Source organism: Synechococcus sp. 1G10, assembly GCF_002252625.1.
GTDB lineage: Bacteria > Cyanobacteriota > Cyanobacteriia > PCC-6307 > Cyanobiaceae > Regnicoccus_A.
This window is the reverse complement of record NZ_NQKW01000009.1, coordinates 53,444-140,801: the sequence shown is the minus strand read 5'-3', so window position 1 is coordinate 140,801 and position 87,358 is coordinate 53,444. Positions and strand designations below refer to the sequence as shown.

The window sequence follows — 87,358 nt, the reverse complement described above, 5'->3', positions numbered from 1 at the left end:
CTGCTGCCGGATTCCTGAACTGTTCAGCTCACGCCGCCGCGTCCTTGGCCCCTCAGCGGTATGCGGTCAGGCGTGGATTACAGAGCTCGTGCGTACCGCCCTCTGAACGGGTACGGATTCCCTTTGGAGTGGGAGTGGCTCTTCTCCTGGCTGATTCCTTCAGAAAGGCCGGCTGGTTTCTTGTATGGGCATCATCGGCAGCGGTTGGAGTGGGAGTGCTGCACAGCCTGGTTTTCAGCTTCAGAGTAACCAGTCTGTGGAGCCTGATCACCATGGTGGTGATGGTTGCCGGTGGCGGCGGATTGATGTTCAAGTCTCTCAGGGACTACCAGGGAGAGGAGCAGGAGCGCAGGCGCATTGAGCTCGACGATTCCAGGCAGAGCCTTGACGAACTCAGGCAAGAGCTGGAGAGGCTGAAGTCCAGAATCAACAAGGACTAGAAGAAACCGTTCTCGCTGCTCAGCAGTCACCGGCTGTGGTTTTGACTTTTAAGGCATGGTTGAGCACCGGCCGGCATCAATCATCGCAGGTTCTGTAGAGTGCCTGAAGGAAGCATCGAATCATGACAACACATCAGCGACGACTGCTCGGCGTCACCGTCGCTGCGGCAGTTGCGTTCGCTTCATCGGCAGGCAGGGCGCAGACTCCCGGCCGTGTGCCCGCTGCTTCCCCGACTTATTCCCCTGAGGTGCCAGCCCGGATCACCACCCCTGACACGGTCGAGACGCGCTTCGGCACGCTGCGCTTCAGGGATGGCGCGCCCGATCCGGCAACCGTTCAACTCGTCTACGACCAGATCGATTTCAATCGCGGCGTCGATGCCTTCCTCAAAGGCATGTCGGCCACCTCGGTATATGCCGGCTGTCGCGGCCTGGAGCAGGCGGGTGTGCGGCCCAACGGCGGCATCGGCATCACGGAGCAGCTGATGGACGCCCGCTCGCTGTTTCTCACCCCCAACACCACCACCATCTATGTCCTGTTGTGCGTCAACCTGACCGACGGACCGATGGTTGTGCGCGTGCCACCGCGTGCCCTCGGCCCCGTGGATGACGCCGACTTCCGCTGGGTGACCGATGTGGGGCTGACGGGACCCGACAAGGGCGCAGGCGGGGACTATCTCTTTGTGCCTCCCGGCTACAAGGGAGCCATCCCCGCGACAGGCTTCAACGTCTCGAGGCCGCGCACCAACCGGCTGCTTGTTTTCTATCGGGTGTTCGTGGAGAAGGGTGATCTGGCGGCAGCGACGGCCAGCGTCAAGGCAAAGGCGGCGGTGTTCCCCTTGTCCCAGGCAGCGAAGCCTCCGGAAACGACCTTCGTCAACCTCTCGGGCGTGAAGTTCAACACCATCAGCGCCAACGACTTCAGCTTCTACGAGGAGCTGAATGCGGTGGTGCAGAACGAGCCCGCCGACTGGGTGGACCCTGACAGCGTGGGCCTGTACGCGGCCATCGGCATCCGCAAGGGCCAGCCCTTCGCGCCGGACGCGCGGCGGAAGAAAACGCTGACGGAAGCGGTGGCGGTGGGCAATGCCTTTGCCCGCTCCAACGCCTGGGCCTCGCGCGATCCGAGAACCCGGATCTTCAGCGATCGTCAATGGCTCACCCCGTTCGTGGGCGGCAGCTACCAGTTCCTCTCAGGTGCCGAACGGCTGCTCGACGCCAAGGCGATGTTCTTCTATCTCGCCACCGGCATCACACCCGCCATGAGCGACGCCAAGCCCGGCACCGGATCCGCCTATGCGCTGTCCTTCCGCGATGCCCAGGGTAACTACCTCGACGGTGGCCGCAACTACTCGGTGACCTTGCCCGGGCCGGTTCCGGCGAAAGACTTCTGGGCCTTCACGGTCTACGACAACCAGACCCGCTCCCTGCTCCCCACCGATCAGAAGTCGGCGGGTCTCGACAGCAACAGTCCCGGATTGAAGAAGAATGCTGATGGCGGGGCGACCATCTGGTTCGGACCGAAGGCGCCGGCAGGTATGGAGGCCAACTGGGTGCAGACGATGCCGGGAAGGGGCTTCAACCTCATCCTGCGGCTCTATGGCCCGCTGGAGCCCTGGTTCAATCAGACCTGGCAACCGGGCGATCTGGAAGTAAAGAGGTGATACCGGCCAGCTTCGCCAGGTCGTGATGCCAGCTGGTCAGATCGTTTCTGTTGAAGCCGTGGAGATCCGCATGGCCGCAGGCACGGGCCATCACCTGCATCAGTTGCACGCTGGCCTCGAGAAAACGGGCCAGACGCTCGGCGGCATGATCGATGTTCAGTCTTCGCCGCAGGGCCGCATCCTGGGTGGCGATGCCCGCCGGACAGTTGTTCGTGTGACAGATGCGGGCCCCGACGCAACCGATCGCCTGGATCGCGGCATTCGCCAGGGCGATCCCGTCGGCGCCCAGGGCCATGGCCTTGATGAAGTCCGTGTGGGTCCGTAGTCCGCCCGTGATGATCAGGGTCACGCGGCCGCTGGCCTCACGGCGATCCAGATGGCGGCGTGCCCGTGCCAGGGCCGGGATCGTGGGTACCGAGATGTGATCACGGAACAGCAGGGGGGCCGCCCCCGTGCCACCGCCTCGTCCGTCCAGAATGATGTAATCGGCTCCGGCGTCGAGGGCGAAGTCCAGATCAGCTTCGATGTGCTGGGCACTCATCTTGAAGCCCACGGGAATCCCCCCGCTGATCTCCCGCACCCCGTCGGCGAATCGCCGAAAGTCATCCACCGTGGTCAGATCCGTGAACACTGGCGGAGAGATCACAGGCTCGCCCACGGGGACGCCACGCAACTCAGCGATGCGGGCGGTGGTCTTGATGCCGGGTAGGTGGCCTCCGGCTCCGGTCTTTGCCGCCTGGCCGCACTTGAAGTGAAACGCCTGGACCTGTTCGAGCAGCTCCGGCCGGTAGCCGAATCGACCAGGGGCGAGCTCGTAGAGATAGCGGCTGTTGGCCGCCTTCTCCTCGGGAAGCATGCCTCCCTCCCCGGAACAGATGCCTGTTCCAGCCTGTTCGGCCCCGCGCGACAGGGAAACCTTCGCCTCTTCGGAGATGGCTCCGAAACTCATATCGGAAACGAAGAGCGGAATCCGCATCCGAAGGGGCCTGGCCGCCTGCGGACCCAGCACCAGCTCCGTGGCGACCGGCACGTCGTCCTGCAGCGGCTGCCTGGCCAGCTGGGCCACCAGAATCTGGAGCTGATCCCAGTTGGGCAGCTCGCTGCGGGGAACCCCCATCGCCGCGATCGGCCCCTGGGGCCCCACATGCTCGAGCCCATGCTCGGCGAGTTCATGGATGAGGCTGACAGTGGGTTCCTCCCGGGTGGGATGGGGTTCGGGCATCCGGTCCCGGCCGGGTCGATCCGTCAGCGAAAAGCTTTGCCCCACCTGGTCGTCGGGAACCTGGGCATGGCTGCCGTCACAGAAGGGTGCCTGCCCCGTCTGCTTGCAGCGGCAGAGCCAGGCTTCTCCATCAACGTCGGCCGTGAACGGCAGGGGTGAAAATCCGCTGCCCTTGTGGGAGCCGTCGCAGAACGGTTGATCCTTCGATCGTCCACAGGTGCAGAACAGATAGGTGTCCCCCTTCTTCAGATCGACGGCAATGGGTGTGTTGGCGGCCACGATCGGTTTGCTCATGCGTGGCCTCGTCAGGGGCTGATGGGGGCCATTCTGATCGGACCTCCCATACCCGTCCCTGCTGTGACCGGTCCCCGGCCGAGGTTCCAGATCCGGCAGCACCGGCTGACCTTTCTGCTCCTCGGTGGCCACAGGGGGCTGATCTCAGCAGCTGATCCGGCCGCTGATCAGTTGCAGTCGCTCTTTTTGGTGTAGGTGATGGACTGATAGCGGCCGTCGGTGGTGCGAATCGCCACGCAGTTCTTCGTGGTGGGTTGCTGCCAGTAAGTGAAGGAACTGTCAGCCAGCTTGGTGCCGCCGCGGTAGGTGTACCCCTTCGATGTCAGGGTTCCTTCCGCCTGGCCCCCCTTGGCGCCCACCAGGGATTGCAGATCGGAGACCGGAGCGCCCTCCCGGGCCGGCTCGGTGGTGGTGATCGGCTTGCCGGAGATCAGACCGCCGATCAGGGCACCCACCGCGGCACCCAGGAGCGAGCCGGTATCAGCCTTCTGGGCGGAATCCTCGAAACGGGCGTCGGGGTTCTCGACACGGTCGAGCCGAACGGAGAGCTTGCGGGGTTCGCCGTCGTTCCAGCTGAACACCTCATGGTCAGGCTGGATGCTGTGACTGACGTTGCGAATGCCGTCGTAGGTCTGAACGCTCAGCGCCTGCACGTTGGGACCCGAGAAACTGAGTTCGGTGCCGTCATCGAGCTTCACGACATAGGCATCGACGCTTCCGGCCTTCTTGTGTTTGAAGCTGCAGTGTCCGTTGAAGGCTGCATAGCCACCGCTCATGAGCTTGCACCGGCCCTGGGCCCGCACCAGGACCGAGGGCTGCGGAGATCGTCTGACGACTGAAACGAACAATAGGTAATGGGGAAAGCGAAACTCTGATCGGACCGAATCGCTGGGCGACCAGAAATCACTCCCACCACACGCCTCAGGACTGAGCCATGCTGACTGGCGCCTCTGCTCAGCGTCTGGCCCCGATGGTGCCCCTGATCAGACTGAACAGCGTGAGCGCGGCCAGCAGCGGCCAGATCAGCAGCAGATCCACCCGGATGTTGGCCTCAGGCGTGCGCATCTGCACCAGCGCCTCCCAGCCGGCGTACGACCCCCAGGCCAGGGAGGCCCAGAGCAGAGGGCTGGCCGATCGACCGCTGATGGCGCCTGAGCAGCGCAGCAGGGACCAGCCCGCCAGCAGGACCAGGCCCACGATCAGAATATGGGCCGGTTGTCCGACCAGGAGTTCAGCCAGGCGTTGCACGGATCAGAGGCTGCGTGGCGGCGCGGTGATGGTGGTCCTGTCGCACGGCAGGGGATGGCTGGGGCTGGAGTCATCGTCGGTGTCGAGCAGGGCCAGGCCCGGAAGGGCCCGGCGCAGCGGTTCGGCCGGGGGTGTTGAAGGGTTGCTCGGGTAGGCGCGGCCGTTGAAGGGGAGACGGGCGTAATAGCCGTGGCCGGCATCGATGCGGACCCGGGTGATCAGGTCACGCCAGCCGTTGTGGCGCTGGTCGCTCACCACCAGGGGCGGCTTGAACAGCGACATCCGGGACACCAGGCGCAGACCCCTGTCCTGGGGGCCGCTCTGGAAGACATAGGCGTTGCAGCCGCCGGTGCCGCAGGTGTGCCGGCCGATGACGGTGGCCACCAGCTCATCCTGCCGGTCTCCGTTCAGGTCGATGCGGTTGTACGCGTAGCGCAAGGGGCCAGCCGCCCGGCAGGCATTGCGGCGCTGATGGATCTCGGCCTGTCGCCATTCCGCCGTGCCCGAGTCGGGACCATGGCCCTGCTCGTCCACCACCGCTGCGGGGAACAGGTCCTGTCGCAGTGCTTCCTCCAGGACGCGGTTCGGCGTGGTGATCGGAGCCACGGTCTGCCGGATCCGGGGGGCCGGACCGCTCGGCTGAGCGGATGCGGTCCCCAGGGGGACCGCCAGCGTCAGCAGCCCGGCGGCGCTGCCCAGGGCCGCCGCCGTGCAGATGCGAAAGCGGAGTTTGCCTGGGGCCATGGGGTTGCGGGGCGAAGGCTGGGGTGCGGATCAGCTGGCCAGCCGTGCTGCAGCAAGGGGATCGGCGCAGCGCTGCTGATCGAGGTGGCTGATGTGGCGACGTTCGTTGTAGTACAGCTCCTGGAAGCGCAGGGCATCGCCGTTCAGTTCGGCAAACATCAGGTCGATTCGGCTTTCCATGCTCAGGGCGGCGGCGGCGCTGGCTTCCGCCTCGCTTTCCTCCAGCAGCCGGGCGATGCAACGCTCCAGCGTTTCCAGCCGCTGGGAGCCCCAGGCATCGAGCAGGTGGCGGCAGCGCTTGAGGCTGCGCTGCCGCTCCAGCACGGCCGTGGTGCCGCGCAGCTGCAGCAGCGGTTCAGCCAGGGCCATGCGCTGCAGTTCGCTTGGCTCCAGCAGCGGGGTGAGCCGGTTCAGCAGGTCGCTTTCCTCCACCAGCAGGCGGTCGCTCAACAGCCGCGGCAGATCCAGATCGGCCAGGTCGTCGCCCGGATCATTGCCCCGGTTGATCGCTTCCAGCCGGCCTACGCCGAGGTTGTCCTCCTCCAGGTCGCTGATGCTCGCCCAGAGCAGGCGGTGGTGGGCGATGGCGAAATCCTCCAGCTCCCGCTGGCGCAGTTCCCTCCGGATCGCGCCCCGGTGGCGGCCTGCATGCAGGTAAAGCCGCAGCAGCTCCGCCTCGGCGCGCTCACGCAGGCCGATCTCGCCGGGTTGCTCCCAGCGGCTGGCCCTGCCATGCCAGCGCTCGCCCTTCACCTGTTGGCGCAGGTCTTCCTCCAGCTTCTGCGCCAGCCGCGCCTGACCGCCACTCAGCCGCTCGGCCACCTGCTGCAGGTAGTGGCTGCGCACGGCGCTCTGGGGCAGCTTGCCCAGCAGTTCCACGAGCGACGCCACCGCTTGCTGGAACTGGTCGGAGCGGGCCAGATCCTTGCCTTCCAGCGCCTGCTCGATCTGCCAGTCGAGCCAGACGGGCGCCTGATCCAGCAGGGCGCGGTACTCGCCGGCGCCGTGCTGCCGCAGGAACTCATCCGGGTCCTTGCCGGCGGGCAGGTGCAGCACCCGCAGCTCCAGCTGGCCCTGCAGCGCCAGCTGCTCCACCTCGCCGATCGCCCGCTGGGCGGCGCGCACGCCGGCACCGTCGGTGTCGAAATTGAGCACCAGGCGGCGGCTGTCGCAGCAGCGGCACAGCTGGGTGATCTGCTGGCTGCTCAGGGCCGTTCCCAGCGACGCCACCGCATTGGTGATGCCGGCGGCATGGAGGGCGATCACATCGAAGTAGCCCTCCACCACCACCGCCCGGTCGTCCTTGCGGATGGCGTTGCTGGCCCGATCCAGGCCGAACAGGTGCTTGCCCTTCTCGAACACCTCCGTTTCCGGCGAGTTGAGGTATTTCGGTTCGCCGCCATCGAGGCCGCGGCCGCCGAAGCCGATCACCCGGCCCTGGCGGTCGCGGATCGGCACCATCACCCGGTGACGAAAGCGGTCGTAGAAGCCATCTCCGCCTTTGCGCGGCACTACCAGCCCGGCCGCCTCCAGCAGCTCCGGCGCCAGGTTCTCCACCTGGCCGAGGTGGTTGAGCAGTCCATCCCAGCGCTCGGGCGCATAGCCCAGGTCGAAGGCGTCGATCGTGCCTTCGCTCAAGCCCCGCTCAGCGGTGAGGTAGGCCAGGGCGCCGGCGCCTTCGGGGCTGCGCAGCTGGCTGCGGAACCAACCCGCCGCCAGGCCCAGGGCGCGCAGCAGCGCCTCTCGGCGGGAGAGCTGCTTGCGCAGCCGCTCCTGCTGGGGCCCATCCACCGTTTCCACCGGCAGCTGGTACTTCCGCGCCAGATCCAGCACCACCTCGCTGAAGCTGGTGCGCTGAAGCTCCATCAGGAACTTGATGGCGTTGCCGCCGGCTCCGCATGAGAAGCAGTAGTAGAACTGCTTGGCGGGTGACACCGTCATCGACGGCGATTTGTCGTCGTGGAAGGGGCAGATCCCCACGAACTCCCGCCCCTTCTTCTTGAGCACCACGTGCTCGCCCACCACATCAACGATGTCAGCGCGCTCCTTCACCGCTTCGATCGTGCGGGGATGGAGGCGCGCGTGGGGCTGGGACTGGCTCAAGGGCTGGCGCTACCGCTGGGGTCGCTTTGGCCGCCATTCTGCCGCACCACACCAGAAGTGGTGCAAGTCCGATCAGGCGCAGCCCCCGGCCTGGCGGGCGGGCCTGTGGATGGTCGCCAGCGCCCTGGCATTCAGCCTGATGGGTGTGTGCGTCAAGGCCCTGGGCGGCCGCCTGCCGGTGGCGGAGGTCGTGCTGGCCCGCTCGGTGGTGAGCCTGCTGATCAGCTGGTGGATGCTGCGGCGTGCCGGTCTCAATCCCTGGGGTCAACGGCGGGGATTGCTGGTGGGGCGCGGCATCCTCGGTACCGCCGGTCTCTACTGCGTCTATCTGGCCCTGATCGGTCTGCCGCTGGCGGTGGCCACGGTGCTGCAGTACCTCCACCCCACCTTCACGGCCCTGCTGGCCTGGCCGCTGCTGGCCGAGAGGCCGGGCTGGCGGGTCTGGGGCGCTGTGCTGATCGGCTTTCTCGGGGTGGCAGTGCTGGCCGCTCCAGGAGGCCTCGGCGCGGCGGCTGGCGCGGCGGCCAGCGCTGGAGCAGGCGCTGGCCTGCCGGCCCTGCCGCTGCTGTTCGCCCTCGCCGGTGCCCTGCTCTCGGCCCTGGCCTACGTGAGTGTGCGCGCCCTGCGCAGCAGCGAACATCCCCTGGTGGTGGTGTTCTATTTCCCGCTGATGGCCCTGCCGCTCAGCCTGCCGCTGGTGCTGCTGCAGCCGGTGGCCCCCACGGCCGCTGAGTTCGGCTGGTTGCTGGGGGTGGGGGTCTTCACCCAGCTGGGGCAGATCGCCCTCACCTACGGCTTGATGGGAATGGCGGCCGCCCGGGCCACGGCGATCAGCTACGTGCAGGTGCCGCTGGCGGCGCTGTGGGGTGTGTGGTGGTTCGGGGAGGCCGTACCGGCACGGGCCGGATTGTCGGCGTTGCTGGTGCTGCTGGCCACGCTCTTGAGCCTGCGGGCCGGCGTTGCCCCGGCTGTTGCAGGCCCCAGACCCAGCCGATAACAATCAGCTGCCCTTCAGCGGCAGTGGATCCACCAGCCACTCCTGGCTGATGCTGTCGTCGGCGGTATCGATCGGGCGGGCCAGCCGCCAGCTCTCGCCCCTCTCTCCCCGCAGCAGGTACAGCTCGAAGGGGCTGTCCACCCGGTAGGGGTCCTCCGCCAGCCGCCAGTCGAACTGACCGGTGAGGTGCAGGCCCTTGCCCAGGCCGATCGGAATCGCCTCCTGCCGATCGACGCGCACCCGGCTCACCTGGGGCCGTCCAGCGCTGCTCTCCAGATCGAGGGCCTCGGCGATCGCCTGCTGGGTGAGCTCGATCTGCAGGCCCAGAGCCTGCAACAGCAAGGCCCGGGGCGGTTGGCCCGCCGCCTGGCAGCCGCCCAGGCCCAGCAGGCCCAGCCCGATCGAAACCACCAGCAGCATGGAGAGCAGGGGGCGCTGCCAGGGAGGTTGCGGCCGGCTGATGGCCGCAGACCGGCTGGCGGGGGTTGGCGGACCGGGCAGCATGGGTTGGATCAGTAGTGAGCTCCATGATCGGCTGGCTGCAAGGCCATGTGGCAGAGCCATGGCAGCAGGGCAACCGTTGCGGGCTGCTGCTGGCCTGCGCCGGTGTGGGCTACGAAGTGCAACTCACCCGTCGCCACTGGGAGCTGCTGCCCCCGGCGGGCAGCCCGCTGTGCATCTACACGCACCAGTCGATCCGTGAGGACGGCTGGACCCTGTTCGGCTTCGGGGCCCGCCATGAGCGGGATCTGTTCCGCCTGCTGGTGGCTGTGAGCGGTGTGGGCCCGCAGATGGCCCTGGCACTGCTCGGGACCATGCCCTGCGAGGAGCTGGTGCGGGCGATCGTGCAGGCCGACCTGCGCCTCCTCTGCCGGGCGCCTGGGGTGGGCAAGCGCACGGCAGAGCGGCTGGCCGTGGAGCTGCGCGGCAAGTTGGCGGAAAGTTTCGGTGCGGCCGCCAGCGGCTTCGACGACGACAGCCTCGATGGCTCGGCTGACGGCTCCAGCGGCGATCCAGGCCCGGCCGCCTCCACCCGTGAGGAGCTGCAGCTCACCCTCACCGCCCTGGGCTACGAGCCCCTGGAGATCAGCCGGGCCTTGCGTGCCATTGGCAGCGAGGGCCTTGAGCCGAGCCTCGATGCCGAGGCCTGGCTGAGTGCCTGCCTGCGCTGGCTCTCCCGTGAGGTGGTCTGAGCTTGGAGGCCAGCACCCCGAGGCGTTAGGTTATCTGTTTGCACCGTCAGGGCCCGACGCCGGCATGCCGCTCGATACCACCAAGAAGCAGGAACTGATCAATTCCCACCAGACCCACGGCACCGACACTGGTTCGGTCGAGGTTCAGGTGGCGATGCTGAGCGAGCGGGTGACCCAGCTCACCGGCCACCTGCAGAAGAACAAGCACGACTTCTCCTCCCGCCAGGGGCTGCTGAAGATGATCGGTCGCCGCAAGCGGTTGCTCGGTTACCTGCGCGCCGAGAGCGAGGAGCGCTACGGCCAGCTGATCGCCAAGCTCGGCATCCGGGGCTGATCACAGCCATGGCGGCCAAGCGCAAGCCCCTGGCATTCGAGCCTGAGCATTCGCCCAAGGCTGGCGCCAAAGCCAAAGCAAAAGACAAGCCGAAGGCCAGCGCCAAGCCAAAGCCCGGCTCCAAGCCCAGCGGATCTCAGGTCATTCCAAGGGAGGTGGCCAACCGCATGGCCCGCCGTATCGGTGTGGCCACCGGGGTTCCTTCCGTCATGGGTATGGGCGTGTTCATCGGCAGCTATCTGCTGGTGAGCCGCGGCATCTTCGATGTTCCACCCGTGGTCACCCTGGCCAGTTCCGGGGGCCTGTTTCTGTTGGGCGTGCTCGGTCTTACCTACGGCGTGCTCTCCGCCAGCTGGGAGACGGCGCCAGGCAGCCTGCTCGGCACCGAGCAGATCGGCGTCAACATCGCCCGCATGAAGGCCTCGATCAAGGCGATCCGTCAGGGCGGCAGCGGCGCCTGACGCTTCAAGCGTTCTGCAGCGCCGAGTGCAGCCTGGCGGTGAAGTCTGCCTCGGTGAGAGTGGTCAGGGCGGCGGCCCCATCGCGCACGCAGAACTGGTGGCCGAGGCGCACGTAGCGGGCCTCATCGTGGAGCCGCACCTTGGCCACCACCGGCACCCGCACCCCGGCTTCCTCCTGCTCCGGCCGATGCCGCACCAGGCATTCGCGCAGGCGGTGCTGCACCGTGATGTCGCTGGCCTGATCCGCCATCAGCTCCACCAGCAGCACATCGAGATCGTCGATGGCGCGGCAATCATCCAGGATCAGCTGCACCCGGTCGTCGCGCCGGTCCACCGATCCCCAGATCATCAGCCTGGCATCCACCATCAGGTGGTCACTGAGGCGGGCGAAGGCCTTGGGGAACACCACGCACTCAGCGCTGCCGCTGAGGTCTTCGAGCTGAAGCACGGCCATCCGATCGCCCTTGCGCGTGGTCACCTGGCGCACCTCCGGCAGCATGGCCACCACACTCACCCTGGCCTTGTCGGCCTGCTCCTCCAGCCGCCCCAGGCTGATCGGCGAGAGCATCTGGATTGGGCGGGCCAGTTGCCGCAGGGGGTGATCCGAGAGGTAGAAGCCCACCAGTTCCTTCTCCAGGCGCAGCTTTTCCTTGGGCGGATAGTCGGCCACCGGAGCCGCCTTCGGGGCGGTGCTCTGAACGGCAGTGGTAGATCCGGCGGTTTCGGCGGGGGCGGCGAAGAGATCGAAGAGGTTGCCCTGGCCGTTGAGCCGGTCTCTGGCACGGGAGCTGGCCCAGTCGAGCACCAGATCGAGGTCGGCCATCAGCTGGGCGCGGTTGGCATTGGGCTCCAGCCCATCAAGGGCACCGCAGTGGATCAGCGACTCCAGGGCCCGCCGGTTCATCAGCGTGGTGGGGATCCGGTCACAGAGATCGGCCAGGGAGGCGAAGGCACCGTCCTGGACGCGGGCCTCCAGCAGCTGGCGGATGGCGCCGTCACCGAGGTTGCGCACTGCTGATAGTCCGAAGAGAATCTTCTCTCCTTTCGGGGTGAAATCAATGCCGGAGGCATTGAGATCAGGGGGCATCACCTCGATGCCCATCGCCTGGCAATTGGCGATATAGCGCTGCACCTTCTCCGTACTGCTGGCATTCACCGTCAGCAGCGCGGCCATGTACGCCACCGGGTAATGAGCCTTGAGGTAGGCCGTTTGATACGTCACCGCGCCGTAGGCGGTGGAGTGGCTCTTGTTGAAGCAGTATTCGGCGAACAGCACCATCTGCTCAAACAGTGCTTCAGCCACCGTGGCATTCACACCCCGCGCCGTGGCACCTTCCACGAACTGGTGGCGATGCTTCTGCATCTCCGACACCTTCTTCTTGCCCATTGCCCGCCGCAGCAGATCCGCTTCTCCAAGCGAATAGCCGGCCAGATCCTGCGCGATGCGCATGATCTGTTCCTGATACACCATGATCCCGTAGGTTTCCTTCAGGATCGGCTCGAGGGCCGGGCAGGCGAAGTCGATCGCTTCGCGGCCATGCTTGCGGTTGATGAATTTCGGGATCAGCCCGGCATCGAGCGGACCTGGCCGGTAGAGCGCCAGAATCGAGGAGATGTCCTCCAGCGACGAGGGTTTGAGGTCGCGCACGATCTGGCGCATGCCGCTTGATTCCAGCTGAAAGATGCCCTCGAGATCACCGCGGGCCAGCAACTCATAGGTGCCTGGATCGTTGGCCGGCAATGTATCGGGGTCGATGCGTTCACCGCTTCCCTGCTCCACCAGATCCACGGTCTTGTCGATCATCGTGAGGTTCTTGAGGCCGAGGAAGTCCATCTTCAGCAGCCCCATCGCCTCCACGTCCTCCATGAAGTACTGGGTGATCACCTGGCCGTCGTTGTTGCGCTGCAACGGCACCAGTGAATCCAGCGGTTCAGCCGCAATCACCACACCGGCGGCATGCACACCGAAGGTCTTGTTGGTGCCCTCGATGCGGCGGGCCATGTCGACCCAGCGGCGCACCTGCTCATCATTCTCGTATTTCTCTCGGAATTCAGCTGCCGGCGAATCGGGGCCGATCATCTCCGCCAGCTTGGCGGGCTTGCCCCGCACGACGGGAATCAGCTTGGCCAGGCGGTCGGCATCGCCGTAGGGGATGTCCAGCACGCGGGCCACATCCTTGAGCACCGCCTTGGAGGTCATCCGGTTGAAGGTGATGATCTGCGCCACCTTGTCCTCGCCGTAGCGCTGGGTGACGTACTCGATCACCTCGCCGCGGCGTTCGATGCAGAAGTCGGTGTCGATGTCAGGCATCGACTTGCGTTCCGGATTGAGGAAGCGCTCGAACAGCAGCCCGTGCTCCACCGGATCGAGGGCGGTGATGCCGAGCGCGTAGGCCACCAGGGAGCCGGCAGCCGAGCCCCGGCCAGGCCCCACCGGAATGCCCTGCTCACGGGCGAAGCGGATGTAGTCCCACACCACCAGGAAGTAGGTGGGGAAGCCCATCTGCTCCATCACCTGCAGCTCGAAGGCCAGCCGCTCGCCATAGAGCGGATCGATCGGATCACTGCTGCCAAGGTGCAGCCGCTGGCGCAGCCCAGCCTCCGACACCTCCGCCAGATAGCTCACGGCCGTGTGCCCGTCCGGGATGGGGAAGCGGGGCATCTGCTGGCGGCCGAGGATGTCGTAGGCCTCCACCTTCTCGGCCACCGACGCGGTGTTGGCGATCGCTGCGGCCACCACCTCCGGCTCGAGGTGATCGGCGAACAGGCGGCCCATCTCCGCCTCGCTCTTGATGTACTCGGTGCCGGTGTAGCGCAGCCGTTTCTCGTCGGTCACGAGCTTGCCGGTGAGCACGCAGAGCAGGGCGTCATGGGCCTCCACATCGGCGCTGCTGAGGTAGTGGGCATCGTTGGTGGCGATCAGCTCGATGCCCAGCTCTTGGGCGATCCGCACCAGCTCCACATTCACGATCCGGTCTTCCGGTGAGCCGTGGTCCTGGATCTCCAGGTAGAAGTCGGCGCCGAAACGCTCCTGATACCAGCGGGCCACGTCGCGGGCCACATCGGGGCGGCCCCGCAGGATCGCCTGGGGAATCTCACCGCCCAGGCAGGCAGTGGCAAGGATCAGTCCCTCGCGGTGCTGCTCCAGCAGCTGCTTGTCGATGCAGGCCCGCGAGAAGATGCCGCGCCCGCGCATGCCGCGCAGGTGGCTGAGGCTGGTGAGCTTCACCAGATTGCGGTAGCCGGTGTCGTTCTTGGCGAGCACCACCAGGTGATATCGGCGTTCGCCCTTGACCCACGGATCGTCGATCGTGCCGTTGATCACGTACATCTCGTTGCCGATGATCGGCTTGATGCCGGCAGCGGTGCAGAGCTTCAGCAGCTCGATCGCGCCATACATCACGCCGTGATCGGTGAGGGCCAGGGCCGGCATGCCCAGCGCCACGGCCCGCTTCACCATCTGCGGCAGCTGGCTGGCGCCGTCGAGAAGGCTGTAATCGCTGTGGTTGTGGAGGGGGACGAAGGCCAAAGGCTCAGGCGTCAGACGCCACCACGGGGTGATGCCACGTTACCGGCCACCAGATGTGGTGTCAGCTGGCCGCTGGCTCAGGGCACCAGGGCCGCAACCGGCCGCTTCTCCATCACCCTGGCTGCCTGCTCGTAGTTGTGGGCCACCTGCAGCAGGAGGGGCTCCTCGAGCACGCCGGTGATCAGCTGCAGGCCGATCGGCAGGCCGCTGTCGTCGAAGCCGCAGGGCACATTGATGGCCGGCAGGCCGGCCATGTTCGCCGGGATCGTCAGCAGATCGGCCAGGTACATCGCCAGGGGATCCTCGGCGTGGGCACCGAAGCGGAAGGCGGTGGTGGGGGAGGTGGGCGTGAGCAGCACGTCCACCTTGGTGAAGGCGGCGTCGAAGTCGCGCCGGATCAGGGTGCGCACCTGCTGGGCTTTCTTGTAGTAGGCATCCACATAGCCGGCAGAGAGGGCATAGGTGCCGATCAGGATGCGGCGCTGCACCTCATCACCGAAGCCCTCGGCGCGGCTGCGGGCCGTCATCTCCGCCAGGCTGCCGGCCTGCTCGGAGCGGTAGCCGTATTTCACGCCGTCGTAGCGGGCCAGGTTGGCCGATGCCTCCGATGGGGCGATCACGTAGTACGTGGCGATCCCGTCGTTGAAGCGGGGGCAGCTCACCTCCACCAGCTCGCAGCCGAGGGCCTCCAGCTGGGCGGCGGCCGCCAGCACCGAGGCCTTCACCTGGGGATCGAGACCATCGGCCTCGAAGCATTCCTTCACCAGCCCCACCCGCAGGCCCTTCACAGGCTTCTGCAGGGCAGCGCGGTAGTCGGGAACCGGGGCCTTGAGGCAGGTGCCATCACGGCGGTCCTCACCGGCGATCACCTGAAGCAGCTCGGCGGCATCGGCCACGCTGGTGCTGAATGGCCCCACCTGATCCAGGGAGCTGGCGAAGGCCACCAGGCCCCAGCGGCTCACCCGGCCGTAGGTGGGTTTGAGGCCCACCACACCGCAGAAGGCGGCCGGCTGACGGATCGAGCCGCCGGTGTCGGAGCCCAGGGAGGCGACGCATTCGCCGGCGGCCACGGCGGCGGCGCTGCCACCGGAACTGCCGCCCGGCACCCGCTCAGGGTTCCAGGGGTTGCGGCTGGGCCCGAAGGCGGAGGTTTCCGTCGAGCTGCCCATGGCGAACTCGTCGAGGTTGGTCTTGCCGATCAGGATTCCGCCGGCCTGCCAGAGCCGCTCGGTCACGGTGGACTCATAGGGGGGCACGAAGTGCTCCAGCATCCGGCTGGAGCAGGTGGTGCGGATGCCCTTGGTGCAGAGGTTGTCCTTGATCGCCAGGGGGACGCCGGCCAGGGGCGGCAGGGTGTCGCCAGCCGCCCGGGCTGCATCGATGCGGTCAGCATCGGCGCGGGCCCGCTCCGCGGTCACTTCCAGGAAGGAATGCAGCTCTGCGTCGACGGCCTCGATCCGGGCCAGATGCTGGTCGGTGAGCTCCCGGGCCGACATCTCGCCGCGCTCCAGTTGCCCACGCCACTCGGCGATCCCCATCAGCCCTTGCCTTGCATCGAGCGACGCTATCAGCCAGGGTCCAGGTCTTCGGTGAGGGGTTCGCCGCGGCGGACCTGCAGCAGTTCGTGCTCCATCGAGCCCGGTTGCTCATTGCTCACATCGCCGAGAAAAACAGGAAGCTTTGCCTCCAGATCCTCCCGGCGCACGAACGGCCCGAACCAGTAGACGACATGCGGCGCCTGGGTTTCCACCCGTGCCCACCAGGCCACCCCAAGACCGTTGGCCATGCCTCTGAGCAGCCGAATCAAGGGGTTCATCGAACCGTGGCGAACCGCACCATTGTGCCGATCGAAGGGCCCCGCCCCCGTATCGAATCCGGCGCAGTCAGGGGCCGATGCATCACAGGCGGATGTCCCCCTGGAACGGCGAGCCGGTGGCGGGTGTGAAACCCAGCTCGATCTCTTCCGGGAGGGACACCCGCAGGTCCAGCTCAGGAGCGGGTTCCTCTGCAGCAACCTCCGGACTCTCGTCTTGGATCACGTCCTCGGTTACGTCCTGGATCACGTCATCGATCCCCTCCCGGACCACGTCCTCATTTGCCTCCTGGATCACTCGTTGTGTGTTCGCATGAATCTCCTGATCGATCACGTCCTCGACGACAGCCTCGATTTCGCCCACGCTGCTCGCATCCGGAGCTGGATTGAACGAGTCGTGGGCCTCTGGTGTTGGCTCAAAAGAAGCGTTGGCTTCTGGGGTTGGCTCAAACGGAGTGTCGGCTTGGGGGGTTGGATCGATCTGAGCTTTTGCTTCCGGATCTGGGCTTGTGGTCTCTGGTGCTGGTTCGATCGAGGCATCGGTTGTGGTTGTCGTGCCTGATTCGCTGTCGCTCAGGGCGGCATCCGGCTCCTGTGCGGTTTCCAGGGCTGGGCTGCTGTTGCTGGCGGCTGCGGTGGTGGGCACCTGGGGCCGCACCAGCCGCGGAGCCGGGGCGTTGCCGCTGATGTTCTTCATCCAGCCCCGTCGGGCGATTTCGTAGAGCAGCAGCGCGGTGGCCACCGAGGCGTTCAGGCTGGGGGTGGCACCACGCAGGGGGATGCGGATCAGCTGGTCGCAATGTTTGCGGGTGAGCATCGAGAGGCCATCGGCCTCCGAGCCGGTGACCACCACCAGGGGGCCATCGAGATCAGCTTCGATCAGGCTCACATTGCCTTCCTCGGCCAGGCCCACCACGCGGTAACCCGCGTCCTTGAGCTGCTCGATCGAGCGGTTGAGATTCACCACCCGGGCCACGGGCAGGTGCTCGAGGGCGCCGGCCGCCACCTTGGCCACCGAGCCGGTGAGACCCGCGTTGCGTCGCTGGGGCAGCACCAGGCCATGGGCGCCAAGGGCCTCGGCGCTGCGCACGATCGCTCCCAGGTTGTGGGGATCGGTGAGGCCGTCCACCGCCATCAGCAGCGGCGCTTCACCGATGCCGCTGCAGCCTTCGATCAGGCTGGCCAGATCCAGGGTTTCCGCCGCCGCGGCCTGCAGCACGATTCCCTGGTGGACGGCGCCGCCGCTGATCTGTCCCAGGCGTGCCCAGGTGACTTCCTCCACCAGCACGCCACTGGCCTTGGCATCGCGCAGCAGTTGCAGGAAGCGCGGAGCGAAGCGCAGCTCCGGGGTACACCAGATGCGGTGGATCGGACGGTCACCCTCCAGGGCGGCCTGGGTCGAGTGGCGGCCCCAGATCAGGTCGTCGGCCGGCTCGGCTCCGAACCGCTCGGAGCTGCCGCTGCTCTCGGGTCCTGGCGCCTCCGGTTCGCTGAAACGGGGCGTGCGGGCGGGGGGGCGCCCCGGCTGAAAGCGGGGCCTGTCCCCATCGGGTCGGCTGAAGCGCGGAGCTCCGAAGCTGGGGCGACGGCCTTCAGGACGGGTCGCTGGACGACCCTCAGGGCGGCCCTCAGGGCGCCCTTCGGAGCGGCCCGAGGGCGATGGGCGGCGCTCGGGTTTGCCTTCGTAGCGTCCCTCAGGCCGCCGTCCCGCTCCCGGGCGCTGGTCGTCGAAGCGCCGTGACGCGGGGCGGGTGCCGATCACGCGGGTGGGACGGCCCGCCGGGCGGGCCTCCCCCTGGGGGCGCTGGAAACTCTCACGCCGGGGGGCGTCCGGCCGGTAGCCGCCACGGCTGTCCTGGGGCCGACCGGCACGCCCGTCACGGCTGTCGCGCTCGGAGCTGCCGCCGGAGCCTCCACCGGTGCCGCTGCCGCCGCTGCCGCGCCATTCGGGGCGGGGACTGCCGAAGCGGGAGGGTTTACCTCCCCTGGCTCCGCCGGAAGGGCGATCACCGGAGCTGGCACCCTTTGGCCTGCGGCCCTCAAAACGTTGGCTCATGGGTCGCTCGGCAAAGGGTCAGAAAGGTCGGTCTCGTCCAGATGATCCAGAAGCTGGGCAAGCCGCTCGGGATTCCGCAAAAAGAGCCAGCCCACCATTGTCTCAAATCCCGTGGCCCGGCCGTAGCTGGCCGGATCACCGCCGCGAGGGCCGCGGCCGGCACGGTTGCGGCCGCGGCGCACCAGTTCCCGCTCCCGTTCATCCAGCAGCGGCTCCAGCCGCTCCAGTGCGCGGGCCTGGGCCTGGGCCCGCACCTGGGCAACCACTGCCTGGTGCAGCTCATCGGGGCGCCCTGCCTGGTGGCAGTGGCGCAGGCGCTGGTGGAGCTCCCACACCGCGTCCCCCAGCCAGGCGAGCTGGAGGGCACCGAGGCGCTCGGGCTGATGCCGATGCCGGGGGTCAGGTTGGATCTGGCGCAGCCAGGCCCGGCCGTCGGGGTCAGGGTTTGGCAAGGGCGGCCAGGGCCGTCTCCAGGTCGGGTTGGAGGTGCAGGAACTGCTCCAACCGCACCAGTTTCACCGTCTGGATCACCCGGGCATTGCCCACCATCACAAAGGCGACCTTGGCATCGGCGCATTGCTTGGCCAGTTGGACCAGCACCCCCAGCCCGGAGGAATCGATGAAATCGATGTGGGTGAGATCCAGCAGCACCGCCCGCTGATCGCTGCCGCGGTGTTCGGTGATGAACTCGCGGAACTGCTTGTCGGAGTAGGCGTCGAGCTGGCCGGTGAAGCTGAACAGCAGACAAGTCTCCCGTCGCTCGAAGCCGCCCCGCAGGGATACGGTCAACCGTTGCAGTTCAGAAATCGTTCCAGCCCTCGCGGGAATCAAGAGGCACGAAGTGTAAGCAGTGATGGGAGCTGCAACACCTGGACCCTGAGTTCAGTTGCGCCGCTCGGCCATCAGGCGCACGAACCGGCCGAAGTGGTGATCCGCGTCGTGGGGGCCGGGGCTGGCCTCGGGATGGTACTGCACCCCGAATACCGGCTGATGGCGATGGCGCAGGGCCGCCACGGTGCGGTCGTTGAGGTTGTGGTGGGTGATCTCCACCAGGTCCTGGGGCAGGGAGCTGGGCTCGAGCGCGAAGCCGTGGTTCTGGCTGGTGATCTCCACCAGGCCCTCACCGCCACAGGGATGGTTCAGGCCGCGGTGGCCATAGGCGAGCTTGAAGGTGCTGCCGCCCAGCGCCAGGCCCAGAATCTGGTGGCCCAGGCAGATGCCGAACACCGGCAGATCGGCGTGCCCGAGCAGCCCCTTGGCCAGGGCGATGCCTTCCGCCACTGCCGCCGGATCGCCCGGGCCATTGGAGAGGAACACCCCCTCCGGCTCCAGCGCCAGCACGTCGGAGAGGCTGGCGCTGGCTGGAAGCACCGTGACCGCGCAGCCATGGGCCGTGAGCCGCTCGAGGATGGCGCGCTTGATGCCGAAATCGATCGCCACCACCTGATACGGCTTCTCCGGCGAGGGTTGCAGGCGCTGATCGAAACCGGTGGCGCACAGCTGCTGCCAGGGGTAGGCGCTGGGGGTGCTCACCTGCGCAGCCAGGTTGAGTCCCTCCATCGAGGGGCTGCGCCGCACCAGCTCCAGCAGCTCGCGGGGGGTGGTGCCATCGCTGCAGATCACGCCGTTCATGGCGCCCCGCTCGCGCAGGTGGCGCACCAGGGCGCGGGTGTCCACCCCGGCGATGCCCACCACCCCGTGGGAGGCCAGCCAGCTGGGTAGGTCGCCCCGGCTGCGCCAGCTGCTGGGGGTGGGCGCCAGCTGGCGGGCGATCACGCCGCGCACGTGAGGGGCGTCGGCCTCCTGATCCTCCGGGTTGACGCCGGTGTTGCCCAGTTCCGGGTAGGTGAAAGTCACCAGCTGACCGGAGTAGCTGGGATCGGTCATCACCTCCTGATAGCCCGTCATGCCGGTGTTGAACACCACTTCACCGATGGCGGTGCCCCGCGCCCCGAAGGCCGTGCCCCGCAGCAGGGTGCCATCGGCAAGCACCAGCACGGCCTCGTTGGCAGTCGGGCTGGCGCTGGCAGGGTCGGTGGTGCTGGCCGATGCCGGGGCTGCAGCGCTCAAGGGGGAATGCTCAGGTGAATCGATCATCTCCCAGGCGGCGCTCAGCTGTCTGAAGGTGGCTCCTGCAGGGCCGCTTTGAGCTGCTCGAGCCGTTGCCAGGGGGCCTCGCCGCTGAGGGCCACGAGGGCCTGCTCCAGCCCCTCTGGCACCGAGTCGGCCAGCCCGGCGGCCCAGAGCACCAGGGCCGTGTTCAGGGCCACCACCTCGCGTTGGGGGGCGCTGCCCTCTCCGCGCAGCACGGCTTCGAGGATGCGGCGGTTGGTCTCGAGATCTCCGCCGGCCAGTGCCGAGAGGGGGGCCAGCTCCAGGCCCAGCTCCTGGGGGTCGACCTCCAGGGCACGCACCGTGCCCCCCTCCACCAGCCGCAGCTGATTGACCCCCGCCAGGGAGGCCTCATCCAGGCCGCCATGGCCGTGCACCACCACCGCTCGCTCCAGCCCCAGCCGCGCGAGGGCATCGGCCATCGGCTCCAGCAACTCCGCTTTGGCCACCCCCAGCACCTGCGCTTCCGGCCGCATGGGATTCACCAGCGGGCCGAGCAGGTTGAAGACGGTGCGCACCCCCAGGCGCCGACGCACGGGGGCAAGTTCCACCAGCGCCGGATGCCAGCCCGGGGCAAACAGGAAGGTGACCCCGCTGCTGGGCAGGGCGGCCACAACCGTATTGAGATCAGCTTTGAGGTTGAGGCCGATCGCTTCGAGCACATCGGCCGAGCCCACCTTGCCGCTGGCGCTGCGGTTGCCGTGCTTGGCCACCGTCGCGCCACAGGCAGCCGCCACGAACGCCACGGCCGTGGAGATGTTGAAGGTGTCGGCCCCGTCGCCGCCGGTGCCGCAGGTGTCGACCAGCTTCAGGGGCGGGCGCTCACCGGGCAGGCAGGATGCCTCCCGCAGCACCCGTGCCATCGCCGCCAGTTCCTCGCCGCTCAGCCCCTTGCAGCGCAGGGCCGCCAGCAGGGCACCGGTGAGTTCGGGCTCCAGGCCCCCCGACAACCAGCCCTGCATCAAGGCCGTTGCCTGCGGCTCCGAGAGCGCCTGGCCCTGCAGCAGCTGCTCCAGCAGGGTGGGCCAGGGGGAGGGAGCAGCCATCGGTGTGAGAGGGAGGTAGTTGAGGCGCGGTAAGGGAGGCGCGGTCAGAAAAAAGCCCGGGTGCGAGGCACGCCGGGCCGGGTGATGGGGAATCTCCACTATCTCCCCCTGCGACGCTCCGCTTCGGCCAGCCAAGGCACCGACCGTGCCCTTGCTCACCGTTCGTTACTCCTCGGTTCGTTACCCCTCGGTCGAGGCGGTGTCGAAGCCACTGCCCACCGCCTCGGCACCCACAACAGCTCCGGGGCGGTAGCCCTGTGCCCAGATGGCGCGGGTGCGCTGATGCAGCTCCTCCAGGCTCAGGCCCCAGAGGCGCAGGGTCTTGCCGAGATCCTCCTGCAGGTCATCGGCGCCGGGGAAGCCGTCGTATCGGTTGAGCAGCCTGGCCAGTTCCGTCAGCTGGCCGTCGCTGGGTTGCTGGGCCGCCAGCAGGCCGTCCACCAGCTCCCTGTCGGTGGCATAGAGGGGATGGGCCTGGGAGTGGGCGGCGGAGCCGTCGGACGGGGCCATGGGGCGAATCCTTAGGTTGGGTCCATCTGCTCCGCATCATGGCCGCCATACGTCTGGGCCTGATCTGGCGCTACCTCCGCCCCCATCGGCGCGAGGTCTACTTAGGTGTCGCCGCCCTGTTGGTGGTGAACCTGCTGAGCGTCAGTATTCCGCTGCTGGTGAGAGGCGTCATCGACGACCTCCATGACGGTTTCGCCGCCTCGACGGTCCTGCGTCAGGCGGGGCTGATCGTGCTGCTCGCCACCGTGATGGCGGCCGCCCGCCAGACCTCGCGCATGCTCGTCTTCGGCGTCGGACGGCAGGTGGAGGCCGACCTGCGCCAGCGCCTGTTCGATCACATGCTGCGCCAGGAGCCTGGCTGGGTGCAGGCCACCGGCAGCGGAGAAGTGATCAGCCGCGCCACCAGCGATGTGGAGAACGTGCGCCGGCTGCTGGGTTTCGCCGTGCTCAGCCTCTCCAACACCGCTCTGGCCTATGCCCTCACCCTGCCGGCGATGCTGGCGATCGACCCTTTGCTCACCCTCGCGGCAGTTGGGCTCTATCCGGTGATGCTGATGGTGGTGCGCCTGTTCGGCGGGCGGATGATGCGTCAGCAGAGGCGCCAGCAGGAGGCACTCGGCAGCCTCAGCGACCTGATCCAGGAAGATCTCTCCGGCATCAGCGCCATCAAGATCTACGGACAGGAGAACCATGAGCAGGGGGCCTTCTCCCGCCGCAACGACCTCTACCGCGATGCGGCGCTGTCCCTGGCCCGGACCCGCAGCACGCTCTTCCCGCTGCTGGAGGGCATTTCCTCGATCAGCCTGCTGCTGTTGCTGGCCCTGGGCAGCGGCCAGCTCGAGAGCGGCCGGCTCAGCATCGGCAATCTGGTGGCCCTGATCCTGTTCGTGGAGCGGCTGGTGTTCCCCACCGCCCTGCTGGGCTTCACTCTCAACACCTTCCAGACCGGCCAGGTGAGCCTGGAGCGGGTGGAGGAGCTGCTGGCGCGGCAGCCGCGGGTGGTTTCGCCGCCCGTGCCCCAGGCGCCGGCCCGGGTCGCGCGCGGAGCGGTGGAGGCCCGGGGGTTGAGCGTGCGCTACGACGGCGCCCAGCGCGATGCCCTCAAGGAGGTGAGTTTCCAGTTGCGGCCAGGAGAACTGGTGGCGCTGGTGGGCCCGGTGGGGTGCGGCAAGACCACCCTGGCCCGGGCCCTGGGGCGGATGGTGGAGGTGCCCGAGGGGCAGCTGTTCCTCGATGGGGTCGATGTCACGGCTCTCAGCCTCGATGACCTCCGCCGCCAGGTGGCCCTGGTGCCCCAGGAGGGCTATCTGTTCACCGCCACCCTGGCCGATAACCTGCGCTACGGCGACCCGGACGCCGACGACGCGCGGGTGGAGGCGGCGGCCAAGCAGGCCCGCCTCGCCGGTGACATCCGCGGCTTCCCCGATGGCTACCAGACCCTGGTGGGGGAGCGGGGCATCACCCTCAGCGGCGGTCAACGCCAGCGGGCGGCTCTTGGCCGGGCCCTGCTGGTCTCAGCTCCCCTGCTGGTGCTTGACGACGCCCTGGCCAGCGTCGATAACAACACGGCCGCAGCGATTCTTGATTCGATCCGTGCCGAAAAGGGGCGCACAATTCTGATGATCAGCCATCAGCTCTCCGCCGCCGCCGCCTGTGACCGTGTGCTGGTGATGGAGGACGGCCGTCTGGTGCAGCAGGGCCATCACCAGGAGCTGGTGGCGATCCCCGGCACCTACCGGCGCCTGTGGGAGCGGCAGCAGGCAGAGGAACGGCTGCAGCAGGTGGCCTGATTCGCACGAGTTGTTGAACAGCACAGACAAGCCCGCGGGGAGGGGCTTAGCTGAGGCAGATCCTGCGAGGACGATGGAGAACCCCAAGGGCTACAACCTGCGCTGCACGCTCACCTTCGGCGACATCTACGGCCAGGTGCTGGTCTGGATGCTGGTGATTTTCGTGAGTCTGGCGGCGGGGCTGGCTCTGATGGGCTCCAGCAAGCCGATCTTCGCCCTCGTGGGGGTGGGGGTGATCCTGGTGCTCTCGCTGCCATTCCTGCTCTTCGCCTTCACCACCACCCTGCTCAACCACATCGCCCTCGATCCTTCTCCGGCCCCGGACCGTGTTGCTTAGGGTCTGAGCCTTGAACCAGCAGTCATGTTCGGACTCTTCAACCAGGCCCTCGGCGCGGCCAAAGGCCGGATCGTTTCGGCTGATGAGGCCCTGCCGGGGCGCGACACCCCGATCCCCACGGCAGGCACGCATGTGGTCCTGGGCAGCCCCCTGCAGGCGCCGCTCCAGCCCGGCCAGGAGGAGGCCTTGTTCGGCTGCGGTTGCTTCTGGGGAGCGGAGAAGGGTTTCTGGCGACTGCCCGGGGTGATCACCACCGCCGTGGGTTACTGCGGCGGTCACACCCCCAATCCCACCTACGAGGAGGTCTGCTCCGGCCGCACCGGCCACACTGAAGCGGTGCGGGTGGTGTGGGACACCGATCAGGTGGGCTTCGCCGATCTGCTCAAGCTGTTCTGGGAATGCCACGACCCCACCCAGGGCATGGCCCAGGGGAACGACAGCGGCAGCCAGTACCGCTCCGCGATCGTGACCAGCACCGAGGCCCAGGCCGAGCTGGCCCACGCCAGCCGCGATCACTACCAGCAGCAGCTCAGCGCCGCCGGCTTCCCGGCGATCACCACCGAACTGCTGGCCGGCAAGCCCTTCTACTTCGCCGAAACCCACCACCAGCAGTACCTGGCCCGCCCCGGCTGCCGCCCTTACTGCTCCGCACGCCCCAGCGGCATTCGCCTCACTGCCTTCCCCGGCGCCGACTTCAAGCTCCCGGCCTCGGTCTGGGAGCACTACGACTGGAGCCAGCCCCATTGCGTCCTGCGCAGCCCCGGCGGTCCCATCACGCTCTGAAGCCAATCGGCGACGCAGGGCCCCAGCGTTGCTGCGGGGCGATGGCAGCAGGGGACTGTGGCCAGGCGCGCTACATGGAGCGGGAGCCGATTCCGGCCAGCCGCGGAACCCTACCGGGAACTCCTGGGCTCATGGGAAAGACGGCCCTCCGTGATGGAGTGCCGCCAAAGCCGCGTCGGCGGCGACAGACACAAGGACGGAGAAGGACTGCAGCATCCGTGGCGGCACGACCGAAGACCTTCATGGCGGGCAGTGAGATCGGCGGTATCCATCCGGGACTGCAGGCAGTCAACTCGCATCGTGATTGCGGCCGCTCGCCGTGCCTGGGATCCACCATCGGGCTCACACCCGGTCATCCAGACAGGGGGCCTGCCTCCTGTGAGTTGATGCTGACAAGGATGGCCTGAACTGGCATACCGGAAAGAGCCCAGCTGGGAGGTGGTACCTCAGAATCTGCCTTCAACAATCAAGCGTCATGCGTTCTCCGGCCATCCTGCTTGCCTCTGCCGTTCTCCTGAGCACCTCCGGCCTTGCTGTGCCGTTGCAGGCCAAGGAGAGCCGCCCCAACATCGATGTCTCCAACATGATGAGGTTCTGTCAGGGCGAAGCGGCCTCCAAGTACAGCGTGAGCCCTCGCGACATCAGCACCCTTCCGGTGGAGCGCACGAACAACAACTACCGCGTCTACGGGCAGACCCCTTCGGATGGCGATCGGGCTCTGTTTTTCTACTGCGAGTTCAACCAGCATCGTGAATTCGACGGCGTCACGATGACCAGCGACAAGCGCTCCAGCGGGAACAGTGGCGGTACCGCCAGGGAGAGTGTGAATGTGGAGGACATGGCACGGTATTGCACCGGTATGGCGGCTGAGAAGTTCAAGCAGAGTCCTCGCTACATCACAACCAACGCGCCCGTCCGCCAGTCCAATGGCACCTACACGGTGTACGGGCAGTACGATGCTTCCACCAACTACACTCAGTCCTTCGTTTGCACCTACAATTCCAGTGGTGTGTTCAAGAAAGTAGAATGAGAAGCCATCAGGTCCATAGCCTGACCTGACATCCATAGCCCCGCTGCTGCTTCAGTTGATCCACCCTGGCAGCAGCGGGCGATCGCCTTCTTGAGGGCTGTGTGTGCGTCACTGATCACCAGCTGCACGCCAGTGAGCCCGCGCTAACACAGCGCCGCAAGAAGGCCGGTCCAGAAGCCCGCCGACACGCTGTCGCCGATGGCAATGCCAAGCACCTCTCGGTAGCCGAGGGCATTTATGCCGATCGCCACCACCACGGCCCACGACACCACCTGCATATTCCTGCCAGCCGGAGGTGGAGCTATGTCGCATCGGGGTAGACATAGGGGAAGCGGGCATGGTCTGTGTTCGGTTTGGTGGTAGTACTCCGAACAGGGTCATAGACCGGCCCACCTATCGCTACAGCCCAGGCCTGAGGGAGGCGAGCTGTCAGCCTCGGCTACGATAGAGTTGGTCCTCCGGAGTTACATAACTCCTTAGGGAAGCTCTGATCAAGACAGCTTAATCCAAGCAACCTAGTCGCACTCTCGTCGCTGAGACGATACTGAGCATATTAGCGCGCTTTTGCTCACAGCAACCCTCGCTGAGACCTTCGGACAGTCTCCACTGTGCGGTTTGCCTGGATTTCTGGATGAATGTCGACTAAGACACACTAAACCCTTGTACTACGGTGGATCAGGTATTCGTTTCCTCACCATCCAAAGGTTTGCCAGGGCAAAGAGCAACTTCAGTTTGAGGTCGTTCTGGTGGCTCCGCCACGCTCGCCCTGCGGGCTCGGTAAGCGGATGCCTCTGTAGAAGACCTACCGGAAGCCAAACTGGCATTTGATGATCCGAAAGGGATGCTCCACTTTGGCGCGGAAGTGGGCTTTCGCCGTCTCAATCAGATCCAGAAGCCTGCCCTCTGGTGTCCCTGGAAGCACTCTGCGCTGGCCGGGCTTCATGGCAATCCTGAACTCAGCCTCGCAGTTCTGGAAGTCGTTTCGTTTCTCGTTGCCAACGGCTTCCGCGCAGCGGTTGCCGATGTGGCCGGCATCCCCATTGATGAGGCGTTCATCCCCATGGAGCCGCTCAGCTGCTGTGTTCAGCTCATGAACGTTGGCGGCGGTGCTCTCAACAGAGTGGACCAGGCCAGATGCGGCATCAACGCCGATGTGGCAGCGCAGCCCATAGGCGAAGCCTTCTGCGAAGCAGTGGAACCACTGCTTGCCCTTGGCCACCGAGTGCATTTCAGGATCCCTCTCCTTCCGCTTGTTCTAGTGGCTCCGCCACGCTCGGCCTGCGGCCTCGGTAAGGGTGGAGCTGGGGGCATTGATGATCGTGGCATCAAGGATCGTTCCTTCCCTCAGCATCACTCCCCTCTCGCTCAGCATCTGGTTCACACCCTCAAGGATCTGCTCCGCGATCCGGTGCTCTTCCAGCAGATGCTGGTAGGCGAAGCCTTCTCCGCAGGAGTGGTTGAGGATCGTGGTCTCATCAGGGATCCTCCCATCCATCGTCTCGATTCCGGCGAAGCGGCGGAATCAGGGCGTATCGATCAGCATCTCCTCCATCAAGGGATCTGAAAGCGTGAACCACTGCTGCAGCAGGTAGATCCGCAGCATCGTGGCCAGCGGCTAAGGCGGACGACCGCCTTTCTTGCTGGTCCTGGGGTAGTAGGGGTAGATCGGTTAGATCAGTGCCTGCCGGGCACCACTTGGTCCATATCGGCGAGGAACATCTCGCGTTTGGTGCGTTTCTTGGCAGTGGTCTACTGGTAATCACCGAAACCGAGCTGCTTGCCGCCCATTAACCCAGTCCTAGCGAAAGATCACGTGGTCATTGTCCCGCGATTGGGCTCTATTTTCCAGAGGCTCCTTAGATAAGTTGGCCCACAGTTAGCCAAAGACGGCATAACCCTCTCTGAATACTCGACCACCGCTCGCCAGGAGCAGGAGTGCACCAGCAAGACACGACAGCAAAACAAGCAGTAGATCCAAGCGCAAAAATCGAAGGCCGATAGGATTCTTGCGAAAATCGGCGGGCCTGGCAGAATAATAGCGAGAGAAGCTGATCGCGCGAAAATACAAATACCAGCCAAAGCAAATGAAAAACAGTCCCATCAAAAGATTGGGTATCCAGTTGCGGGGGCTCAAGGCGATGCTGACAATTGCCAGGGCCCCAGTGCCAGCCCACAAGGCTGAGCCAACAATGGCCAAATATTGGTACCATCCTATTAGCTTCATTCTACCCTGACTAAGTTAGGCCATAATGCGAAGATGACTTCTGCATCCTAACAGTCAGCCCAGTCAGTCCAGTCAGTCCGTTCAGCAATAAAGACGGTTTAGCGGGCCATGATCAGGGAGGATACACCGTTCTCGGTCCCCGAAGCGCTGAGTCATGAATGGCAGTCCTGCAGGCAGCAGGAGTCTCAATTGCTGGATTTACTTGTAGGGGGTTGTATCCCAGTAGACGAAGATTGACTGCTTGGCCAGTCTGTAGATATGGATATTGCCATTATTTTCAAGTTCGCGCGTTGCCGGCTTGCCATTTGAATCGTGATAAGCATTGGGTTTATTGCCGACGGGGGTCAGCTCTACGCGTTGGCCATTCTTGAGCTGGATGCTCACAAAACCTTGCCTCTGTGAAAAGGTGCACAACCCAGAGGAGGTGGCCCGATCCTCACCCTTCGGAAACACATCGCAGCGGGCCTTGACCGTATCAGCCTGCACTGGAAGCACGGCAGACATCCCACCAAAACTCAGCAAGGCAGCGCTTAGCAGAGGAGCGAAGCGATGAGTGGACTTTGCAACATTCTGCACAAGATTCTGCACCAGACTTCTCCTGAAGATACGGCGTGAACATATCAATGCGACTGTAGGACTGGGTTGGGCCGGCAGCAAGGATCTCGAGTGGTTCAAGAGGAGTCCCAGGGGTTGTGTTCACCGCCCCCCGCTTCGCAGCATCGCCACCAGGGCCCAAAGTCCCAGGGCGATGAGCAGAGGACCGATCAGCAGCAGATCCACCCGGATGTTGGCCTCGGGCGTGATCGCCTGAACAAGCGACTCCCAGCAGGCGAAAGCCAGCCAGGCCAAGGTGTTGGCGAACAGCGACTGACGGCTGCGGGAAAAGGCCAGGGCCGCCAGGACCCACAGCAGAGCCACGGCCAGGATGAGCAGTGGACGGCCGATCAACAGAGACAGGGTTGCCACCATCTCGCCGGCCTCGCCAATGACGATGTTCTACACAGCTTGCTTGCCTGAGCTGGTCGGGTGGCACTCATCGTGAAGACCCTGGAGACCACTTCGAGGCCTGACAGCAGCAAGGGCGACGATTTCGATTGCCACACCATCGCTCCTGGAGACCACCGCCTTCACCGTGCAGGTTTGCTGCTCGAATAACGATTTCTTCCAGAAAGAAGGCAAGCAAACGAACGTAACATACCTTGCCATTGCTATTCCATCATCCAGCTACAGGGGTCAACCCATGAACGTTCTCTGGTTTCTCCTCGTCGGCGTCATCGCCGGCTGGCTGGCGGGTGTGATCGTCAAGGGCGGTGGCTTCGGGTTGATCGGCGATCTGGTGGTAGGCATCATCGGCGCCCTGATCGGTGGCCTGCTCTTCAGTGGCCTCGCCGGTGCGGCCGGTGGCGGTGTGCTGGGCAGCATCCTGGTGGCCACCCTCGGCGCTGTGATCCTCCTGGTGGTGCTGCGAGTGCTCAAGCGGGCCTGATCGGATCCGGCTGGCTACGGTCTTGGAAGAGGCGCTCGGGCCAGCCCGGTGCCCCTTCACCGTTCTCTTGCCGAACCACCATGAGCCTGGACGACAAGATCAGGGCCACCGCCAAAGACACCGAGGGCAAGCTCCAGGCCGCTGCCGGGGAACTCACCGGCGACGATCGCCTCAAAACGGAAGGTGAAGCCAAGCAGCTCCAGGCCAAGGTGATGGGGGCCGCCGGCGACCTCAAGGACCAGGTCCAGGGGGCTGCCGGCGCCATCGGTGATGCCATCAAGGGACTCGGCGGGAAGGGGGACTGACCCCTCAGGTTCCGGTCGGTGAGAGAGGTGTCTCCGCTCAAGTTCCTGCCGGCCGCGCTGGCGGTTGCGGTCTTGGCCCGGTGCGCAGGCTCTGCGGCCGTGCCTCCACCGCCGGAGCAGAGCGCTGCGAACTGTTCCACACCCACCTACGCCAGTGATCAGCTGGTGTGTGCCGATCCCGCTCTGCTGGCTCTCGATCACAGGATGGTCCGGCTGCTGGCAGCCGCCAGCTCGTCAGTACCGGCTTCACTGCTGCACTGGTTTGAACCGCAAGCGGTGTGGTTCCGCAGGAGGAGCCGCTGTGCCTTCTCGGACCGCCATGCCGCCTGCCTGAGGGCGGCCTACCGCGAGCGGATCGAGATCCTTTCCGCCCTTGCAGGGCGGGCGGCCAGTCAGTGGCGCCCTGCGGCACTCCCGGTGGTCTGCAACACCGCTCCCTGGGGCAACGGGCCGGTGCGTCTTCACTCGAGCCACGAGGGGCCGCTCAACATTGAGGACAACCGCGGCACGGTTCTCGTGGTGGCCAGCTCCCTCCAGCCTCGGGATGACTGGACGCCCTTTCTTCGCATCGTCATGGAGAACGAAGGGATCCGGCTCGAACCTCTCGAGGGCAGCGCGGTTCGCTGCCGGTTCCTTCACGATCAGCCCCCTGGAGAGGTTGCGCCGCCTGGGCATCCTCCACAGTGAATGGCCATGGCTCCCTCCCCATGGCTTACGCCGCAGACTTCAATGCATCCCTTCAAGAGCAGGGCCTGCCCCCCGCCTACCGCTTCGAGGCCGAGGTGCACCAGGCGCAGCAGGCCCTGCCGGGCAGCCTCGATGCCCTGCAGGCCTTTCGCCGCAGCCTGCCGGCCCTGTTCGAGCCCTGCCGGATCGATCCGAACCGCGACGGCTTCGCCGTCATGGTGACCTCCCAACCCGAAAGCTTCGGGCTCACCGCCAGCGCCAGCGGTGATCAGATTCGCGCGGTGATCCTGCAGGGCCTGGAGGGCGATCCCGATCTGGCCTTCCACCTGCTGCCCGCGGGCGAGGAACCTCAGGCGGCCGATGGCACGCGGTTGTTCCCGCCGGAACAGGGCGAAACGGTGGTGGACCACTGGATCTGGTACGTGCGCTGCCCCGGCTTCTTTCCCGGGCCTGCCTGGCTGCTGCAGCGCCGCGACGGACAGGAACCTCCCTATGCCTACGGGTATCTGTGATGGTCGGCTCCCAGTGGTGGGGGTATGAAGAGATTCACTCTTCCTTCACCTGGATGGACCGCCTTCACCGCCGCTTCCCTCTTTCGCTGCGTGTCATCCTGCCCCTCCTGCCTCTTGCGGCCAGCAACGCCCTGGCACCACCACTGCAGGCCCAGACTCCCACCCGCGCCAGCCCCACGGTGGTGCGCTCGGTGCCGCCCGAGTCCCGGCCCAACCCTGCCCTTGAGGCAGCCCTGCGGGAGGTTCTCTTCCCGGTACGCATCGACGACGGCCAGGGTCACGGCCCCGATCCCGGCAGCGCCGAGGGCGAGATGGTGAAGCGCAACAAGATCAAGGCCGAATGCGAGCGTATGCGTGCCCCTCGCTACGCCTGGAGCCGGGTGGATCTCAACGGCGATGGCAGACCCGAGGTGGTGGCCCAGGTGTTGGGAACGCTGTTCTGCGGCACAGGCGGCTGCCCGCTGCTGATCTTTCGCGAGCCCAGCCCCGGCCGCCTGCAGCTCATCACCCGGATGAGCTTGTTCAAGGATCCCTTGATCGTGACCGAGCGGCGCCACAACCGCTGGAAGGAACTGATCACCCGGGTGCGGGTGGATGCCGGCACCGGCTACTACGCCGAGCTGCGCTACGACGGACGCAGTTATCCCACGAACCCGAGCGTGGCGCCGGCCATTCCCCTGCGCCGCCCGGAACCCGGCACCGCCTACCTGGCGTGGAATGACAAGGATCCCCGCGCCCATGCCCTTCCCTGCGAAGGTGCCCCCCAGAACCGGGGGCTTTGAGCACGGACGCCGGGAGTCAGATCCATGGGCCTGGCTTCACCGATCGCCGTGTCCCGTGCGGCTGTCCGTGATGCTGCGTACCGGCTCGGCCTTGCTGACCAGCTGGATATCAGGAGATGGCCGTTCCGATCGCCATCCTGGAGAGGGGAGAGCCCCAAGGGCCTGACGATGTTGGGTATGCGATCGAGCAAGCTTCTCGCGCGCTTAAGCCACCTAACCGGGGGGTCCCTCAGCTCAGCTCGACGCATGAGCCGGGCGTTCCCCTCCGCCCGCTTTCCTGGCGCCTCCTGCCGCTGTCGTCAGGCGAAGTAGCCGCTGCGGGCCACCCCCAACAGCCGGCACAGCCAGGAGACGGAGTGCTGACCGGCGAGCTGATCGATCAGGCGAAACCTCTCGGCGGCAGCTGCTCCTTCGCAATTTGTGCTGCCGCCAGCCTGAAAAAATCCCTCTCCCTCCTGAACTCTTCGTTCTCCTTGCGGAGCCGGTTGAGCACAGCCCGTTCCTCGCTAGTGAGCAGGTTTTGATCCCTGGGTCCAGCCTGACCGTGGTCGACGCGGGCCTGGCGCACCCAGCGCGCCAGGCGGCTGGAGGTAAGACCAAGCCGCTGGGCCACGTCATTGCAGGAAAGGTGCTCCTGCAGGCAGATCTCCACGATCTCGGTCTTTTGCTGCACCGTGAGCCGGCGCCGTGGTCTGGTGGGGTCTGAGCGGAGCAACGGCTCACCGGCGCTGGAGCAGCGGCTGGACTTGGTGAGATCCATCGCAGACTTGGTGGCTATGAAGTCCTGCTTGGCCGGTTGGGCAGCATTTCATCCCCTTGGGTGAGGACGACACCAGCGTGGTGGCCAACGCTGAGGCAGAGGCCAGGCACGTGCCCGCCGCGGGCGGGCCTGCTGCAGGAATGGACCGGCGGGGATGGTGGCCGGTGTCGTTGACCTGGGCTTCTTTGAAGTGGGGGATGGTGAAGGTCACCCGCCGATTGCTGCACCTGCAGCTGTGAGGTCGAACGCGGCGTGCTGCTGGGCTGCGGCAGCAGCGGTGAACCCATCAGGCCAAGAGACCCCCGCGCCGGTGCAATGCAGACCACCTGGCCCGTGGCCACTGCAGAGCTTGGCCCCTGGATCCAGGCACAGGGACTGAGCGGGAGCGAACCCCTGCTGGCTCAGGGTTCCGAGCCCGGCCATTGGAGTTGCGCCGGGGTGCCGATGGTGTTCACGGTTCGACTGCCGGCCGGCAAGTGAATCCTGGGCGACTGGAGCTCGCTTTACGTGGGGCGTCTGTGCAATTTTCAACTTACGGTTAACCGTTACACCAGGGACGACTTCTTTATCGGCAAGATCAGCATTTTTCAGGCTTTCCCAGAGTCGGTTCAAGGCAGCTCAGGACCGCTTTGCGGAGCTGGAGACCGGGGCGCTGGAGGGCCGGCTGGTGGTGCTGGAGGCCGGCGAGAAGCTGAGGTTCGAGAAGGCCCACCAAGTACGCGACGGCCTGGAAGGGATCCCCCGCCAGCCTGGCCGCCGAGGCCGATCGGCCCCTCAGGACGCCGGAGGTGCTCCGTCAGTCGGGCAAGATGCAAAGAATTGGCCATGCCTTCCCGTTTCAGTCACTACCAGCAGTACCTAGCCCGTCCTGGCTGCCGGCCCTACTGCTCCGCCCGTCCCAGCGGTGTTCGCCTCACCCCCTTCCCCGGTGCCAGCTTCCTCTTGCCCGAAATGGTCTGGGCGCAGCTCCAACGAACCGATCCAGGACTGAGCTCTGTTCAACGGCGATGCAAGGTCTTCATTGGCCCCCGGCCCTGGCGTCGCGCAGCATCATCGCCATCCGCTGCAGCAGCTTCCAGCCGATCACGCCGTTGGCTTCCACGAGCGGCCTGAAGTCCCAGTAAGTGAGCCCCCAGCAATCGAGGCGGCTGGCGGCGGTGATGGTCGCCATGCGCGGGCCCTCGTCGATTAGGGCGATCTCACCGAAGTAATCCCCTTGCCGCAGGACCGAATGGGGTTTGCCCTGAATCGTGACGCTGGCTTCGCCCGTCTCGATCACGTAGAAGGCTGCGCCGCCCGAGCCCTCCTGGATGATCGTTTCTCCGGCCTCGAAATCCCGTTCCTTGAACAGCAGGGCGATCTGGCCTATCTCGCCTTGGTCGAGGTCGTGGAACAGGGGGACGCGCTCGAGCACATCGATCGGGGCACCGCGCATCAGGTTCTGGCCGTGGTGATCGCCCGGCACTGAAGCAGATGGAGCGTGCCGCGCTCGAAGGCCCACTCCAGATCGCGTCCCGGCCCGAACACCTCCTCGCAGAGGCCAGCCAGGCGGTTCAGGGCCTCCAGCTGGCTGTCCTCAAGGCAGAAGCGCTCCACCAGTTCGAGAGGAAGCTCCACCTCCACGGTGCCGCCGCCGGCGACGGGACGGATCGACACCGTCTTGTATCCCACCCGGCGCTCGCGCACCTGGCCCTGACGGCTCAGGCAGACGTGGTCGGGGATCACAAGGCCGGCCACCACCGCTTCCCCCAGACCCCAGCTCGCCTCGATCACCCGTTCATCGGCTCCGCTTATGGGATTGCGTGTGAACAGGACCCCGGCCGTGTCGGGGGCCAGCAGCTTTTGCACCACCACCCCCACGTTCGGGCGTGAGAACAGCCCCACCTTCTTGCGGTAGGTGATGGCGGCGTCGGAATTCGCCGACCACCAGATTTCGCGCACAGCCTCCGCCAGGTCGTCTACTGAGAGCACATTGAGCAGGGTCTGGTGCTGGCCGGCAAAACTGGCGGCGGCTCCGTCCTCGTCGATGGCGGAGGAGCGCACCGCCAGTGGCCCCGCTAACGGCGCCACCTGCTGCACCAGTGTGACGATGGCGGCGTCATCGGCCGCGGCCACCGCATCCACGAACGCTCCGGAGAGGGCGAAGCCCGGGGGCACCGGCAGGCCATCCCGCAGGGCCTGGCCCAGGCTCACGGCCTTGGCGCCGAAGGCGGCCAGCTCGCTGGCCTGCTCGAGCGCGACGACCCCGTTCACGGCAGCACCGTGACCTCGCCGGCCGTGCCGTCGACCCGCACCCGCTGGCTGTCGTCGAGGCGCCGGGTGGCTTCGCGGGTCCCCACCACCCCAGGGATTCCGTACTCCCGCGCCACGATCGCCGAGTGGGACAGCAGGCCGCCCCTCTCGGTCACGATCCCGCCGAGCAGGGGCAGCAGGATGTTGAAGGCCTCCGTGGTGGATTGGGTCACGAGCACATCGCCCTTCTGGATGCGATCGAATTCCGACGGGTGCGACACCCGCCGGACCGGGCCCTCGTAGACGCCTGGACTGGCGGCCAGGCCCCGCAACAGGTGCTGCTCATGGCTCGCCTCGGAACTGACGAACAGGGCCTGCAGCGCCAGTCCGCTGGCCTGCATCATCCGGGCGGCGGCCGGCGGCAGGGTGGAGGGATCCGGCGGGGGTGGAGGCGTGGGACCCAGGCTTGGGGGAACCTCGTGCGCATCGTGGGCCCCGCGGTAGGCGCTGCGCTCCGCCAGGTCATCGGCCGACGGAGCGCCTTCACCCGAGGGTGTCGGCGCTCCCAGCAGGGCAAGCATCTCGGTGAAGCCGGCATCCACGATGTGGCCTGGATCGTGCAGCAGCCCCCGCTCCGCCAGGCGGCGTCCGGCCGCTTGAGCGGCCCGGCGCATCAGTCCCGACGCCCAGATGTCGCTGAATACGCCCCGTTCATCCCGGATCGGATAGGTGAGGCGAGCCTCGGCCAGCAGCGCATCGAACGCGTCGCGGTGGGCTTCAGGCACTCGGGCGCGCACCTCAGCGCTGCGATCGCTGTGCGTGGACGGCGAGGCGGGAGCCGTCAGGGCGGCGCGGATGGCCCGCAGCAGCACGTCGGGCAACTCCAGAGCACGGGGGTTGGTGATATCGAAGCCATCGAGCAGGCGATTGCCCACCAGATCCAGATAAGCCGCCACAGCAAGTCCCGTGCCTCCATCGCGCGTCCGCAGGGCCGCCATGGTGGCGGTGGGATCGTCCGTGGATTCGAGGGCTTCGCGGGCAGGGGGATCCTGTTGCAGCGCGGCGATCAGCTCGGCGAGCTCATCGGACGCCCCGGCCGACACTGGCGAGGTGCCACGCATCAGTCCGAGCAGCTCGCCGGCGGGCAGTCCGGTCCAGGCTCCGGCGTTGGCCAGGAAGTCGCCGGTGGGAACGATGGCGGCCGCCGTGTAGCGCATGTGCTGGGCCAGCATCGCGGCGTGGTGGTCACGGCAGCGATGCAGGTACCCGGCGAGGTCTTCGTCGCTCAGGGCGTCCGGGTCCACTGCCTGGATCTGCCGGTGGGCCGCGATCGCCGCAGGCTTCACGGTGTCGTTCCATTCCTGCAGCTGCTGGCGCCAGAACTTCTGGCCGAACACCTCCTCGGCGCGCCGGAAGCGTTCGGGCAGCTCGGCTTCGGCTAGGGGTGTCACCCGCCGGTAGGCGAATCCATGCACGTAGGCCATCTCCAGGGCCTTGAACAGCAGGCCGTAGGCGCTGGCGAAGTCAGCGGTGCCGCTGCGGAATGCGGCCGGATGGATCTCCCTCCAGTAGCGGCTCACGGGGCGGGGGAAATGAACGGGGTCGAGTTCCCAGAACCCTTCCCCCGGCGGCGAGAAGACAAGCTCTCTGGCGTGTGCTGGAGACATCGGTGAACCGGTTGGATCAGGCGAACGCTTCAGTTTCACCCAGTCATGAACCCTTCATGCCGGTGACGCCACCATGAGCCACGGTCGGTTGGTAGCCCCACGTTGATCTTGAGCAACGGGCGTACCAGCGGAATCAAGGTCCCGGCTGGACCCCAGCTCCCATGGATCCTTAACGGTCCTGACAGGGACTGATTCCACAGAATCATCAAGAACGACAGATCCAAGGACACCTCTGCAATGAGGAGATCTCCAAGATCGTGCCCAATGGTCTGAACGACGACCTGACTCGAGCAGTCAGGGTTGTTTCACAGCCATTCTGCCTCGTGGATCGTTACGCTCTCCGAGAGCCAGTTGCTGTTGAGGAAAGAACTGAAGATCAGCCGCCCCCCACCCACTGATCCTTGGGAGCTCGGATTTCGATAGTCAGCGGCGGTCTTCTTCGGCAACAGCAGGAGAGTGCCTTGGCGGCGCTCAGCTGCTGGAGTCTTCCTTCCGGGCTGGATGTGTCGCGCAGATCTTCGATCGACTGCTCCAGCAGATCAAGGCCGCACCCATGCCAGCATCTCCAGTGAGTTGTGCAAGGCGGCGAACGAAAGCGCTCAAGCCTCACCGGCTGGAGGTCGTCAGGCATCTGGTGCGAGGGGTGCTGGCGGCGAGTGATGCTCACGCAACATGCTTTCAGAAAGAAGCCAGATCCGGAGCCCGAATGAGCTGGCTGGAGCCCAGCAATCTGCTGCTGCTGGCTTGCGCCCTGATCTACGCCCTGATCGGGGAATGGGTCGACGCCGGCATCCTGCTGGTGTTCGTGCTGGGCATCAGTCTGCTCGATGCCGTCCAGCAGCAACGCAGCAGCCGCGCCCTGGCGGAACTGGCACGGCTTTCGGCGCCCCGCGCCCGGGTGCTGCGGGCCGGAAAGATTCTCGAGTTGCCTGTCGAGCAGGTGCGCCTGGGTGATCGGCTCCGCCTTGAGGAAGGCGATCGGGTGGCGGCCGATGCCGAGCTCACCGAGGGGGTGGGGTTGTGGCTGGATGAATCCCTGCTCACGGGTGAATCCCTGCCGGTCGCCCGCTCCAGTGCCGGGGAGCGAATTCTGGCGGGTTCGCTGGTGGCGGGCGGCCGCGGCTGGGCGGCGGTGACGGCCGTGGCCGATGCCACCGAACTGGGCCGGCTCGGCAGCAGCCTGGCCACGGTGCAACCGCCGCCCACCCGTCTGCAGCGCCAGACCCGTCGCCTCACCGGGCGCCTCACGGTTCTGGCCCTGGCCCTCTGCGCGGCCCTGGCCCTGATCCAGGGGGGCCAGGGCGGCAATTGGCCCCAGGCCCTGCTCGCCGCCCTGGCCCTGGCCCTGGCGGTGCTGCCCAACGAAATTCCCGTGGTGCTGGCTCTGTTCCTGGCCCTGGGCGCCCTGCGTCTGGCCCGGATCGGGGTGCTGGCCCGCTGGCCTGCGGCGGTGGAGAGCCTCGGCAGTGCCACGGTGCTCGCCGTCGACAAGACCGGCACCCTCACCGAGAACCGTATGGGGGTGCAGCAACTTCTTACTTGGCCATCGCTGGAGGGCTGGAGTGCCGGGGAGACCCTGGAAGAACCCTTTCACGCTCTGGTGGAACTGGCGGTGCTCTCCAGCCGCGGCGATCCGGTGGATGCGATGGAACTGGCGATCCAGCGCCTGGCTGCCGACCATCTAGGTGGCACCGAACACCTCCACCCCGACTGGCCCCTGGAGCGCGAATACCCGCTGCAGAGTGATCTGCTGGTGTTCTCCCGCCTCTGGCGGGACGGCGAGGGCGGCCTGCAGCTGGCGGCCAAGGGGGCACCCGAGGCGATCGCCGATCTCTGCCACCTCGATGGTGGGCAGAGCTCCGCACTGCTGGCCGCTGCCGATGCACTCGCCGCCAGGGGGCTGCGGGTGCTGGCGGTGGCACGCGGGCTCGATGGCGCGCCCGTTCACGACGGGCAGCCGTTCGCAAGCAGCGGTGCTCTGCCTGACGATGCGCATGGTTACCTGTTCGAGCCGGTGGGTTTCCTGGCTCTGGCGGACCCGCTGCGCTCGGATGTGCCGGCGGCGATCGCCACGGCGCGGAGTGCCGGCGTTCGCGTGGTGATGATCACGGGAGATAGCCCCGTGACGGCCCGCTCGATCGCCGATCAGGCTGGCCTGCCGCCAGGTCCGGTGCTGAGTGGTCAGGAACTGGAAGCCCTCTCACCGCAGGCGCTGGCTGCCTCCATCCGCGAGGTGTCGGTGTTCGCCCGGGTGATGCCCCAGCAGAAGCTGCAGCTGGTGCGCGCCCTGCAGGCCGCCGGTGAGGTGGTGGCGATGACCGGTGATGGCGTCAATGACGCCCCGGCCCTCAAGGCCGCCGACATCGGCGTGGCGATGGGCAAACGCGGCACCGCCGTGGCGCGCGAATCCGCCGATCTGGTGCTGCTGGGCGACGCCTTCAGCGATCTTGTTGGGGCCCTGGAACTGGGCCGCCGCGTCGACGCCAACCTGCACCGGGCCCTCGGCTACACCCTCGCCATTCACCTGCCGATCGCAGCCCTGGGCCTGGTGCCGCTGCTCAGTGGCCAGCCGCTGATCCTGCTTCCGATGCACATCGCCCTGCTGCACCTGGTGATCGATCCGGCCTGCACGGTGGTGTTCGAGGCGCTGCCGCCCGCTCCGGGCCTGATGCGGCAACCGCCCCGCCCGCCGGAGGCGCCCCTGTTCGGTCCAAAGATCTGGCGCCAGGCCCTCAGCCAGGGAACGGTGTTGGTGGTAGCCGCCCTGGTGCTGGCCTTCTGGCCAGACACCGACGCCGAATCACGCCGGAGCCTGGTGTTCTCCCTGCTGCTGCTCGCCGGTGGGGGTCTGGTGTGGCTCAACGGTGATCCCAGGGAAGCGATCACCGCCGTCGGCCCCGGCATCGGCCTGGGGCTGTGGCTGTTGTTGCTGGCTCTCCCGAGCCTTCAGCAGCTGCTGAATCTGGCGCCCCTGCTGCCGGCCCAGATCCTCATCCTGTTGGCCGCCACGGCGATCGCCCTGCTGCTGGCCTGGCAGCTGGCTCCCCATCCAGCCGCTGAGCGTTCGCCCTGAATCCGCCATGGCCCGTCCCTACCAACCCTCCCTGCTGCGGCTGCTGCATGGAACCACCGCCGCCGGCGTTGTGCTGGCCTGGCTGAGCGGTCTGTTCGTCTACAGCCAGTACGACGGGCGCTGGGGACGGCTGCCGATCCGCCTGCCCGGTGAGTGGATCGATATCCACGGCACGGTGGGGGTGGCGTTGCTGCCGCTGGCCGTTCTGTTCGCTGCCTATGCCTTCACCCTGGGGCGGCGGCAGCTCGCCAGGGCCAGCAATGCGCTGGCGCTGGCCGCCCTGGCCCTGGCGATCGGCACTGGCAAGCTGATGCAGGAGGACTGGTTGCGGCAGGGAAACCTGAGCCAGATCGTCTACAGCCTCCATCTGATCGCCTGGGGCGTGATGGCGATGGCGGTTCTGGCCCATGTGGTGGGGGTGCTGGCCAGAGGTGGTTGGCCGCTGGCCGGCTCGATGGCCAGCCTGAGGTTCAAGGCCGGCGATCGACCCGCTGACTGGCCCCGCCAGCTGGCGAAGGCAGTTCGGCGCTCTGCCCCACCAGCTCGGCGCTGATCGCCCAGAGCGCCTCGGCCAGGCTGTCATCGAGAGCTTCAGCGCTTGGTTCGCTCAGCTCGAAGCGCAGGCGGCCCAGACCCACCACCCGGTTGCTGCGGTAGCTGAAGCCAGAGCTGCTGTGGACATCAGCGCTGGCGAGCTCCGCCAGCAGCCCTCCGGCGAGCTCAACCGTTGCGGTGATGCGCAGCAGGTCGCGGGCCACCAGGGCAAACAGGCGTTGGCCCCATTCGTTGTGGCGGCGGCTGTAGCGGAAAAAGCCGCCGCTCCCTGGCGGGATCACCAGGCCCGGGCTCCAGGCGACCACCGGCATCGGTGTGCCGCGCACCTGCAGGCGCCGCTCCAGCTCGCGCGCGAACAGGAGGTTGCAGAGCTTGCTGTCCTTGTAGGCCTTGTCGGCATCAAACGGCAGGCCGCCAGCCACCATCTCGAAGCCCGACCCAGCCCTGAGGCCGGCCAGATCGCCCAGGCCAGCTGGCTGGCCGACCCGGCCACCGGCTGCGGCGGGGTCATGCACCTCCGAGGCGGTGACCACCAGCCGAGGGGCCTGGCTGCCATCGAGCAGGGGAAGCAGCCGCTGGGCAAGGGCCTGGTGGGCGAGGTGGTTCACCGCGATGGTGAGTTCATGGCCCTGGGCTGATCGCCTCGGCTCTGTGCCGCCGCTGTACTGGAGCCCGGCGTTGAGCACGAGGCTGTCGATCGGTTCACCGAGCCCGAGCAGTTCGGCGGCGCAGCGCTCGACGCTGGCCAGATCGGCCAGGTCACAGACCGGTGCGCGCGGGGATGGCCCCGCAGGCTCGTCTTGTTCGAGACGCGCCAGCGTGGCCTCAGCCGTGGCCGGATCCCTGCACGGCAAGGTGAGCTGGTGGCCGGCGCGGCGCAGCTGCAGGGCCGCCTGATAGCCGATGCCGGAGCTGGCGCCGGTGAGCAGGATGCGCCTGGAGGTGTGGGCCGGAGTGGAGCTGGGCGTCATGCCTTTCACCCTATGCAGATCCTGCCGCGGGCTCCGCTGCGCGCAGCGATCGGTGCCTGCTGGAGTGATCAGCTCTCAGTGATTAGTGCCATCCCGATAGCGTTGGTTGATGGGTTGCTTTCGCCCTGCTCGGTGCCATCTCCCGTTGGCTGATCCATGGCTGAACCTGCCCTCACCCTCCTTTTCGACGGGGCCTGCCCCCTCTGCCGGCGCGAGGTGGAGAGCCTGCGGGCCCGTGATCAGGGGCGCGGCCTGATCCGCTTCGTCGATATCGATGCGGCCGATTACGACCCGGTGGCCCATGCAGGGATCAGCTACCGGGAGGCCATGGGCCGCATCCGCGCCATCGGCGCTGATGGCCGGGTGATCAAGGATGTGGCCGTCTTCCGTGAGGCCTACCGGGTGGTGGGCTGGGGCTGGCTCTATGCCCCCACCGCCTGGCCGTTGATCGGGCCGCTGGTGGATGCGCTCTATGGGCTCTGGGCCCGTTGGCGGCTGCGGCTGACCGGCCGGGGCGACCTGAACACGCTCTGCGATCTGCGGGGGTGCTGAAGCGCATCAACCCCGTGCTCGAACCGGTGCAGATCGTCTGGTTCAAACGGGATCTGCGGGTGGCCGATCACCAGCCGCTGCTCCAGGCCAGTCGCCTTGGTCCGGTGCTGCCGCTGCTGGTGGTGGAACCCGAGCTGTGGCAGCAGAGTGATGCCTCGGCGCGCCAGTGGGCCTTCTGCGCCGAGAGCCTGGCGGAGCTCAGGCAGGCCCTGGCGGAGCTGGGTCAGCCGCTGGTGGTGCGGATCGGCCCGGCGCTGGACGTGCTGGAGCGGGCCCGCCGCCAGTTCGCCATTGCCGGGCTCTGGAGCCATCAGGAAACCGGCAACGGCTGGACCTACGACCGCGACCGGCAGGTGGCCCAGTGGGCTCTCAGCCATGGCATCCCCTGGACTCAAGTGCCCTCCTTCGGTGTGATCCGCCGCTTGCGCAGCCGCAACGGCTGGGCGCGCCGCTGGGAGGAGCGCATGGCCGAGCCGCTGGCGCCGCCGCCGCCGGTTCTGCCCTGCCTGGGGGGCCTTGATCCCGGTCCCATTCCAGCCGCCGCCGAGCTGGGTCTGGCGCCTGACCCCTGCCCGGGTCGTCAGCTCGGGGGGCGGCAGCAGGGACTGGCCGTTCTGGAAAGTTTTCTGAGCGAGCGCGGCTCTCGCTACCACCGTGAGCTCTCAAGCCCGCTCACGGCCTTCGAGAGCTGCTCGCGCCTATCGCCCCACCTCAGCTGGGGCACGCTGTCGATGCGGGAAGTGGTGCAGCGCAGCCGCCGCCTCCGCAAGGCGCCGCTGGGCTTCGAGGCGCGGCTGCACTGGCACTGCCATTTCATCCAGAAGCTCGAATGCCAGCCAGATCTGGAGTTTCGCGAGCTCCATCCGCTCACTGCCGGCCTGCGCAGCAGCGACCCCGAGCGCCTGGCGGCCTGGGCCGAGGGCCGTACCGGGCTGCCGTTCGTGGATGCCTGCATGCGGGCCCTGATCGCCAGCGGCTGGATCAATTTCCGCATGCGAGCGATGCTGATGTCGGTGGCCAGCTACCAGCTGTGGTTGCCGTGGCGCCAGAGCGGGCTGCACCTGGCCCGCCTGTTCGTCGATTACGAACCGGGCATCCACTGGAGCCAGTGCCAGATGCAGTCGGGCACCACGGGCATCAACACGATCCGGATCTACAACCCGATCAAGCAGGGCCTCGAGCACGATCCCAACGGCGATTTCATCCGCCGCTGGCTGCCGGAACTGCGCAACGTGCCGGCTGTTCACATCCATGAGCCGTGGACGATGGCGATGGTCACCCAGCAACGGGTCGGCTGCGTGCTCGGGGTGCACTACCCACTGCCGATCGTGGAGCCCGCCGCCGCCGCCCGCCAGGCCAGGGAGAAGATCTGGGCGCGGCGTCAGGAGCAGGACTTCAGGGAGCTGGCCGATGCGATCCAGCGCAGGCATGGCTCCCGCCGCTCCGGCCTGGCGGCCAGTGGCGGCAGGCGGCGGCGGCGGCAGCGGCCAGTGGCGGCGAATGCCGCCGGTGATCAACAGCTGCAGCTCAGCCTGCAGCTCGACCCTGATTCGGCCTGACCCTGCGCAGCTGAAGCGGCCGTCGCTTCGCCGGGATCAGCCCAGAAAGGGATCCAGGAAGCTGAGCGGCCTGGCCATGGTTTCCGAGAAGCCGAGAATGCCGCGGTCGCGGTGTCTGTACAGAAGCGTGTCGTCGGCCTCCAGCAGGAAGGTGCCGCCCCGCTGGGTGAGGAAGTCGTCGCGGGGCACGTAGGTACGCCAGTGGCCCAGCACTTCGCTCATGTTGCGCAGCCGCACCGTGGCGAGCTCAAAGGGGCGCTGGAAGCCACGGCCGCCCGCCCTGGCGAAGAACGAGCCCTGGATCGGCGGCAGGGGCCCGGCCTGGATGGTCTCGTCGTCGGCGATGCGCTGGGGCGCGCTGCGATCTCCCGTGTAGCCCCGCAGCACCTCGGCCAGGGTGCCGGGGGAGCCGATCCCGGCGCACATCAGCAGCAGGTTCGGCCAGGGGCCGCCGATCTGCCGCAGGCCTTCATAGAGCCCAAGGGCCCGATGCAGCTGCGGTTCGGCGTCCACCTGCAGCCGCTCGAGCGGAAAGCCGGTGAAGGCGCAGAAGCGCTGGCGGCTCGCCTCATCACCGATGCCGATCGCCAGCACGGCGATGCCGGCGGCCTCCAGCTGCGGCCAGGCCGCCACCAGGGCCTGGGCGTATTCAAGGCTGTCGAAATCGCCCAGCTGGGGGAACAGGAGCACCAGCCGGCGGCGGCCCGACTCCATCCCGTCCACCCCTGCCAGGCGTTCGAGCAGAGCGGCGGGCGCGGCCGGCCTTGGCTCACTCTCCGTTGGGTTGCTCACAGGAAAGGGCTCGCTCACAGGCAGTGGATCAGTCACAGGGAGGATTCACTCAGGGCTGGCACCATCGTCGCCCGCTCCAGAAACGCCTCCGCGGCGGAGTTCAACATCTGCCGCCGCTGAGGATCCATCCGCTCCAGCAAGCGCACCATCATCGAGAGCCGGGGGTTCCCGCGGAAGAACTCCTGGTTCCGCTCGATGAAGCGCCAGTACAGACCGTCCCAGATCTCGCACCAGGGCCCCTTCTTGAAATCACTCATCTTGAGGATGTAGTTGGAGCCGCTGATGTAGGGCTTGGTGGCGAACAGGCCGCCATCGCTCATCAGGCCCATGCCATAAACGTTGGGGCCCATCACCCACTCGTAGGAATCCAGGTAGCGCTCCATGAACCAGCGGTGCACCTCGCCGGGATGGATCTCAGAGAGCAGCATCAGGTTGCTGATCACCATCAGTCGCTCGATGTGGTGGTTGTAGCCCAGGCGGTTCAGCCGCTCGATCGCGGCATCCAGCGGCGGCAGGCCGGTGTTGCCCTCGCTCCAGCAGGGGGCCAGGCGGCGGCGATGGTTCCAGAAGTTGCTGCTCGCCTGGCGCTGGCCATGCACCAGGTCAATGCCGCGCACGAACTCGCGCCAGCCGATCACCTGGCGCAGGAAGCCCTCCAGCGAGGCGATCGGGACCGGTTGGTCGCTGTTCTGCCGGCTCTGCACGTGGGCGAGGGTCGCTTCGATCACGCCGGCGGGCGTGAGCAGACCGATGTTGAGCAGGGGAGAGAGCAGGGAATGGTTCAGGGTGTCGTGGTGGGCACTCAGCGCGTCTTCGTAGGGGCCGAAATCCTCAAGTCGCTCGATCAGGAACTGCTGCAGCCAGGCCTGGGCCCCGGCGTGATCGAAGGGAACCCAGAGCGGCCCCAGCTCTCCGGGGTGATCGGCGAAGTGGCTGGCGATCAGCGCCCGCACCGCCGGTTCATGGGGGCTGGCCGCCACCGCCGGCAGCGGCGGCTCGATGTATCCCTTCGGCAGCTTCCGCCGGTTGTCCGCGTCGAAGCTCCACTGGCCACCGGTCGGCGAGCCGTCGGCTTCAAGCAACAGCCCCAGGCGCCGGCGCTGACGTTCGTAGAAGGTCTTCATGAAGGGACGGCGGCGGCCTTCAAACCAGGCCCTGCTTTCGGCCCCTGATTCCAGGAAAGCGGGCGACGGCAACACTGTGAGGGTCACCTCCTTTTCCTGGCAGATGCGCTCCAACCGCGCCGCGAAGCTCCGGTCGGCGATCTCCGCCACCCGCAGTTCTTTAGCTCCGGCCAGCTCAAGCGCCAGCCGCTCCCAGAACGACACCCCCGCCGAGGCCGGCAGCTCGAAATAATGAACCGCGATGCCCCGCTCGATCAGAGCATCGCGGAAGCTGCGCATCGCCACGAAGGTGTGTAGCAGGCGCAGCTGGTGGTAGCGGTAAGCGGACGCCACCGCCAGGTCTTCGATCATCAGGACCTGACTGCCGGCCGCCAGCTCCAGCTGCGAGGCGGTGAACCACTGGCGGTGCAGTTGGTCGCCAAGGATCAGGGTGAAAGTCACAGGGTCAGGGCTATGGCGTCGGTACCAGCGTCAGCTTCAGCGTCTGGTGGCAATACTCGGACAGATGTCATCGGAACTGGAAGCCAGTCAGGAGCTGAAGCTCACCGTTATTCCGAGCCTTTTGCCAAAATATTGCTGCTGGTGCGCCCGCTCCTATCGGGGCTGCTATCAGTCGGCTTGGCTCGGATAGAACCACGGCCACTGAGGCAGGAACTGTCATGCCACAGCGATGAATTCCAGACGCAAAGACATGCAAAAGCCCGGACGGCTTAAGTCGTCCGGGCTTGAGAAGCTCAACTTGTGAGCCTGAATTCAGCCCAGACCGATCTGGGAAAGAATGCTTTGGCCGGTGAGGAGTTCTGTTGCAAGGCCGATGACGAAGCCGAGCATGGCCATACGGCCATTCCAGGTTTCAGCAAAGGCAACGAAACCAAAACGGGAGGTGGAGTCAGCCATGGGTGAAATGGAACTTCTCGAAACTTAACACGAATTTGAATGGGTGGTCGAGCTGGGTGCCGGGTTCAGTGGTGGCGGTTGCGTCCCAGGGGCTCGATCCACTGCTCGCGGACCGTGTCGTGGCGGAGCTTGGATGCGGGGAGCCTGCAGCCGAGGTGAATGTCCCCCTGATCGAGCAGGCGTCCAAGCCGCAGCGCGGTGGCTTCCTCCACCCGGGAGAAGTGGTCTTGCTGATGGGTGAGCCAGGAGAGCTCGTTAGGCGTGATGACTCCGCTGGAGAGGGATTCGAGAAAGAGCTGGCCGACCGTCATGAGTCTCGTAACGGAATGTAAACACTCTGTCACGTCCATGAGCCGCCTGAGGGCTGGGGCTTCCACGAGCGCGCCCTGAGGCTGAATGGCCAGCGGCGACCTGCTCAGCCTTGGCACTCACAGCCGCAGCCGGCATGGCAGGGTTCACCGTTGGGGTGGCCGTTGGCGCAGACATCGCTGCAAAACAGCAAGCTGCCACGGCGAATCGCTGTTTCCGCTTGCACCGTGCAGTGACAGCCCGGGCATGCGCATTTGAGAGTGGTGGGCTTCTCAAGAGTCGTGGTCATGGGCACTCCTGAAGCAGGACGATCTCACCATTGTGATGCCGCCAGCGCTGGAGAGGACCGTGAGAACCATATCCAGCAGCGGGCACAATTTTTGTTGATCACTTGTCGCAGAAGAATCATCCTGCTGCTATCGCTGGTTCACACCTCACCATGAGTCAGCCATTCACAGCTGCTCATGCCGCTTTCTGTTGCCTGAAGCAATGGATCCGGCTGCGCTATCCAGCCGTTTCCTGCATCGAAGCCGGGCAGCTCGAGCAGATCCTGGCCGGACATGAGGCTGCCGACTGGTTGATCCTTGATGCGAGATCACCGGCCGAATTCGCTTTCAGTCACCTGGGCGGTTCAGCTTTGGTCGATGCAGACGGCTTGATCGCGGACGTGGGATCGATCAAGGCATTGCCCAGGGACAGGTCGATCGTCGTCTGCTGCTCGGTGGGAGTGCGCAGCGCCGCACGGGTGGCTGAACTACGGCGAGCGGGGTTTTCTCGGGCTTTCAATCTGGACGGTGGACTGTTCAAGTGGGTTCGTGATGGGCGCTCTCTGGTACGTGATGGAGAGCCCACCCTGCTGGTTCACCCATACAATCACCTCTGGGGAAGGCTGCTGCCAGCGAAGAACCGTGGCAGGACAGATTGATGAAGTCCATGACCCATCAGCTCCGTTCCCATGATCTGGATTGGCTGCGGTTGCTGGCCATCGTGCTGCTGATCCCCTTTCACTCAGCCGCTGTCTTCTACGAGGGGGAACTGGGCAGTTTCTACGTCGTCAATGCCCAGAGAAGTGCCGGCCTCGGCATGTTCATTCAGTTCGTGCATCAGTGGCACATGCCACTGTTTTTCTTTCTGGCCGGTGCCGCCAGTTGGTATTCCCTGCAGGCACGCTCTCAAGGGGAGTACCTGCGGCAGCGGCTGCGGAGGCTTCTGCTGCCCCTGCTGATAGGAATCCTGGTGCTTGTTCCGCCACAAGTGTATATCCACGAGCTCCAGGATGGCAGAGAGATCGGTAACTTCCTGCAGTTCTACCCCCTCTTCTTTGATGGCATCCGGCCACTAGGTCATTTCGAGTGGGCTCATCTCTGGTTTCTGGCCTATCTGCTTGTGATCTCGATCGCTTGCTTTCCAGTGATGCTGAGGCTGCGAGGTGATTCCACCGCTAGCGATTCCATTTCATTCTTTTCGATGCCCCCTGGCCTGGGATCGCTGATCATGCTGGCCGTGCCGTTGATGGCGGTTGAGGCCCTGTTGCGTCCACATTGGATCGGCTTTCAGAACCTCTACGACGACTGGGCCAATCTGCTCCTCTATCTGCTGTACTTTTTCTATGGCTTTCTCTTCTGCCGTGACACCTGGTTGTGGTCGGCTCTGGATCAGCACAGGTGGCTCATCTGCGCCACAGCAGGGCTTGGAATGGTGCTCCTGCTGACTCTCGGCATCACGCATATGGTGCCGGAGCGAGCCTATTCAGCGCCCTACATGGCCTATCAGGCCTTTCGAGGTTTCAACAGTTGGTGCTGGGTTCTGGCTCTGCTGGCTCTGGCACGGCCCTACCGGAGCTACAGCCACCCCATCCTCAGTTACGGCAACCAGGCGGCCTTCTCCGTCTATCTGCTCCACCAGCCTGTGATCGTGATCGTCGCGTTCTTCGTGGTGCCGCTTTCTCTGGCCATTCCGGCAAAGTTCGTGTTGATCAGCCTTGCTTCCCTGCTGGGCAGTCTTGGCCTCCATCAGGGCCTGATGCGGCGTTAAGGCTCCCCCAGGATGGCATCGATGGCACAGCTTTCAATCATCATTCCCACCCTGAATGAAGCCACCACCCTGGCGCGCACGTTGCGGCAGGTGAAGGCCTTGTACCCGCCTGCCTGGCAGGTGCTGGTGGTGGATGGCGGCAGCAGCGACAACACTGCGCAGATCGCCGCCGATGCCGGCGTGGTGGTGCTCAGGAGCGAGGGGGCAGGTCGGGCCATCCAGATGAACCATGGGGCCAGAGCGGCCACGGGTGATCTGCTTTGTTTTCTGCATGCGGACACCCTGATCCCCGACGACCTGGTCCAGGTGGCCGAGCGCACCTTGGCGGATACCTCAATTGCCTGCGCTGGCTTCATTTCGCTGATGGGCCATGGCGACAACATTCGCTGGGACATCTCGGCCCTGAACCTGTTGAAAACCTATCTGGCGCCGCTGCTGTTTCGGCCCCATCTTTACCTGAGGGGATTGCGTCTGCTCTTTGGTGATCAGGTGATGATCTGTCGCCGACGAGATTTCAGGTTGTGTGGTGGATTTGATGCAAAGCTCCCGATCATGGAAGACGGAGATCTGTGCCTGCGCATGCTGAGCCAGGGGCGCATCGTGCTGATCAATCGTGTGGTTGAGAGTTCGGATCGCCGTGTTCAGCAATGGGGACGATGGAAAGCGATCACCACCTATCTTTCGATCGGCATCTTCTGGGGGCTTGGCGTACCGCCGAGCCGCCTGAAGCGTTTCTACGAGGACATCCGCTGATTGAGGCTCCAGTCGTAGGGAAGATAAGCCAGCCGCAGCTCAGTTTTTAAATCGGTCGCGCCCTGAAGCTGGGGCAGGATGTAGGCAGGAATGGAGGGTGATGCAGCCAGAAAGTCGGCTTTGTACCACTGGAAGATCTTGCTGCAGTGGAGGATGCCGGCTTCGGCATCAAGGCGCACTTTCTGGGGGTTGTTGACGAAGCGCATCAGGTCATCCTCGAGTTGTTGTTCAACGCGCTCCGGCGTATAGGCCTCGCAGCGCAACAGCGGACACCCCAGTGAGGCGCAGACGATCGCGAAATGAATGCGTGGGTCTTTGCTTTGTTCACGCAGCATCCGATTCTCGATCTGCGCCAGGCTGATCAACTGCGAGCCGAGGCGATGCACCGGCTGTTGGAAGAAGCGCAGAAAGCCGATCCAGTTGGGCAGGCCGAGCAGCTTGGGTCGGATCGAGTCGATGGGATAGCGGCTGAGCACCGCCTGGATCGTGAAGGCGTTGTAGAGGTTGATCCAGTGGGCCAGGTGATCCTGGTGCCCCTTCGTTTCGCAGGATTGCTGGGCCAGCCAGTCGGCGAGGATGGTTGGCTCCCTGGTCAGCCAGGATCGGTAATCCACCCGCCCGTCAGCATCGACGTAGGTGCGGAGCAGTCCATCCCAGGTGGTGAGATCAACCATTGGTTGGAAGCGTAGTGGACTGCTGTTGCAGCGAGACAAGGCGTGGCCCGCAGCTGTTGCCGCTCTCTCGCCAGGGCGCTTCGCATTTCTTTACGGAGGTTGCCAGACTTTTTGCGTCAGCTCTCCCGCCATGACCACCCTCCTGCTTCTTGAGCTCTTCGCCGGCTTTCTAGCTGCCGGCATGGCCCTCTGGTTCATCGTGCTCAGCCGGCCCTCGCCCCGGATCGAACGAGGTCTTTCCTCAGCAGCGGTTGTTCGCTCTGACGCGGGCGGCAGTCTCATGCTCCGTCAAGCTCTGGGCGGCTATTTCCTGAGAAAGGGCTTGACGGTGAACATCGCGCTGCTGGTGCTGCGCCTGGCCATCGGTGGTCTGATGATTCACCACGGCCAGGAGAAACTCGCCGATCCCCAGCAGTTCGCCAACACCTACGTGGCCTCGCTGCATCTCCCGTTCCCGCTGTTCTTCGCTTACGCGGCTGGATTCTCAGAGCTGATCGGCAGTTGGCTGTTGATCCTCGGCCTGCTCACTCCCATTGGAGCTCTCGCCATCACCGGCACCATGACCGTGGCTGCCTACCAGCACATCCTCACGGCCGGCCTCAACATCTATGTGCTTGAACTGGTGCTGCTCTACCTGGGCGGAAGCCTTGCCCTGCTGCTGATCGGTCCAGGCCGCTTCTCCTTCGATGGCGCCATGGTGAACGACCTGATTACCGAGCCAACGCAACCCGCCTCGGAGGATTTCGAATCCGGTTCCATGGTGACTCCTTCCTGAGCATATTCACGCTCTGATCTCGATAACTTTCTAAAGTTCCAGTAAGGTAACACTCCTGGAACTCTTTTTATTTTCTGCTACTAACAAGAGCTTCGCGGCCATCGCCTAATGGTTCTTCACTTCGAGGAAAATCGACCTTTGAGCGTCGGATCAGCTGACCTCTTCAACTCAGTAAGCAAAGTGCGTTCAAGCGCCCAGCTCTGGGATGGACATTGTCAAGCCATCGGGATTTGTCTACGGTGATTTCGAGAAGTACTCCTCATCATGTCTTCGCGATCCCATTGGCTCCCTTTTTGGGTGGCCTGCGTCTTGCTCCCCATGGCAGCGCTACGGGGAGTTGTGCCCGCAGCTTCTGCAGCCAGTGATGATGTAGCGGCGCAGTGCAGAGCAGGGATCAAAGCTTCTGATTGGCAGATTGCTGTGAAGCTGTGCACCCAGGCGATCGAGCTGAACCCGAAGCTCACTGCAGCCTGGATCGACCGTTGTCAGGCCCAGCTTGCACTCGCCAAGGTGAGCGAAGCGATGGTGGATTGTCGTCGGGCCGTGGAGCTGGAACCTGAGAATTCAAACGCCTATCTTCGCCTTGCGGATGTCAAGGCAGCTTCCGTGCCTGTTGATTATTCTGGTGCCCTTGAAGATTACGCCAAATCTATCGCACTCAACCCCAGGAATGGGTTGGCCTATAACAACCGTGGAGTGACCCGGAACTCATCTAAAGATTACAAGGGAGCACTTGCCGACTACAACATGGCCATTGAGTTAGAGCCCAGTGACTCACGGGCTTACTTTAATCGTGGCGAAACACTTTTTCTGCTTGGACAACGCGAGCTCGCCTGTGCCAGCTTCCGACAGGGTCGTGCCCTGAAGCCCGACTTCAAGCCGATGCCTCAGGACTTCGATGCCACCTATCTCAAAAGTTGCAGCTGAGCAAGCATCAGCTCCTTGATGGCTTTGCTGGAACGGCGACGTCAGCACTGGACCTCCGCCAAGACGGCATGTGTCTGATCCAGAGGTAAGGTTCGCCCGCTCCTGTTTTCTGCCACCAGCACCTCCAAAGCCATGAACGTTCTGTTGTTCCTGCTTGTGGGCGTGATCGCCGGATGGCTGGCGGGTGGTCTGGTGATGCATCTGGTGGCAGGGATCATCGGTGCCCTGATCGGTGGCCTGGTGCTGGCTGGCTGGGGCCCTTCCCTCGGTGATGCGCTCCTGGGCAGCGTGCTCAAGGCGGCGATTGGCGCTGCACTGGCAGTGCTGATCCTGAGGCTGATCAAGCGGTCTTGAGCGCGTTGGGGAGTGGCGTGTCAGCTTGGAGGAGGGAGTGCACCATGCGCTGCCCGGTCCCTGGCTGCACCAGCAGGAGGTTTCCCCATGCATGTTCAATCCCTGGATTTGCCCGAAGCCCTGACATTGCTCGGGTTGGAGCAGTTGCCTGAGGATTTCGGCGAGCTCTCACGCCAGGTGGCCTGGCATCAACCCGCCGTTCAGGCCTGGAGTGAATCTCAGACCCTCGCTTATCGTGTGGTCTGGGAGGCCGTGGAGCAGCGGATCGAGCACCCCGGCGACCCCCTCAACGGTTGAGGCTTTCCATCCGCCAGGTCACGAAGCTGCCCACCGGGCTCCAGAGCAGGAAGGGGATCAGCAGCAGCGCCGCTGGCCGCGACAGCTGCAGCACCACCACCGCCAGCGCCACCCCCCAGGCCCAGCCGGCCAGGCCGATCACGGTGCCATTGCGCAGGCTGCGGCTTCGGCAGATCAACAGGGTGTAGCTCTGAACCAGCACCACCATCCCCAGGTAGCCGGCCATCAGCGCCAGGTTGCTGGTGGCCTGCCACACCAGCAGGGCCGAGGCGTAGAAGCAGAGGTAGATCGCCAGCCAGATCGCCGGAATCCAGCGCTCGAAGCTGAGCCAGCGGGGGCGGCGAAGCCGCAGAAACCAGCGGAAGTCGTCCTGAGACGGGTTGAGCAGGGCTCCAACCGCCACGATCACCGCCAGGATCACCAGGGCCGCCACCATCGAGCATCAGTGCAGGGCTCTCCAGGCTGACCGCCCGAGGGGCGCCCATGTTGCGCTTTTTCTCGTGCCGTCATCAATCCGTACCTCGGGAGGGTTCTGCCCATGGCCAGTGCCAACAGCCTCCAGCGCCTGCTGTGTGAGCGCCACTCCGGCCTCGAGGAGGCCCTGGCCGTCTTCGACGATCTGGCGCCGGTGGAGCCCGCCATGCTCTGGGGCCGCTGGCAGGGGAGCGAAATCCGCACTGGCCATCCGATGGAGGGCTGGCTGGAGGTCTGCGGCTGGTATGGCAAGCAGTTTCTCGATTTCGAGACCGTGCATCCGCTGCTGATGCGTATCGGAGCGGGCGAACCCTTCCCGATACGGCCGCTGCCGGGAGCGCTGGAGCTGGCCAGCCGCGTGTCCCCCCAGGCGTTTCAGCTGCCGGGGCCGCTGCTGCGCCGGTCGCTGCTGCTGTTGCGCACCCGGCGCCCCCAGGCTCGCCTTCGGCGGATGGAGGTGCGTGGCGTGGTGAGCGCCACGATGCTCTACGACCACCTGCCGGTGCATGACGCCTTTCGCCTCGTTGACGAGGACACCGTGCTCGGGTTGATGCAGGCCAAGGGGGACCCCCGGCCCTATCTGTTCCTGCTGGAGCGCCGGCCCTGAGGACTGGATTACGTTGACGCCTTGCCGCTGAAGTCGGTAGATGCTGGAGGTGGCCCTGGCGATGCTCGAGCGTGATGGCCGCTGGCTGGTGCAGCTGCGTGATGACATCCCCGGCATCGTCGCTCCAGGTTGCTGGGGCCTCTTCGGCGGCCACCTCGATCCTGGGGAGAGCCCTGATCAGGCCCTGAGGCGGGAGCTGCAGGAGGAAATCAACTGGTGTGCAGGCGACCTTCCCTTCTGGTTCCGTCACAGCACGCCGCAGCGGACCGCCCATTTCTTTCGCTCCAGCCTGCCGTTGCCCCTTGACGACCTTCAGTTGCTGGAAGGCCAGGACATGGTTCTTGCCGGCATCGAGGAGCTGGTCACAGGCCAGGTCTGGAGCCCCAGGCTGCAGCAGGCCCGTCCCCTGGCCCAGTCTCTGCAACTGGCGCTGGAGAACCTGCGCCGGATCCCATGACCGCGGCCGAGGCCTACCTCGACCTGCGCGCCGTGGAGGCCTACCTGGGGACCCGGCGGGTGTTCGACAACCTCAGCCTGCGGCTGCACCGGGGCGAGAACAGCGTGATCCTGGGGCCGAACGGGGCCGGCAAGAGCACCCTGATCAAGTTGCTCAGCCGTGAGATCTACCCAGTGGTCAAGCCGGGTTCACACCTGCGCCTGTTCGGCCGTGAAACGGTCAACCTCTGGGATCTGCGTGCCCGCATCGGCCTGGTCTCCTGCGATCTCCTGACTGGATACGTTGGCGCGGTACCAGCCCGTGACGTGGTGCTCTCGGGTTTCTTCGGTTCGGTGGGGATCGGTCCCAGCCAGCACCCCAGCCTCGGGCAACGCCAGCGGGTGCAGGAGCTGATGGTCAGGTTGGGACTGGAGGATCTGGCCACTCGCCCCTACCGCCAGCTCTCGGATGGCCAGCGCATGCGCCTGCTGCTGGCCCGTGCCCTGGTGCACGATCCCCAGGTGCTGGTGCTGGATGAACCCACCACCGGCCTCGACCTGCGCGCCAAGCACCAGCTGCTGCAGATCCTGCGCGAGCTGGCCCAGGCCGGAACCACCCTGCTGCTGGTCACCCACCAGATCGAGGCGATCATCCCCGAGATCAGCCGCTGTCTGATGCTCCGCCAGGGTGAACTGGTGGCTGATGGCCCAGTGGACGAGCTGCTGGCCGATGGACCCCTCAGCGAGCTGTTCGAAACGCCCCTGCAGGTCTGCAGCGCTGGTGGCTATCGCCAGGTGCTGCCGGCCGCCTCCCCGTGAGCAGGACCTCACCCAGCCTCACCCTGGCTCACCAGTCCTGGCGTTCCCCGCGAGGCTGGTGCAAACTCAGTCCAGGCAGGTCATGGGCATGGCGTTGACCAACCAGCACCGCAGGCCGCTCTTGCTTGGGCTTCTGGCCCTGGCCCCACTGATGGGCCTTCCCCTCTCTGGCGCCGCTGTGGCGATGTCTTCCCCTTGGTGGGAAAACTATGAGGTGCGAGAAACCTTCCTCTGCAACGACACCAATCAGGTGGTGGTGGAGCGCAACGACGCCCAGGCCTCTCTGCTGGCCGGCCGCTCACGCACAACCCTCTTCCGCGAAGACTCTCCGCTGCCCGGCCTGCGCTACGGCACCGATCGTCTGCGTCTGATCCTGCGCGGTGATGAACTCACCCTGGAGAGGCTGCCGCAGCGGATGCTCTGCCTGCGCACTGATCAGGTCTGATGGCATGACACCCCTCTCCGACCGCACCGTGCTGCTGCTGATGGCCATCACCCTCGGAGCGGTGGCGGCCCTGGTGTTCTGGACTGTGCGGCTTCAGCCGGCCCGGGAGACCCCTTTGCTCTGGAAGGAGGCCCCCGGCCGCAGCAGTCCTGCCGCCCCGGCGGGCCAGCCGAAGGGCACCCTGCTCTGAATCCATTGGCAACCCCCAGCGACGGCGCGGAGAGAAAACGACAGCTTCACCCCTTGCCGAAGGGGCTTGTGGAGCTCTACGGGCTGCTGGCGGTGCTGTTCGTGCTTGTGCCTGAGTGGATGGCCGGCGGTGCGATGCGCTCGATCCCCGGGGTGAACCAGGGCAACCCCTTGCCGGTCACTGCCAGTGCCTGGCGACGGTTGCCGGAGTTGCGCCTGGCGGCTCTGAGCCTGGCCCAGTTGCGTCAGCTGGCGCGGCGCCTGCGGCTCTGGGGTTACGCCAGCTTGAGCCGCGAACGGCTCACGATCCAGATTCTGAGGCGGCTCAAACGGGTGCGCACCTGGGAGTCGTGGCTGCCGCGGGGGCTGTGATAGCTTCCATTCCGACGGGGCGTAGCGCAGCTTGGTAGCGCACCACTTTGGGGTAGTGGGGGTCGTGGGTTCAAATCCCGCCGCTCCGATTCATCAACCGTTCATCATCTCTTCACCGGCTCCCCCAGCCGGTTTTTTTGTGTCCTGATCTGCCAGCACCTCCGGCTGCAGGCGGCCCAACCGCCTGGTCTGCTTCTGGATCAGCACCTTCCCAGAACATTCTCGTCTTCGCTGTTGTTGTCTTCACAGCTGGCATCAACAAGCTGCCTGCTCCCAGCACTCAATGCAGGTGTGGCTGATCGCTAGACCCCATAGGCTTCGTCTCAAGACGTTCGGACGTTCAAGGCGGATGGATCCTGGCTGGAGTGACGAGCCCGCCTTTGATGACCGGCTGGGCGATCAACCGCTGGAGCAGCGGGCCGAACTGGTGCGTCAGCGGCGCCGCTGGTTCTGGGGGGAGGGATATGCGCTGGTGCGGATGTTGCAGCGCTTTCTGCTTGAGGCGCCAGGTCTGGCCCAGAGCCTGGGCTATGCCGACACCGAGAGCCTGTTGCGGGAGGGCTATGGCCTCGATCTGGTGCTGGGTGAACGCATCGGCCTGCGCTTCACTCAGGAGCCCGGTGTGCCGAGTGCCCGGCTTTGCAGCTTCTGCGGAGAGGCCTTCAGCGCCCGTCGCCGCGATGCCCGCTATTGCTCCAACATCTGCCGATCCCGGGCGAGCCGCCAGCGACGGCGTCTTGAGCCGCGGCCCTGACTCAGCCAACCCAGTTTTTGAGAGACCAGAGCATCTCGCCGGCATCCCAACCCTGTCCATCAAACAGCGCCACGGCTCTTTCGTCCTCGCTCTCCAGCAGCAGGTGAGCGAAACTCTTCGCCAGTTCCGCCGCCGTGAAACTGAATCCCGCTTCGCCCGCCAGGGCCGAAATGTCTTCGGCTTTGAGGGCCAGTTTCACCTTGTACTGCAGATCCTCGTCGGCTTTGAGGCACTCGATGAACTGTTCAACGGATGGAACCATTGGCGGGAAGGATCTGAGCTGATTCGCCAGCATCATGCAGCGCCATTGATCTGTCAATCAAACCCAATTCACTGTCGCGCAGAGGTGACTGGTTAAGAACAAGTTAATCAGTGGATGATGAAGACCCGCTCAGCTTGCCTGGGTTCACGCCAGTCCACCCGAGCCCAGCCGAGTCCAGCCGAGCCGTCACAGCGCTGATCAGCGCCCGAACATTGTCCAGTCCTGGAACCAGCCGCGGCGCCACAGCCAGAAACTCTGCAGCAGTGCCACCAGCCCCATCAAGATCAGAATAATAAAGTAGCCATATTTCAAGCTGAGCTCGGGCATGTTGATGAAATTCATGCCATAGATTCCTGCAATGAAGGTCAGTGGAGCAAAGATCGTCGACACGATCGTGAGCGTTTTCATCACCTGGTTCATGCGATTGCTGATGCTGGCCATGTAGGCATCGGTCACCGAGTCGCACTGGTGCCGCAGCAGCTCACAGGCCTCGAAGATCAGCACCACCCGCTGCTCCATGTCGTGGAAACCGTGCAGGGCATCAGGCCCAAGCAACCGCTGGTTCTGGCGCAGGAGCACCATGATCTGATGGCGCAGGGGCCACACCTGTCCACGGATGTCCCGCAGGCTGCTTCGGGTCTGGTAGGTGCGGCTGAGCAGCCGTGGCTTGGGCCGCAGCAGGGCGGCCTCCTCCAGTTGCTCCAGCAGTTCCGCCAGATGTTCCAGCAGTGGAAAGAAACCGTCGAGCAGTTCATCAATCAGGAAGTGGAGAATGTCATCGAGGTCGTCCCGCGTCGGTGCTGGATCCAGGTAGGAGAGCCACTGGGTGAGCTGGGGGAACGACCCAGCGCTGGGCACTTCCTCCAGGCTGATCAGCAGGTCGGGCAGCAGCAGGAAGCCCACCTGCTCGCCGATCAGGCGGTCGGGTGTCTCGGAGAAACTGAAGCGGTGCAGCACCGCCAGCACCACATCACCGATCGAATCCACCCGCGGCCGCTGGGGATGCTCCAGCAGGGGAGCCTGCACCTGGGGCGGCACCCCGAGGGTGTCGAGCACCGTGCGGATCATGGTCGTGTCGGCCAGGCCCTGGAGGCGAACCCAGAGCGGCACCCCGCGGCTCAGCAGGGGCTCGAGCTCCTGGGCTCCCCCCAGCTCGCGCTCCTCGATCCCGGTTGGCTCAAAACAGACCACCGAGAGCCGCGTGGGTGCCCGGCCGCCGTGGATGAAGAGCTGGCTTGGCAGATCACCGGGCCGCTCCGCCAGTCGTCTGGAGCGGAGGGTGCCCGGGTCAAAGCGCGTCATCCACGCGTTGTAGCCACACTCGCTCCACCAGGGGAGGGGGCGGTGCGCTGGAGCAGGTGCTCGAGCACCAGGCCCGTAGCCAGCAGGCTTCCCTGCAGCAGCAGGCAGCCGCCGATCTGTGCGCGGCGTTCCCAGAGCAGGCCTGTCATGAGATCAGCGGAAAGGTTCTGCAGTTGAGACGACCTGCCCCCGCCGCGTTGCTACCTGGGCGACATCGCGGGGCATGGGGGAGCACCGGAGGCTCTCGGCAGCTCCGCCTCGGCGCCGCCATCCATGCTCAGGCCAACCTGGTGAGCGCTCCGTACCCCGCCAGCCAGCGGTTCACCCGGGGCCGGATCGAGGGGGGCACTTCCTGCAGCAACTGGTCGAGCTCAAGGGCCCCCAGGCGGCGCAGATCCCGCACGTTCACCCTCCAGAGGGCTTCTGCCTCACGGATCAGTCGTGCCCAGGTGCGCGCCTTCTGCCAGCGGCGCAACTGCTGCTGATGGCGGCGCCTCTCCAGCCGGACTGCCCCTGCCCGCTGCTCCATTGCCATGGTTGCCCTCGGGAATTGCGCCGCTGCCAACAGCTTGCGTCTGGCGGCTGCGCTTGACAGCGTTTGGAGGCAATGGAGTCGTGATCGGATGCAATCGCGGCGTGCGCCGGCATCGAGGCAGGCCACCTCGGCGGTGGGTTCAGGCGGCGTGGCGCCCGGCCGTATCCGGCTCCACCGGCCTGACGGGGAAATCGAGCTCCTTGACCTCCCGCTCGCTCAGGCGGCGGCTCCAGGCCTTCGCCACCGGCTCGTTCCAGCGGAATCCCGCTTCCCGTGCCCGATGGCGCTGCTCGTAAGGCAGCTCGGCCCGGTAGAGGCGCCGTGGCTCCAGCCCCGCCAGCAGCAGAGATTCCAGAGCCTCGCAGCGCTCGAACACCTGGGCCAGGTAGATGCAATCGGTGAGTGCCCGGTGAGCGGCCCAGACTGGGATGCCGAACGCCAGGGCCAGATCACGCACCGAAGGGGTGGCCTTCAGGCGGCACTCGCTCGGCCAGCGCAGGTCTTCCATGCTGCAGATCCAGGGTTTCTCGATCCCAGGCAGGTGGCCACGGCCGAACCAGGCCCGATCGAAGGCGGCGTTATGGGCCACCACCGCATCGGCGCTGGCCACCAGCTCCTGGAAATAGGTGAGCCCGGCCTGCCAGGGCTGCTCCAGCCGACTCACGGCGGCATCGATGCCGTTGATGGCCTTCGCCGGGTTGCTGTGGCAGGGCAGCAGCAGCGAAAGCTGGCTGAGCACGGCGCGGCTGGGGACATGAAACAGCACCGCTCCCACTTCGATGCAGTGGTCGCGCTCGGGATCCAGGCCTGTGGTCTCCGTGTCGAGGATCAGCAGACGCTGGGGACAGGCCACGGCGGAGCTGGTGGTTTCGGCTGGTTCAGCAGGCTCCGCTTCCGCCTCAGCTTCCGCTCCCGCTTCGGCGGCGGTGGCGGCGGGCACGACGCTGAGCAGGCTGGTCTGCTGCCAGCGGTGGGTCGGTTGGGCCATGGGCCAGCTCACCCCAGCTTGGTTTGCTCCCATGATCCCAGCTCCGGCGAGCGAATGGCAGGGATGGCGCGATCGCCGGGCCCCCACGCTGCCTAGGCTGACTTTCATTGCAATTGACGCATCCGTGGGTAAGGCCATCCAGGTCGGTGACAGGGCACCCCTGATCGACCTGAAGGATCAGAACGGGACCGAGCGCCGCAGCGATCAGCTCGCAGGCAGGCCGCTGGTGCTCTTCTTCTATCCCAAGGACGACACCCCCGGCTGCACGATGGAGGCCTGCGCATTCCGCGACAACTACAGCGAGTTGCAGGCCCTCGGCGCTGAGGTGTGGGGCGTGAGCGGCGACGACGGCGCCAGCCATGGGCGCTTCTCCCAACGGCACCAGCTCCCTTACCCCCTGCTGGTGGACCAGGGCAACAGCCTGCGTCAGGCCTTCGGGGTACCCGGCGCCCTGCTCAACCTGCTGCCGGGCCGCGTCACCTACGTGATCGATGGGGGTGGGGTGGTGCGCCACGTTTTCAACAACCTGCTGGATGGACCGGCCCATGCCCGCGAGGCCATGGCCGCCCTGCAGCGGCTGGTTCCCCAGGCCTGAAGGCGGTGAGTCGCTGGCGTCAGCAGGGGAGTCTCTGGTGTCTGGAGCCGCCCAGTTCAACCGGTGTGATCGAGTTTATCGGTGGCAGTGTCCTGGCTGCCACCCCGCAGATCAGCTATCGGCGCCTGCTGGAGGCTCTCTGTCGCCGCGGGCTCAGCCTGCGGGCCTGGAGTTACGTGCCCGGTTTCGACCATCAGGCCCAGGCCACCGAGGCCTGGCGGGCCTTCCGCACGGCGCGGCAGGACACCGTGGCGGGGGCGTCCGCGCAGCCGGTGCTGCGCCTTGGCCACAGCCTCGGCTGCAAGCTGCACCTGCTGGCCCCGGATGGGGGCCGGGGCAGCAGTGCCCTGGTGGCCATGAGCTTCAACAACTTCTCCGCCGACCGCTCGATCCCCCTGCTGGCTGACCTGGCTCCCCGGCTGGGGGTTCGCACTGAATTCAGCCCATCGCCGCAGGAAACCCTGCGCCTGGTGAGCCAGCTCTACGGCGTGCCGCGCAACCTGCTGATTCGTTTCGGCAGCGACGCCCTCGACCAGAGTCCCCCGCTGCTGGAGGTGCTCCAGCAACGTCCTGGTGACAGCAGCTCCCTGCTGCAGCTGGGAGGTGATCACCTCACCCCCGCCAGCGCCGGCCTGCGCCAGAACCTGCTTGGCACCTGGGCCGATGACCCCGCCCGCCAGCGCCAGATTGAGCGGCTGGCAAGCAGCATCGACAACTGGTTCCACCAAGCGGTGACCCCAGTCTGAAGCTGACCCCAGCTTCAACGTTTGCCAACAGTTCCGTTGACTGAGGGCACCGATCCCGCAGGGTGTGGAGCGTGTTCCCATCCTTCCGCAGGCCCATGCAACCGATGATCGACGCCTTCATCAGCGGCTGGAAACGATCTTTCGACTACACCGGACGCACCAAGCGCGCCGAGTTCTGGTGGTTTGCGCTCGCCTCGGCAATCGTCAGCGTTGTGTTGCTGATTCCCTCTTCTGGCACTTCGGCGATCTCGAACGTCTTCGGCACGATCTATAGCCTGTATGCGATTGCCTCGATCGTGCCGGGTCTGCCTCTGGCGGTGCGGCGCCTCCGCGACATCGGCAAACCCTGGCCCTGGATTCTGATCGGCCTGATTCCGCTCATCGGTGCGATCTGGCTGATCGTGCTCTACGCCCAGCCCTCGATCGCCTGAACCAGGCGCAACGCCTCACACCCGCAGTGCGTCGAGCACCGAGCGGTCCTCCAGGGTGCTGGTGTCGCCGCTCACTTCTTCACCGGCCGCCAGGGCCCGCAGGATGCGGCGCATGATTTTGCCGCTGCGGGTCTTGGGGAGGGCGTCGCTGAAGCGGATCTCATCGGGTCTGGCGATCGGACCGATCTCGGCGCTCACGTGCTTGCGCAGTTCGGCGCCAAGGGCTGCGTCACCGCTGAGCCCCGTCTGAAGAGTCACGAAGGCCACGATGCCCTCCCCCTTGAGGTCGTCAGGCCGGCCCACAACGGCGGCTTCGGCCACGGACGGATGGCTCACCAGGGCTGATTCGATCTCCATCGAACCCAGCCGGTGACCTGAGACGCTGATGACGTCATCGACGCGGCCCATCACCCAGTAATAGCCGTCGGCGTCGCGGCGGGCGCCATCACCGGCGAAATACAGCGGGCGGCCATCGGCGCCGAGGATGTGCTCCCAGTAGCTCTTGCGGAAGCGCTCGGGGTCGCCGTGAACGGTGCGCATCATCCCCGGCCAGGGGCGGCGCACCGCCAGGTAACCCCCTTCATCCACGCCCACGCTCTGGCCTTCGTTGTCGACGATGTCGGCGGCGATGCCGGGCAGGGGCAGGGTGGCGGATCCCGGCTTGGTGGGGGTGGCGCCGGGCAGGGGGCTGATCATCACGCCGCCGGTTTCGGTCTGCCACCAGGTGTCGATCACCGGGCAGCGGCCATGCCCGATCACCTCCCGATACCACATCCAGGCCTCGGGATTGATCGGCTCACCCACTGTTCCGAGGATGCGCAGTGTGCTCATGTCGTACTGATCAGGCACCTCGCGCCCGCTCTTCATGAAGGCGCGAATCGCCGTGGGTGCGGTGTAGAAGATGCTCACCTTGTGTTTCTGGATCACCTCCCAGAACGCACCGGGTTTGGATGGCCTTGGGGCACCCTCGTACATCACGGTGGTGGCGCCATTGGAGAGCGGGCCATACACGATGTAGCTGTGGCCGGTGATCCAGCCCACATCGGCGGTGCACCAGTGGATGTCGTCGTCGCGGATGTCGAAGATCCACTGGAAGGTGAGGTGGGCCCAGAGGTTGTAGCCGGCGGTGGTGTGCACCACGCCCTTTGGTTTGCCGGTGGAGCCTGAGGTGTAGAGAACGAACAGGCGGTCTTCGCTGGCCATCGGCTCAGCCGGGCAATCGCTGCTCTGGCTGTCCACCAGTTCATGCCACCAGCGGTCGCGGCCTTCCTCCATGGCGGTGGGCTCCCCGGTGCGGCGCACCACCAGCACATGCTCCACGGTGGGGCAGGCGCCATCGGCGAGGGCCTGATCCACGGCAGGCTTGAGCGCCACGGCCTTGTCCTTGCGGAAGCCCCCGTCGGCGGTGATCACAGCCTTGACGCCGCCATCGATCAGCCGATCCCGCAGGGCCTCGGCGGAGAAGCCGCCGAACACCACCGAGTGGGGAGCGCCGATGCGGGCGCAGGCCAGCATGGCAATGGCCGCTTCCGGCACCATCGGCATGTAGAGGGCCACCAGGTCGCCCTTGCCGATCCCGAGGGCCTTGAGGGCATTGGCGGCCTTGCAGACCTCAGCGTGCAGTTCCCGGTAGGTGAAGCGGCGGCTGTCCCCGGGCTCCCCTTCCCAGATCAGGGCGGTCTTCTCGGCTCTGGGGCCATCGAGATGGCGATCGAGGCAGTTATACGCAAGGTTGGTGGTGCCCCCCTCGAACCAGCGGGCGAAGGGCGGGTTGCTCCAATCGAGCACGGTGTGGAAGGGCTCGAACCAGTGCAGCTGCTCCCTTGCCTGCTCGCCCCAGAAGGCGTCGGGGTCGGCCTCCGCCCGCGCGACCAGTTCGCGATAGGCCTCCATCGAACCGATCCGCGCCCGGGCTGCCAGTTCGGCGGGGGGCTGGAAGATCCTCCCCTCCTGGAGCACCGATTCGATCGTGGCGTCGGGCATCGCGCTGAAGAGGCGGGCAGTTCCATTGTGAAGGGGAAGGTCACCGGCATCCGCGGCTTGTGAACGAGATGCCAGAGCGTTGGGGTCAGCCTGATCCGCTAGGACGGAGTTTCACCAACAGCTGATCCGTGACCAGGACCTGGCTGGCCGCGGTCGTGCTGCTCACAGCTGTCGCCATGCCCAGCGATGGCCGCTCCGACGTCCCGCGATCGATGCTCCCCACCGGCGCTCCCCTCGAACACGCCCGCGGGGCAGGGTTCTCCACCCATGGGGACAGATCCGTTCCGCACTGCACCTGGCGGTTCTGGTACCTACAGCACAGCAAGAAGGTGTGGTTCCGGATCAACGAACCTGCGGTCGCCGGTCTTCAGCCGGTCTTCACCTACGACGGCAGACCGATCCTGCACAGGAGCGAGATCGATGCTGTGCGGGTCCGCAGCCATTACTCCGGCCGCTCCCCCGTGGTCTGGGGAGACTTTCCCGGCGTGGGCCGAGGCCAGGGACCCGACGGCAGCCAGATGTATCTGGAACTGTGGACCCGCTGGACCTGGTTGCATCCGGAAGCCTGTGGCCATCCCGAGCGCTTCGGCGTCGACTTCTTCCGGCCCGGCAGTTCAAGGGCGGGCCCGGGCTGATCAAGGCGTATGGATGGCTCAGGACAGTGCCCGCTGGAGCACCAGTTCGTTGCCCCCTCCAGGGAGATGTTCGTAGCTGATTGCCCAGCCGAAGTCCCGCCGGAGCCTGCCCAGCATGATCAACCCCCAATGGGCTTCCCGATCGGGCAGTGCCGGCAGGCCATCCCCATCCGGCGCCGCTGGGGTAGGCGGATCGCCGCCGGGCTGCCCCTCTCCCAGAGGCTCTTCCGCCTCGGCCCAGGCGACACTGATGTCGAAGGGTGCGCCGTGATCGCGGATCCGGAGTTGCAGGTGCTCCGGCGTGACCTCCAGCGCAACCTCCACCGGCGGCGGGTTCGTCAGGTGAGCATTTGCATGGCGCACGGCGTTGGTGAACCCCTCCACCAGAACCGTCTGGGCCTGGATCCACAGCATCGGGTCCAGGCCGGGAGGGCTGGTCAGCTCGAACCAGTCGAGCAGGGCCTGGGTCTCCTCCAGCCGGCTGGGGAAACTGGCCTGGCCGCCACCATCGGGAAGCTGCTGCGACATCGTCAGGAGGCCCCCGAGCGCGTGCTGAAGATCACGGCGAGGGTCTTGAGAATCAGCTTCAGGTCATAGGCGAAACTCCAGTTCTCCTGGTAGCGCAGGTCAAGCCGGATCACATCCTCGAAGTCGAGCACCTTGGAGCGTCCGTTCACCTGCCATTCACCGGTGAGTCCCGGCCGCACATCCAACCGCTGCCAATTGGGAACTGCGTAGCGATCCACCTCATCCGGCGTGGGCGGCCTGGTCCCCACCAGGCTCATGTCGCCGATCAGCACGTTCCAGAACTGGGGCAGCTCGTCGAGGCTGGTGCGGCGCAGGAACCTCCCCACCCGGGTGATGCGGGGGTCGTTGGCGTTCTTGAAGAATGCGCCAGTGGCCTCATTCCGCACCGACGTGCGCAGCGCTTCGGCGTTCACCACCATCGAGCGCAGTTTCCACAGCCGGAACCGTCGCCCCATCCAGCCCAGCCGCACCTGGCCGAACAGGATCGGCCCAGGGCTGTCCAGCCGTATCGCCAGGGCGAGGAACGGAAACAGCAGCAGCGTGATCGCCAGGCCGACCAGTGCCCCCACGATGTCGAGCAGGCGCTTGGGCAGCGATCGCACCGAGGGATGGGTGATGGCGGGCCGCTCCTTGGTGTTCACCGCCTGGGCCGGATTCAGCCCCTCGCTTCCGACCACCACCGGCAGCGCCTGGTCCAGTCCCATCAGCGAGAGTGCCAGCTTCACCTGGGCCCCAGCGCTCCAGGCCTCCAGCGGAATTTGCCGGGCGCGGGCCAGCTTCAGGTTGGGGATCAAGGAGCCCAGGCCGCTGCTGTCGATCAGCTCGGTGCGGCTGAAATCCAGCACGATGCGCCTCGTGTCGGGGTAGCGGGGCAACAGCTCCTCCAGGCCTTGGCGGAAGCGCACCGCCTCGGCGACTGTGAAGCGACGCGGGAAGCCGAGCAGCAGCAGCCCCCGGTGCGAGGTCACCGTGACACCAGAGCTCGTCATCGGGTCAGGGGTGGGGGTAACAGCGGTTGTGGCGATGGGGATCCGGCCGGAAAGAGCTGCTCCAGCCGATGGCAAACCGCCCGGGCGGCTGCCACAGAGAGATCACCGATCGACACTTTGGAGGGCTCCGCCAGGAAGCGCACCAGATCGGCTGGTCCCCAGGCGATCGGCACTCCGATCGAAGCCAGCGCCTGAGCCAGTTCCAGCTGATGGTCGTCGACGTGCTCCTGGTAGCGCTGGCTGCGGGGCACCAGCAGGAACGGAGTATCCATGCTGTCGAGCAGCAACACGGTGCCCTCGCCGCAGTGGGCGATCACCAGCCGGGCCCGGCGCACCAGGTCCTGGAAGTCCTGCTCTTTCAGCAGGCGATAGACCCTCGCGCCGCCCGGCAGGACGGTGCAGGTGCCGTACTGAACAACCACCTCCTCCTCGCCGATCAGGTCGTGCTGAAGAAGCAGATCCACCCAGCGCATCAGGCGGTTGAAGGGAAACTTTTCTGTGCCCACCGTGATCAGGATCATCGGGACTCCTCCCAGGCACCGGCCGGCTGCCCCTCCGACGCCGCGCTGATCAGCTCCGCTCGTGGGTAGCGGATCTGCAGCTGGGGCCAGTGCACATAGAGCACGTCGAGGAAGGGCAGAGCCAGCCGGGCCGAGAGGCTGAGCGTCTCGATGCGAGTGATCGATTCGACGAACACCGTGCGGCAGCCCAGGAGCTTGCCGAGGATCAGGAAGGGAACTGCCACCCCTGCACCGGTGGAGAGGACCACGTCGGGCCTGGGTCGTCGCAGCACCTGCCAGGAGAGCATGGCGTTGCGGATGAGGTTGGGCAGGTTGCGGTTGGTGGGGCTGTGGGCCCAGATCACGGGCTCCCCCTCCAGGGCTGCCCGGGTGGTGGCCGTGTCGAAGGTCACCCAGCTGCGCTGGTGCTTGCTCCAGAACGGTTGCAGCTGGAGGAGACCCTTGAAGTGTCCGCCGGAGGAGCACACGAGCAGCAGACGCATCAGCTCACTTCCCTCCTGATTCCGCCAGCGAGCCGGAGTGGGGTGCCAGTGCACGGGCCTGGCGCCCCATCTTCAGGCGCTGCATCAGACCCGTGATCTTCATCATCAACCCCTCGAGCAGCTTATAGAGGCCCTGAGGCAGCAGCACCCCGAGATGTGCCGCCGCCAGGGTGATCAGGGTGCGGATCGGTTCCTCGCGCCACAGGCGCGGGTAGTGGTTCAGTGCCTGATGGGCAAGCTTCACGCCGAGGCGTGGCTGGCCTTCGCGGATGGAGCGGCGGGCCAGATAGCGCAGTTGGTAGCCCAAGGCCCTCTCGCCATGGCGGCGGATCAGCTCCGGGGCGTAGTGCTCCGTCTTGTCGAGCACACGTTGCCAGCTGGCGAACTGCTTCTCGATGTTGGCCGAGAGTCCGCCACTGCTCACCCGATAGAGGGTGAGCGCCTCGGGGATGCCCTCGATGCGCCACTGGGTCAGCAGGGCGATACGCAGCCAGCATTCGATGTCCTCCGACTGGCGAAAGCTGTCGTCAAACCAGTAGCTCTCTGGACTGCCGTAGAGGTTGGCCTCGAAGCGGATCCCGTCGAGCACCTCCCGACGCATCACCACGCACGACCCGTTGCTGATCGGATTGCGGCAGAGAATCAGCTCCGGGGTGATCCCGTGCAGCGGTGGGGTCTGGTAGATGCCCAGCGGTCGTCCGGCGGCGTCGATGAAAGCCGAGCGCGAATAGCTCACCCCCACCACTGGATTGGCCCGCAGGTGCTGCACGTGCCGCTCGACCTTTTCAGGCAGCCAGAGATCGTCACTGTCGAGAAAGGCCAGGATCGACCCGGTGGCGTTTCGGATGCCGGTGTTCCGAGCTCCCGCTAGGCCGCGATTCTTCTGCTGGACGATACGAATGCGGGCATCGCCGTACTGGCGGCAGAGTCTCACCCCATCGTCCGTCGATCCGTCGTCCACCACCAGGATCTCGATGTTGAGATAGGTCTGCGCCAGGACCGAGTCCAGGCTGGCGGCCACGGTGCTGGCCGAGTTGTAGAGCGGCATGACCACCGACACCAGGGGTTCGGTGGAGAAAACGGCACTGTGCACGGCGAGCGGTTCGGCAGCAAGGGCAGGCGGGGCGGCATGGCTGTCGGTCTGGCGCCGTCGCAGTGGTTCCAGGATGGAACGGCCGAAGACCGCCAGCGCCGTGAGGCCGGTGCGCCGTGGTTCGCGCAGCAGCAGCCAGGGATCCGAGCGCAGGGCCCGGGCCATGAACGCGCTGCCCATCTCCGGCGGAATCCTCAACCGCAGGGAACGGCGGGCCAGATAACGCAGATGCGTTGCCTGGGCCCTGGCGAAATGCTGGTCCACCAGAGACGGGGCATAGCGGCGAGCCTCCACCACCAGCCGCAGCCAGCCACTTTCCATTCGCTCCAGGCTGGCAGAGAGCCCCCCATCGCTGGTGCGGTAGTAGGTGAGCACCCGATTGATGAGCTCGATCCGCCACCTCCCCTGGCAGGCCACCCGCAGCAACCACTCCAGATCCTCCGAATAGCTCATCTCCGGGATGAAGCCGCCCAGCGCCTCGAACACCTCCCGTCGCAGCACCCAGTTGGAGGTGGTGGTGGTGGGGTTCTCGTAGAGAAAGGTGGCGGGCCGCAGCAGCGATCGCGGCTGGGAAGCCACCTGGCCCGTGGGAATCCCGGCGGGCGTGAGGAACTCCACCCGGGCGAAGCTCACCCCCAGCCCCGGGTCCCGTTCATGGCGGGCCACGTGCTGCTGCAACTTGTCGGGATGCCAGAGGTCGTCGGCATCGAGGAAGGCGATCAACGGCGCTTGGCTGGCCGCCACGCCCCGGTTGCGGGCAATCGAGACCCCGGCATTGGGCTGCTGCAGCAGCCGGATGCGGGGGTCCTCCCGGGCGATCTCAGCCACGATGGCTGCACTGTCGTCGCGGGAGCCGTCGTCGATGGCGATCAGTTCCCAGTCGCCGAATCTCTGCTCCTGCAGGGTGCGCAGGGTCTGGCGCAGAAAGGTGGCGGCATTGTGAATCGGCATCACCACCGAGACGCGCGGCATCGATGGCTTTGGGGTCTCGATAGAGGAGCCGGCAGCGTGCATGGGGATTTCAGACGGTGACGGACTTCCCTTGGCCGAACACCAGCCGGCGGGCTAGAAGCAGGTAAAGAGGTTGCAGACCCAGGTGAATCACGGCAACGGCGGCCGCCACCCCCAGACTCCCCCAGCCGGTTCCCACCAGAACGCCAAGGGTGAGCACCACGGTGAAGGCCAAGTTCCAGATCAGATCCACCTGAGGCAGACCCACGGAGCGCAACAGCATCGAGGCGGCGTTGGCGAAGGGGCGAGAGAGGGCTGAGAGGCAGATCAGCACGAGGATCGGCACCGCCCCTTCCGTGACCCACTTCTGGCCGAACACGAGCGGCACGTACAGCGGCGACAGGCTCGCCTGAAGCAAAACAATGGGGACAATCACCTTGGAAATTGTGATCAGGTTCCGGCCGAAGCGTTGGCGTAACAGATCCGGCTGGGAACTGACGAGGCAGAGATCGGAATAGAGCGATACCCCGAGGGCGTTGATCACGCTCAGGCTCAGGCCCAGGCCCGCATTGAAGGCGAAGAAATACACCCCAAGTGCCTTCATGCCGATGAAGCGGCCGATTAACAGATAGTCAACGTTCTCGCGGAAGGTGTTGAGCATTTCCACCCCGAGGATGCGGCTGCCGAAGCCGAGAATCCGTCGCCAGCGCTCCAGGGTGAACACGGCGCGGGGCCGCCAGCGCTGGTGATACAGCATCATTCCCACCCACACAGGCGCCACCAGCAGCTTGGGCAGAACGATCGCCCACATGCCGAAGCCCAGGACCGCCAGCAGGCCGGTGAGCAGGTTGTCGGCCACCACCTGGGCCAGGTTGGTGAGACTGAAGATCTTGAGACGGTTCTCGCGGCGCACGAGGGCCGTCTGCACCATGGCCAGCGGATAGATCAGATAAGTGCAGCCCACCAGCATGATCGGAAGGATGAGCCGTTGGTTGTCGTAGAAGCGGGCCACCGCAAAAGATCCGCCCAGCTGCACCACGAACAGCCCGATGCCGATCAACCAGTTCAGGCACCAGGCCGTCTGGCAGAGCTCGCTGACCTCGTCCGCGTCGGCCTGCACGAGCTTGTCTCCGATGCCGTTCCGGGTGAAGACCCGCACGAACTCGGTGGTCATCAGCACGATCGCGGCAACGCCATAGTCCTCAGCGGTGAGCAGACGTGCCAGCAGCACGGTGGCCAGAAGCCTGGAGACGCGGATCCCCACCTCTCCGATCCCCATCCAGCCGATGTTGCGTAAGAAGCTGTCCTTGGGCATCCGGCGGCGCAGCCGCTCAAGCAGAGTCATCGGGGTTCAGCCAGCAGGTCTGCCCAGCCTTCGAGATAGTCCTGCCAGGAACCCCCGGCGGAGAGGCGGCCAGCCTCTGACCAATGGCTGCGCTGCGCCTGGCTGCTCCGCAGCAGGGTCTCGAGCTCCGCGGCCAGCGCCTGCTCAGTGCCGGCCGTGGCCTGAAGGCCGCAGCCCTGAACCTGCTCCGGCAGTCCATCGACGGGGCAGATGATCACGGGACGGCCAGCGGCGCGGGCTTCCAGGCAGATATTGCCCCAGGGCTCCCAGCGCGAGGGAACCACCACGGCGTCGGCCGCCGCCAGCAGCTGAGGGATGTCGTCCCGCGCGCCCACCAGGCTGATACGCCGGTCGCCGGCCGCCAGCTGCTCCAGCTCCTGCCGCTGGGGCCCATCGCCCACAAGCTGCAATCGCAGCGGAGCCTCGGGAAGGCGGGCCATCGCCCGGATCAGCAGATCGAAACCCTTCTGAGGGGTGAGGCGTCCGTAGGCCAGCAGCCGCAGGGGACTTCCCGGTGGGGATGGCTTGGGAAGGGGCAGAGCCAGGAATTCATCCAGCCGCCGGGAGGACAGCAGCAACCGCAGACGCCTGGGTGCCAGCAGCCGTGCCTGATTCATCCAGGCCTGCTGCCCCCGAGACACCGCCACCACCCGCTCCATGCAGCCATAGCTAAGGCGCAGCATGGTTCGAAATCGCCGGGTAGAGGGCACGTTGTGGTGCTCGAACCCTGCGCAGTAGTGGTGCTCGAACAGGATCTGTCGCCGACCACGCCAGGCCAGCAGGCGGGGCAGGCTCCTCCAGGAGCAGGCGACATGCCAGACCAGCAGATCCGCCGGCCAGTCGGCCAGGGTGCCCCGGAGCTCATCCTGGCCAGTGACCTCGAAGCTGTGACGACCGCCGAGCTCCGAGTCGGCGAGGCTGCGGAGGGTGGGGCGGATGCCGCCGCTCCAGCCCATGCCGCCGCTCGGCAGCACATGCAGGACGCGCATCTCAGGGCCTCTCTAAGGGAGTCAGCCTCCCCATGCACCACTCGAAATCACGCCGTACCTGATCGCGAAGGGCATGGTGATCAAAGCCGTCGCAAGGTGCCGACAGCACAGCGTGGAGGGTGGCTGCCGGATCGAAGTCGCCCAGAGCCGAGCCCGGAAGCTGCAGACGCTCACACAGATCCTGACCCTTGTTGGAGTAATGCAGGTGAAAGGGCACCTTGCCGGTAGCCAAGGCGAGCACAGCCGTGTGATACCGCACCGCAATCACCCTCTGAGCCAGCTCGAACACCGCCATGGCCAGTTGCCAGCAGGGAACAGCTGGATCCTTGAGGAATGGGTCGAGGATGACGGTTCCTGGGGCCTGGGCGGCGATCAGGCGTGCCACCTCAAGATCGTTGTCAGCGCCATAGGCCCGCGACTGGATCAGAACCACGGGGGTGAGATCGGCCTGCTCGAGCCCGCGGCACAGGGCTGCCATGCGGTCCACGAAGAGTTCGTTGTCGTGGGTATACATGCTGTCGAAAGCCCGCACCGACACAACGGCTGAGCGAGACGGATCAAGATTGCTGGCCTGGAACAGGGCGAGAGCGGCATGGCGCGCGGGCTCCGAGCCCTCCAGCACGAAGGCGGTGTCGAAGGACAGCCGAGCTTCGACCCCCGCTTTACGCAGGCGCTGGTGGCTCTGGGCATCACGCACGCACACGGCTGCCAGGCGACGCAGGCAGCGGCTCAGGGCGAAAAAACTCAGACCGTGGCAGGAGCGGGGGATCGACTGCCCGAACAGCACCGTGCGGCCAGGGTGACGGGTGAGCTCACCAAGGTTCTTGAGAAACGCCTTGGTGATCAGCCACTCGCGTGAATTATTGAAGATGTCGCCACCCACGCTCACGTAGGCGGAACAATCGACGGGGCGACCCTCCAAAAATGTGATCCCCAGGCTGGGATCGGGCTCAGAGTCCTGCACGCGGGCTTCCAGGTCCGCATCCGGCAGCAAGGACCGAAGGGCGCTGTATATGGCGGCATCACCCAGGTTCAGGGTGCTGTACGCATTGATCAGGCCGATACGCACCGATGGATCCGGGATGTGGTGAGCTGTCGCGTGACCCAAAGAGCATGTCTCCCTTTTGTGCGCCCTACCTCGTCATTCCCCAGGTAGCTGCCGTAAGGACTACGGCAGCTACCTGCAAATGAGCGGCTGAGATTCTCTCCAGCGTTTAAGCTAGGGTAGCGCCTATAGGCCATGACAGAGTTTTCACATCCCGCTGCGCCTCTGCGCACCCATCTGACGGAATGGTGTACCCCCTGGGTGCCAGCGTGCGGATTCAATCAACCCGCTCCTCAGGCATCCCAGTGCTCAGTCATGCCCGGTGATCAAACTCCATGGTGAAGCGTCTTGCTTCGGTGGCCGTATTCCTGATCGCACTGGCATTGCCGGCTTCCCCTGCTCTTGCTCTTCCCCTCTCTGCTGGAGATCGGGTCAAGGTCACCATCCCCGAAGGTGAGGAATTCAGTGGAATCTTCGAAGTCAGTCTTAGCGGTGAATTGGAACTTCCCTATGTGAGGGGAATCCAGGCCTCTGGAATCGAGCCCAGGGAAGTGGAGCAACGCATTCACCAGGCACTCGTCGCACAGGGATACTTCCAACCCTCCTTTCTCAGGGTCAGCGTAAATGTCGTGCAGTGGGCACCGGTCGAGGTGTTCGTCAGTGGCTCCACGTTTCAACCTGGGCGGGTCCTGATCAACGAGTGGAGCGATGCAGAACAGACCCAGACACCTGTTCAACTCTCCGGTCAGGCGCCACTCAAGCGCTTCCTTTCCGCCGCGATCCGCCAGGCTGGTGGTGTCACTCCCACTGCGGATGTCAGCTCGGTGGAGTTGGTCCGAGGCGGGCGCCGACAAGTCCTCGATCTTTCCGGGATCTTCACCGGTGAGCCGTTCATTGATGTGCCATTGATCGCCGGCGACAGGGTGGTGGTCCCCGACACCGGGGTGATCAACCCGACGATCGTGAGGCCTTCCCAGATCACTCCAATCGGCGTCAAGATTTTCATCTCCAATCTCACCGTGCCGTCAGCTAGCAATGCCAGTTCGGCGATCGGGAGAGACGCCACCTCATTTCCCTATGGATCCCGGTTTTCCCAGGCGGTCGTCTCAGGCAACTGTGCCGGGGGCACCATGTTGACCAATGCTCGACGTCGCGCCGTTCTGGTGAACACCGACGCGCAATCCGGCAAGACCACCGTTCTGGAGCGGGGGGTGGAGGAACTCCTGCGCCGCTCCAGCGACGGCGGCAACAATCCCTACCTGATGGCCAATGATGCCGTTGCCTGCTACGACTCGGGCGTGACCAACCTTCGAGATGTCATGGGACTGATCAGGGACATCCTTGTCCCAGGGGCCCTGATCTACGACCTGATTACCCCGTGAGGAGATGGTGAAGTTGGGTCTGCCAGGACAGCCGGCACCACCGGAGCAGGAATCGACCGGTCCCGATCCACTGTACAAGGCGCGTCGGCTGTTCACCGAGCAGCTGCGAAACGTGCCGATCCCAAGGCCGCAGCATCCCCGCGCCTGGTGGGGAGGACTGAGCCGGACGGACAAGCTGCGCTGGAGTCGCTACATCGTGGTGAGTGGGGCGGCGAACGCCGTCATCTGGGGCTCAAGTCTGCTGATCCTGGCCACGGCCAAGCCGACGTACACAAGCAGCTTTGCCCTGATTCTGCCTGGCAGCATCAATTCAGTGAATGTCAACCTCCCCGAAATCGGTCAGACATCCGCTTCAAGTGGTTCTGCAGGTGTAGCCACCTCGACGTTTGATCCGCGAGCCAATTACGAATACATCTTCAGCAGTGAGCAGGTGATTCAACAGGCAGCTAAAAATTCTGGACTACCGATCGACACTTTCGGCGAACCCCGCATCAAGAACATTGATAACACCACCGTGATGCAGATCGATATGACCGGACCATCCCCTGAAGTCTCGCGCAAGAAAGCCTTCGCTCTTTACGACGCCATGAAGGAACGCTTGAATCAGTTGCGAATCAGTGAGATGAATCAGAGGGAGGGACCAACACAGAACATTCTTCTGCAGACGCGCTCGAAACTTGAGGAGGCCCAAAAGGCCGTCTCCGCATACAAGCTGAAATCTGGTCTGAACTCCACGGAGCAGGTCGAAACGATCTCCACCAATATCGAACAGTTGCGGCGCCAACGTGCCGAGTTCGCGGCTCAGCAAGCTCTGTCGGAAGCGCGTCTCCAGAAGCTTCGCGGAAACCTCAACCTCAGCCCTGCTGAAGCGGCAGATGCCTTCAAGCTGCAGGCCGACCAGATTTTCCAGCAGAATCTCAAGGACTACAGCGAAGCCACCTCCATCCTCAAGGTCCAGACCTCGAAGTTCGGCCCCAATCATCCGCGCATGATCAAGGAGGTGAAGCGTCAGAAGGCGGCCGAGCAGGCCATGGATCTACGTGCACGCACTGTGCTGGGCCGAAAACCCACGGGCGGTACCCTCACACGGCTGGCTCTGACGAACACTGGTTCAGGCAGAGATACGCTTTTCCAGAGCCTGGTCACTTATCAGTCTGATGCGATCGGTGCGGCAGCTCAGGTGAGCAAGCTGGATCAGCAGATCGGCGTCCTCGAAGGTCGTCTTCAGAGGATGTCGCAGCGCCAGCCCACCCTGGAGAGTCTCAAGCGGACCGAGCAGATCGCCGAAGCGGTCTTTGCTTCCACCCTGGCCAAGCTGGACCTAGGCCAGGCAGATGTCTTTGCGGCCTTCCCCCTGATCCAGATGGCCGTGGATCCAACCCTTCCCACCACACCCACCACACCCAAGAAGGGTCTGCTGCTTGCAGGGGCCGCCTTCGGCTCCATCCTCACCAGCCTGGGACTATGGATTCTCTGGATTCGCAAGCCCTGGATCAAGCGTCTCTCGACCTGGATCTCCACCTGAGCGAGGCATGGGACTCAGGAGCTGGATACGCCCAAAGGCTGATGATTGCCAATCTTCAGCCCCTGATCTGCAGCCTCAGAACTGGCCGGAGCGCCTCATCTGGTACTCCATTATCTTCACCTATCCAATCTGGCTGGTCGGCGGTCTCTATGTGGTGGGCTCCGTTCTGGGATGGCTGTTGTTGTTCTGCCTGATCATCAAGATCCTAGCGGGGATGGATCACCCTGAGCAGAACGAGGAAGTGAATATCTCGCCGGTGATCTGGCTCTGGGTGGTGGGGATGCTGGTGATGCAGGTTGCGCTGGTGATGGGTCATGTGGACTTCAACCTTGGCATAGCGATGATTATCAAGTCATCGATTGGCTGGGGCAAAGGATGGGCAGCGCTGGCTCTTTACCCCCTCGCTGGATGCCTGAACATCCGCAGCAAGATCATCAGCAGGGCCATCTGCATCGTGGGCCTGCATACGCTCATCATTACCCCAATCCTGCTGCTCACACCGCATCTGGGCCTCCCCCAGGTTTTGTATGTGTCCCCCTTGAGGGCAATCGGCGGACCTGGCAACGAATTCTTTGATGTGCCGCTCTATGAGATTGACGGCAGCACCGGCGACATGCGCTGGCGCCTGTTCACTCCCTGGGGTCCTGCACTGGGATTCGTGGGCAATGTGAACTTCATGCTCAGCCTCCTGGAGAAGGAACGGCGCTGGAAAATATTCGGCATGGCCGGCTCGATTGTGATGTGCTTCGTCTGCAAATCCCGTCTTGCCCAGGTTTGCATTATCCTCATACCCACTATCATATTCATAGTCTCGCGAATCCGAAGACCCGTTACATTAATAGGTCTGGGTATTGCCTCGTATGTCGGTGGCATTTTGTCTCCGGTTCTGCTGCAGCTGATCAGTGACTTCTGGGACGGATTCAAAGGCGCAAGGGCAGGATCCACACGTGTTCGGATGGCACTCAAGCGCATTGCTGTGTATCGATGGGAGAAGGAAGCTCCACTCTGGGGTCATGGCATCGTCGAGCCTGGCCCTCACCTGGTAGAGGCGATGCCGATCGGCTCACATCACACCTGGGCCGGCTTGCTGTTCGTGAAGGGAATCGTGGGCTTCTTTGCGCTGGCAGTCCCAATGGTAGCTACGATAATTGATCTGCTACGTCGTGCATCGAATCCACGCTATCAGCTGGGCTCCGTCGGCCTCAGCATGATCGTGATCCTATTTCTCTATACCTTTGGCGAGAACCTGGAAATCCTTGTCTATCTCTACTGGCCAGGAATGATCATGATGGGAATGGCTTTGCAAGAAGTGAAGTCGCCAGCGATGGCTAATGCCGTAGGCCCTCAACTCATTCTCACTGCAACTGAGTTGACCGATGGCGATGAGCAGGTGAGCCGCTCAGCTGAGAGGCCTGAATTTGATGCTCAGGCAGAACGCGCTTGAGCCCCTGTTTGCACCATCACCCATCAGCTTTGCTAGATTTTGGAATGAACTGAGTGATGATGATGTACGGGCTTGTCAACCGGGCCATTCAGCAGATGGTGACCACACAGCATGGTGAGGATGTGTGGAAGCGGATCAAGGCGAAAGCCGATCTTGAGGACCTGGATTTCTTCTCCACCTTTCAGGCCTATCCCGATGACGTGACGCACCGATTAGTTGCCGCTGCCTCGGACGAACTTGGCTTGTCCGGCGACCAAATCATGCAGGCTTTCGGTGAGTACTGGATCACATACACGGCTTCGGAAGGCTATGAACAGCTGCTCGAAAGTACCGGTGAAACATTGCCGGAATTCCTGGATCATCTGGATAATCTCCATGCCAGGGCAGGCCTTTCCTTCCCGAAGTTGCAACCCCCATCATTCCGCTGCGAGCATGCTGCCGACCAGTCGGTGGATCTGGAGTATCGCTCGAAGCGCCAGGGGCTTGCTCCGATGGTGATCGGGCTTCTGCATGGCCTGGGCAAGAGATTCGGCAATTCCGTCATGGTGGAGCAGACAGCGTCTCGGGATCGAGGAGATGCCAGAGATCTCTTCCATGTACGCTATTCTGATCAGTCAGTAGCTTCTGAAACTAATTCTGAGACTGATTCCGATGGGGTATCTCATGACCACGCTCAGAGGTGATGTCGTCTTCACCTGAGCTATCGGTTGAGCATTTTGACCGGTTACTCCCCTTTCATCTCGTACTCGATTCCGAGCTCCGCATTCTTGCAGCAGGATCCGTTTTGGAACGGATTCTTCAGAGAGGGTCATTGCTTGGAGATCTGCTGCATGATCATTTTCGGCTGAAACGTCCTGAAGGCGCCATCAGCTTCGGTGGCCTGCGGCAATGCATCGATCAGCTGGTGATCCTGGAATCACGCACGATTGCCCTTCAACTCAAGTGTCAGATCTGCTGTCTGGTTGAACACGAACGGCTGCTTGTCGTGGGGACACCCTGGGTGCTGAAGCTGGATGATCTCAGCTCCTTAGGTCTGAAGATTAACGACTTTCCTTTTCAGGACTCTCTGGTTGACTATCTTTTTCTGTTGCAGGCTCGGAACGTTGCTCTTGAGGAAAGTCAGAAGCTGAATGAAATTCTGATTTCACAGCGCCGCGAGTTGCGGGAAAGCACCCAGCGCCTGTCCTCTCTCAATGAGGAGCTGGAGGCTGCCAAGCGGACGGCAGAGGATGCCAATTCCGCCAAGGATACCTTCCTGGCCACGATGAGTCATGAGATCAGAACACCGATGAACGCCATCATGGGGATGGCCGGACTCCTTCAGGAATCACAGCTTGGGCCTGTTGAGAGGGACTATGTTGAAATCATCAACAGCAGCACGGACTCACTTCTTACCATTATCAATGACATCCTTGACTTCTCGAAGATCGAGTCGGGAGCGATGCATCTCGACGAGCAGCACTTTGATCTTCGCATCTGCATTGAAGAGGCACTTGATCTGATCGGGTCAAGGATCGTTGAAAAGGATCTGGATCTGATCCTGGATCTCGAGCCCGGATTTCCCAGCGCGGTCATCGGTGATCTCACCCGTCTGCGTCAGATTCTCTGGAACCTGCTCAGCAACGCCGTCAAGTTCACCTCTGCTGGTGAGATCGTCGTTGTGGGCTCCGCCGAGGTTCTCGACTCTGAACCTGGTCTACCCACACCGTGCCGATTCACGATTCAGATCCGTGACACCGGTATCGGGATCCCATCTGAGCTGATCTCCCAGCTTTTCGAACCCTTTCGCCAGGCCGACCCGTCGATGGCTCGACGCTTTGGAGGCACTGGGCTCGGTCTGGCGATCACCCGACGGTTATGCGAACTGATGGGGGGCACGATCGAGGTGGCCAGCGCCGAAGGGGATGGCAGCGCGTTCACTTTCACCCTGTTGCTGCGACTGGACCCAGCTGCCCCTGCAGTGCCTGTCTCGTTCCCCATCTCGGCTGCGTCGATCTTGCTCCTGATCCCCAATGCCAGCCTGCGTCAGGTCTTGGCCCGGCAGCTGGCTCAACTGGGCTTTGACGTGACTGCCCCTGATGCTTTTCAGGACGGCTGGTGGGCCCAACTTCCAAGCCTTGATCCGTTGAGCCGTGTGGTGGTTGTCATCGATGCTCGGTTACTCGCTGCTGCCCGTGCTTTGAGTCACCCGCAGCTCTGGCAGCTGCCGCCTCTGAGCCGGTATCCCTGGATCGTCCTTGCCTACAGGCATGAAGAGCTGGAGCCGGGGCTTTTCCCCGACAGAATCCCTGTGGTGATCGGCAAGCCAGTGAGGTTCGATCAGCTCCGCTCGGCCCTCGTACGTCAGCTTCAAGGCCCGTCAGATCCGGTGGAGGCGAACCTCCCTTCCTCTGCGCTGAAGCCTCTTCTTCCCCCCCGGTCCGCGGCCGCAGACGGTGTTAGCCGCCTGGCCGATCGCCTTCCGCTGCGAATCCTTGTGGTTGATGACATCCCAGTGAACCGAAAGCTGGCGCTCAAGTTGCTGGATCGCCTCGGCTACCGGGCCGACGCCGTTCCTTCCGGTGCTGAGGCGGTGCGGGCCGTTCAGGAGCGGCCCTTCGACGTGCTCTTCATGGACGTTCAGATGCCCGAACTCGACGGGTATGAGGCAACGAGGGCCATCCGCCGGTTGCCCCTGCCGGTGCTGCAACCCTGGATCATCGCCATGACCGCCCATGTCAGCCCTGAGGACCGGAAGAGCTGTAAGAGTGCCGGCATGGATGCTTTTCTCGGCAAACCGATCGTTCCATCTGACTTGGTCCATGCCTTGGAGCATTATCAACCCCGACAGAATCAGACGAACGTTGATGCTGAGCCGATGGGTGAGAGTCCTCAGTCAAGCCAGGCCACTTTCGGGGGCGGTGCCGATCCCATCCATGATGCAGCCTGGCAGGAGCTCCAGCAGGTTCTTGGAGCGGATGGGGATGAAGTGCTCAGAGAGTTGATCGATCTGTACATGCAGGATGCCATGCGACTGGTCTCGTCGATCGTGATGGCCCATCAGCTCCAGGATTCGCAGGGGATGATCACGGCAGCCCATGCCCTTCGGTCTCCCAGTGACAGCCTCGGTGCGCAGTTGCTGGCCTCACTCTGCGGACAGGTCGAGGAATCTCTGCGATCCAATCCTCTCCATTGGCCCCAGGACACGGTTGATCGCTTGCTCGTTGAGGCGGGCAGGGTGAGCGAAGCCCTGCGTCGTCGACGCCCCTTGGAGACCTGATCCTCGGTTTTTTGCGCATCACTCTGCTATCTGCCATGGACGCTTCTCCCGCCTCGATCACGATCCTGCTCGTGGATGACGATCGCATCCATTCCCGTATCCTTGAGGCCCGCCTCAAGGGGCAGGGCTACCAGGTCCTGATCGCCAATTCAGGTGAAAGTGCTCTGGAGCAAGCGCGCCAAAGCCCTCCTACGCTGATTCTCTGCGATTGGCTGATGGATGGCATGGATGGTCTGGAAGTCTGCCGGGCCATCAAGCAGGATTCCGCTCTCCAAGCAACCCATTTCATTCTGCTGACGTCACGCTCCCGGGTTGAGGATCGCGTGATCGGGCTGGACTGCGGAGCAGATGATTTTCTCAGCAAGCCGGTCGATCCCGACGAGCTACTGGCACGCGTCCGCTCCGGTATTCGCCTGCACCAGGCCAATGAATGTCTTCAACTTCTAGCCGATGAGCTTCGCAGTCAGAAGGAGCGAATGGATCAGGAGTTGGCAGAGGCAGCTGATTATGTCCGGTCCCTACTGCCGGTGCAAGTCAGAGGATCGGTGGTGGTCGATTCGCGTTTCGTTCCTTCCCATGAACTGGGTGGAGATTCATTCGACTACTTCTGGTTGGACGATGATCACTTCGTGATGTATCTTGCCGATGCTTCCGGCCATGGCCTTGCGGCGGCATTTCCCTCGATCTCACTCCACAATCAGCTGCGTTCCCGCTCGCTGAGCGTTGATCTTCATGATCCTGCCGAGGTGCTGAAGGCCCTGAACTCTGGATTTCAGATGGAGCGTCACCAGGGGCGTTATCTGACCCTGTGGTATGGAGTATATCAATCTTCTTCACGGACACTTCGGTTCGCCAGTGCGGGCCATCCTCCTGCTCTGATCTGGTCGGAAGATGGAGGCACACCTACCAGCTGGCTGAGGGGACAGGGCATGGCCGTTGGTCTGTTCGAAGACGCGACCTACATCACTGAAAGCCATGCTGTCGATCATGGAGCCTGTCTGTTGGTCTACAGCGATGGGCTCTATGAGGTGGCAAGGTCGGATGCACCGATGGGGGCACTGCCTGAGTTCGTGGATCTTGTTGAGGACTGTCGTGACCTGCTCCGTGCCGACGATGGTCTGGATCGTCTACTGGAACGCATTCAAACTGCCAATGGTGACGTTCGTTTCACGGATGACTACTCGGTAATCCGAGCAATTTTTCCATGAACCATCTGATGATGCCTGTGTATTCAGGCTTTTGACGATCGCTCAGAGATAAACGTAAAACATTCATGGCTACTGGGAAAGATATTGAAAACCCGGTCGGTACCGGTGAGTTCAAGAACCAGCCGTAATTGGCTGTTCAGGCTGCACAGGTATAGCTGCCTTCCATGTTCTCTTACTCGCTTAAGCGTCGACACTAGGGCGCCGAACCCGCTGCTGTCCATGAATTCGACATCCTGGCAATCAATCAGGAAGTCCTTTGGCTTCTCGGCAAGAACGGAACAAATCTGGGCTCTCAAGTCTCCACCGTTCTGGGAGTCAATGAAGCCTTTGGGCCTGAGGATGTAGAGATCTTCCATCAACACTATCTGAAATTCAACTGATATTACCACTTGGTAGGGCCCTCCGATAGCTGCATCCGTGAGTTTTGAGAGCATTGCTGGTCTTTCGGGCCGAACCGGTGTAACGGACATGGCAACGCTCAGCTCCCAGCCCTTCGCTAGGTTTGTGGTCTGTGGTTTGCGTGTATGGTCACGATTGAAGAGCTCCGACAGAGATCGTTGCCCTTCGTTGCGGTAGACCCGGAGGGGCTGCTCGTAGAGATTAACGAGTTGTTTGAGTCTGTTTATGGGTGGATGTTGGCCGGCCTGACAGGCCAGTCGCTTTCCATGATTCTTCCGGATTTCTTCAAAGACGCCCACCATCCTGGATTTTCTCGTTTTCTCATGCTTGGAGAGTCCCAGATTCTCATTGCTGATGACAGCCGCGTGAATCAACGGGTGCTGGAGTTGATGCTGGCTAGGCTGGGTCTAAGGGCGGAGTTGGTGGGAGATGGCCAGGCGGCTCTTGATCGGATCGAGTCCGGCGGAATCGATCTGGTCTTTATGGACGTCGAAATGCCTAGGCTTGACGGACTTGCGGCGCCACGTCTGCTGCGTTCCGGTGGTTTCCCTGATGTTTACATAGTCGCTTAGACAGCTTATTCCTACAGTTTACATTGTCAGGACTGTGAGGCCGCTGGGATGAATGACTTTATCGCTAAGCTGCTTCGTCATGACGACCTCTGCTTCGCACTCAGCCGTTTTTGGGATTGTCGCCTCCGATATTCCGAGATTCTCACATGATGACTTTGTACCTTCGCATTCTGCAAAAGACCATAAATGAGCTAAGCGCTTCTCGATGGGAAATGCGAGTTCGCAGTGCGAAAACACTTATTATAATGGACGTGATTAGTTGCCCAAGGGCAGCCCGATGAGCAAGGTCGTCCGACTTCCCTTTGGTAAGGCCACGCGTGATGCGGGTGTCATCGGATTGGCCGTCTTTGCGATCTCCAGCACGGCCTTGATCTTCACCTATCGGGCGGCCCATGATCTGTTGCTGAGCACAATCAGGGATCGGCTCAGGGATGTGGCAGTGATCACGGCGTCAGAGATGAACCCTGATCTGCACTCCACGATCACCGTCTCCAGCCAGGTGGGCACCATGGCCTACCGCCAAGCTTCGGAACCACTGCTTCGATTGCGCAAGTCAGTACCAGAGATCATTTATGCTTATACGCTCAGGATTCGTCAAAGAGAACTTTACTTTGTTCTGGATAGCTCATACTACATCAAGAATCGTGGAGATGATACCGTTGTTGCCTTCACTGGTGATCGCTACGTTGATGCCCCGCCTGCTGCGTTTCTGGCTGCTCGAGCTGGTCGTGTCGCTGTCAGTGAAACTCCCTATACCGACAAATGGGGATCATTTCTCAGCAGTTTTGCGCCCATCCGCGGCGTCGATGGCAAGACCATTGGCCTGGTTGGAGTGGATCTTTCCCTTGCCTCGCTCAATCGCCAACTTTTCCCGCTGCGACTGAGCCTTGGGCTATCTCTGGCTGGGACTGGCCTTCTCTCCACTCTCGTCGCCAGCCTCGTGTGGCGCTCCCAGCGAGCACAGGCCAGAGCGATTGAGCAGATTCTTCGAGCCCGTGATCTGGCCCAACGTGCGGTTGCAGATTCCGAAGCAGCCAGCCGCGCCAAGAGCACTTTTCTCACGACGATGGGCCATGAGATCCGAACACCGCTCAATGGTGTGATTGGGCTTACCAACATTCTATTGACTACCAATCTCACTTCCGAGCAGATTCAGTGCCTTCGAACTGTGAAGAATGCTGGTGAGTCCCTGCTGCTTTCGCTCAACCAGCTTCTTGACTTCGCTGCACTAGAGAGCGGTTCAATTGTCGTGGACCACACCCCTGTTCGTATCCGGCAATTGATCCAGGAGGTGGTGGATCTGTTCGCGATGCTGGCTGAGTCGAAATCGTTGCGGTTTTCATTTGGGTTGTCTGCCGGCGTACCTGAGATTGTGCTTACCGACCCATCCCACCTCCGGCAGATTCTCATCAATCTGGTTGGTAACGCCATCAAGTTCACCTCCAGTGGAGATGTGAGCGTGGCAGTTTCGTCCCAGACTCCCGACCCGGATGGGAAGCTTCACCTGATTTTCACGGTCCGGGATTCGGGCCCCGGTCTCAGCGAGAGCCAGATCCAGGACCTCTTCCAGCCATTCACAATGGGCGACTCCTCCAGTACCAGTGTCCATGGTGGCCTGGGCCTGGGTCTGGCCATCTCCCGCGGACTGGTCACGTCTCTGGGAGGCACTATTCATGTGGAGAGCGAGCTCGGCGAAGGCTCGACGTTCCAGGTCATGATCCCGGTGGAGCCTTCGACTGAGCTTTCGTCCGAGCCTGAAACCAGCTCTCTTGCGCCTGCCTCCACACCCTCAGAAAGGACCGACGATTTTGCGGCCTTTCACCCCCTACGTATTCTGCTGGCCGAAGATAATCCCGTGAACGTACGCGTCTGCGAGCTGATGCTTCGCCGCCTTGGCTATGGCGTGAGTGTGGCCTGTGACGGAGAGGATGCCCTTAACAAGCAGCGGAGCCTCGATCCTGATCTCATCTTGATGGATCTGCGCATGCCGAAACTCGACGGGCTGGAGGCCACACGCAGAATCCGTGCCGTTCGCGGCAATGAACGTCGTCCGTGGATCGTGGCGATCACCGCCAATGTCCGGGAAAGCGATCGTGAGGCAGCTTTGACCAGTGGTATGAACGACTTTGTCAGCAAGCCAATCCAGGTCGAACGGCTCCGTTCAGTCCTGTTGCGGGCCCACGCAGCGATCCAGATCGGATAGATCGTTCGCGACCGTCCGATTACGTCCCGACATCCAGGCTTGTTTCAGTGCCGCATCGGCACGCTGGTACAGATCGGTGAATCCAGCGTCCTGCGGATTCCGGCTTGACACCCCGGCACTGATGCTCAGAACGTGACGTGAACCATCCACGATCACCCCCTGGTCTGCGATCCGGCAGCGGATCCGCTCCGCAATCGCCAAAGCGGTCTGGACGTCCTGTCCGCACAGCATCACTGCAAACTCCGCACTTGCCACCCGAGCAGCAAGATCACTGTTCCCGAGTTCCGACCGGATAGCGACTGCAACGTCCTGAACCAGCCGATCCCCTTGGCCATCACCGAAACGCTCGTTCAGGTTTGTGAAGTCATCGACCCCGATCAGCAGAAGCGTGAGGGGCTCCTGGTGAAGGAGTGACTGTTGAAACTCCCGCTGGCCAGATTCGAAGAAGGGCCGTCGGTTGTGGAGCCCGGTAAGAGGGCATAGATAACGGTCGCGCCGTGATTCAAGGGTGTGGATCACCATGCCGGCGAGTTCCTCAAGCAACTGGCGCTCATGGTCCTGGAGATGCCTGGGCTCTGGACCGATCACACAGAGCGTTCCGAGAGCATGTCCTTCCCGGGTGCGCAGCGGAGCCCCTGCGTAAAAGCGGATGTGGGGATCCCCTTTGACCAGAGGATTGTCCCGGAAGCGATCATCATCCTGGGCATCGCTCACAACCATCACCTGATCGGAACAGATCGTGTGCGCACAGAAAGCCACCTCCCGTGCCGTTTCACTCGCCTGCAGACCCACACGGGAGAGAAACCACTGACGACTGTGATCGACGAGAGAGACCAGCGCGATCGGCATTCCCAGCATCTGGCTCGCGATCCGGGTGATGCGATCAAAGTCCTCGTCTGGCTCTGAGTCGAGAATGTGGAACGAATCAAGCTCATCTTGACGATCAGCCTCGTTCGCTGGAACGGGATAAGAACTCATCGCCGGTTCAGGGAATTGAACTGCGCCCATGGGCCGCTGCTGATCACCATGGATGACCCTTCAGGCACGACATTCAGACCCTGCCCAATACCTCTTATTCCAACCCTAGGCGTGAGGCGTTGCCTCCGGCTGAGAGGATGCGGCAATGTCCCGTCCCGCGGCCTGCCTGTTCGACCTCGATGGTCTGTTGCTGGACACCGAGCCTCTGCATGGCCGGGCCTGGCGGCAGGCGGCCCGGGAGTTCGGCCTCGAGCTCAGTGATCAGCAGCTGCTGGCGCTGCGCGGGCGCCGGCGGCTCGACAACGCCAGCCGCGTGATTGCCTGGATTGTGGCGGCTGGCCACGAGTCCCCCACCAGCGAGCAGTTGCTGGCAGTGCAGCAGCCGATCGCCCGAAAGCTCCTGCCCAGCGCGCGGGCGATGCCCGGGGCGCCAGAGCTGGTGCGGCGCTGCCAGGAGCTGTCGATCCCCATGGCCCTGGCCACCAGCAGCAGCCACGACTCGGTGGGGATCAAGTGCGCTCCCCACCCATGGCTGGAGCTGATCGAGCTGATCGTCTGCGGTGATGATCCCGAGCTGGCGGCCGGCAAGCCAGCCCCTGACATCTTTCTGCTGGCGGCCCGCCGGCTGGGGGTGGCCGCGAGCGCCTGCTGGGCCTTCGAGGATTCCATCGCCGGCGCCCAGGCCGCTCTGGCGGCGGGTTCCCTGGTGCACGTGCTGCTCCCCGACGGCCTTGGGCGGGAGCATTACCCCGAGGAGGTGCGCTGTCTGCGCTCCCTGGCTGAGCTGGAGCTCAGCGGTCCTGGCCTGAGCCGGTGAAGCGCTGGTAGAGCCGGAAGCCCAGCCCTCCCCACAGCAGCGTCCAGACCGTGAAGGTGGCCAGGGTGCCCAGCTGGTTGGTCTCGATCGAGTACACCCCGGCCTGGATGAAGCCAGCATCGATCAGCGAACCACCGATCCCCCAACCCAGCACCCAGCTGATCATGAAGCCAATGGCCTGGAGGTTGCCGGTCATCGCAGCGCCGTGGAACATCAGCGGCATTCTCATGCGCCCGCCGTCTGGCAAGGACGATCTGGTTAGGGTCGCGCCGCTTCTGGCGCCCTCGGCCAGTTCTCTCCTGTTGTCCGTCCGCGTCCTTGATCCGTTCCATCTCCCTCCAGCCCCTCCCCCTCGCCCCGAATCCCGACCGTCCTCTGGAGACGGTTTCCCCGCAACAGCCCGTTTATCCGTCCAAAGCCGAGCTGCTGGCCTGCCTGCCGCCTGAGCTGCTCAGGATCGACACCACCAAGGCCTGGGGCAGCCTCGCCTTCTCCCTCGGCCTCTCTCTGCTGGCCTACGCGGTTGGCACCCAGCTTCCTCTGCAGCTGAACGCGGCCCCGCTCTGGTTGCTCTACGCCCTGGTCACCGGAACTGTGGCCGGTGGCTGTTGGGTGATCGCCCACGAGTGCGGCCACCAGGCCTTTCACCCCAACCGGCGGCTGGAGGCAACGGTGGGATTCGTGTTGCACAGCCTGCTGCTGGTGCCTTACTTCAGCTGGCAGCGCAGCCATGCAGTTCACCATGCCAACTGCAACCACCTTGAGGGTGGTGAAACCCATGTGCCCCCTCGCGTTGGCTCAGCCGATGGCCAGGTGGTGCAGTTATTGGCCACTGGTTTGGGCCCCATGGTTTACGGGGTGTTCTCCATGGTCAGCCACCTGCTCCTGGGCTGGCCGCTTTATCTGCTCTTCGGCGTATCCGGTGGGGAGGAGCATGGCGCCCCTACCTCCCACTTCTGGCACGGTGCCCCTTTCCGCAACGGTCGCCGGCTCCTGTTCCCCGACTCCAGCCGCCGCGGGATGCTGCACTCCAATCTCGGCCTGGTGCTGATGCTGCTGGCCCTTGCCCTGGCCGCGCATCACACCTCCCTGGCCCGGGTACTTGCCGTCTACGGGTTGCCCTATCTGGTGATCAACGCCTGGCTGGTGGGTTACACCTGGCTGCAGCACACCGACACCACGATTCCCCACTTTTCAACGGCTGAGTGGACCTGGGCCAAAGGTGCTCTGCAGACGGTCGACCGGCCCTACGGACCCCTGCTCAACCTGCTTCACCATGGCATCGGCTCCACCCACGTCTGCCATCACGTCAACCCCAGGATTCCCCACTACAACGCCTGGCGTGGCACGGCGTTGCTCAGCCGCCACTACCCCGAGCTGGTCCGTTTCGATCCCACACCCATCCACCGGGCGCTGTGGCGCATCGCCAGCGGCTGTGCCGTCGTGAGCCAGGAGGGCTCAGGGGCAGGGTTCTATTACCAGGCCCCGGTTGCTGCCACCGAACCTTCACCCTGAACTGAACTCGGCTGCTGGGCCCTCTGGCCTGCAGCCACCGTCACAGAAGCCACTGTCACTGACGCCTCAATGGCCTGCTGGCGATAGCGACGCAGGCAGTATTTGCAGCCGCCAGTGGTCTGCAGATGACGCTCTGGCGTGATCATGATCACGCGAACGGGATGTTCCAGGCAGCGGATCTTCACCGGGGTGCGATAACTGCGGTAATCAATCTCCTCGTAGCTGTAGTGATTGCCAAACCGTTCCATCGCCCGCTTCAGGAAGGTTTCGCGATCGATCCTCACCGCCATGCACTTCCTCTGACAACAAAAAACACGTCACCCCATCAACCAGATACTAAAACTATGTGAAGAGCAGGGGGGTCCCCCAGGATTTCCATCTTTCTGAAGATTGATGGGATGGCCAGGGGAACCCTCTTCTGGGAGCCTTCAGCTCACGACCACGTTCGTGACCCGTCCGCCGAGGCGGTTGACCCGTTGCAGTGCCTCATTCATGCGGCTGAAGGGCACGCGCATCACATAGGCGCCGCTGCGG

97 protein-coding genes, 1 tRNA gene and 4 pseudogenes (1 of these 102 only partly in view) are annotated in these 87,358 nt (G+C 64.5%); 51 read left to right on the top strand and 51 right to left on the bottom strand.

Going from position 1 to position 87,358, the window contains the following annotated elements:
* Both CJZ82_RS18990 and CJZ82_RS10315 read left to right on the top strand, forming a co-directional pair.
* Nucleotides 1-440 (top strand): annotated as a pseudogene (locus tag CJZ82_RS18990) (hypothetical protein); the annotation flags it as partial.
* 215 nt (nucleotides 441-655) lie between these two features.
* Nucleotides 656-2,104, top strand: a complete 1,449-nt coding sequence (locus CJZ82_RS10315; RefSeq protein WP_233130186.1) for a DUF1254 domain-containing protein — start codon at nucleotides 656-658, stop codon at nucleotides 2,102-2,104.
* Here the strand turns inward: CJZ82_RS10315 and CJZ82_RS10310 are convergent.
* The 5 genes from CJZ82_RS10310 to dnaG all read right to left on the bottom strand — a co-directional run bounded on the left by CJZ82_RS10310 (nucleotide 2,061) and on the right by dnaG (nucleotide 7,715).
* Nucleotides 2,061-3,620, bottom strand: coding sequence for a glutamate synthase-related protein (locus CJZ82_RS10310; RefSeq protein WP_094555702.1), 1,560 nt, complete (start codon nucleotides 3,618-3,620; stop codon nucleotides 2,061-2,063). The two genes, CJZ82_RS10315 and CJZ82_RS10310, sit on opposite strands and share 44 nt — an antisense overlap.
* 167 nt (nucleotides 3,621-3,787) lie before the next feature.
* The gene (locus CJZ82_RS10305; RefSeq protein WP_198949728.1) at nucleotides 3,788-4,396 is read right to left on the bottom strand and encodes a hypothetical protein; all 609 of its coding nucleotides are present in this window, start codon (nucleotides 4,394-4,396) and stop codon (nucleotides 3,788-3,790) included.
* A 178-nt stretch (nucleotides 4,397-4,574) separates the two neighbouring features.
* Nucleotides 4,575-4,868, bottom strand: a complete 294-nt coding sequence (locus tag CJZ82_RS10300) for a hypothetical protein (RefSeq protein WP_094555678.1) — start codon at nucleotides 4,866-4,868, stop codon at nucleotides 4,575-4,577.
* Nucleotides 4,869-4,871: 3 nt separating this feature from the next.
* The gene (locus CJZ82_RS10295; protein ID WP_094555677.1) at nucleotides 4,872-5,612 is read right to left on the bottom strand and encodes a hypothetical protein; all 741 of its coding nucleotides are present in this window, start codon (nucleotides 5,610-5,612) and stop codon (nucleotides 4,872-4,874) included.
* Between the two features lie 30 nt (nucleotides 5,613-5,642).
* Entirely contained in the window at nucleotides 5,643-7,715 is a 2,073-nt protein-coding gene (gene dnaG / locus CJZ82_RS10290; RefSeq protein WP_094555676.1) for a DNA primase, read from the bottom strand.
* On the opposite strand from dnaG, the gene CJZ82_RS10285 reads away from it, so the two are divergent.
* Nucleotides 7,645-8,712 carry a DMT family transporter gene (locus CJZ82_RS10285; protein WP_369820045.1) on the top strand — a complete coding sequence of 356 codons (1,068 nt, stop codon included), beginning with the start codon at nucleotides 7,645-7,647 and terminating at the stop codon, nucleotides 8,710-8,712. The genes dnaG and CJZ82_RS10285 overlap by 71 nt on opposite strands.
* Nucleotides 8,713-8,715: 3 nt before the next feature.
* Here the strand turns inward: CJZ82_RS10285 and CJZ82_RS10280 are convergent, their stop codons facing one another.
* The gene (locus tag CJZ82_RS10280) at nucleotides 8,716-9,216 is read right to left on the bottom strand and encodes a hypothetical protein (RefSeq protein WP_094555674.1); all 501 of its coding nucleotides are present in this window, start codon (nucleotides 9,214-9,216) and stop codon (nucleotides 8,716-8,718) included.
* Nucleotides 9,217-9,239: 23 nt separating this feature from the next.
* Here CJZ82_RS10280 and ruvA point away from each other — a divergent pair, with 23 nt between their 5' ends.
* The 3 genes from ruvA to CJZ82_RS10265 all read left to right on the top strand — a co-directional run bounded on the left by ruvA (nucleotide 9,240) and on the right by CJZ82_RS10265 (nucleotide 10,700).
* The gene (gene ruvA, locus CJZ82_RS10275; protein WP_094555673.1) at nucleotides 9,240-9,905 is read left to right on the top strand and encodes a Holliday junction branch migration protein RuvA; all 666 of its coding nucleotides are present in this window, start codon (nucleotides 9,240-9,242) and stop codon (nucleotides 9,903-9,905) included.
* 64 nt (nucleotides 9,906-9,969) lie between these two features.
* Nucleotides 9,970-10,239 (top strand): 30S ribosomal protein S15, encoded by a 270-nt coding sequence (gene rpsO / locus CJZ82_RS10270; protein WP_094555672.1) that lies wholly within the window; start codon nucleotides 9,970-9,972, stop codon nucleotides 10,237-10,239.
* An 8-nt stretch (nucleotides 10,240-10,247) separates the two neighbouring features.
* Nucleotides 10,248-10,700: a PAM68 family protein gene (locus CJZ82_RS10265; RefSeq protein WP_094555671.1), complete on the top strand. Its 453-nt coding sequence runs from the start codon at nucleotides 10,248-10,250 to the stop codon at nucleotides 10,698-10,700.
* Nucleotides 10,701-10,704: 4 nt separating this feature from the next.
* Here CJZ82_RS10265 and CJZ82_RS10260 read toward each other — a convergent pair whose 3' ends face one another.
* The 9 genes from CJZ82_RS10260 to CJZ82_RS10220 all read right to left on the bottom strand — a co-directional run bounded on the left by CJZ82_RS10260 (nucleotide 10,705) and on the right by CJZ82_RS10220 (nucleotide 21,766).
* Nucleotides 10,705-14,229 (bottom strand): DNA polymerase III subunit alpha, encoded by a 3,525-nt coding sequence (locus tag CJZ82_RS10260; protein WP_094555670.1) that lies wholly within the window; start codon nucleotides 14,227-14,229, stop codon nucleotides 10,705-10,707.
* 77 nt (nucleotides 14,230-14,306) lie between these two features.
* On the bottom strand, nucleotides 14,307-15,767 hold the full coding sequence (gene gatA / locus CJZ82_RS10255; protein ID WP_094555669.1) for an Asp-tRNA(Asn)/Glu-tRNA(Gln) amidotransferase subunit GatA: 1,461 nt from the start codon (nucleotides 15,765-15,767) through the stop codon (nucleotides 14,307-14,309).
* A gap of 29 nt (nucleotides 15,768-15,796) precedes the next feature.
* Nucleotides 15,797-16,045 carry a DUF1816 domain-containing protein gene (locus CJZ82_RS10250; RefSeq protein WP_094555668.1) on the bottom strand — a complete coding sequence of 83 codons (249 nt, stop codon included), beginning with the start codon at nucleotides 16,043-16,045 and terminating at the stop codon, nucleotides 15,797-15,799.
* Between the two features lie 82 nt (nucleotides 16,046-16,127).
* Nucleotides 16,128-18,098, bottom strand: a complete 1,971-nt coding sequence (gene rlmB / locus CJZ82_RS10245; RefSeq protein WP_233130185.1) for a 23S rRNA (guanosine(2251)-2'-O)-methyltransferase RlmB — start codon at nucleotides 18,096-18,098, stop codon at nucleotides 16,128-16,130.
* Nucleotides 18,095-18,517: a ribonuclease III domain-containing protein gene (locus CJZ82_RS10240; protein ID WP_094555701.1), complete on the bottom strand. Its 423-nt coding sequence runs from the start codon at nucleotides 18,515-18,517 to the stop codon at nucleotides 18,095-18,097. Before CJZ82_RS10240 ends, rlmB begins: the two co-directional genes overlap by 4 nt.
* Before the next feature lie 19 nt (nucleotides 18,518-18,536).
* Nucleotides 18,537-18,887 carry an STAS domain-containing protein gene (locus CJZ82_RS10235; RefSeq protein WP_094555667.1) on the bottom strand — a complete coding sequence of 117 codons (351 nt, stop codon included), beginning with the start codon at nucleotides 18,885-18,887 and terminating at the stop codon, nucleotides 18,537-18,539.
* A 93-nt stretch (nucleotides 18,888-18,980) separates the two neighbouring features.
* Nucleotides 18,981-20,195: a glutamine-hydrolyzing carbamoyl-phosphate synthase small subunit gene (gene carA, locus CJZ82_RS10230; RefSeq protein WP_233130184.1), complete on the bottom strand. Its 1,215-nt coding sequence runs from the start codon at nucleotides 20,193-20,195 to the stop codon at nucleotides 18,981-18,983.
* A 14-nt stretch (nucleotides 20,196-20,209) separates the two neighbouring features.
* A complete protein-coding gene (trpD, locus tag CJZ82_RS10225) occupies nucleotides 20,210-21,256 on the bottom strand; it encodes an anthranilate phosphoribosyltransferase (protein ID WP_094555666.1) in 1,047 nt (348 codons plus the stop codon).
* Nucleotides 21,257-21,436: 180 nt separating this feature from the next.
* Complete coding sequence (locus tag CJZ82_RS10220; RefSeq protein WP_094555665.1) at nucleotides 21,437-21,766, bottom strand: DUF3288 family protein; 330 nt, start codon at nucleotides 21,764-21,766, stop codon at nucleotides 21,437-21,439.
* Nucleotides 21,767-21,804: 38 nt separating this feature from the next.
* Between CJZ82_RS10220 and CJZ82_RS10215 the strand changes: the two genes are divergently transcribed.
* From CJZ82_RS10215 to CJZ82_RS10200, 4 genes are all read left to right on the top strand, one after another.
* Nucleotides 21,805-23,556, top strand: a complete 1,752-nt coding sequence (locus CJZ82_RS10215; RefSeq protein WP_094555664.1) for an ABC transporter ATP-binding protein — start codon at nucleotides 21,805-21,807, stop codon at nucleotides 23,554-23,556.
* A 73-nt stretch (nucleotides 23,557-23,629) separates the two neighbouring features.
* Nucleotides 23,630-23,893, top strand: a complete 264-nt coding sequence (locus CJZ82_RS10210; protein WP_094555663.1) for a hypothetical protein — start codon at nucleotides 23,630-23,632, stop codon at nucleotides 23,891-23,893.
* 24 nt (nucleotides 23,894-23,917) lie between these two features.
* The gene (gene msrA / locus CJZ82_RS10205; RefSeq protein ID WP_094555662.1) at nucleotides 23,918-24,676 is read left to right on the top strand and encodes a peptide-methionine (S)-S-oxide reductase MsrA; all 759 of its coding nucleotides are present in this window, start codon (nucleotides 23,918-23,920) and stop codon (nucleotides 24,674-24,676) included.
* 475 nt (nucleotides 24,677-25,151) lie between these two features.
* Complete coding sequence (locus CJZ82_RS10200) at nucleotides 25,152-25,706, top strand: hypothetical protein (RefSeq protein WP_094555661.1); 555 nt, start codon at nucleotides 25,152-25,154, stop codon at nucleotides 25,704-25,706.
* Nucleotides 25,707-25,849: 143 nt separating this feature from the next.
* On the opposite strand, the gene CJZ82_RS17890 is transcribed toward CJZ82_RS10200, so the two are convergent.
* The 4 genes and pseudogenes from CJZ82_RS17890 to CJZ82_RS10180 all read right to left on the bottom strand — a co-directional run bounded on the left by CJZ82_RS17890 (nucleotide 25,850) and on the right by CJZ82_RS10180 (nucleotide 28,899).
* Entirely contained in the window at nucleotides 25,850-25,978 is a 129-nt protein-coding gene (locus CJZ82_RS17890) for a transposase (protein WP_158218547.1), read from the bottom strand.
* 393 nt (nucleotides 25,979-26,371) lie between these two features.
* A pseudogene (locus tag CJZ82_RS10195) lies at nucleotides 26,372-27,425 on the bottom strand (IS5 family transposase).
* A gap of 703 nt (nucleotides 27,426-28,128) precedes the next feature.
* Complete coding sequence (locus CJZ82_RS10185) at nucleotides 28,129-28,518, bottom strand: hypothetical protein (protein ID WP_198949727.1); 390 nt, start codon at nucleotides 28,516-28,518, stop codon at nucleotides 28,129-28,131.
* Between the two features lie 108 nt (nucleotides 28,519-28,626).
* Nucleotides 28,627-28,899, bottom strand: a complete 273-nt coding sequence (locus tag CJZ82_RS10180) for a hypothetical protein (protein ID WP_094555658.1) — start codon at nucleotides 28,897-28,899, stop codon at nucleotides 28,627-28,629.
* Between the two features lie 271 nt (nucleotides 28,900-29,170).
* Here CJZ82_RS10180 and CJZ82_RS10175 point away from each other — a divergent pair, with 271 nt between their 5' ends.
* The 5 genes from CJZ82_RS10175 to CJZ82_RS10155 all read left to right on the top strand — a co-directional run bounded on the left by CJZ82_RS10175 (nucleotide 29,171) and on the right by CJZ82_RS10155 (nucleotide 31,702).
* The gene (locus tag CJZ82_RS10175) at nucleotides 29,171-29,416 is read left to right on the top strand and encodes a GlsB/YeaQ/YmgE family stress response membrane protein (RefSeq protein ID WP_094555657.1); all 246 of its coding nucleotides are present in this window, start codon (nucleotides 29,171-29,173) and stop codon (nucleotides 29,414-29,416) included.
* 80 nt (nucleotides 29,417-29,496) lie between these two features.
* Nucleotides 29,497-29,721, top strand: coding sequence for a CsbD family protein (locus tag CJZ82_RS10170; protein ID WP_094555656.1), 225 nt, complete (start codon nucleotides 29,497-29,499; stop codon nucleotides 29,719-29,721).
* A 99-nt stretch (nucleotides 29,722-29,820) separates the two neighbouring features.
* The gene (locus tag CJZ82_RS10165) at nucleotides 29,821-30,408 is read left to right on the top strand and encodes a hypothetical protein (RefSeq protein ID WP_143593627.1); all 588 of its coding nucleotides are present in this window, start codon (nucleotides 29,821-29,823) and stop codon (nucleotides 30,406-30,408) included.
* Between the two features lie 20 nt (nucleotides 30,409-30,428).
* A complete protein-coding gene (locus CJZ82_RS10160; RefSeq protein ID WP_094555654.1) occupies nucleotides 30,429-30,920 on the top strand; it encodes a hypothetical protein in 492 nt (163 codons plus the stop codon).
* Nucleotides 30,921-30,973: 53 nt separating this feature from the next.
* Nucleotides 30,974-31,702, top strand: coding sequence for a hypothetical protein (locus tag CJZ82_RS10155; RefSeq protein WP_143593626.1), 729 nt, complete (start codon nucleotides 30,974-30,976; stop codon nucleotides 31,700-31,702).
* A 379-nt stretch (nucleotides 31,703-32,081) separates the two neighbouring features.
* On the opposite strand, the gene CJZ82_RS10150 is transcribed toward CJZ82_RS10155, so the two are convergent.
* Complete coding sequence (locus tag CJZ82_RS10150) at nucleotides 32,082-32,462, bottom strand: transposase (protein ID WP_094555652.1); 381 nt, start codon at nucleotides 32,460-32,462, stop codon at nucleotides 32,082-32,084.
* Between the two features lie 56 nt (nucleotides 32,463-32,518).
* Here CJZ82_RS10150 and CJZ82_RS10145 point away from each other — a divergent pair, with 56 nt between their 5' ends.
* Nucleotides 32,519-32,701 (top strand): hypothetical protein, encoded by a 183-nt coding sequence (locus CJZ82_RS10145; protein ID WP_094555651.1) that lies wholly within the window; start codon nucleotides 32,519-32,521, stop codon nucleotides 32,699-32,701.
* Nucleotides 32,702-32,777: 76 nt separating this feature from the next.
* Complete coding sequence (locus tag CJZ82_RS18395; protein ID WP_158218546.1) at nucleotides 32,778-32,942, top strand: hypothetical protein; 165 nt, start codon at nucleotides 32,778-32,780, stop codon at nucleotides 32,940-32,942.
* Between the two features lie 538 nt (nucleotides 32,943-33,480).
* Here the strand turns inward: CJZ82_RS18395 and CJZ82_RS10140 are convergent.
* The 3 genes from CJZ82_RS10140 to CJZ82_RS10130 are packed head-to-tail and all read right to left on the bottom strand — an operon-like array spanning nucleotide 33,481 to nucleotide 36,361.
* The gene (locus tag CJZ82_RS10140; RefSeq protein ID WP_143593625.1) at nucleotides 33,481-33,897 is read right to left on the bottom strand and encodes a cyclic nucleotide-binding domain-containing protein; all 417 of its coding nucleotides are present in this window, start codon (nucleotides 33,895-33,897) and stop codon (nucleotides 33,481-33,483) included.
* Nucleotides 33,897-34,715, bottom strand: a complete 819-nt coding sequence (locus tag CJZ82_RS10135) for a PEP/pyruvate-binding domain-containing protein (protein ID WP_094555649.1) — start codon at nucleotides 34,713-34,715, stop codon at nucleotides 33,897-33,899. Before CJZ82_RS10135 ends, CJZ82_RS10140 begins: the two co-directional genes overlap by 1 nt.
* Complete coding sequence (locus CJZ82_RS10130; protein WP_094555648.1) at nucleotides 34,712-36,361, bottom strand: PEP-utilizing enzyme; 1,650 nt, start codon at nucleotides 36,359-36,361, stop codon at nucleotides 34,712-34,714. The genes CJZ82_RS10135 and CJZ82_RS10130 overlap by 4 nt, the downstream gene beginning before the upstream one ends.
* A 706-nt stretch (nucleotides 36,362-37,067) precedes the next feature.
* Here CJZ82_RS10130 and CJZ82_RS10125 point away from each other — a divergent pair.
* Together CJZ82_RS10125 and CJZ82_RS10120 are read left to right on the top strand one after the other, a co-directional pair.
* Nucleotides 37,068-39,434, top strand: coding sequence for an HAD-IC family P-type ATPase (locus tag CJZ82_RS10125; RefSeq protein ID WP_094555647.1), 2,367 nt, complete (start codon nucleotides 37,068-37,070; stop codon nucleotides 39,432-39,434).
* Between the two features lie 7 nt (nucleotides 39,435-39,441).
* The gene (locus CJZ82_RS10120; protein ID WP_094555646.1) at nucleotides 39,442-39,987 is read left to right on the top strand and encodes a cytochrome b/b6 domain-containing protein; all 546 of its coding nucleotides are present in this window, start codon (nucleotides 39,442-39,444) and stop codon (nucleotides 39,985-39,987) included.
* Here CJZ82_RS10120 and CJZ82_RS10115 read toward each other — a convergent pair.
* Nucleotides 39,905-40,960: an SDR family NAD(P)-dependent oxidoreductase gene (locus tag CJZ82_RS10115; protein WP_094555645.1), complete on the bottom strand. Its 1,056-nt coding sequence runs from the start codon at nucleotides 40,958-40,960 to the stop codon at nucleotides 39,905-39,907. The two genes, CJZ82_RS10120 and CJZ82_RS10115, sit on opposite strands and share 83 nt — an antisense overlap.
* Nucleotides 40,961-41,116: 156 nt before the next feature.
* Here CJZ82_RS10115 and CJZ82_RS10110 point away from each other — a divergent pair, with 156 nt between their 5' ends.
* Together CJZ82_RS10110 and CJZ82_RS10105 are read left to right on the top strand one after the other, a co-directional pair.
* The gene (locus CJZ82_RS10110) at nucleotides 41,117-41,512 is read left to right on the top strand and encodes a thiol-disulfide oxidoreductase DCC family protein (RefSeq protein WP_094555644.1); all 396 of its coding nucleotides are present in this window, start codon (nucleotides 41,117-41,119) and stop codon (nucleotides 41,510-41,512) included.
* Nucleotides 41,506-43,071 (top strand): cryptochrome/deoxyribodipyrimidine photo-lyase family protein, encoded by a 1,566-nt coding sequence (locus tag CJZ82_RS10105; protein WP_233130183.1) that lies wholly within the window; start codon nucleotides 41,506-41,508, stop codon nucleotides 43,069-43,071. The genes CJZ82_RS10110 and CJZ82_RS10105 overlap by 7 nt, the downstream gene beginning before the upstream one ends.
* A gap of 36 nt (nucleotides 43,072-43,107) precedes the next feature.
* On the opposite strand, the gene CJZ82_RS10100 is transcribed toward CJZ82_RS10105, so the two are convergent.
* The 5 genes from CJZ82_RS10100 to CJZ82_RS10080 all read right to left on the bottom strand — a co-directional run bounded on the left by CJZ82_RS10100 (nucleotide 43,108) and on the right by CJZ82_RS10080 (nucleotide 46,482).
* Entirely contained in the window at nucleotides 43,108-43,785 is a 678-nt protein-coding gene (locus CJZ82_RS10100) for a peroxiredoxin-like family protein (RefSeq protein ID WP_094555698.1), read from the bottom strand.
* A 110-nt stretch (nucleotides 43,786-43,895) separates the two neighbouring features.
* Nucleotides 43,896-45,428 carry a cryptochrome/photolyase family protein gene (locus tag CJZ82_RS10095; protein ID WP_094555643.1) on the bottom strand — a complete coding sequence of 511 codons (1,533 nt, stop codon included), beginning with the start codon at nucleotides 45,426-45,428 and terminating at the stop codon, nucleotides 43,896-43,898.
* Between the two features lie 312 nt (nucleotides 45,429-45,740).
* Complete coding sequence (locus CJZ82_RS10090) at nucleotides 45,741-45,884, bottom strand: chlorophyll a/b-binding protein (RefSeq protein WP_094555642.1); 144 nt, start codon at nucleotides 45,882-45,884, stop codon at nucleotides 45,741-45,743.
* A 65-nt stretch (nucleotides 45,885-45,949) separates the two neighbouring features.
* Nucleotides 45,950-46,195: a hypothetical protein gene (locus CJZ82_RS10085; protein ID WP_094555641.1), complete on the bottom strand. Its 246-nt coding sequence runs from the start codon at nucleotides 46,193-46,195 to the stop codon at nucleotides 45,950-45,952.
* A 104-nt stretch (nucleotides 46,196-46,299) separates the two neighbouring features.
* The gene (locus tag CJZ82_RS10080; protein ID WP_094555640.1) at nucleotides 46,300-46,482 is read right to left on the bottom strand and encodes a metallothionein; all 183 of its coding nucleotides are present in this window, start codon (nucleotides 46,480-46,482) and stop codon (nucleotides 46,300-46,302) included.
* A 150-nt stretch (nucleotides 46,483-46,632) separates the two neighbouring features.
* Here CJZ82_RS10080 and CJZ82_RS19625 point away from each other — a divergent pair, with 150 nt between their 5' ends.
* From CJZ82_RS19625 to CJZ82_RS10065, 3 genes are read left to right on the top strand one after another with little or no spacing between them, the layout of a single operon-like run.
* A complete protein-coding gene (locus CJZ82_RS19625) occupies nucleotides 46,633-47,118 on the top strand; it encodes a rhodanese-like domain-containing protein (protein WP_094555639.1) in 486 nt (161 codons plus the stop codon).
* A gap of 8 nt (nucleotides 47,119-47,126) precedes the next feature.
* Nucleotides 47,127-48,227 (top strand): acyltransferase family protein, encoded by a 1,101-nt coding sequence (locus CJZ82_RS10070; RefSeq protein ID WP_158218545.1) that lies wholly within the window; start codon nucleotides 47,127-47,129, stop codon nucleotides 48,225-48,227.
* Nucleotides 48,228-48,248: 21 nt separating this feature from the next.
* Nucleotides 48,249-48,980, top strand: a complete 732-nt coding sequence (locus CJZ82_RS10065; protein ID WP_094555697.1) for a TIGR04283 family arsenosugar biosynthesis glycosyltransferase — start codon at nucleotides 48,249-48,251, stop codon at nucleotides 48,978-48,980.
* Here the strand turns inward: CJZ82_RS10065 and CJZ82_RS10060 are convergent.
* Nucleotides 48,962-49,654 (bottom strand): DUF547 domain-containing protein, encoded by a 693-nt coding sequence (locus CJZ82_RS10060; protein WP_094555637.1) that lies wholly within the window; start codon nucleotides 49,652-49,654, stop codon nucleotides 48,962-48,964. The two genes, CJZ82_RS10065 and CJZ82_RS10060, sit on opposite strands and share 19 nt — an antisense overlap.
* A gap of 130 nt (nucleotides 49,655-49,784) precedes the next feature.
* Here CJZ82_RS10060 and CJZ82_RS10055 point away from each other — a divergent pair, with 130 nt between their 5' ends.
* From CJZ82_RS10055 to CJZ82_RS10040, 4 genes are all read left to right on the top strand, one after another.
* Nucleotides 49,785-50,429 (top strand): DoxX family protein, encoded by a 645-nt coding sequence (locus CJZ82_RS10055; RefSeq protein WP_094555636.1) that lies wholly within the window; start codon nucleotides 49,785-49,787, stop codon nucleotides 50,427-50,429.
* Nucleotides 50,430-50,768: 339 nt separating this feature from the next.
* Nucleotides 50,769-51,356 carry a tetratricopeptide repeat protein gene (locus CJZ82_RS10050; protein ID WP_233130182.1) on the top strand — a complete coding sequence of 196 codons (588 nt, stop codon included), beginning with the start codon at nucleotides 50,769-50,771 and terminating at the stop codon, nucleotides 51,354-51,356.
* 132 nt (nucleotides 51,357-51,488) lie between these two features.
* The gene (locus CJZ82_RS10045; RefSeq protein WP_094555634.1) at nucleotides 51,489-51,710 is read left to right on the top strand and encodes a GlsB/YeaQ/YmgE family stress response membrane protein; all 222 of its coding nucleotides are present in this window, start codon (nucleotides 51,489-51,491) and stop codon (nucleotides 51,708-51,710) included.
* An 87-nt stretch (nucleotides 51,711-51,797) separates the two neighbouring features.
* Nucleotides 51,798-52,007: a hypothetical protein gene (locus CJZ82_RS10040; protein WP_094555633.1), complete on the top strand. Its 210-nt coding sequence runs from the start codon at nucleotides 51,798-51,800 to the stop codon at nucleotides 52,005-52,007.
* On the opposite strand, the gene CJZ82_RS10035 is transcribed toward CJZ82_RS10040, so the two are convergent.
* Nucleotides 51,997-52,443: a TspO/MBR family protein gene (locus tag CJZ82_RS10035; RefSeq protein ID WP_094555632.1), complete on the bottom strand. Its 447-nt coding sequence runs from the start codon at nucleotides 52,441-52,443 to the stop codon at nucleotides 51,997-51,999. The genes CJZ82_RS10040 and CJZ82_RS10035 overlap by 11 nt on opposite strands.
* 102 nt (nucleotides 52,444-52,545) lie before the next feature.
* On the opposite strand from CJZ82_RS10035, the gene CJZ82_RS10030 reads away from it, so the two are divergent.
* The 8 genes from CJZ82_RS10030 (at nucleotide 52,546) to CJZ82_RS09995 (ending at nucleotide 56,102) form a co-directional block, all read left to right on the top strand.
* On the top strand, nucleotides 52,546-53,088 hold the full coding sequence (locus tag CJZ82_RS10030) for a DUF4334 domain-containing protein (protein WP_094555631.1): 543 nt from the start codon (nucleotides 52,546-52,548) through the stop codon (nucleotides 53,086-53,088).
* 40 nt (nucleotides 53,089-53,128) lie between these two features.
* Entirely contained in the window at nucleotides 53,129-53,545 is a 417-nt protein-coding gene (locus tag CJZ82_RS10025) for an NUDIX hydrolase (RefSeq protein WP_094555630.1), read from the top strand.
* Nucleotides 53,542-54,342: an ABC transporter ATP-binding protein gene (locus tag CJZ82_RS10020; RefSeq protein ID WP_094555629.1), complete on the top strand. Its 801-nt coding sequence runs from the start codon at nucleotides 53,542-53,544 to the stop codon at nucleotides 54,340-54,342. Before CJZ82_RS10025 ends, CJZ82_RS10020 begins: the two co-directional genes overlap by 4 nt.
* A gap of 88 nt (nucleotides 54,343-54,430) precedes the next feature.
* On the top strand, nucleotides 54,431-54,787 hold the full coding sequence (locus CJZ82_RS10015) for a hypothetical protein (protein WP_094555696.1): 357 nt from the start codon (nucleotides 54,431-54,433) through the stop codon (nucleotides 54,785-54,787).
* A gap of 4 nt (nucleotides 54,788-54,791) precedes the next feature.
* Complete coding sequence (locus CJZ82_RS10010; protein ID WP_094555628.1) at nucleotides 54,792-54,977, top strand: hypothetical protein; 186 nt, start codon at nucleotides 54,792-54,794, stop codon at nucleotides 54,975-54,977.
* Nucleotides 54,978-55,030: 53 nt separating this feature from the next.
* Nucleotides 55,031-55,348 carry a hypothetical protein gene (locus CJZ82_RS10005; RefSeq protein ID WP_094555627.1) on the top strand — a complete coding sequence of 106 codons (318 nt, stop codon included), beginning with the start codon at nucleotides 55,031-55,033 and terminating at the stop codon, nucleotides 55,346-55,348.
* A gap of 15 nt (nucleotides 55,349-55,363) precedes the next feature.
* A tRNA-Pro gene (locus CJZ82_RS10000) sits at nucleotides 55,364-55,437 on the top strand.
* Between the two features lie 260 nt (nucleotides 55,438-55,697).
* Nucleotides 55,698-56,102 (top strand): hypothetical protein, encoded by a 405-nt coding sequence (locus CJZ82_RS09995; RefSeq protein ID WP_094555626.1) that lies wholly within the window; start codon nucleotides 55,698-55,700, stop codon nucleotides 56,100-56,102.
* Nucleotide 56,103: 1 nt separating this feature from the next.
* On the opposite strand, the gene CJZ82_RS09990 is transcribed toward CJZ82_RS09995, so the two are convergent.
* The 5 genes from CJZ82_RS09990 to CJZ82_RS09975 form a co-directional block, all read right to left on the bottom strand.
* Nucleotides 56,104-56,364, bottom strand: coding sequence for a Nif11-like leader peptide family RiPP precursor (locus tag CJZ82_RS09990; RefSeq protein ID WP_158218543.1), 261 nt, complete (start codon nucleotides 56,362-56,364; stop codon nucleotides 56,104-56,106).
* A gap of 198 nt (nucleotides 56,365-56,562) precedes the next feature.
* Entirely contained in the window at nucleotides 56,563-57,666 is a 1,104-nt protein-coding gene (corA, locus tag CJZ82_RS09985) for a magnesium/cobalt transporter CorA (RefSeq protein ID WP_094555624.1), read from the bottom strand.
* The gene (locus tag CJZ82_RS18390; RefSeq protein WP_158218542.1) at nucleotides 57,663-57,815 is read right to left on the bottom strand and encodes a hypothetical protein; all 153 of its coding nucleotides are present in this window, start codon (nucleotides 57,813-57,815) and stop codon (nucleotides 57,663-57,665) included. Before CJZ82_RS18390 ends, corA begins: the two co-directional genes overlap by 4 nt.
* 128 nt (nucleotides 57,816-57,943) lie before the next feature.
* Complete coding sequence (locus CJZ82_RS09980) at nucleotides 57,944-58,201, bottom strand: hypothetical protein (protein ID WP_094555623.1); 258 nt, start codon at nucleotides 58,199-58,201, stop codon at nucleotides 57,944-57,946.
* Nucleotides 58,202-58,340: 139 nt separating this feature from the next.
* Complete coding sequence (locus CJZ82_RS09975; RefSeq protein ID WP_094555695.1) at nucleotides 58,341-59,189, bottom strand: 3'-5' exonuclease; 849 nt, start codon at nucleotides 59,187-59,189, stop codon at nucleotides 58,341-58,343.
* 124 nt (nucleotides 59,190-59,313) lie between these two features.
* Here CJZ82_RS09975 and CJZ82_RS09970 point away from each other — a divergent pair, with 124 nt between their 5' ends.
* The 3 genes from CJZ82_RS09970 to CJZ82_RS09960 all read left to right on the top strand — a co-directional run bounded on the left by CJZ82_RS09970 (nucleotide 59,314) and on the right by CJZ82_RS09960 (nucleotide 60,961).
* Nucleotides 59,314-59,784, top strand: a complete 471-nt coding sequence (locus CJZ82_RS09970) for a peroxiredoxin (protein WP_094555622.1) — start codon at nucleotides 59,314-59,316, stop codon at nucleotides 59,782-59,784.
* 5 nt (nucleotides 59,785-59,789) lie between these two features.
* The gene (locus tag CJZ82_RS09965; RefSeq protein ID WP_094555621.1) at nucleotides 59,790-60,530 is read left to right on the top strand and encodes a DUF1350 family protein; all 741 of its coding nucleotides are present in this window, start codon (nucleotides 59,790-59,792) and stop codon (nucleotides 60,528-60,530) included.
* A gap of 104 nt (nucleotides 60,531-60,634) precedes the next feature.
* Nucleotides 60,635-60,961: a DUF805 domain-containing protein gene (locus tag CJZ82_RS09960; protein WP_233130181.1), complete on the top strand. Its 327-nt coding sequence runs from the start codon at nucleotides 60,635-60,637 to the stop codon at nucleotides 60,959-60,961.
* A 15-nt stretch (nucleotides 60,962-60,976) separates the two neighbouring features.
* Here CJZ82_RS09960 and acs read toward each other — a convergent pair whose 3' ends face one another.
* A complete protein-coding gene (gene acs, locus CJZ82_RS09955) occupies nucleotides 60,977-62,944 on the bottom strand; it encodes an acetate--CoA ligase (RefSeq protein ID WP_094555619.1) in 1,968 nt (655 codons plus the stop codon).
* A 128-nt stretch (nucleotides 62,945-63,072) separates the two neighbouring features.
* Between acs and CJZ82_RS09950 the strand changes: the two genes are divergently transcribed.
* Nucleotides 63,073-63,579, top strand: coding sequence for a hypothetical protein (locus CJZ82_RS09950; protein WP_094555618.1), 507 nt, complete (start codon nucleotides 63,073-63,075; stop codon nucleotides 63,577-63,579).
* A gap of 18 nt (nucleotides 63,580-63,597) precedes the next feature.
* Here the strand turns inward: CJZ82_RS09950 and CJZ82_RS09945 are convergent, their stop codons facing one another.
* Genes CJZ82_RS09945 through CJZ82_RS09905 form a run of 8 tightly spaced genes read right to left on the bottom strand, consistent with a single transcriptional unit; the run spans nucleotide 63,598 to nucleotide 71,546 of the window.
* Entirely contained in the window at nucleotides 63,598-64,107 is a 510-nt protein-coding gene (locus CJZ82_RS09945) for an ATP-binding protein (RefSeq protein ID WP_094555617.1), read from the bottom strand.
* Nucleotides 64,108-64,109: 2 nt separating this feature from the next.
* Nucleotides 64,110-65,096 carry a sugar transferase gene (locus CJZ82_RS09940; protein ID WP_094555616.1) on the bottom strand — a complete coding sequence of 329 codons (987 nt, stop codon included), beginning with the start codon at nucleotides 65,094-65,096 and terminating at the stop codon, nucleotides 64,110-64,112.
* The gene (locus CJZ82_RS09935) at nucleotides 65,093-65,617 is read right to left on the bottom strand and encodes a glycosyltransferase (RefSeq protein WP_094555615.1); all 525 of its coding nucleotides are present in this window, start codon (nucleotides 65,615-65,617) and stop codon (nucleotides 65,093-65,095) included. Before CJZ82_RS09935 ends, CJZ82_RS09940 begins: the two co-directional genes overlap by 4 nt.
* The gene (locus tag CJZ82_RS09930; RefSeq protein ID WP_094555614.1) at nucleotides 65,614-66,099 is read right to left on the bottom strand and encodes a UDP-N-acetylglucosamine--LPS N-acetylglucosamine transferase; all 486 of its coding nucleotides are present in this window, start codon (nucleotides 66,097-66,099) and stop codon (nucleotides 65,614-65,616) included. Before CJZ82_RS09930 ends, CJZ82_RS09935 begins: the two co-directional genes overlap by 4 nt.
* Before the next feature lie 4 nt (nucleotides 66,100-66,103).
* Nucleotides 66,104-68,206 carry a glycosyltransferase gene (locus tag CJZ82_RS18980; RefSeq protein WP_233130180.1) on the bottom strand — a complete coding sequence of 701 codons (2,103 nt, stop codon included), beginning with the start codon at nucleotides 68,204-68,206 and terminating at the stop codon, nucleotides 66,104-66,106.
* A 7-nt stretch (nucleotides 68,207-68,213) separates the two neighbouring features.
* On the bottom strand, nucleotides 68,214-69,488 hold the full coding sequence (locus CJZ82_RS09915) for a lipopolysaccharide biosynthesis protein (protein ID WP_094555613.1): 1,275 nt from the start codon (nucleotides 69,486-69,488) through the stop codon (nucleotides 68,214-68,216).
* Complete coding sequence (locus CJZ82_RS09910) at nucleotides 69,485-70,477, bottom strand: glycosyltransferase family 4 protein (protein WP_233130179.1); 993 nt, start codon at nucleotides 70,475-70,477, stop codon at nucleotides 69,485-69,487. Before CJZ82_RS09910 ends, CJZ82_RS09915 begins: the two co-directional genes overlap by 4 nt.
* A 1-nt stretch (nucleotide 70,478) precedes the next feature.
* Nucleotides 70,479-71,546: a polysaccharide pyruvyl transferase family protein gene (locus tag CJZ82_RS09905; protein WP_094555612.1), complete on the bottom strand. Its 1,068-nt coding sequence runs from the start codon at nucleotides 71,544-71,546 to the stop codon at nucleotides 70,479-70,481.
* A gap of 311 nt (nucleotides 71,547-71,857) precedes the next feature.
* On the opposite strand from CJZ82_RS09905, the gene CJZ82_RS09900 reads away from it, so the two are divergent.
* The 7 genes and pseudogenes from CJZ82_RS09900 (at nucleotide 71,858) to CJZ82_RS09875 (ending at nucleotide 80,340) form a co-directional block, all read left to right on the top strand.
* Nucleotides 71,858-72,904, top strand: coding sequence for a polysaccharide biosynthesis/export family protein (locus tag CJZ82_RS09900; protein WP_094555611.1), 1,047 nt, complete (start codon nucleotides 71,858-71,860; stop codon nucleotides 72,902-72,904).
* Nucleotides 72,905-72,908: 4 nt separating this feature from the next.
* The gene (locus tag CJZ82_RS09895; protein WP_198949725.1) at nucleotides 72,909-74,429 is read left to right on the top strand and encodes a hypothetical protein; all 1,521 of its coding nucleotides are present in this window, start codon (nucleotides 72,909-72,911) and stop codon (nucleotides 74,427-74,429) included.
* A 7-nt stretch (nucleotides 74,430-74,436) separates the two neighbouring features.
* The gene (locus tag CJZ82_RS09890; RefSeq protein WP_198949724.1) at nucleotides 74,437-75,873 is read left to right on the top strand and encodes an O-antigen ligase domain-containing protein; all 1,437 of its coding nucleotides are present in this window, start codon (nucleotides 74,437-74,439) and stop codon (nucleotides 75,871-75,873) included.
* 56 nt (nucleotides 75,874-75,929) lie between these two features.
* Nucleotides 75,930-76,556, top strand: a complete 627-nt coding sequence (locus CJZ82_RS09885; protein WP_369820046.1) for a heme NO-binding domain-containing protein — start codon at nucleotides 75,930-75,932, stop codon at nucleotides 76,554-76,556.
* Nucleotides 76,556-77,299: pseudogene (locus tag CJZ82_RS19620) on the top strand (histidine kinase dimerization/phospho-acceptor domain-containing protein); the annotation flags it as partial. The gene CJZ82_RS09885 and the pseudogene CJZ82_RS19620, both read left to right, overlap by 1 nt.
* A 15-nt stretch (nucleotides 77,300-77,314) precedes the next feature.
* Complete coding sequence (locus CJZ82_RS09880) at nucleotides 77,315-79,132, top strand: ATP-binding protein (protein WP_233130177.1); 1,818 nt, start codon at nucleotides 77,315-77,317, stop codon at nucleotides 79,130-79,132.
* A gap of 35 nt (nucleotides 79,133-79,167) precedes the next feature.
* Nucleotides 79,168-80,340, top strand: a complete 1,173-nt coding sequence (locus CJZ82_RS09875; RefSeq protein ID WP_094555609.1) for a PP2C family protein-serine/threonine phosphatase — start codon at nucleotides 79,168-79,170, stop codon at nucleotides 80,338-80,340.
* Between the two features lie 23 nt (nucleotides 80,341-80,363).
* On the opposite strand, the gene CJZ82_RS09870 is transcribed toward CJZ82_RS09875, so the two are convergent.
* A complete protein-coding gene (locus tag CJZ82_RS09870; RefSeq protein ID WP_233130176.1) occupies nucleotides 80,364-80,810 on the bottom strand; it encodes an STAS domain-containing protein in 447 nt (148 codons plus the stop codon).
* 87 nt (nucleotides 80,811-80,897) lie between these two features.
* Here CJZ82_RS09870 and CJZ82_RS09865 point away from each other — a divergent pair, with 87 nt between their 5' ends.
* Entirely contained in the window at nucleotides 80,898-81,311 is a 414-nt protein-coding gene (locus CJZ82_RS09865; RefSeq protein WP_158218541.1) for a response regulator, read from the top strand.
* 277 nt (nucleotides 81,312-81,588) lie between these two features.
* On the top strand, nucleotides 81,589-83,514 hold the full coding sequence (locus tag CJZ82_RS09860; RefSeq protein WP_143593623.1) for an ATP-binding protein: 1,926 nt from the start codon (nucleotides 81,589-81,591) through the stop codon (nucleotides 83,512-83,514).
* Here CJZ82_RS09860 and CJZ82_RS18975 read toward each other — a convergent pair.
* Entirely contained in the window at nucleotides 83,473-84,036 is a 564-nt protein-coding gene (locus CJZ82_RS18975; protein WP_233130175.1) for a GGDEF domain-containing protein, read from the bottom strand. The two genes, CJZ82_RS09860 and CJZ82_RS18975, sit on opposite strands and share 42 nt — an antisense overlap.
* 54 nt (nucleotides 84,037-84,090) lie before the next feature.
* Nucleotides 84,091-84,363, bottom strand: a pseudogene (locus CJZ82_RS19615) (GAF domain-containing protein); the annotation flags it as partial.
* 274 nt (nucleotides 84,364-84,637) lie between these two features.
* On the opposite strand from CJZ82_RS19615, the gene CJZ82_RS09850 reads away from it, so the two are divergent.
* Nucleotides 84,638-85,309, top strand: a complete 672-nt coding sequence (locus CJZ82_RS09850; RefSeq protein WP_094555604.1) for an HAD family phosphatase — start codon at nucleotides 84,638-84,640, stop codon at nucleotides 85,307-85,309.
* On the opposite strand, the gene CJZ82_RS09845 is transcribed toward CJZ82_RS09850, so the two are convergent.
* The gene (locus CJZ82_RS09845; RefSeq protein ID WP_369820044.1) at nucleotides 85,284-85,523 is read right to left on the bottom strand and encodes a hypothetical protein; all 240 of its coding nucleotides are present in this window, start codon (nucleotides 85,521-85,523) and stop codon (nucleotides 85,284-85,286) included. The genes CJZ82_RS09850 and CJZ82_RS09845 overlap by 26 nt on opposite strands.
* A gap of 104 nt (nucleotides 85,524-85,627) precedes the next feature.
* Between CJZ82_RS09845 and CJZ82_RS09840 the strand changes: the two genes are divergently transcribed.
* A complete protein-coding gene (locus CJZ82_RS09840) occupies nucleotides 85,628-86,824 on the top strand; it encodes a fatty acid desaturase (RefSeq protein WP_369820043.1) in 1,197 nt (398 codons plus the stop codon).
* Here the strand turns inward: CJZ82_RS09840 and CJZ82_RS09835 are convergent.
* Both CJZ82_RS09835 and CJZ82_RS09830 read right to left on the bottom strand, forming a co-directional pair.
* Complete coding sequence (locus CJZ82_RS09835) at nucleotides 86,785-87,114, bottom strand: hypothetical protein (RefSeq protein WP_094555602.1); 330 nt, start codon at nucleotides 87,112-87,114, stop codon at nucleotides 86,785-86,787. The genes CJZ82_RS09840 and CJZ82_RS09835 overlap by 40 nt on opposite strands.
* Nucleotides 87,115-87,252: 138 nt before the next feature.
* On the bottom strand, nucleotides 87,253-87,358 hold the final stretch of the coding sequence (locus CJZ82_RS09830) for a phycobilisome rod-core linker polypeptide (RefSeq protein ID WP_094555601.1). Its footprint extends 830 nt past the window's final position; the window shows 106 of its 936 coding nt (coding positions 831-936); its start codon lies off the right edge, out of view; it ends in the stop codon at nucleotides 87,253-87,255.

Excerpts from the sequence above, each read along its gene's own strand:
- CJZ82_RS10110 (WP_094555644.1), top strand. The coding sequence starts at position 41,117 with ATGGCTGAACCTGCCCTCACCCTCCTTTTCGACGGGGCCTGCCCCCTC.
- CJZ82_RS10060 (WP_094555637.1), bottom strand. The coding sequence starts at position 49,654 with ATGGTTGATCTCACCACCTGGGATGGACTGCTCCGCACCTACGTCGAT.
- rpsO (WP_094555672.1), top strand. The coding sequence starts at position 9,970 with ATGCCGCTCGATACCACCAAGAAGCAGGAACTGATCAATTCCCACCAG.
- CJZ82_RS10140 (WP_143593625.1), bottom strand. The coding sequence starts at position 33,897 with ATGCGCGGTGCCCCGATCGATGTGCTCGAGCGCGTCCCCCTGTTCCAC.
- CJZ82_RS10090 (WP_094555642.1), bottom strand. The coding sequence starts at position 45,884 with ATGGCTGACTCCACCTCCCGTTTTGGTTTCGTTGCCTTTGCTGAAACC.
- CJZ82_RS09875 (WP_094555609.1), top strand. The coding sequence starts at position 79,168 with ATGGACGCTTCTCCCGCCTCGATCACGATCCTGCTCGTGGATGACGAT.
- gatA (WP_094555669.1), bottom strand. The coding sequence starts at position 15,767 with ATGGGGATCGCCGAGTGGCGTGGGCAACTGGAGCGCGGCGAGATGTCG.
- CJZ82_RS09900 (WP_094555611.1), top strand. The coding sequence starts at position 71,858 with ATGGTGAAGCGTCTTGCTTCGGTGGCCGTATTCCTGATCGCACTGGCA.
- CJZ82_RS09940 (WP_094555616.1), bottom strand. The coding sequence starts at position 65,096 with ATGACGAGCTCTGGTGTCACGGTGACCTCGCACCGGGGGCTGCTGCTG.
- CJZ82_RS10265 (WP_094555671.1), top strand. The coding sequence starts at position 10,248 with ATGGCGGCCAAGCGCAAGCCCCTGGCATTCGAGCCTGAGCATTCGCCC.
- CJZ82_RS10180 (WP_094555658.1), bottom strand. The coding sequence starts at position 28,899 with ATGGTGGCAACCCTGTCTCTGTTGATCGGCCGTCCACTGCTCATCCTG.
- CJZ82_RS09935 (WP_094555615.1), bottom strand. The coding sequence starts at position 65,617 with ATGATCCTGATCACGGTGGGCACAGAAAAGTTTCCCTTCAACCGCCTG.
- CJZ82_RS10220 (WP_094555665.1), bottom strand. The coding sequence starts at position 21,766 with ATGGCCCCGTCCGACGGCTCCGCCGCCCACTCCCAGGCCCATCCCCTC.
- CJZ82_RS09845 (WP_369820044.1), bottom strand. The coding sequence starts at position 85,523 with ATGTTCCACGGCGCTGCGATGACCGGCAACCTCCAGGCCATTGGCTTC.
- CJZ82_RS10125 (WP_094555647.1), top strand. The coding sequence starts at position 37,068 with ATGAGCTGGCTGGAGCCCAGCAATCTGCTGCTGCTGGCTTGCGCCCTG.
- CJZ82_RS10280 (WP_094555674.1), bottom strand. The coding sequence starts at position 9,216 with ATGCTGCCCGGTCCGCCAACCCCCGCCAGCCGGTCTGCGGCCATCAGC.
- CJZ82_RS10070 (WP_158218545.1), top strand. The coding sequence starts at position 47,127 with ATGACCCATCAGCTCCGTTCCCATGATCTGGATTGGCTGCGGTTGCTG.
- CJZ82_RS10305 (WP_198949728.1), bottom strand. The coding sequence starts at position 4,396 with ATGAGCGGTGGCTATGCAGCCTTCAACGGACACTGCAGCTTCAAACAC.
- CJZ82_RS18975 (WP_233130175.1), bottom strand. The coding sequence starts at position 84,036 with ATGGTGATCCACACCCTTGAATCACGGCGCGACCGTTATCTATGCCCT.
- CJZ82_RS19625 (WP_094555639.1), top strand. The coding sequence starts at position 46,633 with ATGAGTCAGCCATTCACAGCTGCTCATGCCGCTTTCTGTTGCCTGAAG.
- CJZ82_RS10210 (WP_094555663.1), top strand. The coding sequence starts at position 23,630 with ATGGAGAACCCCAAGGGCTACAACCTGCGCTGCACGCTCACCTTCGGC.
- acs (WP_094555619.1), bottom strand. The coding sequence starts at position 62,944 with ATGCCCGACGCCACGATCGAATCGGTGCTCCAGGAGGGGAGGATCTTC.
- CJZ82_RS10080 (WP_094555640.1), bottom strand. The coding sequence starts at position 46,482 with ATGACCACGACTCTTGAGAAGCCCACCACTCTCAAATGCGCATGCCCG.
- carA (WP_233130184.1), bottom strand. The coding sequence starts at position 20,195 with ATGATCGATTCACCTGAGCATTCCCCCTTGAGCGCTGCAGCCCCGGCA.
- CJZ82_RS09930 (WP_094555614.1), bottom strand. The coding sequence starts at position 66,099 with ATGCGTCTGCTGCTCGTGTGCTCCTCCGGCGGACACTTCAAGGGTCTC.
- CJZ82_RS09860 (WP_143593623.1), top strand. The coding sequence starts at position 81,589 with ATGAGCAAGGTCGTCCGACTTCCCTTTGGTAAGGCCACGCGTGATGCG.
- CJZ82_RS10160 (WP_094555654.1), top strand. The coding sequence starts at position 30,429 with ATGGCTTACGCCGCAGACTTCAATGCATCCCTTCAAGAGCAGGGCCTG.
- CJZ82_RS10155 (WP_143593626.1), top strand. The coding sequence starts at position 30,974 with ATGGACCGCCTTCACCGCCGCTTCCCTCTTTCGCTGCGTGTCATCCTG.
- CJZ82_RS09890 (WP_198949724.1), top strand. The coding sequence starts at position 74,437 with ATGGGACTCAGGAGCTGGATACGCCCAAAGGCTGATGATTGCCAATCT.
- CJZ82_RS10030 (WP_094555631.1), top strand. The coding sequence starts at position 52,546 with ATGGCCAGTGCCAACAGCCTCCAGCGCCTGCTGTGTGAGCGCCACTCC.
- CJZ82_RS10200 (WP_094555661.1), top strand. The coding sequence starts at position 25,152 with ATGCGTTCTCCGGCCATCCTGCTTGCCTCTGCCGTTCTCCTGAGCACC.
- CJZ82_RS09980 (WP_094555623.1), bottom strand. The coding sequence starts at position 58,201 with ATGGCAATGGAGCAGCGGGCAGGGGCAGTCCGGCTGGAGAGGCGCCGC.
- CJZ82_RS09910 (WP_233130179.1), bottom strand. The coding sequence starts at position 70,477 with ATGCGCGTCCTGCATGTGCTGCCGAGCGGCGGCATGGGCTGGAGCGGC.
- CJZ82_RS10295 (WP_094555677.1), bottom strand. The coding sequence starts at position 5,612 with ATGGCCCCAGGCAAACTCCGCTTTCGCATCTGCACGGCGGCGGCCCTG.
- CJZ82_RS09850 (WP_094555604.1), top strand. The coding sequence starts at position 84,638 with ATGTCCCGTCCCGCGGCCTGCCTGTTCGACCTCGATGGTCTGTTGCTG.
- CJZ82_RS09880 (WP_233130177.1), top strand. The coding sequence starts at position 77,315 with ATGCATCTCGACGAGCAGCACTTTGATCTTCGCATCTGCATTGAAGAG.
- CJZ82_RS10020 (WP_094555629.1), top strand. The coding sequence starts at position 53,542 with ATGACCGCGGCCGAGGCCTACCTCGACCTGCGCGCCGTGGAGGCCTAC.
- CJZ82_RS10150 (WP_094555652.1), bottom strand. The coding sequence starts at position 32,462 with ATGGATCTCACCAAGTCCAGCCGCTGCTCCAGCGCCGGTGAGCCGTTG.
- CJZ82_RS10250 (WP_094555668.1), bottom strand. The coding sequence starts at position 16,045 with ATGAACCCCTTGATTCGGCTGCTCAGAGGCATGGCCAACGGTCTTGGG.
- corA (WP_094555624.1), bottom strand. The coding sequence starts at position 57,666 with ATGACGCGCTTTGACCCGGGCACCCTCCGCTCCAGACGACTGGCGGAG.
- CJZ82_RS10120 (WP_094555646.1), top strand. The coding sequence starts at position 39,442 with ATGGCCCGTCCCTACCAACCCTCCCTGCTGCGGCTGCTGCATGGAACC.
- CJZ82_RS09960 (WP_233130181.1), top strand. The coding sequence starts at position 60,635 with ATGATCGACGCCTTCATCAGCGGCTGGAAACGATCTTTCGACTACACC.
- CJZ82_RS09895 (WP_198949725.1), top strand. The coding sequence starts at position 72,909 with ATGGTGAAGTTGGGTCTGCCAGGACAGCCGGCACCACCGGAGCAGGAA.
- CJZ82_RS10065 (WP_094555697.1), top strand. The coding sequence starts at position 48,249 with ATGGCACAGCTTTCAATCATCATTCCCACCCTGAATGAAGCCACCACC.
- CJZ82_RS10055 (WP_094555636.1), top strand. The coding sequence starts at position 49,785 with ATGACCACCCTCCTGCTTCTTGAGCTCTTCGCCGGCTTTCTAGCTGCC.
- CJZ82_RS10115 (WP_094555645.1), bottom strand. The coding sequence starts at position 40,960 with ATGACGCCCAGCTCCACTCCGGCCCACACCTCCAGGCGCATCCTGCTC.
- CJZ82_RS10035 (WP_094555632.1), bottom strand. The coding sequence starts at position 52,443 with ATGGTGGCGGCCCTGGTGATCCTGGCGGTGATCGTGGCGGTTGGAGCC.
- CJZ82_RS10025 (WP_094555630.1), top strand. The coding sequence starts at position 53,129 with ATGCTGGAGGTGGCCCTGGCGATGCTCGAGCGTGATGGCCGCTGGCTG.
- trpD (WP_094555666.1), bottom strand. The coding sequence starts at position 21,256 with ATGGCTGCTCCCTCCCCCTGGCCCACCCTGCTGGAGCAGCTGCTGCAG.
- CJZ82_RS09975 (WP_094555695.1), bottom strand. The coding sequence starts at position 59,189 with ATGGCCCAACCGACCCACCGCTGGCAGCAGACCAGCCTGCTCAGCGTC.
- CJZ82_RS10100 (WP_094555698.1), bottom strand. The coding sequence starts at position 43,785 with ATGGAGTCGGGCCGCCGCCGGCTGGTGCTCCTGTTCCCCCAGCTGGGC.
- rlmB (WP_233130185.1), bottom strand. The coding sequence starts at position 18,098 with ATGAGCCAACGTTTTGAGGGCCGCAGGCCAAAGGGTGCCAGCTCCGGT.
- CJZ82_RS10170 (WP_094555656.1), top strand. The coding sequence starts at position 29,497 with ATGAGCCTGGACGACAAGATCAGGGCCACCGCCAAAGACACCGAGGGC.
- CJZ82_RS09995 (WP_094555626.1), top strand. The coding sequence starts at position 55,698 with ATGGATCCTGGCTGGAGTGACGAGCCCGCCTTTGATGACCGGCTGGGC.
- CJZ82_RS18980 (WP_233130180.1), bottom strand. The coding sequence starts at position 68,206 with ATGCACGCTGCCGGCTCCTCTATCGAGACCCCAAAGCCATCGATGCCG.
- CJZ82_RS18395 (WP_158218546.1), top strand. The coding sequence starts at position 32,778 with ATGCAGACCACCTGGCCCGTGGCCACTGCAGAGCTTGGCCCCTGGATC.
- CJZ82_RS09870 (WP_233130176.1), bottom strand. The coding sequence starts at position 80,810 with ATGTCCGTTACACCGGTTCGGCCCGAAAGACCAGCAATGCTCTCAAAA.
- CJZ82_RS09835 (WP_094555602.1), bottom strand. The coding sequence starts at position 87,114 with ATGGCGGTGAGGATCGATCGCGAAACCTTCCTGAAGCGGGCGATGGAA.
- ruvA (WP_094555673.1), top strand. The coding sequence starts at position 9,240 with ATGATCGGCTGGCTGCAAGGCCATGTGGCAGAGCCATGGCAGCAGGGC.
- CJZ82_RS09885 (WP_369820046.1), top strand. The coding sequence starts at position 75,930 with ATGATGATGTACGGGCTTGTCAACCGGGCCATTCAGCAGATGGTGACC.
- CJZ82_RS10040 (WP_094555633.1), top strand. The coding sequence starts at position 51,798 with ATGCATGTTCAATCCCTGGATTTGCCCGAAGCCCTGACATTGCTCGGG.
- CJZ82_RS18390 (WP_158218542.1), bottom strand. The coding sequence starts at position 57,815 with ATGACAGGCCTGCTCTGGGAACGCCGCGCACAGATCGGCGGCTGCCTG.
- CJZ82_RS10015 (WP_094555696.1), top strand. The coding sequence starts at position 54,431 with ATGGCGTTGACCAACCAGCACCGCAGGCCGCTCTTGCTTGGGCTTCTG.
- msrA (WP_094555662.1), top strand. The coding sequence starts at position 23,918 with ATGTTCGGACTCTTCAACCAGGCCCTCGGCGCGGCCAAAGGCCGGATC.
- CJZ82_RS10130 (WP_094555648.1), bottom strand. The coding sequence starts at position 36,361 with ATGTCTCCAGCACACGCCAGAGAGCTTGTCTTCTCGCCGCCGGGGGAA.
- CJZ82_RS09990 (WP_158218543.1), bottom strand. The coding sequence starts at position 56,364 with ATGGTTCCATCCGTTGAACAGTTCATCGAGTGCCTCAAAGCCGACGAG.
- CJZ82_RS10175 (WP_094555657.1), top strand. The coding sequence starts at position 29,171 with ATGAACGTTCTCTGGTTTCTCCTCGTCGGCGTCATCGCCGGCTGGCTG.
- CJZ82_RS10285 (WP_369820045.1), top strand. The coding sequence starts at position 7,645 with ATGTCAGCGCGCTCCTTCACCGCTTCGATCGTGCGGGGATGGAGGCGC.
- CJZ82_RS10310 (WP_094555702.1), bottom strand. The coding sequence starts at position 3,620 with ATGAGCAAACCGATCGTGGCCGCCAACACACCCATTGCCGTCGATCTG.
- CJZ82_RS10010 (WP_094555628.1), top strand. The coding sequence starts at position 54,792 with ATGACACCCCTCTCCGACCGCACCGTGCTGCTGCTGATGGCCATCACC.
- CJZ82_RS10215 (WP_094555664.1), top strand. The coding sequence starts at position 21,805 with ATGGCCGCCATACGTCTGGGCCTGATCTGGCGCTACCTCCGCCCCCAT.
- CJZ82_RS10085 (WP_094555641.1), bottom strand. The coding sequence starts at position 46,195 with ATGACGGTCGGCCAGCTCTTTCTCGAATCCCTCTCCAGCGGAGTCATC.
- CJZ82_RS10045 (WP_094555634.1), top strand. The coding sequence starts at position 51,489 with ATGAACGTTCTGTTGTTCCTGCTTGTGGGCGTGATCGCCGGATGGCTG.
- CJZ82_RS09945 (WP_094555617.1), bottom strand. The coding sequence starts at position 64,107 with ATGTCGCAGCAGCTTCCCGATGGTGGCGGCCAGGCCAGTTTCCCCAGC.
- CJZ82_RS09915 (WP_094555613.1), bottom strand. The coding sequence starts at position 69,488 with ATGACTCTGCTTGAGCGGCTGCGCCGCCGGATGCCCAAGGACAGCTTC.